This window comes from Ruminococcus sp. RTP21484sp1_RTP21281st1_A8_RTP21281_210402 (assembly GCF_040914025.1).
Lineage (GTDB): Bacteria > Bacillota > Clostridia > Lachnospirales > Lachnospiraceae > Blautia_A > Blautia_A faecis.
Genome location: NZ_JBCPGE010000006.1, coordinates 1 through 115,343 on the forward strand (window position 1 = coordinate 1; position 115,343 = coordinate 115,343).

Consider the following 115,343-nt stretch of genomic DNA (forward strand, 5'->3'; position numbering starts at 1 on the left):
GTCATGTGAAAACTTTTTAATTTATCCAGCAGGAAAATATTGAGGGCAGTTTCACTGGCACCGATGGCTACACTTCCGTGGGATAATCCGGAGCTGTCGGCCAGTTCCTCTTCTGCTGCCTGGAACTGCTCCATTGCACTTAGCACATGGATATAAAGCCGTTCTCCCTCCGGAGTGAGCTGTACGCCGCGGTTGGTACGGATAAATAAAGTGGTATTTAACTGCTGTTCCAGACAGTTCATGGCCCGGGTAATATTAGGCTGACTGTTGTTTAACGCCTGGGCCGCCTTGGTAAAGTTGTGGTATTTTGCCACATAATAAAAGATCTTATAATACTCGAAATTAACGTCCATAATATTTTTCCTTTTTTTGACATGTCATATATTTATTTCAGCCATATCAATTATAGCTTTTACTTATTTCTACGTCAAGCGTATTATGTACTCGAACAAAAAAGAACGCTGTTTTAGGGCAAAAAGCGGTTTATTGTAATAGGAAAACAGCAGCCCGACCAGTTTTCAAAGGAGGAACAAATGCTTACAGCAGTAACCGGTATTAACTGGGGCGATGAAGGAAAAGGACGTGTGATCGATCTTCTTGCAGAGCAGGCAGATGTGGTTGTCCGCTACCAGGGCGGAAACAATGCAGGTCACACAGTGGTAACCACCCAGGGCAAATTCGTTTTAAATCTTCTCCCCTCTGGTATTTTACATCCAGGTGTGGTGTGCGTCCTCGGGGACGGAATGGTGGTTGACCTGGAACATCTTTCCCAGGAAATCCATGAAATAGAGAAAAAAGGAATCCGGGTAACACCGGATCATCTGAAACTTTCAAAACGTGCTACAGTCTCCATGCCATGGCATAAGGTGCAGGATGAGTTAGAAGAAAACAGACTTGCAAAGACAGGAAGTGCCTTTGGTTCTACCCGCCGTGGAATCGCCTATGCATACAGTGACAAGTACCGTAAAAAAACACTTCGCCTGGGAGATCTCCTTCATTTAAAAGAGGATTCCGTAAAAGCCAGATTAAAAACCATGCTGGAGGCAAAGAACCTGGAGCTTGCAGGCTGTTATCATCAGGAGCCAATGTCCTACCCTGCACTCCTTACCTGGTGTGAGGAACAGGCTGAACTGTTTGGTCCCTATATTGCAGACACCGGGGAATATCTGGAACAGGCAGTGTCAGAGGGCAAAAAGGTGGTACTGGAAGCCCAGCTTGGAGCCATGAGGGACATTGATTACGGTATTTTCCCCTATACCTCAAGTTCCTCTACCATTTCTGTCTATGGTCCCATTGGTGCCGGAATCCCAGGAAAATCCCTGGATCACGTAATTGGCGTTTTAAAAGCGTATTCCACCTGTGTTGGCGCAGGTCCTTTTGTGGCAGAACATGCCATGTCCGATGACTGGGAAGAAGCGTTGCGGAAAGCTGGCGGTGAATATGGTGCTGCCACCGGTCGTCCCAGAAGGATAGGTCCCTTTGATGCCGTAGCCAGCCGCTATGGGTTAAAATGCCAGAATGCAGATAAGATCGCGTTGACAAAAATGGATGTCTTAAGTTCCATGAAAGAGATTCCTGTGATCACAGGCTATAAACGTGACGGTGTTATAGTAACCGATTTTGATCCTATGGATGAACTGGATAGTTATACCTCTGTAGTAGAAATGCTTCCAGGATGGAAATGCGATATTTCGGGCTGCCGGACCTATGAAGAGCTTCCGGAGAATGCAAAAGCTTACATTCGTATCCTGGAGCAGCTTCTGAACCATGAAATCCAGTTTATTTCCGTCGGAGCCAGACGGGATCAGTTTTTAACAAAAGGAGCCTGGTTATGAGACATTTGATCGATCCACTTGATTTTACCCTTGAAGAAACTACAAAAGTTCTGGATCTGGCTGACCGCATTGCAGAAAGTCCAGAAGTGTACAGCCATGTGGCAGATGGGAAAAAGATTGCCACTCTTTTTTACGAACCAAGTACCAGAACCCGTCTTTCCTTTGAATCTGCCATGTTAAGCCTTGGCGGAAAATCCCTTGGCTTTGCAGGTGCTGAACAGTCCAGTGCCACAAAAGGAGAAACGGTAGCCGATACTGCCCGGGTGGTAAGCTGCTATGCAGATATCATTGCAATGCGGCATCCCAAGGAAGGCGCTCCCCTTCGCGCTTCCATGTATGCCACAGTGCCGGTAATCAATGCCGGGGATGGCGGACATAATCATCCTACCCAGACATTAATCGACCTTATGACCATCCGCCAGAGAAAAGGTCATCTGGATCACCTGACAGTTGGTTTTTGCGGTGACTTGAAATTTGGAAGAACCGTACACTCCCTTGTAAACAGTCTGGTACGTCATCCAGAAAATGAGTTTTACTTCATCTCCCCGGAAGAGCTTAAAATCCCGGATTACGTAATTGAAGAGACCTTAAAGCCTAACCATTCTTTTTACAAAGAGGTTACCAGCCTGGAGGAAACACTTCCCAAACTGGACGTACTCTATATGACAAGGGTTCAGAAAGAGCGTTTCTTTAACGAAGAAGATTATGTCCGGTTAAAGGATACCTATATTTTAAACCGCGAGAAGCTGAATCTGGCACAGCCGGATATGCCGGTTCTCCATCCTCTTCCAAGGGTGGATGAGATTGCCTCAGATGTGGATCAGGATCCAAGAGCCGCTTATTTTGACCAGGTACAAAACGGAAAATATATCCGTATGGCACTTATTATGGCGCTGCTTGAAATCCCGGATCCGCTGACAGGAAGGACGGTGCTGTAATGTTAAAGATTGAATCTATCCAAAATGGAATTGTGATCGACCATATCCCGGCTGGAAAAGGAATGGATATTTACAAGCTATTGGAACTGGATTCCCAGAAGCAGTCCATTGCCCTACTGCAGTCCGTAAGAAGTGAAAAATACGGCTGTAAAGATCTGATTAAAATAGAGGGGCTTACAGAGCCTGAGCGTCTTGAAGTCCTTGGTTATTTAAACGATGGAGTCACTTTGATCGTAATTCGCGATGGAAAGGTGGTAAAAAAATATCATCCTGTTCCGCCAAGAACTTTAAAAAATGTAATCAAATGCAAAAATCCCCGCTGCATTACCAGTACGGAAGCAAACTGCGAGCACATCTTCAAATTGTCCTCCAGTGGAAAATATAGATGTATTTACTGCAACCAGGAAGCTTCCCTCTTAAGATAGAAACTACCAAACCCTCCCTTGTATGTCGCTTAAGAGGAAAATACCCTTTAGGTTTATTTCTATTCCTAAAGGGTATTTAAAAAAATATTTAAATGCATTAGCAGTCATGGCAATAATAGGGATCGTCTTTGCCAGTTCATGGGAACTTCTGCGGATTGCTTTCGTTGCCTCATAGCCATTCATAACCGTCATCTGCAAATAAAGTCGCATACAAGGATCCAATCACACCCGCACCATAAATCAATATTCTCATAAGAAACATTCCTCTTACCCCAGTGCCACATCCAGGATCATCATCAAACTAAATCCAAGTGCAAAGAAAAGCGTACCAATATTCGAGTGCTGTCCCTGAGACATTTCCGGGATTAGTTCTTCAACCACGACATACAACATGGCTCCTGCTGCAAAGCTCAGTAAATATGGTAATGCCGGGATTACCAGCTGTGCAGCAAGAATCGTCATTACTGCTCCAATCGGTTCAACCACTCCTGAAAGTACACCTCCCAGAAATGCCTTTCTTTTACTTTCACCCTCTGCCCTAAGCGGCATGGATATAATCGCTCCTTCCGGAAAATTCTGGATAGCAATTCCAAGTGATAAAGCAAGTGCACTTGTTGCTGTAATCTGTGCATTTTCAGCAAGAAATCCTGCATACATTACACCAACTGCCATACCTTCAGGGATGTTATGCAATGTAACTGCCAACACCATCATCGTAGTACGGCCAAGTTTGCTTTTCGGTCCCTCTGCCTGATCACTTCCAACATGAAGATGCGGAATCAAATGATTAAGTGCGAGCAAAAACAATATACCCATCCAGAACCCAACAACTGCCGGAACAAACGATAAAGTTCCCATATTCTCAGATTGTTTAATTGCCGGAATCAGAAGACTCCAGATTGAAGCAGCAACCATTATACCTGCTGCAACCCCTGCAAGTGCACGTTGCACTGACTTGCTAAGTGTTTTTCTCATAAAAAACACGCATGCTGCACCTAGCGTTGTTCCAACAAATGGAATCAGTATACCTTCAAAAATATTTATTAGCATAAAATTTCCTTTCATATATGCTCGAAAAAATTTATTGGCAAAAGTAATTATCTTCAGCGATATAGTATTTATTCTATAGCTTGTTGATTATATTCCCTAATATCTATTATTCTATAATTTGTCATATTTTTATCGTGTTAGGCAAAACTAACTATCTAATTTAAAGGAAACCGTGCAAAAAGCAAGCTGTAATTTCACACGGTTTTCTTGTACTTAAGTATATCATTTACGTAATCATGTAACAATAGAATTTTTTCAACAATGCTTTGATTTTTTTCTGGACAATTGAAGTCATTGTCTAAAGAGTACATATTTAATATTCTGCAGCAATTTACAAAAAGCCGGAAGCCCGGTCAAACCAAAAATCCTGTTTTTATTTTTCTTTCATATAAACTATACAATTTCTCACATTCCATACAAATCCATCCTGCTTCGCCTGTGTATAGCGGATATTTTCGGTTCTCACAGTATTCTGCTTCATAATTTCTTATCATTTCCAAAAGGTTATTGATATCCCCCATCTGCGCAGCAGCCATTCCTGTCATTGCCCACAAAAAGCCATTTCTTTTTTTAGTCAGCTTCTGCCACTGAAACCTTTCCGTAAACTGCTTATATAATATCTTTTGCTTTTTCTTCTCTTTTACCGGAAATTCATAAATCAGCGGATAAATCTGAGCAACTCCATCCGGATAAAATTCTTTCTGGTGATACAGATTACTGTTTTCAATAATTCTCCATCTTTGATTTGCATCATCCCAGAATAGCTTTTCTATCTGTGCCTGTAGCTTATTACGCATTTCACGGATTGCCTGCACATCCTTTAGTCCTGCATGTTCTAATTCGTACAGGCCTTTCCATACTTCCAGATTATCCATCAGATAAACTGTTGTATTTTCTTCTGAGACCTGTGTAATTCCATCCTGCATCAGGCTTTGAATCTTTTTTAATGCAAGGCTGATTCCCTTTTTCCAGTATTCCGGCAGGTCTGTACTTTCTGTCTTTTCCAGATATTTTCCCATAAGAAAAAGATACATACCAAGATACCCGTCTTCGGAATCAGCCTTTTCTTTATAAATAAGTTTCCCACTCTTTTTCCTGTAGATTCCCATTTTTCCATCTGTTTCCAGCAAAATCCCGATATGCCAGTCCAGATACCTGCCAACAGCTTTTTTCTCTGTTTCAGTAATGGGGCAGTTCTTTGTTTCTGCCAGAAGCCCCAGTGCAGCCATACATGCAAAGTATGGATTAACATCTCCGGCTTTACTTCCATTCATGTAAAATTCACCCTCAGGCCCCTGATTTTCAAGAATCCACTTTTTTTCTCCGGTCAAGACTGTTTCCAGCCATTTCTGCCGGGCATCTATTTCTTTTCTCAGGTTCTGATAATAAATGAACATAAGTGAAATTCCCACAGTTATGCAAAATATAATAAGTTTCATCACGTTCTTTCGATGTTTTACTTTTCTTTTGCATTGATTGTGTTTATGCTCATGCATCTATATTCTCCAGGATTTTTCTGATTTTGATACTTGCAGTCCCATCACCATAAGGATTTCTGGCCTCACTCATCCTTCTGTAAATTTCAGGTTCTGTAAGAAGCTGCCTGCATTCTCTGTAAATATCCTCCATTTTCGTGCCTGCAAGCTTTAAGGTTCCTGCTTCCACACCTTCCGGACGTTCTGTTGTATCTCGCATGACCAGCACAGGTTTTCCCAATGCCGGAGCTTCTTCCTGAATTCCGCCACTATCAGTCATGATCAGATAACTGGCTTTCATCAGGTTATGAAATTCTACCACATCCAGTGGTTCGATCAGGTGTATTCTATCACATCCACCGAATTCCTCATCCGCGATTTTTCTGACCTGCGGATTCAAATGTACAGGATAAATAACCTTCACATCTGTAAATTCCTCCACGATCTTGCGTATAGCCCGGAACATATCACGCATGGGTTCTCCCAGATTTTCCCTTCTGTGTGCTGTCACAGCAATCAGTCTGCTGTCTTTTGCCCATTCTGTTTCCGGGTGATAAAAATCATTTCGCACCGTATAGTGCAAAGCATCAATTCCTGTATTTCCTGTGACAAAAATCTGCTCTGGATCCTTACCCTCTTTCAGCAGTGCATCCGCTGCTTTCTGGGTCGGTGCAAAATGCAAGCTGGCAGTAAGTCCAATGGCCTGCCTGTTAAATTCTTCCGGATAGGGAGATTTCATATTATAAGTACGAAGTCCCGTTTCCTATCTCTATTTTTGTGTATGCAATTTTTTGTTCTTGTAATAAGATATGCTCCCAATATAAGAATTTCTACACCGAGAATGTAGCGTCAAGTTAAAACATTTTGCTATCCGGCATATTTTTTTTTGTTGTCTTTTTTTGATCACCCCATTTATTCCCAGTGTATTTTCATTGTCAGAGTACATACTAGCAATGTAACATCAAACAAAACAACAATTAACCAAGGAGGAAAATGATTATGTCAAACAATACTTCTTCTAACAAAGCAGCTGTACCAGAAGCAAAGGGCGCATTAAATCGTTTCAAATTTGAGGTTGCAAATGAGCTGGGTGTGCCGCTTACAGACGGATACAACGGAAACCTTACTTCCAAACAGAATGGTAGTGTAGGTGGTTATATGGTTAAAAAGATGATCGAGGCGCAGGAAAGATCCATGTCCGCAGGACAGAGCGGCCAGAGTGGTCAGTACTAATTCAAAAAACGCCTGATTAAGTAAAAAAATACAGGGTATTACTTACTCCTCAACGAGAAGCAGGTAATGCCCTGTTTTGAAATAGATCTTTTTTGACGCTCTAACCTTCTGATCCTGCGTTTTCTATTATACGCTCAGCTTCTTCTCCATGATCCAGCCGCTGATTACATACAGCACTGCCGCAATGGCAAATGATGCTGCAATATACAGGACAAAAGTAAGTTCCATACTTTTCAGAACCGGAATGAGATCCAGCAGCTTCCCAATAACAGAAGATATTACCAGGAAGATAAGGAAGCCGGCGATGCCGCTGCCTTTTTTGCCTGCAAGGACACTGGCGGATAAGATCACGGACAGGTCAGCATTCACAATGAAGACGATCCAGCTTGCCAGAAGACCAAAGAAATAGAAAGCTGCTTCTGCCGGAGTAAAAGTCACGGACCAGTTTACTTCCATAAAGGAACTCACCAGATTGATCATCTCTTTCAGACCGCCAATGTAAAGAGTTGCAACTGTCACATCAATGGCTGCCAGCGCTGCAAAAAATGCGCCTGCCATGATAATGGAAATTCCATTTTCCAGGATCTTGGCTCCCAGAATCTGATAACTGCTCTTTGGTGTGAGAAATAACATATAACTCTGTTTGGTATTCAGGTCACGATGGAGAACATTTACACTCTCTATACCAATGTAGATAACACCAAATATTGTACACATGACCAGGAAAATAATTCCCATTGCCAGAATATTATCCTTTTTCCAAAATACACCTATTAAAAATGCAATTTCTGCAACTGCTGTGATCACCAACAGAACCAGTTTGGAAAATGCGGTTTTCCGAAGCTCATATTTCATCAACTTTAACATACTTCTTCTCCTCCATGTCCATAGATTTCACGGTACAGATCCACTACGGATTTGTGTTGATTAATCCGAAGCTCCTCTACCATGCACTGATTTGCCAAAATACCATCTTTCATAAAAATGGCTGCATCTGCTACACGTTCCAGTTCGTCTACGAGATGACTGGAAACTACCAGTGTCACATCTGGATCTATGGCTTCCAGAATGCTCTTCATGATCTGGTCTCTTGCAAGAAGGTCAATGCCGTTCAACGGTTCGTCAAGCAAGTACAGCCTAGCCTCCCTTGCCATGGTAACTGCAATTTTCAGCTTGGCCATCATACCAGAGGACAGCTTCTTCGCTTTCATGTCCTCTGTAAGCTCCATGCGGGAAATCATCTGTCTGTATTTCTCCATGGAAAAATCTTCGAAAAAGTCCTCATAATATTTTCCCACATCTGAAACTGTCATCCAGTTGTAGAAATAAGGCTCCGTGGACATATAAGCAATTTCTTTTTTACTCTCTTTTCCAATGGGAGTTCCCTGATAAAGGATCTCACCGTTGGTAGGCTTTACAAGTCCTGCTACCATTTTCATCCAGGTGGTCTTGCCGCTTCCATTGGGGCCAAGCATGGCGTATACAAGGCCTGGCTCCAATTGTAAAGATACCTGATTCACAGCAGTCTTACTGCCGTATTTCTTCGTTACTTCTCTGCTCTCTAAGATCATTTTTATACACTCCTCGTCATTCCGACTGTTCTTTCTCCAGAAATCCGATTGCCTGAGCTCTGGAAAAACCAAGTTGCTCCATTCCTTCCAGGAATTCCCGGATCAGGGCTCCTGCCATCTCTTCCTTCAGCTGCTGCACTCTTTCCGGATCTTCTGTCACGAAGGTTCCCATCCCGCGTCTGGTAAAGCAGACGCCTTCCATCTCCAATTCTTTATATACGCGGCTGACTGTATTGGGATTAATGGTATATTCTACTGCCAGATCCCGCACAGATGGAAGCCTCGCACCAGGAGACAGCTTGCCTGTTACAATATCCTGCTTTATAGAATTTGCTGCCTGGAGATAAATTGGCAGCGATGAATTATATTCCATGGTTACCTCTCTTTCTGTATCACTGTCATAGCTGTATAGTACACTAGAATTGTATTTTCGTCAAGTGGTTTTTTACATTTTTTCACATAAGGAACAAAACAGTGTTTCCTGTGCAAAAAAAGAACATTGCATTTCCCTGCAAAGGAAATGACAATGTTCTCTTTTCTATTTCTTTTAGAATCCTTTTCCATTTTCTTCGTTTTCCATCTGCGCCTTGGCTTTTCGCCCGATTCCTGCATTGCTGTTCATAATGCTGGCCCGGGTGATCTTGTCGTTTCCAAATTTCATGCGGATGGCATCCATCGCTGCATCCAGCTTCTGGCGCTGTTCCTTTTTCGCACAGTCCTCAAACAGGGACATCTGTTCGAATCCGTCCTCAGTAAGTCCGGTGAGTGCCACTCCGATCAGACGTAATGGCTGCCCCTTCCAGAACTCTGCGAACAGTTTTCTGGCATTTGCGTAGACTTCATCAGTTACATCCGTAGCGCTTCCAAGCTTCATCTGATGGGAACGATTCTTAAAATCCAGAGTGCGGAAGGTGACAGAAATACAGGTACATTTCTTTCCTTTCCGCCTCATTCTGGTGGCTACCACATCGCATTGCTCCAATAAAATAGGCTGGATCTGCTCCATAGATACAATATCATCATTGAAAGTCTTCTCCACGCTGAAGCCTTTACTCTCCTCAGGCACTTCCAAAACCGGAGAATTGTCAATGCCTCTGGCGTACTGGAAGAGCTGATGTCCGGTCTTTTCTCCCAGAAGTGTCTGAATAGTGGACTCCCTTTCCCGAGCCAGTTCCCCTATGGTGCGGATACCGAAATCAACCAGCTTCTTTTCCGAAGCTTTTCCCAGAAATAACAGATCTCTGATGGGAAGAGGCCACATTTTTGCCGGAATTTCTTCCGGGAAAAGGGTGTGCACTTTATTTGGCTTCTCGAAGTCCGAGGCCATTTTCGCCAGCAGCTTATTGGTGGAAATTCCCACATTTACTGTAAATCCAAGCTCCTGATAAATCTTATCCTTTATCTCACAGGCTGTTGCTATGGGATCCGGGTAGATCAGGGAAGTTCCAGTCATGTCCAGAAATACCTCATCAATAGAAAAGGATTCCATTGCAGGAGCATAAGATTTACAAATTGCTTTAAATGCCTGGGAATTCTTCGTGTAAAGGCGAAAATCACTAGGTACCACTACCAGATTCGGGCATTTTCGAAGGGCCATTGCCACGGGCTCACCAGTCTGTACTCCGTATTTCTTGGCAGGAATGGATTTCGCAACTATGATTCCGGTACGTGTCCTGGGATCACCGCCTACTGCAGACGGAATTTCCCGCAGATCCGGCTCACCTGCCTTTACTCTGCTCGCTGCCTCCCAGGAAAGAAAAGCGCTGTTCACATCAACATGAAAAATCAATCTTTCCATCTGATTCTCCTTCTTTCGTATTTTCCTTTATTTCCGAAAATTCTGTGATAGACTCAATATAGCACGTCAGAAGGAAATATGTCCAGATTCTTTATGTATATATTACGCAAATACGGTAACACAAAAAGACTGTAAAAGTTCTAAACTGGCTGTCATAGCGAAAAGCTGCTGCGAAAAAGGTCACCTTTAGTTCAGATAACTCAGAATATTGTCATTATCCAATGTGAACAGCTCCAATTGCGCGGATATCCATTGGATAAACGTTCTCTCTGCCAACATACTGGGAAATGTATTCTACATAATTCTCCATTTCATTTTCCGGTACAACAGCTGCAATAACACCGGCAAATCCGCCGCCATGTACTCGGCAGATACCGCCGCCGATCTTGTTCAGGAACAGCTGGGTAAGAGCAAGAACCAACGGGATCTTCTGCTCGTGGCAGTCTTTCATGCAGTAGCAGTTCTGAAGCAGTTCCCAGGACGATCTTCCGGATTCATCCATCAGCTTCAAAAATTCCTCGTAATCTGCCTTACCAATTGCCTCTGCTGCCCGTTCTACACGGGAAGTCTCTTCAAAGAAGTGAATGGAACGGAGAATTGCTCTGTCGTCCTGAATCTCGTTTACATGTGCAAGCAGATTTTCAAGAGTAGTCTCATGAAGAAGCTCTGCACCAAGTACCTTGGCTGCTGCTTTCATCTCACCTGGAATCTCAGAGTACTCCTGGCTGAGATCTGCATGGCCTTTTCCGGTGTTTACAATAACCAGTTTGTGATCAAATTTTCCATAGGAGAAGTCCAGCTTGCTGTATTTCAGATCATTTCTGTCTGCAAAGTCGAAGAGAACCGGACCACCAACTGCACATGCCATCTGATCCATCATTCCGGAAGCTTTATCCCAGTATACGTTCTCTGCGTACTGACCAATCTTTGCATAGTCTGTGTAAGTCATCTTGCTGTCGTTAAAGAAGTAATCGATGATTACGCAGATCAGCATTTCAAAGGATGCAGAGGAACTTACTCCTGCTGCTGCGATCACGTTGGTGCTTACATAGGCATCAAAACCAGCTGTCTGAAAGCCATTCTTCTTCGCACCTTCCATCATACCGGCAACCAGGGCAAAGGTTCCTTTCGGATAGTTGGCTCTGCTGATCTTGTCAAGATCAACTACGATCTCATCTCTGTAGCCTTCACTTGTAATGTGGATCACGTTGGTTCCATTCGGTGCAGCTGCGCCGATGGTATCCAGATTGATACTTCCTGCGATTACCTTGCCGCCGTTGTGGTCAACATGGTTTCCGATGATTTCTGTTCTTCCAGGGGAAGTAAAGAAATCTGCATGGTCATGTTTGTAGATTCTGGCAAAGTTGTCTGCTAGATTCTGGAAACGAGCTGCGCAGGCACTGTTCTCTCCATAGATTTTCTCAAGGTTTGCTTTTTCTGGTAAATTCATGGTCTCATTCTCCTATTTTTGTTAATATTGTTATAATTTTACATTCTGTACTCCAGCTGCCTCAGTGCATATTTTCCGCTTCATCTGTGCTTATCCGGATCTCTCATCAAGTTAATTTCATTTTACATGCATTTCCTTTGCATTACCTTAAATAACTTGCGAAAAACAAGTAATATATTGCGTTTTTATCTTTAACAGATGTATAATACAGGTAAATTTATGCGTTTTATTGTAGTTCTCTATTTTTGAACATATGGAATTCTATACAGTCCACAGGATATGAAATTTTTTCTCGGGAGGTTTGGCATGCAGATCATAACCAATCAGTTTCAAAAAGAATTAAAACAGCACGGCAATGAACAGTTTCCATTCCTGGTCAGCTACCAGAAACTTTCAGAATATGAGTCTGGTTCCTTTATGTGGCACTGGCACCCGGAAATAGAGATTACTTATGTGCAAAAAGGCACTATGTGCTACAAGGTCAACCATATGGTTTACCACTTAAAAGAAGGAGATATTGTATTTAACAACTCCGGTGCCCTTCACTCTGGCACAATGGAAAATCAGAAGGACTGCGCTTATATTCCTGTAACTTTTGATTCCAGGCTGATTTATGGATTTTTCCAAAGCACTGTCAACAGCAAATATGTAGATCCTGTCATTCAGGATTCTATGCTCCCTGCCATCTGTATCGACCAGAGTGAGCCCTGGCACAAGCCTTTTCGCGAATATCTTCTCCGCATTATTGATCTGGATGAAAAGAAACCGGATTTTTATGAGCTGGACATTACCATCTGCCTGCAATCCATGTGGCGGCTTCTTCTGGAGCATATTACCTACGAACCCCAGGCTTCCAGGGAAAACTCTCTGGAATACGACCGAATCAAGAAGATTCTGTCCTACATAGAAGAAAATTATCAAAATAAGATCACCTTAAATGACATCGCCGGACACATCCACCTGTGTGAAAGCGAATGTACCCGGCTTTTTAAACGTCATATGAATACTACCTTGTTTGCCTTTTTGCAGGAATATCGGATCGAGCGCAGCCTGGAGTTTTTGCAGGATGACCAGCCTGTCAGCGCGGTGGCTGACAAGGCTGGATTTTCAGACCCCAATTATTATTCCAAAGTTTTTGCCAAAATAAAGGGATGCAGTCCCCGGGAATATCGAAATCATAGATTTTAAGTTGAACTGGTGGTTGCTAACTTATTTTCCAATTATTGCACCAATATCTGATATAATATGATCGGTGAACCGTCGGTGGGGATTCCTGCTACCCAGGCGGTTCCGGATTTTAAGCCCATAACAGTTCCCGTGTTGGATACCACGATTACGGACGGATCTGTGCTGCCCCAGCTGATATTATCAGAACTACTATCTGTTGTTAATTCTGTGGTTTCTCCTACTGCTATTTCTATTTTAGGAATTGCAATTTCAGGCTCCGGTTCCTCTTCCGGGGGATTCACGCTGTCCCGCCTGACAGCCTCATAGTTTTGATCCAGTAGCCCCACATAATGGTGACCTTCAAAGTTTATCTGAACACTTACATCCAGTCTTCCATTATCTTTAATCACAATAGGACAATATACATATTCCCCTTCTGAAATTTTATACTCGTACCAGTTTCCATTTACTGGAACCTCCTGTGCATCTACCCGAACAGAGCTTGCCTCTGCCCATGCCATTTCTGGTACACACATTAAAACTGCTATTAATCCAATTATCATTCCAAACTTTTTCATCATCCTCAGTTAAAAAATGACATCCAATAGGTTGGATCATTCCGCCTCGATTGATAGAATCGGTATCTTTTTCTGAACAGTCAGGCAAATAATAGTAGTTCTCTACTTTTCCCTTATTCCTTCTTCCATCCGAATTATAGAAATAGGCTGCTCCCTCTCCATCCGTCAAATAATTCAAAATTGTATAAATCCCTGCATTCGGATAATATCCTTCAAACAATTGCAGAAGATCAAAGTACTGCCCAGGTATTCAAAAATGAGCCTTTAGTGTTTTATTATCGGAATTACTTTTTATCTCTGGTTCAAAACTGCGAGCTTTGGGTACAATGCAGTTCCAATATTATGGATGTGCTGCAGGAGTATCTTACCGGAACCAGTCCTGACAGACTGCAAATCCTCATGGCGCATCCCTGTCCCGGCAGATATATCACTCCTGGACTTATAAAAAAATATATGAAGGCACCAAACCTGCCTTATGATACCATGTTCCACCTTGTTGAAAAACATTTTTCCGTATTGCGGAACATTCAGAAAAATTATGTAACGATTTTCTCGGAAAAAGGATTGTCAGCTTTTATCCAAAATGGAATTCTTCAGGATTTACCGCCCCAATATGTTCCGCCTCTGGAACCTTCGGATGTAAAAATGATGTTAACAGAATTGTATAAAGAAACAGAAAACGGCACGATCACCAGTCTGATCGTCCGAAGGAAGAAACCCTCTGTCTGTTAAAGCGGTACATTTCTTTAATACCGTAATTTACATAAGCAACATACCATATAAAAATTCCCATCCAGATAACAGGAAAATCTGAATGGGAATTTTTTATAGCATATTCTCTTTTTCTTCCGGATAAGCCACTCCCTCTGGAAGAGGATCCCACTCGTTCAGACCAAGGCTCTGTTTGAATTTCGCCTGTTCCAATGTAAGCTTCGGGGTATCCTCCTGCAGATATTCCATCAACTCATCAATTCCCTCTCTGGTCACATTATTCACCATAAAAATGCGTTCACATCCAGCGTTGATCAGCCATTGTCTCACCATAGGGATATTGGCATATGGTGAATCAATTTTTGTGATAATGCCAATAAGAGGACGAAGGATAAAAGAGCGGCAGCTTGCACCAAACAGATTAAATGGCTCATCTGCAGCCTGCACAATTGCCACCACATCTGCCTCAAAGGAAAAACATGCAAGTCCTACACTGAATCTTTTTGACTCTGCATACTCCCCCGGAGAGTCAATGGTATCGTCATTGGAATTGGTATATTGTGTTTTTATATAATGAAGCTCCTCGCCTTTTAGTGCCTGCGTCAGTGAGGTCTTGCCGGCCTCACTTCTTCCCATCAAAAAAATTTTCTTCATCGAATTGTATTTCCCCTGTTTTCAATAAACCTTACTTGTAAAAATACAGCAGTGCATTATTTTTACATTTGCATATCATAATATCGTATCCATAAGCTGCTGTTCCCGCAGCCATAAGGTATCTGTCAGCTTCTGTGAACCGCACATGTTTTAAAGCCTAACTCTCTGTCAAAGAAACGTACGACCTCTTCCACAGCAGTCTGCACCTGGGACAATCCTCCTGTAATGATCAGAGAACCGCAAAAACGATCCATAAACCCGATCTGTACATCTGCACTCTTCATGGCAACATCTGCAGCTACCACAACCGCTTCCCAGGGAGTAAAACGGATCAGACCAATGGATTCTCCTGTGTGGTCTTCCCCCTCATGAACTCCAATATGCAGTCCCAGATTTTCATAAATACAAGATTGGGAAGGACTGATCACATGGGCAAGACAAACTTCCTTTCCCGGTACACGCACACGAGTCATACGAAGCTTCTTCCCCTTCAGATGTTCATAATCATCATGGAATAGCATTTCCAGCAGCTCTTCCTTCGTTATTCGCTCCATGCTTCTACTTCCTATCGTTTCGTAATATTGCAGACCACATATCCCAGAGAATCCCGGAAATAATTTACGATCTCAGTCATTGCAGACATTACATCAGAAATCTCTCCTGTAATGATCAAAGTCCCTGTAAACCGGTCTGCAAATCCAAGATAAACATTACCGCTCTTCACCGCAATATCAGAAGCGATAACTGCGGATTCCGGAGGTGTCATATTCATGATTCCAATTGCAGAGGAACGATAATCCAGCTGCGGATTCAACCCAAGCTTCTGATAAATGATCGGTGCCGGTCCTCCCATTACATGGGCAAAAGTAATCTCCTTACCAGCCACAGTCTCCTGCACGATTCTGATCTGTTCTCCATGTTCATTTGCCATTTATATGAATGCCTCTCTTTCAAAAAAATATCTTCACGCTATATTTGATTTTACCATTTATGAGAGCAAATAGCAAGCAAAACCAACATATCAGTCAAAATTCCTAAACATTTTTTGAGAAAAAGTGTGGTTTCTTGATCATTATGGCATTAAATGCCTTTAAAATAGTCAAAAATAAAATAGTGACAGATAATCCGCAGTGTGATAAAATAATTTTCGCTTCCAGAGTATGTAAAAAAATGCAATCTGCAAAATGTGCGTTATATTTTGTGGGAATGATTTTTCAAACAGACTCTGACACACTCTAATATGTAAGTAATTTAGTAACACTTTTTATTTACGATTTCTATATTTCTCAATAAGGAGTTTTTTATGGAAAAAGATATGACAAAAGGCCGGCCTTTGCCGGTAATCCTGAAATTTATGCTTCCTCTTATTATTGGAAACATTTTTCAGCAGCTCTATAATATGGCAGATACGATTATTGTAGGACGCTATGTAGGCGCGGATGCCCTTGCGGCAGTCGGATCCACCGGAACGATCATGTTTCTTACTGTGGGCTTCTCGCAGGGAATCACAGCTGGTTTCTCCGTACTCACCGCTCAGCGCTTCGGAGCCAAAGATACCGAAGGGGTAAAGATCAGTGTAGCTAACGGAATTCTTCTTTCCCTGATTTTTACCGTAATCATCAGTTCTTTAAGTTTGCTGGGCATGCGCCCTCTTCTGAAGCTGATGAACACACCTGACAACATTTTTCAGGATGCATATACCTACATTATGATCATCAGCGCCGGAATCATCGCCACTATTTTTTACAACCTGTTTTCCTCTTACCTGCGTGCAGTTGGAAACAGTAAGATTCCGCTGGTATTTCTTGTATTTTCCGCAGCTTTAAATGTAATTCTGGATCTGGTACTGATTATCAATTTTAAAATGGGCGTTGCCGGAGCAGCATGGGCAACCATTATTTCTCAGGGCGTTTCCGCAATACTCTGTTTGGTCTACATCTATATACGTATGCCTTCTCTTGCCCCAAACAGAAGACATTGGAGGCTTCACGGCCAGGAGAGCCGTAACCAGCTGGCTATGGGAATTCCTATGGCATTGCAGTTTGCAATTACAGCTTCCGGTACTATGGTCATGCAATCTGCCATCAATCTTTTCGGTTCCGATGCCGTTGCCTCTTTTACGGCAGCCAGCAAGGTGCAGAACCTGGTAACCCAGGGAATGATGGCTATGGGACAGACTATGGCGACATATAGTGGACAGAACTTCGGAAAGGGTGATATCAAGAGAATCCGCCAGGGTGTTAAAGCGTCTCTGGAAGCTTCTGTTGTATATGCTCTTGCAGCAGCCGTGCTGGTTTGTATTCTTCTGAAACCAGCTCTTGGACTTTTCTTCACTGGAAATGTGGATATGAACAGCATGCTTCCATGGGCAAAAACTTACATTTATATGAGTGTGATCTTTTACATTCCTTTAAGCAGTATTTTCGTATTCCGAAATACCATGCAGGGCTGCGGATATGGATTCCTGCCTATGATGGGTGGTGTTTCTGAATTGGTTGCACGTCTGGTTGTAGCAATGATTTCCATGGCGGTAGGAAGTTATGCACTTGCATGCTTCTGTGACCCGGCAGCGTGGGTTACAGCAGCAGTATTTACCGGTGTTTCCTATCTTTTTGTCATGAAAGATATCCGCAGGAAATACGAAAGACCGGAAACTGCTACTTCCGAAAAATAATCATTTCGGATGCGCATGGCAATCTTCTATGCGTTTCGTAAACGCCAAAAAACAAATCATATACTAAAAGGAGATGTTTCGATTATTTCGGACATCTCCTTTTATGGTTACCGGCCAGCTTTCTCCGGTAATTATTTTACAAAAGCTCACCTGCAAACAATAACATTTAATTGTCTAATGAAAATATATATTCCAATGGAAGCAAATGTATTTCCTCATATACTGCCTTTTTATCCTCTTCAACGCCTCTTCCATTTCCGCTTTGAGCTGGTACTTTAATACGAAATGCCGGCTGTTTTTTCGTTTGAATATAGTATTGTTCCGGGGTTCCCATTCCCTTAAATTTTTCCCTGGCCGATTCGGTCATCTGTTCCCTTTCCAGATGATAGGAAGAAGATTTCTGCATATGTCTTGCCAGCCGGTAGGATTTCGGAAGACTTCCCACTCCCTGCTGACAGTGATAATAAATGATTTCCCTTCCGGATTGAGCAAACGTCAAAAGTCCTCTTCCATCATATTCCTGAATGATCCGGATCAATGCCTTTGTCTCATTCTCGCTGGCTGGTTCCTCTCCCATACGTGAACGGATATAATGAACCGTTGGAAAATTATGTGAAATATCCATTCCACGGGCATTATATCCAAAATCCTCAGCAGGAATGCTTTGCATACGAAGCATTTGACGGTAAACTGGATTTCGAATAGCACCAAAGCCATTCTGGCGGATTTCATAACCATCCGGGTTTAAAATCGGAATCAGACAGATCCTTATTTTATCAAGGAGTTTTTTCACTTCATAAAATTCATCCAGCTTCCAGCCGCATTCGTAGGCCCTGCAGTATTCTCCTGCCATTTTCAGAAGAAGTTCCGGCAAAAGAGCCTGAGTTCCATTAATTCCAGCCACACAGAAGATCATCTGTGCGCCGGTGCCAACTTCCAGCATTGGGATCATTCTCTCGTCATGACTGTTTCCAATCACGCGAAACTGGCAAAAGCTGCTGTAGCGTCCAGCTATTTCCCATAAAGAATAATATATGTTTTCAAATGACAGCGATGTTTGTACCATATCTGCATCTGTCGGTTGTACTTTCTTTTGTATATTTACTTTCGGCATGTCACTGACAGCCGTTTTATTCTGTGGGAACAATTCTTTTCTGACTGACAATACGCTTTCTGACAACATATTTTACCTCCTGCAGCAGGAAAAAACTCAGGCGGCATTTCATCTCTAGAGCGTGTTTGAAAAATCATTCCAACAAAGTGTAACGTACATCTTGCAGAAGGCCTTTTTTTACACGCTATAGCCTGTCCCCCCGCTGCCTGTATTATTATATGCAAAAAGGCAGGTCAAAAGACCTGCCTAATGTATGTTTCTTATTATTTTGCTGTCAGAAAAACTTCTGATCAAAATGCATGGTTATTCATATGCCATAGATTTTCTTAGATTTCTTTTTTTCTCTTTCTGACGATAACATAACCTCCAGCTACCAGAGAAAGACTTGCAAGCATCATCATAGTGGCAATCGGGGAGTTATCGGCTGTTCTCGCGTTTGTTGCAGATGTAGAACCGGTATCGCTGTCTGTTCCGTCATGGTTCTCTGCATCATCGCCATCTGTTCCATCTCCATCGCCGCTACCTGTTCCGTTATAATCATAACCGCCGGAACCAGAACCGGCTGTTGCAGTTGGCGTGATTGTGCCGGATGGAGTTACTGTGAAGTCGATTGCCTTGGACTTAAATTCTGTAGGGAGAGCTTCCTTCACGCCGGTAGCTTCCCATTCGGATCCATTGTATATGTACTTCTGGAAGAAGATATACATTCTAAAGGTCTTCGCCTGCTTGATACCATTTACATTTCCGATAGACCAGCTCTTCTGATATCCGGTGTCAATGTTCTTCGCGGACATGCTCCAGCCATACGGGATCCACTTGGTATCACCTTTGATCGGGTTTGTATTGTCAGTTCCGGCGCCAGTTACTGTGAAATTGTACATCTGCTTCGGGTAGAATGCCAGTGCTTTTTCAAGACCTGTTACCTTGCTTTCGCTGACAGACGGGTTAATGGTTGCACGAGTAGTTGGCGTCGGTGTAGTAGTAATCGGAGTTTCTGTGGGAGTGCTTGCTTTCGCCTTTAATGTAAGTACAAGTGGCGCAACTGCTTCAAGTCCCTTGGAATCCTCAGCATATACAACTACTTTAATGGCTGTATCATAAGCTACATCTGTCAACTGTACACTTGCAGAGCTTGCAATATCTCCAGAGCTCTTATAATTGCTCTTTACTGCTTCGAATCCAGGTGTAGAATCAGATTTCTTCACCCAGGTCACATAATATCTTCCTCCAACACCAGCATCATTGGTATGGAAGGTCAGATCAACAGTATGCTCATACGCCTTATTCCAGGAAATAGAATCTGCGGTCAGCGTCATAGTACTAACAGGAGCTGTAACAGACTCAAGTGCTCCAGTCTGGTTGTTAATGGTATACTCTGTAGTGTCCAGATAATGAACATGTGCCAGAATATTCTCCATAGTAGTAAGTGCAGTACCATTCGCATCCGTACCGACCTTTACAATAATCTTTCCGGCAGCTGCGTCACTTCTTCTTACCTGAAGGTCTGCTGTTTCAGCAAGCTGGCCAATTGCTGCGATACATGCGTTATCACCGCCTAAAACAATACTGTTATCATTAAGACCATCGTCCTTGTTATCCTTTACAATTACGGCGCCGGAAACACGGATCTCGCCCAGACTGTAAATAGCTCCACCTGTAATTTCAGCAGCTTCATTTACAATACCTTCAGACTGGTTTCCTGTGATAGTACCACCTGCCAGTCCGATGCTTCCGCCAGAATTACAGATTGCAGCTCCCGGCGCACTGGTTCTGTTTCCTGTCAGGGTTACACCATCGGACAATCCGAAGTAACCGCCCTCCACAGAAATAATGGAGCCTGTTGCATCCCCCTGGTCAAGTGCTCCTGTTACAGTCAGACTTAAAACAGTCTCACCCTCCTTGCCTGTACCAAACTGGAAAGAAGTGGACTCATCTTTTACTTTAAACATATCTCCTAAAAATCCGGCTGCACGTTTAATAGTAGTTCCATCCGCAGCTGCTGCAATAGAGATATTCTTATTCTGATCGATCACAACAGTCTCACTGATCTCTACAGTTCCGGTTACAAGGATCTGGGTAACTTCACCATCCTTGCCAATATTAACCGGGGCTGCCGCAATTGCCTCTGCTAATGTGGAATAGGATGTCTGGGTTCCATCTGCTGCCTTCAGGATAATCTGACCAGTGGTCTCAGGAGTAGGGGTAGCACTCTCCTCTTCCTCCAAAGTCAGCTCAGCAGTATCTCCGCTGTTAAAGCCATCATCCACAACCGCATCCGCTGCCTGAGCTGGTTCTGCTGCCGGTGTGTCTGCAGCTGCCTGGGTTGGTTCTGCTGCCGGTGTATCTGCAGCTGCCTGGGTTGGTTCTGCAGTCGGCGTATCTGCTGCCTGTGCAGGTTCTTCCACAGGTGTATCTGCTGCGGCATCTGAAATATCCTGCACTGGTTCAGCTGCTGCTTCTCCTTCTTCTGACTCTGCGGCAACAGCTACTGTGTCCTCTATTGTCACGGTCTGGGTATCTGCCTCTGCAAATGCCATTGTCACCGGAGACATTCCGGCTGCAAGGCTTCCCGCCATAATGAATACCAAAAGTTGCTTTTTCTTCATTTTAAAAAGTCCTCCTTATAAATGAGTCCCCCATATTAAATATTAACATCGAAGTCTAGTATAACATATCTCAGTTCAAAAATCAAACCTAAGGACGAATCTGTCCGTTTCCATAAATGATATATTTTGTGGAAGTAAGTGCCAGAAGTCCCATGGGGCCACGGGCATGAAGCTTCTGGGTGCTGATTCCGATCTCGGCACCAAAACCAAACTCAAAACCATCCGTAAATCTTGTAGAAGCATTCACATATACAGCAGCTGCATCTACTTCATCCAGGAATTTCTGGGCATTGTTGTAATCTCTGGTAATAATTGCCTCTGAATGGCCTGTATTGTAGCGATTGATGTGGCGAATCGCTTCATCTGCAGATCCAACTACTTTTATAGAAAGTATATAGTCCAGATATTCTGTACCCCAGTCTTCCTCAGTGGCAGTGACTGCGTCTGGGATCAAAGCCTTCGCTTCCTCGTCAGCACGCATCTCCACATTCTTTGTCCGAAGGCGCTCTGCAAGAACCGGAAGGAAAGCATCCTTCACTTTCTCATGCACCAGAAGAGACTCACAGGCATTGCAGACACCCACCCGCTGTGTCTTGGCATTCATCACAATGTCTGCCGCCATCTGAAGATCTGCGCTCTCATCCACATAAATATGGCAGTTTCCGGTACCAGTTTCGATTACAGGAATCGTGCTGTTATTTACTACTGCTTTAATAAGACCTTTGCCTCCTCGTGGAATCAGTACATCCACATATTCATTCATCTTCATGAATTCTCCGGCAGTCTCTCTTGAAGTATCAGAGATCAGCTGGATCGCATCTTTCGTAATTCCATTCTCATCCAGGGTTCTGCGGATGCAATCCACAATAGCAGTATTGGAATGGATGGCATCACTACCACCCTTTAAGATCACCACGTTGCCAGTTTTAAAGCAAAGGGCAAAAGCATCTGCTGTCACATTTGGTCTTGCCTCGTAGATGATTCCGATCACTCCAAGAGGGACTCTCTTCTGTCCAATGAGAAGTCCGTTGGGACGTTTTTTCATCCCGGTCACTTCCCCGATAGGATCTTCCAGTGCCGCAACCTGACGAAGCCCCTCTGCCATGCTTGCAATTCTGGCTTCTGTCAACATCAGACGGTCTACCAGTCCTTCTGGCATCTGATTCTTCCTGCCATTCTCTACATCAATGGCATTTGCTGTAAGAAGTGCTTTCGAATCTGCAACAAGGCTGTCTGCAACAGCCTCCAGAACCTGATTTTTCTTAGCTGTATCAAGGTTTCGAAGAACGATTTCTGCCTCTTTGGCATTCCTGCCAAGAGTTTCCAGCATTTCATTCATTTATAAGTCCTCCCTCCGGTAAACTTTACTCTGTGTCACAATGATCTGAGGACAAATGTCCGTAGGTTCTGTGGGCACCAGATCAAGGATCTGAAAATCAAAAGCCACTGCCAGTCTGGTAATATCAGGATGTTTTTCTAAAAAGCGGTCATAAAAGCCGCCGCCATATCCCACTCTGTTGTTCTCAGGATCAAAAGCTACACCAGGCATGACCATAAGAGCATCCTCCCACTTCACGATCTCGCCTCTGACAGGCTCCGGAATTCCAAAATATCCAGGCTCTAGCTGAGAAAAATCAGTAAGGCGGTAAAAAATCATATCCTTTCCCACAACCTTCGGGACTGCCACTTCTTTTCCTGCTTTCCAGGCTTCCTCAATGATATATCTGGTCATTACTTCATGATTGTAATCTGCATAAGCCAGAATATGCTTAGCCTTCACAAACTCTGAGAGTTTCAGCACCTGATCTGTAATCTGATGGCTCCATTCTTCTACCTGCGCATCGCTGCACTGCTTTCTGGCTGCAAAAATCTGCTTTCTAATGAGTCTTTTTTCTTCCATATCTTTCTCCAAGATTCACAACCGTACCATCGGCTTCCTTTACATCAATATTATCCAGCTGATTTCTAAGGTTCATCTTAATGGTGGCAATATACTCCTTGCGCAGCTCTGCCTGTTCTTTTTTCTCTTCTTCTGTAAGGCCTACGCTCTGTGCCTTATGGTGAAGGGTGTTGATTCTGTCGATTTTTGTGCTGTCCATAATATACTCCTCCTGAGAATGTTCTATGTAATTTTAATTTATACAAAAACTTAAAGCAATTGTAACTGTGAAGATACTGAACAGTTACAGCAATTTTTCAATATAATCGATCAGGAAAAACTCTTCCTTTTTCTTTCCAACAAACAATGTACCGCAGGGGTCGCCCTCCACAATGCGGTGAATATTATGAAAATCGCCGCCATTGGCAATTACCATGTCGGTACCGGCAGCTGTGGCAATTCTGGCAGCTGTAAGCTTGGTAGCCATTCCTCCAGTGCCCACTTTGCTTCCGGAGGAGCATTTTCCCATGTTAAGAAGTTCATCGTCCAATGTTTCTACCATGTCAATAAATTTCGCATCTGGATTTGTATTCGGATCATCTGTAAAAAGTCCGTCTATGTCTGACATAAGGATCAGAAGATCTGCCCCTATAAGAGCAGCTACCACTGCAGAAAGGGTATCGTTGTCTCCGAATTTTTCCAGAGACTGAAGCTCATAGGTGGAAATAGAGTCATTCTCATTAACAATAGGGATCACACCCATGGATAAAAGCTCATTAAACGTGTTCTCTGCATTTTTGCGGTTGGCGTTGTTTACCATGGTATTTTTGGTCATCAGGATCTGACCTGCCATCTGATTGTATTCTCCAAACAGCTTCTGGTAAATCATCATAAGTCTGGCCTGTCCAACCGCTGCACACGCCTGCTTCTGACGAGGCTCCTGTGGCTTCTCTTTAAATCCAAGAGCTGCTGCTCCAACAGCGATGGCTCCTGAAGATACCAGAACCACATCCTTACCCTGATTTCGAAGATCGCCCAATTCCCTTACCAGAATCTCCAGTTTCCGAAGATTCAGCTTGCCAGTTTCAGCATGGGTAAGAGAGGAACTTCCAATCTTGATTACAATACGTTTTTTATCTTTCAGTCTTTCCCGATCATTCATTTTATTTGTCAACTCCGTTATTATGTTTCCATGTAGTTTTCATACATATCAATTTCTTATCTTACATCATTTTTTTCATTTCGTCCATGGTTTCAGGTAAACAGTTCTTAATTTCAGAAAAATTTCACATTTTAACGTGTAGAATTATTGTTTCTGTAAAATATTGCATAGTCTGAAAGAGCTCTACCGTGTTTTGATCGTCCTATCACTTTTGCAAATCAAGTCAAAACGCGTTTATTTGCATCATGCGCTCGTGCAGACAGGCTCTAGAGCATGTTTTTCACGTAAATACAAAAGAGGAACGCCTTATCTTATGACGTCCCTCTCCATTTTTAATTTATTTTACTGTAAAGACACAGAACCTACAGAATCATTCAGCACGATCTCGACCCATGTTTTTCCAGGATTCAGCTGAATCTCCTGATTATTGGAATCATAATAATGAGTGATTCCCCACTGGGAATCCTTTGTCCAGTGGATGTCGATTGCCTTGCCTCTGGTGATGTATTTGCCCTCACCTCCGGACTGGGTATCTACGTTCAGATAACCATTTGGATCATATGGAACATAGTTGGAATACTGTAAAATAATATTCTCACATGTCAGCTGATTACCTGTGTTCTGGTCAATATGCGGTGCATTAAACTGGAAGCGGCTGTACTCCTTAGTCTCTGCATTGTACTCAAACCACGGATGGTTATAAGCGAAATTATCAAGCTTCACAACATTTGCAGAAACTCCGTCATCCAGGGTTGTCTCAGTTCCTTCCGGTGCAAACTGGAAATGACCATTATAGTCCTCTTTATAATCCTGGCTATAGCCCTGGCTCTGGATTCCTGCCTGAAGATGGGAGAAATCAGTGTAAGCATTGTGCGGTGCTACACGGTCAGTGCTGCGATAGTAAGCATTTCCAAGTGTAAGTCCGTTCAGATTGTCGATCAGGTGCTGGTCCAGATACTGAAGTGCATATACAGACTGTCCATAATGAGAATAGATGGCATCATACTCATTTGCATAGAACAGGAAGTAATCACGGCAGCTTCGCACAGAACCGATCCTTGGAATATTGTCATAGTCCTCGATGATCGCCATGAGACGGGTGATGCTTCCCTCTACCGGTGCTTCATAAATGACTCCTGCGTTCTCAGTTCCGCTCTGTGGAGCGCCATTGGTATCGTTGCCAAGCATAACTGCGATGGGACGTCTGTGGCCAATGCCGACAGATACATCCTCTCCGGTAAGATAACTCTTCACGGTATCTGTCCCGGCTTCCTCTGCCTGTACCGCTACTGTGGATCCTGCAAGTGCGCAGGAAAGCAACATTCCTGTGAGAAGTTTAAATATTTTTTTCTTCATGTCTTCTCCTCCTTATGCATATATATTTAACCTTCTAACTGAACAGAAACTGCAGAAACCGCCACTTATAAATACATCCGGAATGGTAATGCCACCTGCTGATGACATCACCTTATATGAAAATCAGTCGCTTTGCAACTGCCATCCGGAACTTTCATAGTAACTTATTCACGGCAAACGTTACTGTTCACTCCGTTCACAGTAACGCGCTTCGCGATGCACAGAAATCATGCTTTGCATGATTTCGCGCCGCAACTCTCGGGTTTTCTGTGAACTTTGTTCACAAAAAACACCTCGCGGAACGTTACCAGTGAACAGTAACCGGCAAACAGCAAAAGCCTCTCCAGTTATAGGGTCATGCACAAAAAAATTTAACGGGTAATTCCAAGTTCCTCCAGTGCCTTCGCCTGGCGTGCTTCCATATCTGCGGCTTCCTCCGGAGTCATGTGATCGTATCCCAGAAGGTGTAGCATACTATGTGCAACTAGGAAGCAAAATTCCCTCTTTACACTGTGTCCATACTCTTCTGCCTGGGCAGCAACACGTTCTGCAGAAATCATAATATCTCCCAGAAGAAGCTCTCCACTGTCAAGATCAAAGCAGGACTCATCATCTTCAGCCACAGAATAATCTGCCGGTGTTTCAAATGGCAGCATTGGAAAAGAAAGAACATCAGTAGCTCTCTCAATGCCACGGAACTCTGTATTTACCCTTTTAATCTCTTCATTATCTGTGAGAACCAGATTTACCTGTGCATCCCATGGACATTTCTCCATGTCAAGCACCTTCTCTGCAACCATCTTCGCAAGCGCCGGACAGTCAAGTCCAAGGTCAAAATCGGTCTCGCATTCGTATTCTATTGTTACCAAAACTTATTCCTCCTGTATGACATCTGCCTGATTTCTCAAACAGGCGACACCATATGTTCAATTTTACTATTTTGTTTGAATTATTCTGTAAAATTCACATTTCAGTTTCAAATTAATCTTCCCACAGGATATTGATTGTCATTTACTGAAAATTTTGTCCTGGCTTCCCAATTACCGGCTTGTCCTCCGAACTGCCCGCTTCTGGGTCTTTTCCTGGGCTTTCGCTTCCTCTTTCTCAAATGCTTTAACAATGTCCTTCACGATCTTGCAGCGGACAACATCACGGTTCGTCAGGGAAATAGTAGCAATATCGTCTACATTTTTCAAAATAGAAGCACACTTCTGAAGTCCGGAATCCGTCTCTTTGGAAAGGTCGATCTGTGTTACATCGCCGGTAAGAATCATCTTAGAACCAGTACCAATACGGGTAAGTGCCATTTTCAAAATAGGAAGTGTGGCATTCTGGCTCTCATCAATGATGATCATACTGTTATTCAAAGTACGGCCTCGCATATATGCAAGAGGTGCAACCTCAATGATTCCCCGTTCTCTTAACTTCGCAGCCTGATCTGGCCCGAATACGTCATTTAGTGCATCGTAAAGCGGCTTCAGATAAGGATCAACCTTCTCCTGTAAATCTCCCGGAAGGAAACCAAGCTTCTCGCCCGCTTCAATGGCCGGACGGCTGAGAATGATTCTCTCAATCTCGTCATTCCGGTACAGCTCTGCCGCATAAGCAACTGCCAGGTATGTTTTACCTGTACCGGCAGGTCCGATACAGATAGTAACCGTATTGTTCTTCAAAGCAGTGATATAATTTTTCTGTCCAATTGTCTTAGTTCGAATTGGAATATTCTTATAATTCAAAGTCACTGCATCCCCCAGCACCTTGCGGGTGCTGTCTGCAATATCCTCCTCGCTGTCATCCTCTTCCTCGGTCTCATCCAGAAAACGATGGATCATATCCACGGAAAGCTGCTGCTGTTTTTCAAGAGCTTCCTTCATGGCTTCAATAATATTCACAGCTGAATGTATCCTGCCGTCATTAGTCCCACTTACGGTAATGCAGGAATTTCTCTGGGTAATGGATACGCCAAGACGATTCTCAATCACCTTGATCAGCTTATCATTGATTCCAAAAAGCTCCTGTAAAATATCTAATGAGTCAATCTCTATATTCGTGGATTTCAAAAACTGCTCCTCCTTGTGTCTGTTCAAAAATATCTCTGGGTAAAAGTATACCACTCTAAAGATTGTTTTTCAACACTTATGATTCCTGACTGAATTCTATATTCTGCTTCTTTCCGCTTTTTTCATCTACTGTCAATGTACCCTGCACAGTACAATTTGTACTGTCAAATGTGACAGACAACCGGGAATCTGCAATCCGGATTCCTTTATTCAGAAGTTTTTGTTCATATATTCTCAGCTGCTGCACTGCTTTCTTCTGAGCCTGTTCTTTCGTGTAAACTGTGCTCTGTATCTTATAAGGTGTTCGGGTGATTTTTCCCAGGGAAAAAGGAAGGACGAAATTCTCGGTAAGTTTCCAGGGGATTTCTTCCGTTGAGGTTATATATCTGGATTTTTTTCCTGTATCTGCGCCAAAAACGAAGTCACCAACACGAAAATACCAGCTGGTTTTTGAAGTGCCGCTTTGAACCTTTTTTTCATAGGAAAGGGGGACCTCCTGATAATAGGCAATCTGATGGCGCACATAGATGTCTGCGTCTGCCGGAACATATTCCACACGTACAACCTCCTGGCTGTCATTCAGGATTGGCACCTCGCCAGATACCAGAATATCACCCTGTTTGCAAATGTCTCCAGTTTTAACAAGTGGAGTTCCATTTCTGATAACCATATTCACAATTTTCCCATCCAGATTGGAAATCAGATTGCATGGAGATTTTGTTTGCCGGATACCTTCTGTGAGGTTTTCTTCCTGAATGGTAAGAAGAAGCCGGGTACCTTGAACCCTGGCGGAAACAAAAGTAATATCCGGGTAGTTTTTCCTGAGAAGGTCGGCAATCCGGGTACAGTTAACCTGATTTTTACGGATCCCATGGGTAATTCCCTGCTGGTCCAGAAATTCCAGAAGCTGAGGGGTGGAATTTTTTACATTTCCATCAATGTGGATATTCCAGATGTGGCCAGAGAGCCAAAGCAGCAAGACCACACAAAGAAGGAACCCGGCTGTAAAGCACTTACGTTTTTGGATTCTGAGCAGCAAAAACGGCAAACCTCTTTTTTTTAGAATATGGATACGGACTCTGGTCTTTCTATGTATGGGAAGGAGTTTTCGGAAATCATTTATGGAGATGCGAGTTGTTATGTTTTTTTCTGACAGATAACGGATTCTTTCCAAAGAGACAGCTCTGGCATGGCACAAATTCAGGAAACGTTCCAGCTGGTCACCGGATACTGAAATTTCTAAAAATCCATGGAGTATTTTTTCGGGGTCATTCATTTTAATCTCGCCTCCATTTATATTGGATTTACAATGTACTGCCGAACGGCAACCGAATTCAGGTGAAATATACTGCAAACCGGGGCATACAGATTGCGGAAATGATTTTTCAAACACGCTCTAACATTACCGACAAAATCTGCCCTTTTATTTCCATTTCCCAAGTAGTGTAATGAAATATTTCCAGATTTTTCCCTTGAAGGATCACGCGTCCCTGGCAGGTAACCACGATTAATTTCTCGCTTGTATAGGATAAGATGCTTTTATAATTTTCAATCTGTACCTGCGACGGTCCGGTAATCGTTATAATAGGGGCTTTACAGGACAGGTCACCAGGAAGTTCCATAGCTGTCATAAAACGTTCTGATACAGACATAAAAAAAGCCTCCCGGTCTTTATCTCTAGCTTATGCGGGAGGTTTTCTTTTCATTCTGATTTATATTTAACAGATCACGCTCTCTGGCGAAAAAGCACCAGGGAAAACCACAGAATGGTATTTCCGCCAAGATTATATTCCATGGAATGATGCTCTACCAGCTCATTTACCACTACACCGTGACTTTCCAGGCAGGGATGCATTTTCTCAGGGAAGCGACAGGGCTTTCCGTCTAAATAGGCACAATGCTCGCAAAGATCGCAGGATTCAGTGGACAAGGTAAATGTCTCAAATCCCTCCCCTTTCAAAAATCCGGCTACCTCTGTAGTCAGCTCCTCGTGAGCATCTCGGGTAGCAAGCATTTCCGCCATGTTCATCACATCGGAAACCTCTGCCACACTGGAAAAAAGGATTCCATTTGGATAACTGTGGATTCGCTTCCCACATTCTTCCAGACTGCCCACAGCAGGGGGACAGGCCCAGGTAGTGCCGTAACGCTCACACTCCTGTTTGCAGATGATCCGCACCCGCTCTCTTACCTCTATTTCAGCAGTATCCACAAGGCGGTATTCATAAATGGGATACTGAGATATAAATTCTTCAAAACGATCGGTATTTAACATGTTATTCCTCTTTCGAATTATTTATTGCTATTTAGCCCGCCAAGGGGGATCCTTTCAGCGTTCTAAATATCCAAAATACTTAATCTATCAAATCCTGCTCTGCAAATAAACTGGATACCACAGACGAATACTCTGACAGATGCTGGGATTTCTTGATTTTCTTGGCATATTTCTCATAATTTGTAAAATTAACGGCCATATAGCTCCATAATTCTTTCATACGGAACAGCACATTCCGTTCGCCGGAAAGAAGTTCCCGATACTCTTCGAAAAGACAATCATGGAATTCTCTTACTGTCTTTTTATCCGGACGAATGCCTTCCCGGATCTCAGTTACCAGCCCCGGATTCGTGATCAGCCCTCTTCCATACATGAAGCAGCAAGTGTCTGGAAAACGCTCTGTAATCCGCTTATAATCAGCTGCAGAAAACAGATTCCCATTATAGCAAAGTGGCATTTTCAGACGGTTTACAGCCTTCTCATAAGCTCCGAGCCGCGGCACTCCGCGATACATATCTGTCTGAATCCTTGGGTGGATGATCAGTTCATGAATGGGATATTTTTCATAAATGGCCAGCAGATACTCCCAGTCTTCCTCGTAGTGAGTTCCAATTCTGGTCTTTATGGAAATTTTCATATCAAGTTTCGAAAAAATCTGATCCAGGAACTGATCCAGCTTCTGGGGCTCTGCCAGAAATCCGGCACCCTTTCCCTTCGCTGTAACTGTTCCAGAAGGACAACCAAGATTCAGGTTCACTTCCTGGTGTCCGTAATCATCTTTCAAAAGCTGGGCAGTACGGATAAAATCATCTGCATTGCAGGTCAGGATCTGGGGAACCACGTACATTCCCTCATTCCGCTCCGGTGACACCTCGCAAATTTCCTGGAAGCTCAGGTTTTTCTTCGGCTTGGCAGAAATAAACGGAGTAAAATATTTATCCATGGGATGATAAAACCGGTGATAAGTCCGGCGGTATACAAAGTTTGTCACGCCCTCCATAGGGGCCATGTAGTCTTTCATTTATGTCCTCGCATGTCTTTTTATTCAAATCAAGGGGGGGGATTTTCTCAGCTGCTTTATTCAGAGCTTTCACCATGCAAAAAATTCCTTAAATTCTTCGAGAAACTTCTTCATTTTCTTTTCCTCCCTTGGTTTGATATAGCCAATTATACACGTTTCTCTATTTTTAGACAATGCCCTCTTAAGTGTCTGCTGCTATTTTTTTCTAAAATTTATACAAAAAAGAACTTTACCCCTAAATCTGGCAGTGCACGGCAGCCATCCATTTTCGTTTGCTATTAGCAATACAAATGTCTTGCCCGAAAATACATTTTTGTCTTGCACTCTGTTGTAGTACTGTGATAAAATAAACAGGATTTTAGCACAAACCTATTGGTTTGGCATTTTGAGAGAAAGAAGGCTTACTTACGATGAAATTTTCCAAAAGACTGGATTTATTTGGAGATGAAATTTTTGCCGCGCTCAATGAAAGGCGGCTTAAACTTGAGAAACAGGGAAAGAAGATCTACAACATGAGTGTGGGAACTCCGGATTTCCATACACCGGATCATATTAAGAAAGCACTGATGGAAGCTGCCGCTAACGATCAGAACTGGCGCTACAGTCTCCGCGACCTGCCGGAGCTTCTGGATGCGGTCTGTGCATATTACAAGAAGCGTTTCCATGTGGAAATCACGCCGGATATGGTAATGTCTGTTTATGGAAGTCAGGAAGGCATGGGACATCTTGGCATGACTTTATGCGACGAAGGAGATGTGGTTCTTCTTCCAGATCCGTGCTATCCGGTTTTCGCAGCAGGAAGCAAATTAGGAGGCGCGGTTCCTTACTACTACCCGCTTGTAGCAGAGCATGATTTCCTGCCATATGTAAAGGATATTCCGGAAGATGTGGCTCGCAAGGCCCGTTACATGGTAGTCTCTCTTCCATCCAACCCGGTAGGAAGCATTGCCACACCGGGACTTTATGAAGAAATTGTTGCATTTGCAAAAAAATACGATATTTTAATTATCCATGACAATGCATACAGCGATATTATCTTTGATGGCGTGGAAGGTGGAAGTTTTCTTGCCACTCCTGGCGCGCGGGAGATTGGTGTTGAATTTTTCAGCCTTTCCAAATCCTTTAACGTAACCGGCGCCAGAATCAGCTTTCTCATTGGAAATCCAGAAATCATCTCTGCTCTAAAAAAGCTTCGCAGCCAGATCGATTTCGGTATGTTCCTGCCAATCCAGAAAGCGGCTATCGCTGCTCTGGAGGGACCTCTGGACAGCGTAAAAGAACAATGCAGACAATACCAGGCACGCCGTGATGCTCTATGCGACGGACTTGCTTCCATCGGCTGGGAGAAGCCAAACGGTAAAGGAACTATGTTCGTATGGGCAAAGCTTCCTGGAAAACGCACGGACAGCATGGCATTCTGTATGGAATTAATGGAAAAAGCCGGTGTCATCGTTACTCCTGGCGCAAGCTTTGGTCCTCATGGGGAAGGATATGTGCGCTTCGCGTTGGTACTTCCACCAGAGAAAATCAAAGAGGCTGTGGAATCTATCCGCACAAGTGGAATTTAAGTACCACTCCCAAATTTATCTTCAAATATATTGCAAGCTTTAACAAACCATATACCACACGTTTTGCGCGTTATGGCAGCAATCGCCAGAAACTTACACAAACGTCGGCTTTAGGTTTTGACTGATTGCTCGTGTAAACTAATAAACTCCCGGATGTTAGCTGCCTCGAACATGCTCTAACATCTGGGAGTTCTTGTGTCTGCAATTATCATTTATGGAACTTTACAAAAATGAAATCTCATTATTTATGATAAGGCTCATGATGCATAATCCGATATCCCCTGTAAATTTGTTCCAACAGAATCATCTGCATCAATTGATGCGGAAACGTCATTCTTGAAAAACTGAGCTTATAATCTGCCCGTTTCAAAACAGCATCAGAAAGCCCAAGTGATCCTCCGATCACAAAGGCAATGCTGCTTTTTCCCTGAACGCCTAATTTGGAAATCAGGTCAGAAAGCTCTACAGAATCCAGCATTTTACCTTCTATAGCAAGTGCAATCACGTAATCTGTATCGCGGATATGGCTAAGAAGCCGATTGCCCTCCGTCTCTTTGATCTGACGGTTCAGCGCATCGGAAGCTTTATCTGGAGTCTTCTCATCTGGCACCTGGATAAAATTCAGCTTACAATAGCGGCCAAGACGCTTGGCGTACTCTGCAATTCCATCATTCAGGTACTTCTCTTTAATTTTTCCAACTGTGATAATACGAATTTCCATTTACACCTCAAAGTCCATTGCTACACGATCGCATACATTTGGTCTTACGTAAGTGTCCGCAACATGAACATGATTCGGATTTACTGCATAGGCAGCCAGTGCCTCAGCGCTTTCCAGCTCAGTGATCAGACATAAATCACGTGTGCTGGATGGAAGAAGGTCTGTAACAACCTCTGCCTTAATGAGCCCTGGCACAACACCAACCAGACCTTCAAGATGTTCTTTGATCTGTGCTTTTAATTCAGGCTTCTTCTCCTCAGGAATCTCTTCTTTAAATGACCACATTACCATATGTTTTACCATTTTTATTGTCTCCTTTACATATATTTTCTTAACTGTTATACCAATTTATATAAATGATATGAGTGTCAAAAGGTCTTTTGACACTCATTTGATACCCGGATTGCTACGCAGCTACGCTGCTCCCGCAATCCTCCAAATATTCGAAATCCGCTGATTTACTTCGTAAATCGCTACTTTCTCATATTTGGCGTGTCCCAAGTTCAAAAGCCTTATCGTGCAAGCACGAACGGCTTTTTGACCTTTTGACACTGGTATCATATAAATTTTTACAAATGCTCTTCCACATAAGTCTGGAACTCATCCATACTCATCAGTACCTTACGCGGCTTCGTACCTTCTTCAGTACCTACTACCCCAGCGTCACAGAGCTGATCCATAATACGGGCTGCGCGGTTAAATCCAATCTTATACATTCTCTGCAGCATACCGATGGAAGCCTTTTCCTTCTCAATAATGAACTTACCTGCCTGCTCGAAATAGACATCCCGCTCATTGCCACCGGAGCTTCCGCCAGCTGTAAGAACCGCATTGTTCATCTGCTGTTCAATCTTATTGTCGTAATCTGTCCGCGGATTCTTATCTGCAAGGAAATCCACAATATTGCTGACTTCGTCATCTGAAACAAAGGCTCCCTGCAGTCTGGCAGGCTTCTGGTAGCCTTGCGGATAAAACAGCATATCTCCTTTACCAAGAAGCTTCTCTGCGCCGTTCATATCCAGAATGGTTCTGGAATCCACGCCGGAAGTAACTGCAAAGGCAATACGTGACGGCATGTTTGCTTTAATAAGACCGGTAATAACATTGACAGACGGTCTCTGAGTAGCAATAACCAGATGGATGCCTGCAGCACGAGCCAGCTGGGCCAGACGGCAGATGGCATCCTCCACGTCTCCTGGAGCTACCATCATAAGGTCTGCAAGCTCATCTACGATAATGACGATCTGACACATTTTCTCAGGGCGCTGCTCTCCCTCCGGGAACTTCATCTTCTCAATCTTGCGGTTAAACTCTTCCAGATTTCGTACCCCATACTCTGCAAAAGTGTTGTAACGGTTACTCATCTCATTTACTGCCCAGTTCAGAGCCCCGGCAGCTTTCTTCGGATCTGTGACAACCGGAATGAACAGATGCGGGATACCATTATAAACACTAAGCTCTACCACTTTCGGGTCAATCATGATCAGCTTGACCTCGTCTGGCTTGGCTTTATATAAAATACTGATAATAAGTGTATTGATACAAACAGATTTACCGGATCCGGTGGAACCTGCGATCAGAAGATGGGGCATTTTGGCAATATCTGCCACGATCGTCTTGCCCTCAATATCTTTACCAGCAGCAAAAGCCAGCTTGGATTTGGCATTCATAAACTCCGGGCTCTGGATCAGATCACGGAGCATAACTGCACTGTGTTCTTTATTGGGTACCTCGATACCTACAGCTGCCTTACCCGGGATCGGAGCCTCAATACGGATATCCGGCGCGGCGAGATTCAGCTTGATATCATCAGAGAGACCTACGATCTTGCTTACCTTTACGCCCATTTCCGGCTGCAGCTCATACCTGGTAACTGTAGGTCCGCAGCTTACGTTTGTAACCTTGGCATTTACTCCGAAATTATACAGGATTTCCTGTAATTTCTGAGCTGTCTTTCGAAGATGGGAATCAGAGTCTCCCTGGGATTTCCCATTTCCACGTTTCAGAAGATTCACAGGCGGATACTGATATTCCTTTTTCACCGCCGCTTCCTGGGTTTTGATCTCATGCTGGATATTTACAATTCCGTTGGCAATCTCCTGCCTGGAAGACTTAGGATTCTTCGCCGACTGACGGGAAGCAGTTTCATCCGAAGCTCCATTCCCCGCTGCCATTTCGCCAGAAGCTTCAGAAGAGTGGAAGCCAGAAGTTGCCGGAGATCCATGGGTAGCGCCACCTGCTGCGCCAGAAGTATCTCTCGTCAAAGCAGCTGCATTCTGCATGGTAGCCATAACTTCATTAAAATCCACTCCATCATAGCTGTTTTCTTCTTCCTCTGCCTCAACTGGTTGGTCACTGCTAACTGGATTTTTCATATAGACAGTACCGTCCTCTTCCGTGGTATCCTTTTCCATAGAATATGACGGTACAGGATCATCTTGTCCGGAGGAGGCTCTCGTATTCAGATCTGGCTCGTCTGGCTGCTCTGGCTCGGAACGGTGAATTGCAAACTGCAGCTGTGTTTCCTCCTGTGATTCTCTGTCATCAATTGACAGATCATCATCCTGAACCCGATACTCACTGATATCCACATACTTTCCTGTATTAATCGGAAGATTCTGAGCAGAAGCACTCTCGGAAAATTCTCCATTCACTGTAGCCATATTCTCCAGTGATCCTGCATCTTCCGGATTCATGGCATTCTTTGGATTTAAAGGAAATTCCTGATCTACAGATTCCCCATTTTCCCCGGAATTTCTATCTCCAAATAAATCTGTCCCTGCAAGAAAGCCGGTAGAGTCCAGGTCTTCTCCTCTTCTGCCCCGGGTCTGCTTATTTCCACTCATCCTCATTCTGGAATTTGCCCTGGAATCATTCCCAGCTGTCCTGAAAGCTTTTTTCCCCTTCTGTTTGGCTGTCTTTTTCTCAAAGCGGGACGATTCTTCCACCATATCTGGAGTAATCCCCTCTTCTGCAAGTGCAGCCTCCAGCTCCTGCATCCTTTTCTCACGGCGCTCCTGGGCTGCCTGCTGGCGCTGCTGGGCTTTCAGCTGCTTCTTCAGCTGACGCTCCGGTGCTCCCTCCTGATAGAGAGCCTGCTGCCCTTTCACAGCTTCCAGGATCTTATCATAAACCTTATACAAAAATCCCAGGAAAGAATGCTGCGTGATCAGGATCAAACATACCAGGATCACAAGTACTATGATCACATAAGCACCGATGGTTCCAAATGCGGAGATGGTGGAAATACAGATTGCACCTCCAATGGCTCCGCCGCCGGTACGATACTCAGAACTGATCCTGTAATATTCTGCAAGAGTTGTACTCTCTGTATAGCCTTCTGTGAAAAGCTGTGCCAGTTCACAGCAGATCAGAAACAGAACTGCAGCTGCAGCTGTTTTCTTATAGGCAAGCACATTTCCCTTATTGGAGATCAGAAATGCCGCCATAATAAAAAGTACAACGGGAAAAATATAAGCCATCAGTCCCATTACTCCCATAAGTACCTTGCTGATGCTTCCTCCAACATTTCCACCAAGTCCGACACAACTTACCATAAGAATGATCGCTGCCGCCATCAGCACCAGAAGTATGATTTCCGTCTGAAAGCCGCTGGATATTGACTGCTTTCCTACTGTATTCTTTTTAGACTGGGTACGTGCGGAAGATTTTTTCTTCGCGGATGTACTACGTTTGGTTGTTGATTTCTTCGGCGTATTAGACGCTGCCATTAAAAAGTTCCCCCTTCATCAGGCAAATTTGTAACCGCTCCATGTTTCTGTAAGCTTTCCTGCCGGACAGTTATGCAAAATTGCTAATAAGCGCTATGGCTCCTGCCACAAAACAGTAAAATGCGAAATAGCGCAGTTTCACATGCTGTAAAATGCGGAGCAGATTGCGTATCATAAAATATCCAACTACTCCTGCCACGATCATACCAAAGACATAGGTAAATCCAAGAGACACACTCATCTTTGGCGTGGTAAACTGTCCCAGTTCCAGAAAAAGAGAGCCCAGAACTGCCGGAATGCTGATAAGATAAGAATATTTCACTGCAAATTTCCTGCTGAAACCGCATAATAAGCCTGCACAAATCGTCATTCCACATCTGGATATACCTGGAAATACGGAAATCCCCTGACAAATTCCAATCCACATGGCATTATCATAAGTCACATCTTTCGGTGTCTTGACCCCACCAATATTACTGAGGTCTGTCACAAGAAGAAACACTCCTGTCACAAGGATACATGCTCCTGGAAGAAGCGGGGAAATCGCCGCTCTTGTCACCAGTCTTCTGCAAATGTATCCAAGCAATGCTGTGGGAATAAATGATACAGCCATAATCGCTGTAAATTTACGGTATGTTCCGTGCACCACTCTGGCATAGTGGAGATTGTCACCGGTTTTCCTATTGTGAAAATAGATATTTACATTCCCGATTATATCCATGATCATGCCCAGAAGTTCCTCTCCGATCCGGCGGAGATCTTCATGGAATGCAAAAAAAACTGCCACCATCGTGCCCATGTGAAGAAGCACTTCAAAAAGGACTGCAGTGTTTCGTGTAATTCCCATTGCATTTTCTATGGCTGCCAGATGTCCGAAACTGCTCACAGGAAGAAACTCCGTGATCCCCTGAACAATTCCTAATAAAATCGCCTGTAAAACTGACATATTCAATATTTCCTTTTCTTTGGGATAAGACAGGCCGCGAAAGCCCGCCAAGTGTACCTATTATATCACAAAGCCGGCAAAGATACAACTTTAATCGAACGACTGTTTTGTCTGTGGGGCGTGAGATTGCAGGAATGATTTTTCAAACACGCTATAATATATAGAAAAAACCCTGCCTGAGATTTCAAACCGAAATCCCAGACAGGGAACTCACACCTTCTTACTTTTCAGAAAAAAGGTGCATATATTTGTTACTGTCCATTTTGAGGCCAGCAGCTTTTATTTTGCATATTTGCTCTTAATATACTCATCGATGCCGCGTGCACCTGCTTTACCTGCTCCCATAGCAAGGATAACAGTGGCAGCACCTGTAACAGCATCTCCACCAGCATATACGCCTTCTTTTGAAGTCTTACCAAACTCTTCGTCAGCAATGATACATTTTCTCTTGTTTACATCAAGACCGATGGTTGTAGAAGAAATCAGCGGGTTCGGGCTTGTACCAAGGGACATGATAACAGTATCAACGTCGATGGTAAACTCAGAACCAGGAATCTCAACAGGGCGTCTTCTTCCGGAAGCGTCCGGCTCGCCAAGCTCCATACGGATACATTTAATACCGGTTACCCAGTCTTTGTCATCTGTAAGGATCTCAACAGGATTGCAGAGAAGATCAAACTGTACGCCCTCTTCTTTTGCGTGATGAACTTCCTCTTTACGTGCAGGCAGCTCTGCTTCTGAACGACGATAAATAATATGTACCTCTGCGCCAAGACGAAGTGCAGTTCTTGCAGCGTCCATAGCAACGTTACCACCACCAACAACAGCAACCTTCTTGCCATGTGCGATCGGAGTATCATAATCCTCACGGAATGCTTTCATAAGGTTGTTACGTGTCAGGTACTCGTTAGCGGAGAATACACCGTTAGCCTGCTCACCCGGGATTCCCATGAACATAGGAAGTCCGGCACCGGATCCGATAAATACAGCCTCAAAGCCCTCATCTTTAAGAAGCTCGTCGATTGTTACGGATTTACCAATGATAACGTTGGTCTCAATCTTAACACCCAGAGATTTTACGTTTTCAACCTCTGCTGCAACTACTTTGTCTTTTGGAAGACGGAATTCCGGAATACCATAAACAAGAACTCCACCAGCTTTATGAAGTGCCTCGAAGATTGTTACATCGTAACCCATCTTTGCAAGATCTCCGGCGCAGGTAAGTCCGGAAGGACCGGAACCGATCACTGCAACTTTATGTCCGTTCCTCTGTGCAGCCGGAACTGGTTTGATACCATTCTCCTTCGCCCAGTCAGCAACGAAACGCTCCAGTTTACCAATGGAAACAGCTTCCCCTTTCAGACCGCGGATACATTTACCCTCGCACTGTGTCTCCTGAGGACATACACGTCCGCAAACAGCCGGAAGAGCACTGGACTCACCGATGATCTGGTAAGCTTTTTCAAAGTTTCCTTCTTTTACTTCATGAACGAAGCCTGGGATATTGATAGATACCGGGCATCCTTCCATACATTTTGCTTTCTTACAGCCAAGGCATCTGTTTGCTTCTTCCATTGCCTCTTCTTTATTGTAACCAAGGCAAACCTCTTCAAAGTTAGTAGCACGAACCTTAGGAGCCTGCTCTCTGACTGGTACTTTCTTTAATACATCTGCCATTATTTGTCACCTCCACAATGTCCGCATCCGCCGTGATGGGTATCGCCTTCCTGAAGCTTCAGAAGAGCACGTCCCTCTTCGGTCTTATACATCTGCTGTCTCTTCATGGCAAGGTCGAAATCAACTTTATGTCCATCAAATTCCGGTCCGTCTACGCAGGCAAATTTCACTTCGCCGCCAACCATTAAACGACAGGCTCCGCACATACCGGTTCCGTCTACCATGATCGGGTTCATGCTGACAACTGTAGGAATGTTCAGTTCTTTTGTTAACAGGCAGACAAATTTCATCATGATCATCGGTCCGATTGCAACGCAGAGATCATACTCTTTGCCCTGATTCTGCACAAGGTCACGAAGTACATCTGTACCCATACCTTTACGTACATAAGAACCATCATCTGTAGTAACATACAGATTACATACTTCTTTCATCTTGTCCTCAAGAATAAGGAGATCCTTTGTCTTGGCACCAACGATCGCATCAGCGGTAATGCCATGCTCGTGAAGCCATTTCACCTGAGGATATACAGGAGCTGTACCAACACCACCTGCTACGAAAACGATTTTTTTCTTCTTAAGCTCTTCGAGATCTTCATGGCAAAGCTCAGATGGCTGTCCCAGAGGTCCAACAAAATCTTCGAAGTAATCGCCTGCTTTCAGCTGGGCCATTCTGGTTGTTGAAGCACCAGCCGGCTGGAAAACGATTGTTACAGTACCTTTCTCTGCATCATAGTCGCAGATTGTAAGCGGAATTCTCTCTCCTACTTCGTCCATTTTCACGATGACGAACTGGCCAGGCAGACAATGCTTAGCCACACGAGGAGCTTCCACATCCATAAGAAAAACATTTGCAGAAAGTTTCTCTGCGTTGAGTATCTTATACATAGTTCCCTCCTGAAGTACTATATTTGTTGCTGCTCACTCCGCGGGCAGTAACCTATATTTAACCGTCACTTCATGTATATGTCCGCTGTATGGACACTTGTGTCGGTCATATCCTATAACACTATAGCACAAAAAGACAGGTTAGTAAAATAAAATTCTCCTGTTTTTCTTATATTTTTTCCAAAAAATGTATAATTTTTCATTTTTCAGGGGATTTGCTTTTCTCTTTCCCAATTAAATCATATAATTTCCCAAGAGCTTCTTTCATTCCTCCAACTTCATCGATTAGACCTTCTTTCACTGCCTCCGGACCTTCTAACATAGTTCCCACATCTTTTACCAGCTGCGTAGTGTCCAGCATTAGTTCTTCCAGTCTTTCCTGGGACATGTGAGTGTGACTGGAAATGAAGGTGGTGATCCGGTCCTGGATTTTCTCCATGTTGCGGTAGGACTGGGCGACGCCAATAAACATGCCATTTGTGCGAACAGGGTGGATCACCATGGTGGCACTGGGAACTACAAAAGAATAATCTGCAGATACAGCCATGGGAACACCAATGGAGTGACCGCCTCCAAGTACCAGGGACACTGTGGGCACGCTTAAAGAGGCGATCATCTCTGCAATGGCAAGACCAGCTTCCACGTCACCGCCCACAGTATTAAGCAAAACCAGAAGCCCGTCCACAGACTTGTCATCCTCGATCATGGCAAGCTTTGGCAAAACATGCTCATATTTGGTAGTTTTGCTGTGAGACGGCGCCGATTCGTGCCCCTCTACCTCACCGATGATCGTCAGAAGTTCCACTTTGTATTTATTGGAATTCTCATTTAAAATAACCTGTCCCATATCACGGATCTGCTTATTTTGCTGTTCTTCTTTTTCTACAGATTCTTTTTTTTCACTTTCTGCTTCATTATCCTCTCTTTGCTGCATAAAAAATACCTCCACACAATCGTATGGAGGTAGTATCTGCAAATCTGATTAAATTATTCGTCCCAGTTATGCCATACATCTGTTACATCGTCGTCATCATCCAGAAGATCAAGGATTCTCTGGATATCCTTAAGGGATTTCTCATCTGTCAGTTCAACAGTTGTCTGCGGGATCATGGCAACCTGTGCCTCAAGAAGCGGAACACCTGCGGCCTCAAGAGCCTCGCGTACTGCACCTAAATCATCCGGAGCAGTGAGAACTTCATAGCTGTCCTCTTCTTCGTTGAAATCCTCAGCACCTGCATCAAGAGCGGTCATCATCAGTTCGTCAGCGTCCATCTCGCACTCTTCCTTGTCGATGATGATCTGACCCTTCTGATCGAACATATAGGATACACAGCCCTGGGTTCCAATGCTTCCGTTACCCTTTGTAAAAGCGTTTCTTACGTTGCTGGCTGTACGGTTCTTGTTATCAGTCAGAGTCTCAACGATGATGGCAACACCATTCGGACCATATCCTTCGTATACAGCTTTCTCATAACTGTCTGCGGAATCAGCACCGGCTGCTTTCTTAATACCACGCTCAATGGTATCGTTTGGCATGTTGTTTGCCTTTGCCTTTGCAATAACGTCACGAAGCTTACCATTGTTGTTCGGATCCGGACCACCTGCTTTAACAGCCATTACGATCTCACGACCGATGATGGTAAAGATTTTTCCTTTTTTAGCATCGTTTTTTTCTTTCTTGTGCTTTATGTTTGCGAATTTTGAATGTCCTGACATTTCTTATCCTCTCCTTTTGGTTCTTTTTTTATCTTTTCGGCCCGCACCTTTCCGATGGTTTTGTTGCCAAGGGAAAGAATTCTGAAACGGTAGCCGTTTACAACAATTTCTTTATCCAGATCATCTTCTGTGGGAATATGTCCAAGAAGATTCGTCAGATAACCATTTAAGGTCTCAAATTCCACTTTACCGAAATCAATTCCAAGCTCTTCCGCTACATCTTCCAGATACGCCAGTGCGTCAATGATCACACTGTTATCCTTCTGCGTCCGGAACGTACTGTCGTCTTCATCGTATTCATCCAGAATATCTCCTACGATTTCCTCCAGAATATCTTCCATTGAGACAATTCCTGAAGTCTGTCCATACTCGTCCACTACCACTGCCATATGAATTTTCTTCATCTGCATGGATTTGAAAAGATCACTGATTCCCCTTGTCTCCGGAATAAAAGAAGCTTCTCTGATCAATCCCGGCAGATCCTTAAGGGGTTTGAACTTCGCCCAGGAATTCCTGGTGAGAAATTTCAAAGCATCTTTATAATGAATAATTCCTACTATATTATCTATCGTCTCTCTAAATACAGGATAACGGGAATTTCCTTCCTCAAGCATGGTATCCACAATGGTCTGAAGATTGTCCTCCTCATCAAATGCGATCACATTCTTGCGATGCGTCATAATGTCCTTGGCTTCAGTGTCCGTAAACTCCATGATATTCTGGATCATCTCTGCTTCGTTTTCCTCAATGACACCCTGCTCATGGGCTTCATCTACAATGGAAATGATCTCTTCCTCCGTCACCGGATCCTCTGACTGATTAAAAGCAACACCAAATGGCCTTGCTGCCAGCTTGGCAATAAAGGTTACGCACATAGTAAAAGGATACAGGATCCTGGTAAAAAATCCCACAATCTTCATATACCGATATGCATATTTCTCCGGGTGATAGGTTCCGATTCTCCTGAATGTAAGAATACCAAGAGACGCAAGCAGAATGATCACCAGTGCAAGCACCAGGATCAATGCAGCCAAATGCTTTATGTAGGGATGAAAGGTCTCGGTAGCCCATGGAACGATAAATGCTCCGAAACAGACTCCGGAAGCCATAACAATCAGCGGAATCGCATTGACAAATGAAACAGGATTGTTGATCAGGGAAAGAAGAAAGACTGCTTTCTTATCTCCTTCCTGCGCCCGTTTCTCCACTTCGTTTTCGCTCAGATTGTGCACTGCAGCTGAAAATCCATAAAAAATACCATTCAGCCACAAAAGCAATAATAAAATGACAAAGCCCGCCAGGGGCATACTACTGCCAGATTCCATATATTAAACCTTTGTTCCTCCTAGACAGCGTTACTGCTTATTACCTTCGCAGTAACGAAAACATACTGCTGCTTCCTTATTCCACAGCAGCACGAATGTGCAATTGCGGCAGTCAATGCCGCTGAGACTTTACAACTATATCACTAAAGTTTCTTTTCGTCAAGAGAATGTAAGCTCCAGGCTGATTTCAAGAGCATGGTTCACCTTGTCAAGCATAGGACCGTCCAGGTGACATACTTTATCTTTTAATCTTCTCTTGTCAATGGTGCGAAGCTGTTCTAACAAAATTACAGAATCTTTTTCAATTCCATAGGCCGATGCATCAATCTCAATATGGGTGGGCAGCTTCGCCTTGTTCATTTTGGATGTAATCGCTGCGCAGATCACGGTAGGACTATGTCTGTTGCCTACATCATTCTGAATAATAAGTACCGGTCGGATACCTCCCTGCTCGCTTCCCACCACGGGCCGAAGATCCGCATAAAAAATATCCCCTCTTTTAATTACCACACAATTCACACTCCGTTTTACTTTTACTTTTCTGAAAATAAGTATTTCCAACTTTTTTCATGTGTATACATGTGTGGTATTTTTCCCGCAATTCGTTACGGGTTCTTGCAAAGCAGATAAGGGAAATCTAAATATCCTCAGTCAAAATATGTCAGCTCGCCGCACTCTTTCCCATCTCTGATATAGATCCTTGGCACACGCTTGCTGATATCACATAGAAATTCATAGGAAAAACGGCCTGACAGATCTCCCAGTGTATCTGCACTGATAACCTCATCTCCATCTTTTCCAAGCAGTGTCACTTCATCCCCTGTCTTTACATCCGGGATTTCTGTCACGTCTACCATAAACTGGTCCATACAGACTCTGCCACAGATCGGCGCTTTTTTTCCATGGATCAAAACCCAGCCTTTATTAGAAAGCATTCTTGGGTATCCATCTGCGTATCCAACAGGAATCGTCGCTATCTTTGTAATATGATCTGTCGTGTAGGTTCCACCGTAGCTTACCTGAACCCCCGGCTCCACATCCTTCACGTAGGAAACATGACTCTTCAGTGACATTACAGGTTTCAGCATTACAATGTCTTTTTCCACTTCCTCAGAGGGATAAATTCCATAAATGGTAATTCCTGCACGGACAATGTTCAGGTTGGCTTCCGGTACACGGATTATTCCGGCACTATTGGAACAATGATGCAGTGGAATATGGATTCCATTTTTTTCCAGAAGATCCGCAAAATCAAGATATCGTTTCAGCTGAACCATTGCCGGGGTGCGGTCGTATTCATCTGCTCTTGCAAAGTGAGTGAATAAACCTTCAATTTCCACATTGGGAAGAGCTGCAATTCTGCGGATTTCCTCCAGACTCTCTTCGCTGTCCTTAAATCCGATCCTGGTCATGCCGGTATCCGCAGCCAGATGGATCAGACCTTTTTTGCCTGCTTCTTCAGCAGCTTTGTTAAATTTCCTGGCTGTCTCATAATCACAGACGGCCATGCGCACATCATTTTCGGCAAGTTCCTTATAATATTCTTCAAATACCAGTCCCAGGATCAGAATCGGTCTTGTGATCCCGGCTCTTCGAAGCTGTAATGCCTCCTGGGCTGTAGCTGCAGCAAATCCCCATATATAATCAAATTCCTCAAGCATTCTCGCAATAGGTACTGCACCGTGACCATATGCATCCGCTTTGATTACTGCGATGATCTTTGTTCCCTCTTTTATGTTCTTCTTCATCTGTTCAAAATTATATCTGATTGCATCAAGAGAAATCAATGCTTTGATTCTACTGTATTTTTCCATAACATTTTCCTCGATTTTCTAAATTTATCAGAGCATGCTCCAAAAGGCGTTCTGCAAAATGTACGTCACAATTCTCATCCTTTACTCTGAACTTCTGCCAGTTTCAAAACTTCCGGCAGGGCTTCGATCATATCCTTCGCCGTCATGCCGTGAGATCCTTTTTTCTCTCTGGCAATATCGCCGCAAAGACCATGAATATACACTGCCAGGGCAGCTTTATAGGAAAGCTCCTGTTCTTCCTCACAGCTTAAATACATGCAGAGAACAGCTGCGATAATACCGGAAAGTACATCTCCGCTTCCTGCTGTGGCCATTCCCGAATTACCAGAAAGATTCAGATACAGCTTTTCATTCTGGTCAGTCACTACTGTACATGCGTCTTTCAGTACCAGAACACCGCCACTTTTCTCTGCATATTGATAAGCACGGGCTACAGGGTCTTCCTTTAGTTCTGATACATCCAAGCCGCAAAGACGGCTCATCTCGCCCATGTGGGGTGTGAGAATGGTCTGTTCCCCTAGGAATTTCATCCACTGTGGATGCATTGCCAGAATATTCAGACCATCTGCATCCAGTATAACAGGCTTTCCTGCTTTTGCTCCGTTTTCCAGGAACCAAAGCATTCTTTCCTTTCCTGAGCCTTCTGTTCCAAGCCCTGGACCGATCACCAGCACATCACACCAGTTTAAATTTTTCCTATTGGCTTCCTCATCAAATTCGCTGGTCAGCATTGCCTCAGGCAAAAGGCTCTGTAAAGGAATCCGGTTCTCTTCCACAGTCTGGATCTTCACCATCCCGGCACCTCCATGAAGTGCTGCACTGGCACTCAGGCAGGCTGCTCCGCACATTCCCTTCGAACCCGCTACAAGAAGGACCTTGCCAAATGTTCCTTTATTTCCCCATGGTTTTCTTGCCGGAAGAGTTTTCACGTCAGATTTTTCCATATGCCAGGCAGCCTTGCTTGCAAGCTCACTGCCATCACGGTCCCGGTCATAAATTCCAATATCCGCCACCACAATTCTGCCAGCATAAGCTCTTCCCGGATACAGACAAAGTCCACGTTTTTTATATGCAAATGTTACGGTAAGATCTGCCTCAAAAGCAGTTCCAAGAACAGCTCCCGTATCTCCATGAATGCCAGACGGAATATCCACCGCTACTTTATACGCAGGAGCTTCATTCATATGGTCAATTATCTCTTTGTAATTCCCGGTAATCTCCCTGGAGAGTCCAACGCCGAAAATTCCGTCTACTATAACAGTATATTCATCCCATACAGGGTTATTCATTACCGGTACCTGGTAGCTCATGGCAATATCCCACTGATGTCGGGTTTCTTCTGTCATTTTATCCGGATTTCCTGCAAGATAAATCTCAGAACGAATTCCCGCCAGATGCAGAAGTCTTGCAATGGCAATGCCGTCACCTCCGTTATTGCCAGATCCGCAGACGGTCAGAATCCGTTCTTTTTTCAAATTAGCAGAACCGTTTTTCTTTTCCAGATATTTCCGGATCTCTTCTGCTGTGGCAAGTGCTGCCCTCTCCATGAGAACCAGGGAGGGAACATGCATATTATGAATAGTGCCATGGTCAAGCAGCTTCATCTGACTGCAGGTTACAACTTTTTTCATAAGGCCACTCCTAATGCAAAACTGCCGCCCGGTCTCCTGTAAATCCTTCAGCGAGACAAGCAGCAGTCCTCTTTGACTTTTATTCTTTGTTTTCTTTATGTTCGTTACGATACTGGCTTAAGTTGTAAGACAGTGCCATCAGACTCTCGGACAGATGAACGTTCTCTACGATCACATCCTCCGGGGCGTCAAGATCTGTATGGGCAAAATTCCAGATTGCCTTGATTCCATTGTCAATAAGAACCTTCGCCATCTCCTTGGCCTTATTCTTCGGCAGGGTCAGAATGGCAATCTCCACCTGATTCTCCCTGATAAATTCCGGGAGACTGCTAACCATCTGGATCTCAATCCCGCGAACGGAAATCCCCTCCAAAACCGGGTTTACGTCAAAAATCCCTACCAGGCGGAAGCCACGTTTTTCGAAGTCTCCATAATTGGCAAGTGCCTGTCCCAGATTACCTGCACCCAGGATGATCATGGGATGAATGGTGTCCAGTCCCAGTATTTTACCAATTTCTGTATAAAGATATTCTACATTATATCCATATCCCTGCTGTCCAAAACCGCCGAAATTATTTAAGTCCTGTCGGATCTGTGAAGCAGTCACATGCATTTTTTTACTCAAGTCGTTGGAAGATATACGTTCCACCTTCTCTTCCATCAGCTCCCCCAGATAGCGATAATATCTTGGCAATCTCTTAATTACCGCCTTTGAGATCTCTTTTGCATCCAAAATGTTCCCCTCCTTGTTTCCGCTGCCTGTAATTTTCCGCTAAAAACGCATCGCGGAACATTACCTGTAATCGGCAGCCCGCGTAACACTATGTCAATTATACCGAAATGTTATTTTCTTGTCAATTAAAGTTGTGCAGAATTACAAATTTTTGCAATTTTTTTTGTGATTTGACAATTATTCTTTCAAAAAATAAATTTTTCAAGTATAATATACTATTGAACATTCTAATAATGCTGTTTCTGTGTATACAGAACCGCCTTTTTAAGGAGGAACTTATGATTTTATCATGTCAGAGCATCTGCAAATCTTTTGGGGAAAAGGTGATCCTGCAGGATGCTTCTTTTCACATAGAAGAACGGGAAAAGGCCGCTCTTATCGGCAATAACGGTGCTGGGAAAACAACTCTTCTTCGTATTATCATGGAGGAGATTTCCGCGGATTCCGGTCAGGTGGTCATTGCCAAGGATAAGAAGATCGGTTATCTGGCCCAGTACCAGGATATCCACGGTCATCACACCATTTACGAAGAACTGATGACCACCAAGCAATACATTTTGGATATGGAGGACAAAATCCGTTCTCTGGAACAGGAAATGAAATACGTAGCAGGCGACAAACTTGAGAGCCTGATGAACAGCTATACCCGCTTGACGCACCAGTTTGAGCTGGAAAACGGCTACGCTTATAAAAGTGAAATCGTAGGAGTTTTAAAAGGTCTTGGATTTGAAGAAGAAGACTACGGCAAACAGATTGAGAACCTTTCCGGAGGTCAGAAAACCCGGGTTGCACTTGGCAAGCTTCTGATCTCCAAACCGGATATTCTCCTTCTGGACGAGCCTACCAACCATCTGGATATGGAGAGCATTGCATGGCTTGAGACCTATCTTCTCAACTACCCGGGTGCTGTATTTATCGTTTCCCATGACCGTTATTTTCTGGACAAGGTAGTTACCAAGATCGTGGAGATCGAGGCTGCCCAGATGAGAATGTACGAAGGCAACTATTCCGCTTATGCCCTGAAAAAAGCGCAGCTGCGTGACGCCCAGTACAAGGCTTACCTGAACCAGCAAAGAGAGATCAAACATCAGGAGGCTGTTATCACCAAGCTCCGCTCCTTTAACCGTGAGAAATCCATTAAGCGTGCTGAGAGCCGTGTAAAAATGCTGGACAAGATCCAGCGCATTGAGAAACCAATTGAAATTGATAACCAGATGCGTATTTCCCTGGAACCACGTTTTATCAGTGGAAATGATGTACTTACTGTAGAGGGACTGTCCAAGGCATTTCCGGGACAGACTTTGTTTACAGATATTAATTTTGAAATCAAACGTGGGGAACGTGTTGCCCTGATTGGCAACAATGGTACTGGTAAGACCACAATTTTGAAGATTCTCAATGGAATTGTGGATGCTGATGCAGGACGCTTTGCCTTGGGTTCCAAGGTTCAGATCGGATACTACGATCAGGAACACCATGTTCTGCATATGGAGAAAACTATTTTCCAGGAGATTTCAGACACGTATCCGACTCTCACTGAGACTGAAATCCGCAATATGCTGGCTGCTTTTCTTTTCACAGGAGATGATGTGTTTAAGCTGATCTCCTCTCTCTCTGGTGGTGAACGCGGCCGTGTTTCCCTGGCGAAGCTGATGCTCTCAGAAGCCAACTTCCTGATACTGGATGAGCCTACCAACCATCTGGATATTGCATCCAAGGAGATTCTGGAGGAAGCACTGAACAGCTACACAGGAACTGTCCTCTACGTTTCCCATGACCGTTATTTTATTAACCAGACTGCTACCCGCATTATGGATCTGACCAACCAGGCCATTGTCAATTATATCGGTGATTATGATTACTACCTGGAAAAGAAGGATGAGATGACCCGGATTTATGCTCCTGCTCAGGAGACCGCCGCTCAGGAAGTTAAGGAAAACGTCTCTGAAACCAAACTCACCTGGCAGCAGCAGAAAGAGGAACAGGCTCTGAAGAGAAAACGGGAAAACGAGCTGAAGAAAGTGGAAGCACGGATTGAAGAACTGGAAACAAGGGATAAAGAAATTGATGAAACCATGGTTCTGCCAGATATCTGTACGAATGTGGCAGAATGCACGAAGCTCAGCCGGGAAAAAGCTGCTATAGCAGAAGAACTGGAAGGGCTTTATGAAAAATGGGAGGAGCTGGCATAAAATACCAGTAACCTGTTCTTTTGAGCCTTACATTTCATATTTATTTCAAAAACAGGAACGGATTTCGAATATAAATATCCGAAACCGTTCCTGTTTTTTTATAACAATATTAACATTTTTACTTCAAATAGCTTTTAAAAGCTGTCTGTTTTATTACATGGCCTCAAGCTTCTCTCTGATTGCAAGAATAAACTCGCGGCTGTTAAGGACTTTTACATCCTTTAAGGAAGTAATCAGTGCCAGGTCTTTGGTCATCTGTCCGCCTTCGATGGTGGAAAGGGTTGCTTTCTCCAGCTTATCTGCGAACTCTATAAGCTCCTGATTCTGATCCAGCTCACCCCTTTTTCTCAGAGCACCGGTCCAGGCGAAGATTGTTGCTACAGAGTTGGTGGAGGTCTCCTCTCCCTTCAGATGACGATAGTAATGTCTCTGTACAGTTCCGTGAGCTGCCTCATACTCATAATATCCATCTGGAGAAACCAGTACAGAAGTCATCATTGCCAGAGAACCAAATGCAGAGGAAATCATGTCACTCATAACATCTCCGTCATAGTTCTTACAGCCCCAGATAAATCCGCCTTCTGCTTTCATTACGCGGGCTACTACATCATCGATCAGACTATAGAAGAACGTAATGCCTGCTGCCTCAAATTTCTCCTTAAACTCAGCTTCATAAATATTATGGAAAATTTCTTTAAATTTGCCATCGTATGTTTTGGAAATGGTATCTTTGCCACCAAACCACAGATCCTGTTTGGTATCTAAGGCATAATTAAAGCAGCATCTTGCAAAGCTGGTAATGGATTTGTCCAGGTTATGAACACCCTGGATCACGCCTGGAGTATCAAAGTGATGGATCAGCTCCGTTCTCTCCTCGCCATCTTCTCCTTTGAATACCAGCATAGCATCTCCTGGTTTGTCAATGTACATCTCGGTATTCTTATATACATCGCCGTAAGCATGACGGGCAATGGTGATAGGTTTCTTCCAATTCTTCACACATGGCTCGATTCCCTTTACCACAATGGGAGCACGAAAAACAGTTCCATCCAGGATTGCACGAATAGTTCCGTTAGGGCTTTTGTACATTTTTTTCAGATTATACTCAGACATTCTGGCTTTATTCGGGGTAATGGTGGCACATTTAACAGCAACTCCGTATTTCTTGGTGGCTTCCGCTGCATCTATGGTTACCTGGTCATCAGTCTCATTTCTGTATTCCAGTCCAAGATCATAGTATTCTGTCTTCAGATCAATAAAAGGAAGAAGAAGCTCATCCTTGATCAACTGCCACAGAATTCTGGTCATCTCGTCCCCATCCATCTCAACAAGAGGGGTCTGCATTTGAATTTTACCCATTATTACCTCCTAGTATATGTTTTGTGGTAACTGTGAACTATGTCCACAGCAACCCTATTTTAACGTAATTCCAAGTCTCTGGCAAGTCTCTGCTACAATTGCTTCCAGTTCTGCTTCGCAAAGCACAGTAACACGGCCATCCTCATACTGCTGGTCAACCCAGGACTTGATCATCTTTACAAGCTCACTGTTCTTATCAACCTTCTGGTCACCCTTCAGTCGATAATGGCTGTCGATCCAGTGTGCGATTCCGGCAGCTCCGGAAGTATTGGAAACGGCAACCTCAACCGGGCGGTTCAGGAATTTCTCGGTATCAAATACGTTATAGATTTCCTCATTTTTCAGAAGACCGTCGGCGTGGATACCAGCTCTTGTTACATTGAAGTTCTTTCCAACGAAAGGAGTTCTTTCCGGTATGTGGTAGCCAATCTCTTTCTCATAGTACTCAGCAAGCTCTGTGATAACAGTTGTATCCATACCTCCAAGGTTTCCGCGAAGCTGTGCATATTCAAATACCATTGCCTCAAGAGGTGTATTTCCGGTACGCTCTCCGATACCAAACAAAGAAGTATTAACACCACATGCACCATACAGCCATGCTGTTGTGGAGTTGCTGACTGCCTTATAGAAGTCGTTATGTCCATGCCACTCGATCAGTTCAGAAGGAACGCCTGCATGAACCATAATACCATAAATAATACCAGGTACAGAACGAGGGATCACAGCACCAGGATAGTTAACACCGTAGCCCATGGTATCACAGCAGCGAACCTTAACCGGAATACCGTACTGCTGGCGAAGCTTCATCAGCTCAAGGCAGAATGGGATAACATAGCCATAAATATCAGCTCGTGTAATGTCTTCAAGATGGCAACGGACAGAAACACCGATTTCCAGACATTCTTTTACAATGCTTAAATAATGCTCCATCGCCTGTTTACGTGTCATTTTCATCTTATAAAAAATATGATAATCGGAACAGCTTACCAGGATACCGGTCTCTCTCATACCCATATCGCGGACAAGCTGGAAGTCCTTCTTATTTGCACGGATCCAGCTGGTAACCTCAGGGAACTCATAGCCTCTCTCCATACATTTCTCAACAGCATCACGGTCTTTCTTACTGTAAAGGAAAAATTCAGAAGCACGGATCCTTCCTTCCGGTCCGCCCAGCTTATGAAGGTAATCATAAATCCTTACGATCTGCTCAGTGCTGTATGGTGCTCTGGACTGCTGGCCATCACGGAATGTCGTGTCGGTGATCCAGATATCATCTGGCATATGATGTGGAACAACTCGGTCGTTGAATGCAATTTTCGGTACTTCAGAATATGGAAAAAGATTTCGGAATACATTGGGAGTTGCAACATCCACAAGCGGATACATATGCTCCTCTAACTGAAGCAGGTTTGTGTGGCGATTCATAGAAACACGTCTGTTTTCCATAGATATTTCCTCCTCATCTCTTGGAACTCTTGCTGTCCATTTTACTCACTTAAAGCGACTTCGTCAAGTGCTTTTATACTGTAAAGTGATAATTCTTTATCAAAGTTTGTGTATTCTTTTTCGTACATTTCTTCAAATCACTTAAGCAGAAATCCTTTTCACACAATTGGCTGCTTTTACATTTTCAGAAACTTTCTGCGGTTAAATTTCCCCCACCCTTGCAGGTTTTGAGGCAGCCCCATATCATCTGCACTATTCATCAGCATAGTTTTGATATCCGTATTGGTAAGTGCAGGATTTTTTTCCAAAGCACAAGCAATAGCACCTGTCACCAGAGGCGTAGACATAGAGGTGCCGCTTTTCACACCATAGGAATAAGGTTTTCCAGGCACGCAAGACATAATTTTATTTCCAGGTGCCACAATATCCGGCTTGCACACGCATTCTGCCGTTGGTCCTCTCCCTGAAATAGCACTGCGCCCTTCCAACAAATCGCTGGAGCCCACTGTGATCACTTTTTTGCTGCTTCCCGGAGCTGTGATACTGCCCGGCCTTGGTCCCTGGTTTCCGGCAGCTGTGACCACTACTACTCCTTCATCCCACAGCTGCTCCACACTTTCCAGAAGCCTGGCATGGTTTCTTTTTGAGTTACAGGTAGTTCCCACAGAAATATTTACCACCCGGATCCTGTACTGCTGCCTGTATTCCCGAATCCACCGAAGAGCCCGAAGCACGTCATCCTGACTTCCATTTCCATAACGGTCAAGCACTTTCAGAGCAATGATTCCGCAGCCAGGTGCTGCGCCTCTGTATTTTCCCATGGAAGCAGTGCCATCTCCTGCCACCAGCCCGGCTACATGGGTGCCATGTCCATTATCGTCATAAGGTCTCCTTTTAAAATCCAGGAAATCATAAAAAGTCCAGATCCTGCCAGTAAAATCTATATGCTCATAAATCCCGGTATCCAGAATACACACACCGATTCCTTTTCCGGTATAAAAGGATTTTTCCATTATTTTCCCCGATAAAAAGAAACTTATAATAAATTATGTTTCCATTTTCCAATCTGCTTTAAAATTATAGACAATTTTTGAAATTCTCAAAAATTTTTGTCGCTTTTTCTGAGCGTATATAGTATAATAAAAATACGCATAAATTCGTATTTATAAAAGGAATTTTCCAGTAATATCAAACAATTATTTCAGGTGACAAAATGGAGTAAGTCACAACTATACATGAGAGGACGAAAATAATATGGAAAAAGACAACAGGCAGACTCCGGAGGAAAAATTTCACTATTACTCCGGAGCTATCAGACGTGACATGGGGAACCTGCTTAAGTGGCTGCTTCTGGCAGTGGTGGTAGGATGTATAGCGGGAGCTTTTAGTACTTTGTTTTCTTTTGTGCTGAAGGCAGTAACCGGTTACCGCAAGGCACATCTGTGGACCTTTTTTCTCCTGCCCCTGTTCGGACTTTGCATCGTATTTCTTTATGAGAAATTCGGAAAAGACGATGGCGGCACGAATCAAGTCCTTTCTACAGTCCGTTCCCAGGATGATGTGCCCTGGAGATCCGGTCCGCTGATTTTTATTTCGACTGCATTGACACATCTTGCCGGTGGTTCAGCAGGACGTGAGGGTGCAGCTATTCAGCTGGGTGGCAGCATTGCCAATCTTCTTGGCAGATGGATCCATCTTGATGAGGAAGACCGTCATGTGATCGTTATGTGTGGTATGAGTGCTGCTTTCTCTGCACTATTTGGCACACCAATGGCTGCAGCTGTTTTTTCCTTGGAAGTTGTCAGTGTAGGGGTTATGTATTATACAGCTCTTATGCCCTGTATGATCGCATCTTTGATCGCATCCCATTTTGCGGCTGGTATGGGCGTTACGCCGGAAGCTTTTCACGTAGTAGATATTCCTGCACTTTCCCTGGAAACAGGGCTGAAAATGGGCGTTGTAGCCCTTGGATGTGCAGTGATCAGTATTGTCTTCTGTATTATTTTAAATGAGACAGCCAGATTCTACGGCCGGTTTTTTTCTAATAAATATGCACGGGTAGTGGCCGGTGCCGTTCTGGTTATTTTTATTACACTGATTCTTGGAACTACGGATTACATGGGAGCCGGTGCTGAGCTTATTGAGAAAGCAGTGGAGACCGGAGACACCGATTATATGGCTTTCTTCTGGAAAATGCTCCTTACCGCACTGACTATGAAGGCTGGTTTTCGCGGAGGCGAAATCGTTCCGTCTTTCTGCGTAGGCGCCACTTTCGGATGCATGGCAGGACAGCTGATAGGGCTTTCTCCCTCCCTTTGCGCAGCCTGCGGAATGGCTGCTGTTTTCTGTGGTGTGACGAACTGCCCGATTACTTCTATTCTGATTGCCTTTGAAATGTTTGGCTTTAAGGGAGTGTCCTTCTATCTGATCGCCGTTTCTATCAGCTATGCGGCTTCCGGATATTATGGACTGTATAAAGATCAGACAATTGTATATTCTAAATACAAAGCCAAATATATAAACAAACACACAAAGATGTGACAAGCCCTGAAATGATAATATTCATTTTGCAGAGATTTTTTCGAAGCTCTATCCTCTGTCAAATGTTCACTACCTGAAATTTGCAGGAATCCGCGTTGCGGGCGTGGCAAAGCAACATCCAAAACATTCCTGTAAAATATAAAAAACGGCACACAAGCTGCCGTAAAAAGAAGGGGGTACATTTATGAACCTTGAAAAACTTTTTCACCTGAAGGAAAACCACACTGACGTGAAGACCGAAATCATGGCCGGTATTACCACATTCATGACCATGGCTTACATCCTCGCTGTCAATCCCAACATCCTTTCCGCTGCCGGAATGGACCGCGGTGCAGTCTTTACTGCTACTGCACTTTCATCCTTCATTGCAACCTGCCTGATGGCACTGTTATCCAATTACCCGTTTGTCCTGGCACCCGGTATGGGACTGAATGCATACTTTGCATATACCGTAGTTCTTGGCATGGGTTATTCCTGGCAGCAGGCTCTGGTTGCTGTTTTTGTGGAAGGTATCATCTTTATCCTGCTTTCCCTTACCAATGTACGTGAAGCAATTTTTAACTCCATTCCTATGACACTGAAACACGCAGTTTCTGTTGGAATCGGTCTTTTCATCGCATTTATTGGTCTGCAGAATGCAAAAATCGTTGTAAACAATGATTCCACACTGGTAAGCATGTTCTCCTTTAAGGGCTCCATGTCAGATGGTTCTTTCAATTATCTTGGAATCACTGTTCTTCTTGCCCTGATTGGCGTACTGGTTACCGGCATTCTTCTTGTAAAGAATGTAAAAGGCGGTATCCTGTGGGGCATCCTTATTACATGGGCGCTTGGAATCCTCTGTCAGTTTGTGGGACTTTATGTTCCAAATCCAGATGCAGGTTTCTACAGTCTTCTCCCGGATTTTTCCAATGGAATTTCCGTACCGAGTATGGCTCCTACCTTTATGAAAATGGATTTCGCAGGAGTTTTCTCACTTGACTTTATCGTTATCATGTTTGCATTCTTATTTGTAGATATGTTTGATACTCTGGGAACTCTGATCGGTGTTGCTTCCAAGGCAGACATGCTGGACAAAGACGGTAAGCTTCCAAAAATCAAAGGTGCTCTTCTTTCCGATGCTGTTGGTACTACTGTAGGTGCTATGTGCGGTACTTCTACTGTTACCACATTTGTTGAGAGCGCTTCCGGTGTTGCAGAGGGCGGACGTACAGGTCTTACTTCACTTGTTTCCGCTATTTTGTTCGCACTTTCCCTGTTCCTTTCCCCGATCTTCCTGGCAATCCCTTCCTTCGCCACAGCTCCGGCTCTGATCGTGGTTGGATTCCTTATGCTGACCTCTGTTACCAAGATCGACTTTGACGACCTTACAGAAGCGATTCCGGCATTTATCGCAATCATTGCAATGCCGTTCCTGTACAGCATTTCCGAAGGTATTGCACTTGGTGTTATCTCTTATGTTATTATCAACGTCTGTACTGGAAAAGCTAAAGACAAAAAGATCAGCCCGCTTATGTATGCACTGGCTGTTATCTTTGTTCTGAAATATGTATTCCTGTAAAAACAGAATGAAATAATTGTACGATTTGCAGTAACATTATTCACGGAACATCACCTGTAAATCGCAATAAATAATCCTAAAAATTCCCCTGCCATGGAACCACGCTTTCCTGGCAGGGGAATCTTTCTATAACACTACTTAAGGGGGGGTATAAGGTAGATTACATCTGTGAAATCATCTCGTAAATCTGTCACTGTTCACTTTGCAGTTAGTAACCGCTTCGCGGAACATTAGCGTTTTACATTGAATGCGCTCATTCCAGGATATACTGCTGCATCTCCAAGCTCTTCCTCGATGCGGAGCAGCTGATTGTATTTTGCAACACGCTCTGTTCTGGACGGAGCACCGGTCTTGATCTGGCAGGTATTTAATGCTACTGCAAGGTCAGCAATCGTAGTATCCTCTGTCTCGCCTGAACGATGGGAAGAAATTGCTGTATAACCAGCCTTATGAGCCATCTTGATTGCCTCAAGAGTCTCTGATACAGATCCGATCTGGTTCAGCTTGATTAGGATGGAATTGCCGCATCCAAGAGAAATACCTTTGGAAAGTCTCTCTGTATTTGTTACAAACAGGTCATCACCTACCAGCTGCACTTTATCTCCCAGTTCTTTGGTAAGCTTCTTCCATCCTTCCCAGTCTTCCTCATCAAGCGCATCCTCGATGGAGATGATCGGATACTTGTCAACCAGCTTTTTCCAGTGGTCGATCAGCTCGTCAGATGTGTAAACAGTACCGGCCTTTGGAAGCTTGTACTCGCCAATTTTACCAGTCTTCCACTCAGAAGAAGCTGCGTCCATAGCGATCATAAAATCTTTTCCTGGCTCATAGCCTGCATTCTTAACAGCCTCAAGAATTGTCTCAATTGCTTCCTCGTCAGATTTCAGAGCTGGTGCAAAACCACCCTCATCACCAACAGATGTTGCAAGTCCTCTTGATTTCAGAATAGCTGCAAGAGCATGGAAAACTTCTGCACACCATCTTAAGCACTCTTTGAAGCTTGGTGCTCCAACTGGCATGATCATGAACTCCTGCACATCAAGTCCTGAGGAAAGTGCATGGCAGCCGCCGTTTACAATGTTCATCATCGGTACTGGCATACGGTTTCCGGAAATACCACCGAGGAAACGATAAAGCGGGATATCAAGGGATGTTGCAGCTGCACGGCAGCATGCGATGGAAACAGCCAGGATTGCATTTGCACCAAAGTTTGATTTGTCCTTGGTTCCGTCAGCTTTGATCATCGCCTTGTCAATTGCATAAATATCGGATGCATCCATTCCTGAGATTGTGTCGTTGATGGATGTATTAATGTTCTCTACAGCCTTTGTAACACCTTTTCCAAGGTATCTGTTCTTATCATTATCTCTAAGCTCCAGAGCCTCAAATTCGCCTGTAGAAGCGCCGCTGGGAGCAGCTCCTCTGCCGATGGTTCCATCTACCAGATAAACCTCTGCTTCTACTGTAGGATTTCCTCTGGAATCCATAATTTCTCTTCCAATGACTTTCTCAATTTCTAAGTAATCCATGGTATGTATACTCCTTTCATTTTCAAAGGAACTCCTTTTATTATGCCAGCGGTCTTTCTGCCATAATAAAGGAGTCCAAATGATTTACACCGTTAGGTTAGCTATTCCTAACTATGTTGATTAGTATACACTAACCATCATGGGATTGCAAGAAGATTACATGATAATATTTTTCAGTAGTTGTCTGTTCTAAAGCGTATTTGAAAAATACTCTAGAAAATTACCACAAGAAGCATTTTAAATTTCTCTTTTCCCATAACTGCGTGAGGATGCTTCGCAGGCATTACAATAGACTCACCTTCATATAATTCGTACTTCACACCATCAATAGTGATTTCCCCCACACCATCCAGACAGGTAACAAATGCATCTCCGCCAGACTCATGTGTACTGATCTCCTCCCCTTTATCAAATGAGAAAAGGGTAACACTCACTGCCGCATTCTGTGCAAGTGTGCGGCTCACAACCTGTCCCTCCTGGTAAGCTACCTGGTCTTTTAATACCAGCACTTCTGCTTTACTTATATTTTTCATCTTATCCATGATAAAAAGCCTCCTGCTATAACTGTTTTTCGTAACTATACTATAAATTTTCGTGATATTCAGTTGTTATAACAACAAATCTGTTTTTTATTGCATTTTTTCACATCCGTAGTATAATATGCAGGAATCAACATGACAGGAGGCTTTTCACTTGAATACACAAACTACACAAAAATCTCTCCCAATCTACCGGGGAGAGCTTGCACTTCTTCTTGCTGTTGCCATCAACAGCTTCGGCGTTGTCCTTATGCTCTATTCCGGGACAGGAATTTCCGCTATTTCCAGTGTTTCCTACGCTTTTTCCTGCGTCTTTCCGAAGATAAGCCTTGGAACATGGACCTACATATTTCAGGGACTTCTGGTACTGGCGCTGATGATCCTGCGGAAAAAATTCGTAGTCCAGTATCTATTCAGCTTCGTAGTAGGATTCGTTTTCGGGGAGCTGCTTGATGTACATGAATTATGGATAAATGTTCTTCCTACAGCAATTGGCTGGAGAATTTTCTATTTTATTGCAAGCTACATTTTGATCTGTATTGGAATCGCTATTTCCAACCGCTGCAAAATGCCTATTGTCCCTACTGACCTTTTCCCAAGGGAGCTGTCCCAGATCACTTCTGTGGCATATCCAAAAATCAAGATCAGCTTCGATGTAATCTGCCTGATTGTCACTGCTGCCCTCACCGGATTCGGTCTCGGACATATCAAAGGACTTGGAATTGGTACCGTTGTAGCCGCCTTTACCATGGGAAAAGGCGTCGGAATCGCAGGGAACTGGTTGGATAAACATATGGACTTTACCTCGTTTCTTGCGAAATAGCAGGATTTTATACATACTAATTTAATTCAGGCGCTCATATACCATACCGGATATTTCCTTTATCCCATTAATTCCTGTATATTCGCCAGCTTGTGCAAACACAACAATCACATAATCTGTCTTTTTTCCATATACAATCGCCGCATCATGCTGATAGCTGTCTGTCTCCCCGGTCTTATTTCCAGACTTAACGCCTGAGGGGAGACCTGCAGGAATTTTATACCGCCTTTCCTGCGCCAGCAGAAGATTTAGCATCTGGTTCGAATACTTACGCGAAACTGCCCTGTCCTACAGTCCGAACCAACTCATTGTAGCTCTCATTGTCACTGATTGTTATCATGCTGTCCAAAAGACCGTTCACATAGCTGTTAAGACTGATTTTTTTCTCTGCAGCACCGGCATAAACAGCCTCCATCACAAAGAGCTTGATCACACTTGCCGGATACATGCTTGTCTCATTGATGGAAAGGACATCGCCTGTTTTTAAATCTTTCACATAAACAGACCAGTTCCCACTGTATCCTTTCAGTTTTTCATTTATTTTTATTCTCAGTTTTCTTAACTTTACCTCTTCCTTCGCGCATTTTTTCCCTTCTGCATCTACATACAAGGTGCAGGAAATCTTGCGGTTTGCGGCAATTGTGCCATGCTCCGTCAGATAATAACCTTTGTACCAGCGGTTTGTATGCAATTTTCCATTTTTGTTCAGGGCGAGCTTCTTTCCCTTAAACACAATCCAACCAGCCGTCTGTTTCAGCCGTCCGGCTGTTTCCCCAAAATAATAGGAGCCTTTAAAGCGTGTAGTCCCAATTTTCGTATCAAGATCATGAAATTTTTTCCTTTTGTCTATTCGTCCATCTGTCCAAAAATAATAATAACCACTGGCAAGTCCCACATTGGATGGAATTGAAAGATATGCGATTCTTTCCGTCCCTTTCTTATTCTTCATCTGAATGGATGTAGACTGAAGATACCATTGATCTTTCTTTTTTACAAGTTTAGCCTTGTACTCGTTATTTACTTTTACTGTCCAGCTGTTCTTTGTGGCAGCCTCTGTCTGTAATGTTGATGAGATAATAAGAAGTCCACATAAAAAAGCAATTCGCACAACCCAGACTTTCCATTTATGTATTACCATTCTCTTTCCCATTTTTCTTTTTCCCTATAACTTCAATGCAAAACAATTAATGCAGAAAGTAATTTTCGCGTCTGCACACCCCAATTTATTAACAAATTTGTCTGAACGCTCTCATCAAGTTGCAGCCTAATGAATTTTTGTATACGCAAAGAGCGGAAAAGAAATAATGCATATCTTCTCTTCCGCTCTACATGATGTCAGATATTTAATTATTCAAAGCCCTCTTCAAAATGCTTCACATTTCGCCGATGTGACGTATCCGTCAATTATGACGCAAATCTCACAATGCTCTTAATCTGATGATTGATGTCGTAGCTGCCGCTTCCGTATACACCTCTGTACCATCCTGCAAACTGTGCCTCCGGATCATAGTAGCATCCGTCAATAATGACCCAGCCATGACTGGTAAGGCCATCTGCTGCACCATCTCTGGTACCGGATACACGTCCAAGAACTACATAAGGATTATAGCCAATCTCTCTTGCCATTGCAGCAAAGGTGCAGGCAAAGCCATAACAGTCACCGCCACCTGAAACCAGCATATTGTATGCTACCTCTCGCTGCCAGCCTTTTTTATTAAAGTCTGGCCAGTAGCCGGAATAGTAGAAATTACTGCTGCTGGTAAGATAACACCAGCAGGCATACAGCTTCTGGGATTTACTCATCCCCGGATTGGTGATCCTGGAAATAACATTCATAAGCTCTATTTTCAGTTTTGCATTTACATCGTTATCTGCATATCCCTTGCGGTTAAAGGTAACATTGGAAACTGTTTTATTCTTGGTAAGACGACCTTTTACATCGCCCCGATAAAGACGGTTTCCAAGTTTAAAGAATCCAACATATGCATGACCCTTTGTGTCTACATAATAGGATGTCTTTCCTACTTTTACAATTTTGGCCTTAGTGGGACGAATCAGTTTGCCTTCCAGATTAAATACATATATGTATTTACCAATTCTTTTCCCACCTGTAACCGCCTTTCCGTTCGCGTCAAAATAGTAACGGTTTTTGTGAATGGTTTTCCATTTATTTTTCAGTTTATTACCCTTTTTGTCGTAATAAACATATTTCTTTCCTTCTTTTACAAGACCTTTCTTTCTAGCCGGTGCTGCCGTAGGCTGAACCGGAACTGCAGTCACAGTTGGAGCTGCAGTCACCTCTGGGGTAATTTCAGAAGCCTGGGCAGGTACGCATACAGCCATAATACTGATTGCTATAACTGCCAGAAATTTGCTTATCTTTCGCATACTCTTTCTCTCCCAATAAATCAGTCTCTTGTAATCAGCCCTTCAGACGGCAAACCATCTCCCAAAGAGCAGCTGCTGAGTTAAAGTTCTCCGGTACGATATCAGCCGGTGTAATGGTGATATCAAATTCGTCCTGAAGCTCGCTGACAATAGATAAAATTGCGAAGGAATCAAGAATTCCATCATCGATCAGTGTCTCACAGGTTTCATAATCCGCATCTGGCTGGATTTCCTCAAGAATTTCAATTAATTTGTCCATTTTTCATTTCCTCTCTTTCCGAATTAAATTCATCTGTGTGTAATGCCTCCCGAACCAAAGTAAGACATCCCTTATGCCAGAAATAAATTCTTGGCATCGGTCTGCTCAGGAATAAATAAATTCCCTCTGTCACGGAATATGCACCTACACGTTCAAATATGAGCATATCACTAATCTGTGGTTTTTTCAATGGAAAAAGCTTTACGATCACATCACTTACAGTGCAAAGCGAACCGCATAAATTCCACTGTTCCTCATCACCCTCTGTGCGTATATTTCCCGTATGATCGGTCTGTATGCAATGAGGCAGCTTCATAGCCATCGCCTGGCCATAATAATTCAGATGATTAATACCGCCATCCACAATAGCATAATTCTGACCATGATTCACCTTCATATCCACGATAGAGGTAATATAATAACCACACAGATAGGTAAGATACCGTCCCATCTCCAGTATTACATTTCCTCCAAAGGTAAGATTATCCAGAAGCCTTCCAAAGCCACCCAGAAGCTCCTCAACAGACTCTTCCTTATCCTTCACAAAATAAGGCGCAAACAATCCCGGTCCGTACTCAAGCTCCTCTGCCTGATATCCATAATCTTTCTTAAGCTCGTTCAGAAAGGCATCCAGACTTTGAAGCTCCTTTTCCATCTGTGAAAGATTTTTCTTCTGAGTACCTGAATAGAACTGAAGTCCCAAAATGTGAAGTGCAGTATACTCCTGGCGCCTGGAAATAATCTTGCGAATATCTTCTTCATCCACGCCAAACTGATTGCCACTGGTCACACGGATCAACACATCAATCGTCAGCCCCAGTTCTCCCGCTATCCTCTGCAAATTCTTCAGATGCTCCAGAGATTCTACTGTATATACTCCCTTTCCACCGTATGTTTCAAGTACATATCGAATATCAGAAGGATTTTTATATACACCTGAAAGCACGATCTTTTCCATTGGAACAGAGACACGCTCACAAATGCGAAATTCTCCAGGAGAGCATACTTCGAAAAGATCTACATGCTTCATCATTGGTCTTGTAAGAAAAGGATTGGCCTTCATGGCATAGCAGACTCTCGCTTTACCTGCAAGCAACTCCTTAATCTTATTTACATGTACAGCCAAAGCATCCAGATCAAATACATAGGAAGGCGTAGGATTCTTATCTTCTATAAATTTCTGCAAAAAATTATAATCCGCCATTTATCTTCCCTCCTGATATCTGGCTGTCAGCTCTTTCCTGTCAATCTTGCCATTCTTTGTAAGAGGCATAGCATCCACTTGGACAAATACATTCGGCACCATAAAGTTTGGTACATATTTCACAAGGGAACGTGACAGCTGCTTACGATCGATATCACCCTCATAAAAAGCAACGATTTTATTTTTTGCCTGATCGTAAATACACAGACTTCTTCGAATCTCAGGAAGTTTATCCATTGCTGTCTCAATCTCACCAAGCTCAATTCTATGTCCCATATGCTTAATCTGGAAGTCCTTACGTGTAGCGAAGCAAAGCTCCCCGTTTTCATTGTAGAAAGCAAGGTCTCCTGTACGGTAAATAGGCTCCAGATATCTGTCATTCAAAGGGTTCTGAACAAATGCCTTCTTTGTCTGTTCAGGATTTCTATAATAGCCAAGTGCAAGCGCACTACCTGCCACACAAATCTCACCGTTTATCCTCTTTTCTGTAACCAGATGATCTTCTTCATCCAGAAGGAAGACTTTTTCGTTAGGAAAGGCTTTCCCCATTGGAAGCACATCTCCCGGTTCAAAGTCTCTGTCAACAATATAATATGTACAATTACAGGTAATCTCTGTAGGACCATAAATATTTACAAACATAGTATCTGGAAGATATTTTCTCCAGATATTAAGATGCTTAATAGGCATAACCTCTCCAGAGAACAAAACCTTTTTAATCTTGTCTGGCACCTTATAGGTAAAACCATTCAGGGTACTGATAATGCACATAGCAGACACAGCCCATACGATCGTGGTAACCTCTCTCTCAACCAGAAAATCAAGAAGATTCTTAGGAATAGAAAAATACTGTTTGGGAATGATCTGCACAGTGGCCCCGGTTTTCAGGCCTGAATAAATATCCTTTACAGAAACATCAAAGTCCCATGGTGCCTGATTTCCCATTACATCTTCGCCTGTAATATGAAACAGCTCTGTAAAACAGTCAATAAAATCAATTACAGAACGATGCCCCACAACAACACCCTTTGGAACTCCTGTGGATCCCGATGTAAAAATGCCGTAAAGCGGATCTGTATCTAATGCCTGATCTCGAATACTCTTCAGAACAAAACTGTCTTCTGGTGTTTTTTCCAGTTCCTCAGTAAGAAGAATTGTTCCCTTAAATTCCAGCTTTTCCAGATCCTTCTGGTACTTACTGGAAGTAACAATCACATTACTGTCAAGAATATCCAGAATCTGCGAAATTCTTGCAGCCGGCTGCTTAGTATCAAGAAGCACATAGAAACATCCAGCATAAACAGCCCCCATAAACATACCTATGGTATCCACACTTTTTTCCATAAAAACCGGCACCGGATTTCTCGGAGCAAAATGTTCTGCAAGGGCAGTCCCAACTCTTCTTGCCCGGAGGCGTAATTCCTCAAATGTACATGTAGCGTCAAGATCTGCAAATGCTGTTTTGTCCGGATATCTGGAAGCAGAACTTTCAAGATATTCCAAAATACTTGTTATCATACACCCTCTCCTTTCAGAATATTAGCCAGAACCTTAGAATACTCCTTTGCAGCATTTCCATTCATATGACCATCAAAATCCGTATAGTCTGAAAGATCATGGGAAAATGCTTTAAAATACTGGGTATTAAAGTTCAGATATGTTACTTCATGCTCATCAAAATACTGTCCAAAGTATTTCCATGCAGCATTATAGTTATCGCTATATGCCTGTAAGGTATTAATAGGAATCGGCGTAGTTACTGCGACAAACTGGATATCATTTTCCCTGCAAAAATCGATCAGCCGTCCAAGATATTCCATATTCTGAGGGTTTACCTGTTCCTCCTCAAAGAGCTTCAAATCCTTCATTTTCAGCTTGGTAGTATCCACCGGATACCTCTCGATAAGACCGCTTTCGTGGTACTCCTGGGTATCACTTTTCAGATGGGCAATATCGTAATCCTTATTCCATTTCTGAGTGAAGGTTTCTTTCACCTTGCTAAGCTCATATCCAAGAGAATACTCATACCAGGGAAACAAAACAGTGCGGAAATTGCATTTTGCAATAGAATTCCAGAAGTATTCAACCTTAGCTTTTGAAAATGGAAACTCATGATAAAATAATAGATAGTTATTTCCCTCTTCTTTCTCAGAAACAAAATATCCCGGATCTACCTCATAAATGATTCTTGCAGGCTTCTGTTTCTCTGCAATCAGTCTGGCAATATAATAGGCATCAATTCCATATTCTCCCCCTACACATACATTATGACCGCTTCTGCCTGTGATTTCCTCCATCACAGCCGGATCGATATCTGTCATTCCATGGGATGTTCCAAGAATAATGTCATCATATTGGTTACTTACCACTGCATGAATGTCATTTCTCATAAAGGTACAAGGATAAAGAGCCATATCCAATCCAGCAAGAAGCGTCACACACACAGCAACCACTACTATTGTTTTTATAATTTTCTTAAAATTGTGCATAAATAAAACCTCTCGCTACTGCTGTGGAACCGAACAAACCTATGGATATCAGCATGCAAAAATAAATGGCAACTGTAACAGGAAGAGGAAGCCTGGCAAGAGATTCCCGAATCTTCACGCCACGTTCTTGAAGGAGACTTATCACAAATAATATTACACAGCCAACAGCTATAATCACAAGAGCATATGGAGTAAAAGAAGTCCCCTGTTTACCTGCCGGAATCAAAAGCAGCTGGGCCGGAGCAAATTGTGTGATAGACTGCTTCATCATATGAAATGCCTGTCTAACGCTGTCTGCCCTATCAAAGTACATACTGATCACAACCAATACAAAAGTACGGATTACAGTGAACAGATAATACCAGGTTTCCTTACCGGAAATGTGAAGCTTCTTTTTCCATTTACGGTAATTCTCTGCCATAAGTCCGCTGAAGGCAATAATAATACCATTATACATACCGTATACAATATATTTCCACGCAGCGCCATGCCATACGCCTACAACGAAGAATACGATCAGATTGGCCACGCAGATAGGAAGGGTGCGGCCAATTTTCTTGCCAAACACCTTTTTGCCCCATTTTCCAAATTTACCCATCCAGCCGGATAAGGTCACCGGGTAAAAAACATAATCCTTCATCCAGGTTCCAAGAGTGATATGCCAGCGATGCCAGAAATCCGTGATAGATACAGCAAAAAATGGGCGCTTGAAGTTTTCATCCAGTTCAATTCCAAACATAGAGGCAATACCGATCACAACATCCATTCCTCCAGAGAAATCTGCGTAAAGCTGGATCGTATAAAACAAAACTCCAAGAAGTGCCACCCCGTTATACTTTGCCGGATCTTCAAAAATAGCATCTGCAAAAGCAGCGGCCCAGTCCGCAAGGATCATTTTCTTAAAAAAGCCCCAGAGAATCCGCTCAAAACCTCTGATTATATTATTTCCCTCAAACCTGTGTTCAGCATAAAGCTGATCTGCCAGGCGGCTATATCTGCCGATAGGTCCCTGCAGAATCTGAGGGAAAAAGGATACGAACAATGCGTATTTCAACGGGTGTCTCTCTGCCTTGCATCTTTTCCAGTATACATCAAGAAGATAGCCTGAGGACTGGAATGTATAGAAGGAAATTCCAAGGGGAAGCAATAGCTGTATCCCTCTCAGATTCAAATGCAGCAATGCATTGATATTTTCTACTGCAAAGTTGGTGTACTTGACGATTCCAAGCATACCAAAGTTAAGAATCAGACCAAGAATCAGAAGTTTCCTGGCACCCTTATGGTTTTCTTTTCCTTCTGCTTTTTCAATAAGAAGAGCCATCAGCCAAGTGACAAGTGTGGAAAAAAGAATGAAGACAACATAACGTGGACCACCTGCTATGTAATAGAGATAACTGAAAATAAGAAGAACGATCCACTGAGATTTACGGGGCACTATATAGTAAATCAATATACTTGCCGCCACAAAAAGTAAAAACAGGTTAGATACTAACGACATATTTTTCTCCTAAATCGGACAAGAGCTCCCCACTGCTTTTCTCAGTGCAAGAGCCCTGTCCTGTATTAATTCTTCTAGATATCTGTCCATTACGACAGACACTGCTTTGCCCCAAATCAGCCTAAGAGACCATTATCAAGACATCCATCGCCACCATCTTCACCACCACTGTAGTCATCACCGCCGCTATAATCTTCTCCACTATAATCGTAAGAATAATCATTGCTGTCATAGGATTCAGCCGGCTGGGAAGCTGCTGCCTGTGCCGCTGCTGCATCTGCTGCAGCTTGATCTGCAATTGCTTTCTCAGTATCGTAGGTAGTCTTCTTTTCTTTTGTGCTTTTCAGCTTATAAGTACCATACACGATTCCGTCCTTCTCACGTATCGTAAGTGTTCGAAGATCTTCCAGAACGATTCCGTGAACATCTGCTGATGTTCCATCCTCAAAGGTAATACGCATATCGTATGTAGGAGCTTTATCCTCTGCGGTTTCGTCTGTATTCTCTTCTGCATTCTCTTCAGTTTCCTTAGAAAAATAAATTCTCTTTTTTTCTTTTAATTCAAAGGAATCATCCTCTTCCATCATATTTTCAGTAAATTCTGTCTCATCAGCAGTCTTGATCGCAAGTCCGATAATCTTCTTAGAGGTAGCATTTCTCAGTTTAAATGCTATACAACCATCCTTCTTCTCACCAACTGTCTTTAAATTTTCTTTCTTCTTAGCAGTAGTATCTTTATCTTCTGCTTCCGTTTCCTCTGTTTCTTCTTCCTCATCAGAATCCGCAGCAGCTGCATCCGTACTCTCAGCTGCAAAACAGCTTACCGAGGATGGTACAGCCAATACTCCCACTAATAATGCCATTAATAGTTTTTTCTTCATTCAAAACATCTCCTTAATCCTATTATTTTAACTTGTAGTTAACAAGAAATTCGTTTTACTTTCTTAAGATTGTATTTATAAAGTCCAAAACCTTTACCCAACATTTTATAAGTAAACTTATATCCACTATGATGTTTTACATTACTATTCCGATATGTATATGCAAAGTTTGGATCATACGCATAAACTGTTTTGCCTATTTTAATTTCACACCAACCATGAGCGCCATTCTTACCATTTGCCTGCGGAACAGTTCCTTTTACCATCTTTACATTTTTATAGCCTTTTACCTTCGCCATCATACAGAAGGTTGCAGCCATAACATAGCAGTCGCCTTTACCATTTTTAAATCCGTAGGTTGCATAATATTCAACCTGATTCTGTCCTTTTTTCGGCTTTCCTACGCTTCCCCAGTATTTAATCTTGGTGGAGCTCCACTTGAAAGCTTTCTTAAGGTCTCCCCCACACTTATCAAGGCGTGCACCAGCCAGTCCCTCTGCTGTGGATACTAAAGTAGCAACACCTTTTTTGTCGATGCGGTAATACTTCTTTTTGACTTTATAACCATATTTATTCTTAACCAGCTTGCCGTTTTTATAGCAATAGGTTTTACCCTCATTTACAAACAGTCCATTCTTCGGAGGCTGAGCCGGAGTTGGAGTAGGAGTAACTACCTCAGTTGTCTGTGCTGGTGTTATGTTGGTTTCGCCCTCTGCAAATACAGGGGTAACCATTGTAAGTGTCATAGTAAGGGACAGCACTGCTGCCATTGTTTTAGTAAACTTTCTCATACTTATTCTCTCCTGATATTTTATCGTGCCTGAACACCATATACGATTTCTCCGCCAGTTGTCTTCTTTCCAAGCTGTACTAAAATGTTAGCATAGGTTAATTTAAGATCTTTACTGATACCTGTCATACAGCTGGAAAGTGTTTTGGTCTTGGAAGGTCTGCCAAGAAGCTTACGAAGGACTGCTCCATCTGCCATGTACTTGCTTGCCGCCTTCAGCTGGTTACTTTTCTTTGCGACACGGACACCCTTCTTGTCAAAGTAGTAAGGAGTACCCTTAGCATCTGCATATACGCCTTTTTTCACTTTAAAGCCATTTCTGTCAAATCCGTAGTATTTCTTTCCAATCTTTTTTACTACAATATTCTTCTTACAGCCAGATACCTTCGGGGCAGCGTAAGCAACGCCATTCTTACCAAAATACTGCTTTTTGTCTGGACTCCAGCAATTCTTCTGCATCACACCATTCTTATAAAAATAAGTCCTGGAGCCTTTCTTAACGATACCATCCAGAAGTGCTGGTGTAGGAGTAGCAACCGGAGTTTCAACAGCAGATGTCACATTATTACTGCTGTCTACAGCCTCGGCATTTACAATTACCGGTATCTGGAGCATAAATGCACACATGGCTGGAAGAAGTAATTTTTTCCATTTTCTCATTTCTTGATTCTCCTTTTATAAATATTATATTTTTAAAGCAGACAGACTGCCTTAAAACTTCACCTTTGATCGCACTGAATAAGCGAAATGTGTAGAAGCACCAAACAGTGGTCCCATGTTATCATAATATAATCCGTCGATCATTACGAATCCATGGTCTCCTGTAGTGGCGATCACATAAGGCTCATAGCCCAATACCCTGGCACATGCTGCTACTGCACTTGCAATTCCATAACAGCTTCCGGCAAGATTATTATCGAACATATAGATTGCCGACTGATATGGCCAGGTCTGAGTCTTAAACTCTGCATCTGTAGGATTGATCCATGGTTTAAAATCAGTATATCCCATCAAATAGTTAAAACAGATTCTAAACTTCTGACTATTGGACATATTAGGGGAGGTATGCTTTTCAACAAATTTTTTCGCCTTACGCATACATTCTGCTTTCAGAGAAGAAACCCTTATTGCAACACCATCTGAATTGATCTCGTACTCTTTGCCTTTAATCTTATAGCTTATTTTATTCCTGATCAAAACACCCTTGGAATTAAAATAGTATTTCTTATTATGGATAGTCTTCAGACCGGTTACACGATAACCCTTTTTGCCTATATAGTATTTCCGTCCTTTTACTGTCAACCATCTGCCAGCTGGTACAGGCGTACCATTCTTACGTATATAGTAAAACTGTCCATTATCCTTTACCCATCGTTTCGAGGCAAGGACACCGTTAGATAAATAATAGCGTTTCTTCTGCTTAAAGGTCTGCCATCCGGAATAACGAATACCACCTTTCTGAAGATAATATTTCTTACCCTGGATCGTAACCCATCCAGACTGCTGAAGGAAACTACCATCCTCCTGCCTCCACTGGTATCCCTTTTCCACAGATACCCAGCCAGGTTTCGGCTCGGGCTGAGCACTTTCATTCTCATCTCTTATCTCGGCTCCGGTCTCCTGGGAAACAGTTCCTGTCAGATTATCCACTGCAGGCTCTGCATATACCAGCTGTAAGGGCTCAATAGCAAGTGCAGCTGTTATTAACAAAATCAGCACACGACCTCTCTTCTTCATATAATTCTCCCCTTCCACTTGATACCTCATTATATCGCATTACTTTATTTAATTGTAAAAGCAGTTTTCCATATTATAACAAAATCGAGTATAATTTTCCACTTTTAGAGCGTAGAATGTATAAAATTAACTTTTTCTTAAAGATTGACTTTAGAAATCCAGTAAAATCAAGGGTTTTCAGACTATAGTTTTTTTTACTACACCACTTTTACACCATTTTGATTTTCCATCTTTTTCATCTCATCAAATAAAGTCTCATCTGAGACATGACAGTACAAATCCATTGTCATCTGCAATGAGCTGTGACCTAATATTTTTTGAAGCGTTTTAGGGCTCATTCCATTCTCTATAGCCCTTGTTGCGAAAGTATGTCTGAACGCATGCGGAGTGAATTTCTTTATACGAATTCCATCAGCTTCCATTTTATTGAGTATCTCATTTATTGCGTCAATTGCTGCCACCTCCTGAAAAGGTTTACCACTGCTTGTAGGAAACACCAGGTCTTTAAAATCCCAACATTTGCGTTTTTTAATTCTAGTTTCATTCAATAGCTTTTGATGTATAAGTGCATCAATACACGCATTTGTAAGCGGAATTAACCGTTTTCCATTGAATGTTTTTGGCTCGTGCTCTTCGAAATAATACCCGTTCTCCCCATGTATATGACACATTGTTCTTCTCACATGTAGCGCTCGTCTTTCAAAATCTATATCGCTCCAGTACAGTCCTCTAAGCTCTCCGATTCGCATTCCGGTCTCAAGTGCCACAACGAATATATTGTAGAATCTGTGATCTTTAGCATATGTAAGGAACAATTTAGTCTCTTCGATTCCTAGCACTCGACGCTCTTTCGATACTTCTTTACCGATTTTAGTTATGAGGTCTTTCGCAAAATTTTGTGGTACCAGACCGTTTCTTTTCGCTTCGGCAAATAGCCCATTCAATACTACTTTGACCCTCGTTCTTTGCTGATTGCTTTTTAATTTGTTCAATTCCGCTTGAAGCATCACAGGATTTAACTTCTGTATTTTTTCACGACCTATCCCTTCTTTTATAGATTTATATGCTATCTCATAGGCGCTTAATGTTGTATTTCTACAATTTCCTTTACATGTAGTTATCCAAACCTTATACCACTCGTCTAATGTCATGTTACTTTTTACCAGATTTACTCCGTTGTCATCAGCAGTCTGAGCTTTTCGCATTTGGGTTCTGAGATTGTTTAGGTTCTTATCATATAAAGTTTCCCTTTTTCCAAAGCGATTTGTGAATCTGGCTTGGTATAAGCCGTCTTGTCTTTGAGTGATGCCAACACCCAGTTCTTTTCCTTTTATCGATTTTCCCATATAAACTCCTTTCTGCAATGGGGAAAATCCAAATTGAACTTACCCCAAATATATCATTTTAAAAGATATTTCGCAATAACCAGGCGTCGACTTTATCCCTGTGAGCATATAATCGGTTCCCTATTCGAATAGTAAAACCATTATCGGGGTTATGTAACAACTCTCTCGCTTTGGTTTCTCCTATACTTAAATAAGTGCACAAATCTTTCACAGTGAGCAGTTTCTTTTCTTTTTTATTTTCCATTTTGACTACCTCCATTCTAGTCTTGATAGTACCAACGGAGACTGTCACCTGCGTACTGAAAAAAAATAAGAGGAAATGTATTTAGAGCGAGAAAGACATCCCATCTCTCCCGCTCATCTTTAACTATTTCGTCGCATCTTCAGAAGTTTTATTATACTGGGATGTACTAATTCCAAGAATCACGCCAAGGAATGTATCAACCGCTGTGATAGTTCCGACAACCTGCTCTCCGTATGGAAAATTCCAAATACCAGCAAGCGCAAAGTACAAAGTTCCCAGAGCTGGAAGCAGATACATTGCAATCCATTTAAGAGTGTCATAAGTTTTGTTACTCATGTTCATTATTCTTTTCCTCCTTGCCTATGGCAAATTTGTGAATCGGGAGCTTGTCCACTTCTTTCATAACTCTTTCGGCAGAACCATTCCCTCCCAATTTTTTATAAGGATCATAGAGATATGTTCGTAGGTTTTCATACTCATCCTGTGTTACGTAACCTCGATCTACGTACTGCATACCAAGATACATAATCCGATCATGAGCCAAACCAACAAGCATCTCCGTTTTTACATCTTTTCTTTCACTTCTTTTTGTTAAATAGGCCCACAGCCCAGAAGAAGCTAAAACTGAGCTAATAATCGTAAGTACCATCTGAAACCATGGTTCCATCAAGCTACCTCCCATGTCGATTCTTGTTGTGACCTATCTTTTATAATCATCTTCTTTTTCACGATGGTTATGGTCTTATTGAATAGGCCTTCGTATAGTTCTAATAAATCTTTTCTCTGAGCTCTGGACATAAGCTTATAAAAGTCTCCCATCCAGCCCTTGAACATTCCTTCAACATTTTCATATGGTATTTCGCCATTTTCCACCTTAACGGCTAATTTCTTCAATTTTCTACGCATTGTATAAATCCGATCTGGATTAATTCGTTTCATAATTTTTCCAGATTCGGTTAGTGTGTATTTTATCTGAAGAAATTTATAAGTACCGCTTATTTTGACGATTTTTGTTTTCTTCATATTAATATGAATTCCGTATTCATGAGCTATTCTCTTGATGTTTTCAAGCAAATCCAATAATTCCTCTTTGGATGGACTCATGATATACCAATCGTCTGAGTATCTTCCATAAAACTTTATTCCTCTGACATACTTTACATAATTATCAATCCGATGCGGATAATAAATACCAATCGCTTGCGATAACTGATCGCCCATATTCACGGACTTCTCCATGAATTTCTCACCAGTCAATTTGCTCTTTGGAATCTTTCGGTACTCTAATTTGTTAAATACCTCATCCAAACATGACGCATATTCATCGTCGCTCATGTACGACACATCAACTTTAAACCCATCAAATATAACGTTGAGTAGCCAGTCTATAAATTCGTCATCCTCAAATAATTCAAGCAACTCTTTCTTTGCTATTTCATGGATAATATTATCGTAAAACTTTGAAAAATCGCCAAAGAGAATATAACCCTCGTTTCCGTACAGTTTGTAATATTTCCGTAAATGTACCTCGAAACGTTTTCTTTGCATAGATATGCCACGCCCTTTCAAGGACGCACAATTATCATATATGATTTTTCTTCTTATTTTGGGGATTAATAATTCGTCGCATAGAACATGCCTGACAATACGGTCTTTTACTGGAATACTTGTAATTGGTCTTATTTTGCCTCGTTCGCGCAGTTCAAATTCATCAACAGGACCGTTTGTAAGAGTCCTATTAATAAGATCATCTTGTAGTTCAAAAATATACCTCAAGAAATTAAGAATAAATCTTTGGACAGATTCTTTCCACTTACTGCCTTTTATAGAGGCTTTGTAACCCGCATAGAGATTGTTGGCGTCGCAGAGAATTTCCTCGTATGTCATAATTATTCACCGTGATAGCAATAGTTACCGTAGTAAATTGCGTCCGGCTTTATCATTTATCCCTTTGGTGGAACGGATAACATCTCCTTCCCTGATTGGTTAGATCAAAGAATCCGGACGAACCCCATTAGAGTTCGAAGCGTTGTTGTAATTCGCATTGCCGTTGTTGTTCACATTGGCAAAGTTAGCCGAAGACACGCATAAATACAGATGTTACCCTGGAAGATACGATTTCATTTTATTGTCTCTTTGACGCCATCTCTTTATCAACTTGATTTCTCGGTCAATAGCTTTACTATATCTGCCATAGGCATTCAAATCAACATTGAATCTGCCTACAACACGCTGTAATGAATTGATTATCTGATTGCAATTCACAATACCGGCATTTAAATAATCACGCCTAATTTCATATTCATGCATAGAAGTCGGAAATAAAGATCTCGCAGCTCGTAAGTTAGCAGTCAATAAAGAGGCAGATTTTTCAATCTGTTCTTTTGTACTAAGCATAATATAAGCATAAGCTTGATAATCAACTTCCAATCCTTTTCCAGTTGCATATTGTTCCCGAACAAACTGTTCCTGACTTTTTATTGCAAAGCTCCTCTGCATGAATTCAATCAGCATGTCGTATAACTCCAGCGAATAAGCAATCGCTTCTTCTCTCGACTCTTTCCGCTTAGATGCTAATACGCTCATTAATAATCATTTCCGGTAATTTCAGTGAATTCTTCCTCTGTAATCCAGCCCATTTTTACGGCGTTGCGGACACGTGTTTCATTCCATACTTTCAGAGTATAAAAACGTTTTACTTTCTCGAAATTATCACTATGCATCACGATGTTCCTCCTTTTCTTTAAAGTTCAACGCCAGCCATCATTGCAATATACTCAATGTCCGACTGCATCTTGATTTTTTCCATTTCAGCTTTTGAAATGTCTCGAAGAACAAACCAATACTCTTCTCCCATCGGAGTGATCTGAACAAGCTCCATATTATTGTGAGTTTCTTCTACTTCGCCATCGCTGATGACAACAGGGCTGCAACAATCTTCAAACATCTCTTTTGCAATTGGAGATTTCGAGATAAAATTGTTGCCGTTGAGTTTCAAGTCGCCGATAACAGTACCATCAGCAAGTGTAATTGAATAAGTTTTATCTTCCATTTTGAATTTTCTCCTATTCTTTTATACAAATATTAAATTCTTCGGGGCACGAGGCCCCTCAGTTACTAACCAATAAGGAAATACGGACGAACCCCACCAGAGCCCGAAGCGCCGTAGTAATTCGCACTGCCGTAGGAGTCCACATAGGCAAAGACAGCCGAAGACACGACATCTCTCAGCCAATACCAATATCGTAAGTTGACGATTGACGGATTGAGCATAGCTGCTGCGAACTGCTGACGACCAGTTGTATACTTATTCGGAAGCGTTACACCATCGTTTGCGGGCGCATACACATGAGTGCCATAAGCCATGATTTCGTTCATTAATTCTACCTGGGAATCAAACCATGCTCCAGCAGATGCATGATTATCAGTAACAGCATTTGTCAGATAATCTCTATGAGTGAGAAGCATGTCTCCGAATGCAGCCTTGATTGTGGTCTTTGCCTGCTCCAGACCTTCTTTGTACATCTTAGATCCGACATAACCACCCTCGGTTGTATTTGTATCATTCATAACATGACTGTATAATGCGGAATCCGGGACGATTACCAAATGTGGTTTGGCGAATTCAGTATCACCGCTATGGGTAAAATAGTTAATATCCCAAATTCTCCAGGTAATACCGTTAATTACCCAATAATCACCGACATACAGATTATCAAATGTGCCGTTTCTGATTGCAGCTTTCTGCTCAGCCGTTACAGATGTTCCAAGATTTCTTCCTCCCCAGATCATTCTGTGCTGTACAGCTGACACCATACCAGCCAAATCAATAGCTGCATTTTTTGCTGTGATTTTCTTAGTACCATTCATACCATCCTTGATAAGAATGTCCCCACTGTCGAATCTTGTTGCAGCAGGATAATCAATAAGTTTACTCATTTTAACTTGTTCCTCCTTTTAGCAATTTATTGCGTCCACAAACGCAGGAAGAGTCTTCAAATAATCATAAGCCTCTTCGATTGTCATATTTTCTTTGTACGGCAACTCATATGTAACTGTAGCCGTATATGCTGGTTTCCCAGCGTTTTCATTCTCTCTACTTTCTTCATTTACATAGGAAATAACAGCAATCGAGATGTGTGTGTTGATTGCCGAATGAACAAACAGGATTCGATGATAACTCAGAGGAATGCCGTTATCCTGTTTTATAGATTTGCTTAAAGCCATTTTGAATTTTCCTTCTTAATTGAAATACACTGTAAACTGACCAGAAACGCCACAAGCATCATTATTGGTAACTACATTTGTAGTATTCGAAAAGTGTGCCATAACACTGATACAGTTATCAGCTAAGGTTGCTTCGTAATATTCCGGTTGAACGTTCGTATCTGCTCCAGAGCCATACAAATAATTCCCACCTTGTCGAATTATCAAACCCGGATTAGAAACTACGCTTACGGATGTTACTCCAACACATGGTCTCGATAAAGGAATACAAAAATGTAGATTTGCTTTACTGCCTGTAATAAATCCTCCGCCTTTATAACGTATATTTTGCTGGGCATCGCCAGGTCTATAATATGGTATATACGATCCCTGATCAGTATGAAATTTAATGGTATTACCCTCTATATGAGTAGTTGCACCAGTATATCCCGAATATGGTCCGACTCCAAAACCAATAATAAGATCGTTATCTCCATAATGAATAACAGCACGATATTTACCAGAAGTATCTGCTACATACAGACCGTGCCCATTGGGAGCAAGAAAATTGTCTCCGGTTTTCACATTACTAACTGCTGATATTTCTTTTCCAGATGATATTGCTCCTGGAGTTGAAATGTCGCCACTCATGAAAGTGAGATTTCCGTAAACATTTATAGATTTATCAAAAAACTCAAATCCAGCACCATTGGCGATTTCAGTTCCAGTGCCCATTTTTCCGAGTTTTATGGATGTTCCATCGAAATATAGGATCTTCTGAATATTTTTTCCATTGAATATCGAATATGATTCTTTGGCACTCATTTCACGGGCTTCGATTTTCACACCAATAATCGATCCGCTTGCTTCTATATTCAGGGCAAACAAATCGTTTACGTTGATCTTATCTGCATTTACCGAGCCAGAATACAAATTTGCACCATCAATGTAGATTAAATCTTTGTCTTTTGCCCACGCTACAAGTTTTTTCCAACTTTCATCAGCAACTTTACTAACGTCGTCCAGATCGCCAAGTCTTGCTGCTGGAGATGATAAATTTCCATTGATAATGACTGAATGATTCTTAACCAATATAAGAACTCGCTCACCATTTATCGCATTGACCGTGGCACCGCAAGGGGTGAGTAAATCTGAACCATCCATTCGCACATACTTTTCCCCATTTCGAACAACTACTGTTCCATAAACAGCGTTTTCGCTTCTGCTTTTATCTTTGTTTGCAACAGTTTTTGCAAACTGAGATGCAATCTCGTTAGATAATGCCAAAGTCAATCACCTCCATAATTTTGATGTATATATCGCTGTTTCTGTAACTTTGCATCCAGTATCGCAAGTAATTGCCTGTTTCACGATTTTTGCTTTTACATTGTTAATACCAGCTGCCTTATAGTTCAAGAGAACACAATCCCCCAGTCTAACAGGGTAATACCCATGTGAAAATGTCACTTTATATTCCACTGTCGATAGCTTCTGAAGTAATTTTTCAGCATATTCTTTAACTTGATATTCTGTCGGTTCTCCAGAAAAATCTGGATCAGTGTCCCTATGGATTATTTCTCTCCCACGGCTAACCGTAGATGTGGGGCTGTTGGAATCTTCGTTTACAACTCGGGCATAATAATTCAAGTTGTTCTTGGAATACACAACTTCAACTACATTTGGAATCCCGTATAAATCGTATTCTTCACTTACATCTGCATACAAAATAGAACTATCATCATCATTGAATTCAGTTACGGGCTGTAAAGTAGCCGTATCCTGAACTGGTAAGAACAGAACACGGCCTAATTCATCAAGCCCTAATTCGTATTTTGCGTTTGCTATAAGATCATCAATAAATGAAATCCATTTATCATCGGTATTTGCTGCGAAATCGAAATACAATTTCTCGTCACAACTAGGCTTCACGACCGGAGCCCTAACATGATTTCTTACAATCCGATAAGCTTCATCCATTACATTCGAGTCTTTTTTGATAAAATATCCGATTGGTGGCGGATTTTCTTTTAACTCAAGTAATGGCGTGTACGAGTCCATGTTAATTGTTCTTACACGACCATCAAACGCCGAGGATGGTGTTTGTACTAAAAAAGTTCCTAATGGATGCCTTTCTTTAATTCCATTTTGAATTGTTACGAGATATGCTCGAATATAGCACTCACCTAACCGCTCATTGATGTTGAAAGAAGCAGATCCTTTTGTCTCGGCGTCCTCGTCTCGCTCGATGGTAGCTGATCTTACAGTAGTAATCTGATTCTTATCTTTCCAAGTTCCAGGATCGACAATATAGTATTCGAAGGTTTGCTGCATAGACTTTTTCCAATCTGGCATTTATGCACCTCCTTCTACTCTTGTCAATTCTATCGAAACTGGTATCGTTAATGCACAATGTGTCTGTGATATTGATACTTTTATATGAGCCCAGTATCCGGTTCCAGATGGTTCTCTTGCGTAAACATCCCCCATCCAAACGGCAAGTCTTCTGAGAGCATATAAAGTTTCTTCGTCATTAGATGGCACTTCCATTTTCCATGAAGAGGTTTCTCCAAGTTGTGTCCCGTAATAACTTACAGGTCGCTTTCGTCCAACATATTTAACAAGAGCTACATCTTTGTCATTCTTATCCGATACATCCACATTATACGGAAGTCTGACTAATGATCCTGTCCACGGAGGAGTTGCTACTTCATCGGCTTCGTTTGCCAACGATGAGTCAAAAGAACTCCATGCTTCACTCCATTGAATAATGACGCCGTCTTCTCCTATAGGATAACCTGGAGGATCATAATAAGATACAGCACCGGTCTTGATATCGGTAGCCACGATTCTGTACCTTGCGTAATCTAATGCCGGATGCGGATCAGTAACGTAATGGCCATGCGTGTTTTCAATACCGCTGGCAATTTCAACGAACTCGCCAGTGTATTCTTTTCTGTACACAGCTAATCGTACGTTTGCTGCGAGTTTCTCATTTTCATCTTCGCAATACGGTCGAATGATGCAGGAATACGTATCTGGATCGTATGCAATCTCTGCATTCGGCTCGTCAACTGTTTCATCCCAGCTCACCGTAAATTTGGTTGTCGCATCGCAACTCAAACCGATATTCATCGTTACAGTTACTTTAACCGTATACGATATACCATTTTCCAAATCTAAGTCGTTAGCTGAAATTCCAATTGCTAAATTTCCAGAAGCGTTGAAATATTTTGAATATACCGATTCTCCAGCAGTCACCATATATTCATTTCCAACTTGATCAGTTGTTTCATACCCTTCGTTGGCTGTAATATCAACATAATACCCTATTGGACTTTGTGTTTTTGGACCTGGAATCGCATTTATATAGAATGGGAAAGATGTTAAAGTTGATAGCGCTGTGCCGTCCATCTTACGTACATAAACAGACAATGTTGGATGTGCATATATATTAACCTCACGAGTTGCAGACCATTCACTATACGCCTCAGTAATACCAGACGTTCTAACTCTCCATTTTATGGTTGTGCCTTCTGTATACACTCCAGTATTGATGGAATATGTACTTGCTTTTCCTTGATCATCGTCGGATTTCGTATTTTGAATCGTCTGTGTCGTAATTCTACCGTCAACGTTCAATTCCAGTTGAGCATGTTTCTCATAAGAACCGTCTTGAGAATTATGAATCCAATATAGAATCAACGATTCTCCGACCATAGCTGTTGTTGTAGACGACCAGGTCGTAGGTGCTGAGGGTTCCTTTCCGATAACAACGGATGCCACATCGCTCCATCCAGAGTTTCCTGCACTATTAACCGCTCTTACCCGAAAGAAATATTCTTTTCCAGATTCAAGCCCTGTAAATTCAGCGTGACCGGCTTCGGATTCAATGGTTTTGCTTGTCACCTGGTCGGGATTTGCATCGAAATATTGTCTCTCAGTAGTGTACTGAATCTCATAACTCGTGCAGTTGACAACGCGATCCCAATCCATAGTAATGGAAGTTGACGACAATGCTCTAAGTGTTGTGATTTTTCCTGGCGAAGATGGTTGAGTAGTGATAGTACTCGAATAATCAGACCATGCGCCTTCGTCGTCCATTGTATATCCACGGCAACGAGCTTTATACTTATACCCAGTTTCGATCGTACAGGATATTCCAGCAGATTGATTCTGAATTGTGGAATACCCTGTATAGAACGGATCACTTGTGCCATCCTTGTAAACTTCAAACTCAACCCCGGTAGCCGTCCATTTCGAATCCAAATTAGAAATACTCAAATCAATCTGAGTTTTATTATACTCGTTGATACCGATTTCAGGTGCCGATGGTTTAGACGGCGGACTGGATTTGAAATTGTATTTTTTCTCGCTTGAAAATTTTCCCGTCCAATACGCAACATCTTTTTTATTGACTTTATGCGTCTTGGCAATCGCCTTAACTTTAAACTTTACCTTTGTAGCGTTCTCTGGAGCAGTATACGTACTCTGTTTTACAGTTTCTGTCGTATCAGCACCGACGAACCAGACGCCGTCTCCGGTTGCATAATACCAAATGCATTTATACTCTTTTGTGTGCGATTTACTCCATTTCCAGGTTGCGAAAATAGTACGCTCTGTACCAGTTTGCAAACCGAACTTTTCTATAGTTGGCGCAGATTTAGTAGTAGCCACTATTATCGCCTCCCTTCCACTACCACTGCTCTTGTTAATATCTCGATAGCATCGCTAACGCCGCTCGTATCATCATAAGTAACACCGCCGATATTGTTATAAGTATTACCAAGGTTGTTAAGTTTCTTTCCAAGTCGATTAATAGCATCAACAACATCAGAAGAATTTCCATTTTGATTTTGTGCCATCATTGTCGTGATGGCTCCGAGATTTCCACTTAATCCGATAGCATGATCCATTCCAAGAATTCCACCGATCTCATTTGCACCAGCTCTTACTGCACTTAGATCAAGAACCGGTCGAATTGTTGGAACATTATCAATGCCATTTGAAACTATCTCAGTAGCTTTATAAATAGCCCGGCTTAATCCTTCCCTGGCTGATAATCCAATGTTCGATCCAGCATCATAAGAAGCCTCACTATAATCGACCAAAGCATTCACAAAACCTTGTCCAGCAAATCCACCTATTTTATAGAAAACTTTTGATGGCGAATTAATATCAAGACTGCTTCTTGCTGCTTTTGACGCTTCAGATGCCATCTGTGCTGCGGCTGATGCTGCCGAACTGATATTATCTCTGATGCCAGCTGCAAATCCGCTGACAAGATAGACACCCGAACTATAAAAGCTACTATAATATGCCATAGACGCACTCGCACCGGCTGATGCTGCCGAACCAGATGCGGATGCGACCACGCCCATGCTGGAACGAAGACCTGCTGCAAGACCAAGCATAAGAGAAGATCCAGCTGTTACAAAATTACTCTTTTTATTTGCTACCGAATTTTTCGCTGAGTTCGCAATTGATGACGCGGTTTTCACTATAGAATCAATCGTCCTACGCATTCCAGTGGCAACTGCTTCTGCCAGCTCACTGCCAGCTTCTGAAACCGTGCTTACTCCACTCTTTAAAGAAGTAGCAAAGTCAGTAACAATAGTCGTTCCAAGTATCTTGAAAGAGTCGGTCGAAACGCTCACATTTCCAATAGCAGCTGCGAAATCTGACAATTTGGAAACGCTTCCGCTAAAGTCAATTGTTGATATATCCGAAACCGCAGTACCAAGATCTTTCACACTCGTACATACATTCGTTACATTATCCACAGAAACGTTATTGCAAGCATTAATCCCGTTTGCAAATCCAGTCAAAGCAGTTTCAAGATTAGATGGAATTGACACATCGTTCCATTTCTTTACAGAATCAGCAAAAGTTCCTAACGGCTCAGTGATGCCAACAATATCGGATGGGCCAACAGTAGACCATGCGTACACACCGTTTGCCAAATAGCTGAGATTGGTTCCTAAATCTTCTGGGATAATGATTCCGTCCCATTTCTTAATGGAATCCGCCATGGTTCCCAACGGTGTTGCCACATCTGCCATAGCATCCGCACCCCATCCGCTGAAGTTGAATGCTTTTACGCCATCTGCAAGATTACTAAGTCCATCTCCAATTCCGTCTGGAACAATTACATCTTTCCATTTTGAAATTGAGTCAGCTAAATCGCCAAGTGGAATCGCCATCGCACCAATAGCATCGGCTCCCCATCCACTGAAATTAAATTTCTGAACACCTGTGGCAAGAGATCCTAGTTGTGTTCCTAATCCATCTGGAACAATAACCCCAGACCATCGCTTTACCGAATCTGCCAGGTTACCAAGAGGTTCAGCCATAGCAGCAATTGCAGCCGCGCCAAATCCGGAAAAGGTATTCAGCAATCCGCCTAATGCAGTTTCACCAAGAGCTCCAGCCATAGCTGTTAAACCACGACCGATTTCATCCCAATCCATGGTGCCAAAAATCGTCAATGCATTGGCAAGTTCGCCTAAGCCTTGCACGCCAAGAGTAAGCGATGCGCTACCGATAAGCGAACCCAAACCTCCAAGATTGCCAACCAGGGCAGATACAACTCCAACCTCCGTTAAGGCGCCACCCATTCCGACAAGACCTTTTGCAATCTCGTCCCAATCCATGGCACCAATTTCAGATAGTGTTGCAGCAATAGGTTCTAATGACTGAGCAGCAATAAGAACGGCAGTTCCACCCAGAAGCGAGCCGAAGCCTCCACTAAGGCTTAACACGCTTAATGCTGCTGTAAACTCAGCAAGTGCGCCGCCCATTCCCGCTAATCCTTTGCCAATTTCTTCCCAGGAAAGAGAACCGATATTCGAAAGTGCTATTGCAATAGGTTCTAAAGCTTGAACGGCTATAAGAATACCAGTTGCTCCAAGAAGAGAGCCAAATCCACCAACCGCACTAAGAATACCAAGCGAAGCCGTTAACTCGCCCAAAGCACCACCCATCGCAGCTAAACCTTTACCGATTTCATCCCACGATAGAGCACCGAGTCTTTCGAGATTCTCTGATATTTCATCAAGAGATTGTACAGCCACAAGAAGACCAGTTCCTCCTAAAAGTGATCCGAAGCCACCCACCGCGCTTAATATTCCTAACGAAGCAGTAAACTCACCAAAAGCACCACCCATTGCGGCGAGACCTCGTTTGATCTGTTCCCAGGAAAGGTTACCAAGTCTTTCAAGATTTTCTGAAATTTCATCAAGAGACTGTACAGCTATCAGCATTCCAGTACCACCAAGTAAAGCTCCAAAACCGCCAGCTTTGCTAAGAACGCTTAATGATGCCGTCATTTCCGCCAAAGCTCCGCCCATCGCAGACAGTCCTCGACCGATTTCATCCCATGAAAACACTGAAAATTTAGCAAGCGCGTCTCCGAGCATCCGACAGGACTTCGCCAGTGCAAGCATTGCAACACTTGTCGAGAGGGAAACTTTTGCACCATTAATAATCTTCATTGCGGCTGACAATTCGAGAAGGCCTCCACCCATAGCAGTAAGTCCTTTTCCGATTTTCTCCCAGGATAAATCTGCCATTTTGACCATTGCGTCTGCCAATACTTTAACCGCAGCAGCGATAAGCACCATTGATGCCCCAGCTTTTATAAGCCCCTTAGAGCCATTTTTAGAGAGCACTTTTGTGATTACAAATAAAGTGCCACTAAGTTCACCGAGCATTACTCCAATAGCAGACAAAGATGTAACGACTTTATCCGAATCAATTTTTGCTATGGAATTCAGTGCAACTGACAATATTGCAATAGCTGCTGCAATACCGATTAATGAAGCAACTTTTATACCAGTTGTGAATGATGAAATTGCATCTTTCACTCCGTTCAGAAGATCAGAAAATTGTTTTGCAATCTTTGATGTTTTCTTCTCAAACAGACCTTCTATTCCTTCTTTTATAGTGCTCAATACGCCGGACAATTTCTTTGCTACAGCGAATATTCCGCCACTAGCTAATCCGGCAAATAGATCCCCAGCAGAAACATTTTCTTTAATCCAAGAGAACACGTTTTTCACAGCGTCGAAAATATTCGTTGCTGCGTTACAGATTGTCGTTTTTACAACTGAAAATACATCTCCCAGTGACTCTACTTTCTCAAGAGCAGGATCTATCACTCCAGCAATTCCTCGGAATGTATCAAAAATACCGTCAGATAGTTTTGATAAGAATTCGCTGACATTTCCACTTTCGTTGAGAGACGTCAAAAAATCACCGACAGATGCTGTTATGTTCAGCAATCCATCGATGATTCCGTTTAGTCCTCCAGAACCAAGAAACTTTCCAATAGGACTGATTATAGAAGAAAATCCTTTTTTCAAAAGATCCACAGCCGAAAATACACCCTTGAAGGTCCTTTTCAGTTTATCTGAGGTCTCATCACTGATTTTCAATCCATCCGTAAAAGATTTGAATTTATCGATCAACTTACTCAATTGCTTTGAAGTAGTTGGTGGAAATACTTCATTAAAAGCTTCTTTAACAGGCTTAACCACATCGCCCAAAGTTTTGAAAATATTCTTGAAAGATTCGATCAGCTTTTCTCTTCCGCCCAGCTTATCAATTCCATCAATAAGCTTATCAATATTTCCGGTAAGATTCTTAGTCTCAGACGTCGCCTCTTTTAACGCGTTAAGAGTCGATTCATCAACAATGCCAGTAGGCTCAATGCCTTTTAGCTCCTGGAATGCTTTTATTGCCGATTGGGTTGCCGGTCCAAGAATTCCGTCCACACCAGTTTGTCCAATATCAAGACCTTGTTTCTGTAATGCCTCCTGGACTTTTTTCACATCATCTCCAGTAGACCACATATCCAATTCACGGCTAACACTACTTAAATCTACCATTCCAGAACGCAGACTATTAACTGCTTCTTTAAGAATATCTGTAGAAGCTGCTCCGGAACGAAACACTTTTTCCAATGATCCGTATTGTTCAATTAAAGCTTCTACATCCAACCCATGGGATGTCGCGGTTTCTTTTAACTGTTCTTCAAAAGTTTTGGTTTCAATCCCGGCTTCGTTTATCTTGGAAATAAGTTTTTCCCAATTATTTGACAGCGCTCCTTCGAGCAAATTATTTCTACGATCAGCGGAAGCATTGAGCATATTGCTTACCGAATCTGATATTCCAGTAAACAATTCCTTTGCCTGATCGAAATCGCCGATGATTAATTCCCAGGTTTGTGTCCATCCAGACTGAGCAGCCTCTTTCAACGTATCAAATAACTGCGATAGAGTCTTCACCTTTGTTGCAGCATCATTGGCAGTCTGCCCCATTTTGATTATTGAAGCGATCTGCTCATCCGTATAACCCATTTGTTTGAGCTGGCTTTCGGTTAAGTCGCCTGTAAATTTTGATAATGTCTCTGTGAGTACTTCAGCAGTAAGCCATCCTTTCGACAGTGTCTCTCTGAAAGAGCCTTCATCGGTAATCATCTGATCAATTGCAATTCCATGAACTCGTGCTGTTTCTTTTAGTGCATCCTGGAACACCTGACCGCCCATACCCGCATTTACAACTGAGTTCCAGTCTTGAAGCTTAACTGTTCCAGCCGCAAGTGCCTGCGAAAGCTGATACATTGCAGTACTTGCCTGCTGAGATGTTGAACCAGAAACCGCAGCCAGGTTTGCGATACCTTTGATTGCAGAAACGGAAGTCTCCAGATCAACACCAGCCGCAGTAAATGTTCCAATATTACGAGTCATTTCCGTAAAATTGTAAATTGTTAAATCAGCATAATGGTTCAATTCATCAAGTGCCTGGTTTACATCCTGTAATGTACTACCTTTACTTTCTGTATTCGCTAAAATTGTCTGAATGGCATTAATCTGTGTCTCATACTCTTCAAAACCACTCCGTACAGGTTCAATGGTCAATGCTGAAATGATTCGCTTCCCAGCATTCACCGCTGAATTAGTAATATTAGCAAGTGCGGTTACTGCCATAACTTCAAGTGCTGAAAACTTTGCTTGGACGGTCTCCACAGCTCCAGTAAGACCAGACAAATTACATGTTTTTGCAGCTGCGCTTACATTCTCCAGCCCTTTTGAGGCTCCCCGTAAATCCAAACTCTGTTTTAATTTTCCAATTGTAGATAAACTCGTCTGAACATTACTTTCGAACTGTTTATTATCAAACCGCATTTCGACGACTCGTTCGTCAACAGTCTTACTCATATACTGGTAACCTCCTTCCAAACTTCTTCTGCCATCTTGTCAAAAAGAGGCTGGATAGCAGGATTGATATAGTCTCTACCCTGCACCCAACCTCCAGTTCCGGTGCCATGTCCGTACTGCAATATAATCGCAATAGGAACCCCTTTATTCACATGTGAATTGTAAAATTGTATAGCCGCAGAACCGTTTGAATGTTCTATCTCGTAATACCACGAAGAGGCAGTCAGACCTGATTCTACAGGAGTGGCAGACGAAAGGGCGTTTACTCCTTCCCTGCCATATTTGTCAAGAATTCCAAGTCGCATAGTCTCTTTCAGTTTCTCGAAATAACTTGTGACTTTTGAAAAATCGCCCTTTTGTCTGAATGAAATCATCTTATCTCCTACTGTTTCCGAATGTATTCTGCTTTTACAAATCCGTAAATGTTGCTGCTAAATCCATAATCAGCTTTATCAAGGTAAACGTAATACCACGGCTCATCATTTGAATCATAAATGGTGTCGCACACATGCACTGGATCGTTATTCTTCAGCTCTGGCTTGGATACCAACTTATCGTACTCGATTCCCGCCCATTTACGAACATTCAGTACACTGTTTACAGTAACTGCCCCAATCCATTTTGATTTCTTTGAAAGCTTCGTTGAACCGGACTCAGTCTTACCACCTTTGTTTGATTCACCGCTGTTCTGTCCGGCATCGCTTTCGTATTTCGGAATGGCATATCCTCTGATGTAACCCCACCCCACTGGAATTGAACGTCTCTTTACGTCACCGCCAAAGTTCCCTTCAATTACTACGATTGTTCCGTTCTTAACAGATTCAACAACTCCAATATGGTCGGAATATGCATCGTTAGGCTGCACGGCTTTCATCCAACTATACACAATTGGATAACCAGCTTTCGGAACAATAGTTCCGTCTTCCTGCCAGATTCCCATCTTCTTGAAAATCTTTACATGCTCTTCAACACCGCATTCTTTACCGATAAGATCTTTCATAGCGGCTTTAATAGCTGCGGCTGATACGGTAGTATCACAGTAAGAATCTCCATACTGAACTTTATAACCTCTTGGTAAATGAGTCGGATCGTCCTTATTGTAAATGTCGATAATGATCTTCTGTTTTCCATTTGATCGACCGTAGCCAACCCATGAACGTAAAACTTTCAACAGATCTTCTGCTGATCTTTTACTCATAAAACATCACCCTTTCGTATTCCATTTTTCTTTACGCGCTTTGTTCATAGCACGTCTTCGGTCTAAGAAATCTTTTCTCGCCACTTTATTCTTTGGTTTCGATTCTTCATTGCAAACTCTGATTAACGTCAGCAATCTATTGAGATGCCACTTTTCAAATTTTACTGGAATATTTAAAGCAATCATCCAGTAGTAAATCCGCTCACTGGTTATAGTTTCGTTACTCGGTTTCTTAACCGCATCCTTACGAAACCATGTAGCAGTCATAGTATCTGCAATGTAAGCGTTAACCTGATTGATGTGTTCATTCGTGATCCGCTTGTATGTATTCGGATCGACGTTTTGTGTCAAAGTCATACAACGAATATAATCCAATGTTTCTTCAACGCTTTTTGTATCTTTGGTTAGAAACGGTTTATGCCATTTCGACTCCCATTTTGAAAGAGAGACCAGAGAATGCTCTAATGTAAGTTTCTGCTCCTTCGCAATGGTGACAAATTCTTCGTTCTCTTCGTCCCATCCTTCTATCCGGGGCAAGACAAGTTGTAGCATTTTTTAGTCCCTCCAAATTATTTTCATTATCAAATTGTTACTGAATCAGATACACCCTTTTCATCCAGAGTTTTCTTAATTTGAGCCTTCTGTTCCGGGGTAAGAGTCGGTAACACCCCATTGATAAAATCAGAAGCTTTCTGAGAATCTGTAACTAATTCCATGAAAAGCTGAGTGTAAGCTTCTGTCTGAGAAAATGCTGTTGCTAATTCTGGCGATTTAACCAGTCTCTTTCCGTCTGGTGACTTTTCACCATAGGATTTGAGGATAAAATCTTTAATAAGTCTTATAATTGTCGGTGTATCAGCCGGAGAAACCAATTTCTCAATCATTTCCGTAAGACTTCCATCTGGCGAATACTCCATCTCAATAATTTCTGGTCTTGACAGATTGAAGTAGAAGTCTTCTGTTCTGCTAACGCCGTTATAATCCGTATAAGTAATAGTCTTTACTAACATATTTTCTCTCCTTTACATGACTGAAGAGCAGCCAGCTTACCTGAATACTGCTCTCCATTTGAAATTATTCATAAACTTTTGACAACATCTTATTTCCAGAGCTATCGGTTATTGCGTTCCCATTTGAATCTCTAAGCGTGCTATGAAACTCGATCAAATCCATTACCTGGGAAACCGTTGGGAGATAAGCACTGGTCTTGGGAGTTCCGTACAATGCATCCTCGATTCCACGTAACACATTTGCCATTCCAGCCTTCTTCATATCAGATGAAGAAAATGTAAGTTTCGACGTGGACTGACGGTTTTCCACCTCCACTGGAGTTGTATCAATCTCCCAGGAAAATGGTGAAATATCCGGGCTATCGCTAGTGCTAGCATGGTTCTCTTCTGTTGGAGAAGCCAGGCAATTATAAACCAAATGAACTTTATACGCATAGTCATTTCCACGCTCATCGTTACCGACAAGTGTTCTATAACTCAGCCCAAAGTGCTCATGCTCCTGCTGACTGATAAGTACACCCGGAGACAGTTCTTCTTTTCCAATACAACCAAGAAATTCGTTGGGATATGTGTACGCTTCAATGGTTAAACCTAACTGTTCAACTGACATCAAAGTCATATACTTTTTATTGTTAGCCCACAAGATTGATGGCTCAGCACCAGATGGATTCTCAGTAATCCCTGTGATTCCATTCCAGGCATAAGCACTATTTCCGTTGTTCTTATACAGCACAACATGGTCGACACCAGTCTCATAACGCCGCTCACCAATTTTATCCCATTCCAATTTTCCCATATTCCACCGCCTTAATTAAGACTCAAGGATTGTGACAAGTTCACTCGGAAGAAGAAGTGCTGGTTCTGCATCAGCAGTTCCATACAGTTTATCCTCGATTAGCTTGAGCTTAGCAGGATCGATTTTTGTGGAATCGATAGTCAGCATTGATGTTGATTTACTATCGTCAACATCAACTGGGGATGTTGTCACTTCCCAGGAAAATGGTGAAATATCCGGAGAATCATTTACTGTGCTTCGATCTTTATCGGTCGGTGAAGCAAGGCAATCGTAAACAAGATGGATTTTATAACCATGCTTGGTGCCAACGTCATCGTTTCCGATAAGAGAGCGATAACAGAATCCAAAGTGTTCGCGATCCTGCTGACCAATGGTAACACCTTCTGCTAGTTCAGCAGAGCCGTCACATGCTTCAAATTCGTCCGGATATGTATAAGCTTCGATTGTTAAGCCAAGCTCTTCGGCAGACATTAAAGTCAAATACTTTTTGTTATTAGCCCATAATGCTGTCGGTTCTGCTCCGGATGGAGTTTCATTTACAGCGGTCAAACCGTTCCAGGCTACACCGCTTCCGTATTTTCCGCCCGTTGTAAACGGATAGAATACGCCTCTGTCGACACCGGTCTCGTAAAGACGTTCGCCGGCTTTATCCCATGAGAGTCTCATTTAAAATCCTCCTTTAATAGTAGAGTTCAAATACATAATGATTCAGATTATTGGACACGTACGGACGAACAAATCGACATAATGGTAACGCAGACACTTTGCCTACTATTTCGGTATCCGGATCATCATCAATAACAATCACCGAATACTTTATCGGGGACAAATAAACCCCGCCATTTGCATATACAGGATCGATGTCGTCAAGACTGTATACAATAGCGGGGTAATTCATCCGTACGTTTTCCGGAGGTTGAAAATAGACGTTTCTGCTGTCAAGCGTCTGGCACAAAATTTCATGAAGTTGTAGTCTTCGCTTTTCCGTTATAAACACCTCCAACCATTAATGTCAATCTAGGGTACTGAACATCAACCTTATGAATTTTCCATTTAGCACCCATAAATTCAACGTATCTCATAGCATGAAAATTCTGATAGGCAAATGGATCAGCAATAATACTGATTTCATTCGAAATATTAATATCGTCATTCACTTTGTCAGAAGCTTCCAACTGGCGTATGTTACGAATCAAATCCCCAGAATAATTTCGTTCTGTAACTTCTTCTTTATATACGCCAGGTCTTATTTCAACGTTTCGAATGTATCCTATTGTTCCGTAAAACTTTGCCATTTTGAATTTTCCCCTTTAAAATCAGCCCTGAGAATTTACTGTGTCCTGACTAGATGTATCAGAAGAAGCTGTTGTTACATCCTCCTCGACTACAATTGCTGCGTACACTCTTGTCAGTGCTCCAGAACATCTGGTTTCAAGCAGAGATTTCTCCTGGTTGAAATCGATATCGAACTGTGTGAAGTGAGTAATCTCACCGCCTTTAGTTGCACCCAGGGAATAGTCTGCAAGATTTGCGATAATGGCAACAAGTTTCTTCTTTTTATTGTCAGATGTAGTTCTGGTTTTGCCCTCGAACTGCTCAACAGTATGGATGGTGCCGACATTAAGAGCAGTAGCCAGTTCCTGTCTGGACGCGTAAATACGTCTACCATTCAGATCTCTTGCAAGAAGCATCTGATTCAGCATATGCGGTGTCATAAAGGCGTCTGGAGTACCAGTTCCTTTGTAATTTTCTTTTGCATACAGAACAGTATTGATCATTCCCTCGGCTACGATAAAGTTCTCCCCGAAATTAGCTCCAGTGTTGGTTCCCTGAAGTTCTTTCTTAGCAGCTGCTACATCGAGATCAACGTGGATTGTATAAAGATCATCATCTGTCCAAATTGGTCTGATGTGCTCCGGATCGATTTTGCCATCATCGCCATCGTCGCGACCATCGCCAAGCATAATAGCTGTAGCCAGTTCTTCATTCAACATCATGCGATCGATGTTGTACAGATAGGAAACATAGTCGAAATCTGTGATGTCCATGATGTCATCTCTATGCAGAGCATTTTTAACGTATACAGTCTGAGGATCTGTAGTTCTTCTGACCAGCTTAAAGTTACCAGCCTGAATTTTCTGTTTTCCTTTCTTATATCCTCTTGGTCTGAGCTTGTCGATATTACGAATATCAACCTGACTGGTTCTGATTCGTGCAATTGGACTCTTATGTACTTTGTTCATTACTGCGGTGATCCATCCCTGGTCATTTGTAATCAGTTCCGGTGCCCCAGGTCTTACCTCTTTGTATTCTGGGAACAGCATGGATACATTACCGTCTCCAGTCTGAACAAATCCACTTGCAAGGGCGTCATGCTGAAGAGCATTATCCTCTGCATACATCGCAAGAGCAGTCTGGAAACTTCCCACCTGGCTTGTCTTTGCCTTTTTAAGAATGCTTTCCTGGTCCGCATGAGACAGATAAGTCTTGTTGTCGCGCTGATCGTTTTCAAACACATTATGTTTCATTGTTTCATCTCCTCCTTCGGAATCATCATTGTTTTCGGACTCACCATCTTCTACAGCCTGTCCGATAATCGCGTATACCGCGGTTTTCTGTGTTTCGGTAAGAGTATCGAAAACCTCTTCGATGGTTTTTCCATCGTCGTCTCCATTTTCTTTACCCTCATCCGGTTTTTCTGGATCTTTTTCATCATCAGAATGTTCGAGATAGCCCATAATCATCTCGTCATAACCAACAATGATACCTGCGCTTTCGCCATCACCATGAGCAAGCACATCATCAATGAATGCTCCTGGATTTGCACCGGCAAGGACCAGACTTACTTCTCGAATCACACCGTGAATAACATCACTTCCAGCCTGTTTGAGCTGATTTGCGAAAATAGACAAAGAACGCACATCACCGTGTCTAACAAGTTCTTTAGCGGTCTGACCAGCTTCAGTGTTGTTAAACTCGCAATGTGCGTAAACTCCATCATCTCTATTTTCCAGGTGTGCAAATCCAAGAACATTATCTGGCGCATTATGGTTGTGCATCCAGACTAATGGAACCGTCATTCCATTCTGCCCTTTGAACGCATCTTTTTTAATGACTCGACCATCTGCGCAGGTCAAATCATTTCGTGTGGCCCAGCCACCAAAGTCATACTTCATTTTGATTTATACCTCCTGTATCTCTTTCTTCCCGAACCGGCTCTTCATTGGGCTGACTGATATTGCTATTTCTAAGTTCATCTGCCTTTGGATCATCAGACGGTTTCCATCCAATAACCTGTCTTATCTCGTTTGAAGTTGCGATTTCGTTTCTGGTGAATTTGTCTGAGATTTCTGCAAGATCTGCAACTGGAACCAGCTTGAACGGATCTCTGAAGAATTTAATAGATTTATTCTGGGAACGTGCTGTCTTGCTGAGAAACTTTCGTTTCATTTCATCAACAATAGCTGCAATGATTGGCTCGATAGTACGATTATAATAGTTCAGCATGGTTTTATCGTCTGCGGTGCCATCAAGAATACTTTGTGTGATACCTAACTGGCTATAAAGCATACTCGTAAGGTATTCAATCTGTTTCATCAAGTTGTTCTCCAGCGAACGATTTAGCTGAGTTATTCTCTCAGTACCATCAGTGTAAGCAATACCATACTTGGAACCTGCTAATTGCTGCTCAATGTCTTTTCGTCTCTTTTCAGCCTGCTTACGCCTTGCTTCGGTTTTAATCACGTAAGGTAACTGAATGATTAAATCCAACTTTCCAGAACTACTTTGCTCGTCTACAGCATCCAGTAAATTCAACTTTCGAATCAATCGCTGCATTGTTGAATTCGGTTCGTTTATTACTGCGTATAACGGATTTTCAACGATTGCCACTGTACTTTTAGGAACAACAATGTCCTGTTTTCGTCCTGTCTCTTCGTTGTATAATTCAACGCGAACGTGCTTCGGATACCAATCTCGAATTCTACCAACTCGCATAGACAGGATTTGATACCCTGTCGTATCGTCTGGATCGTCATCAGTATCAACTGGAACGATTGCTATACACCCTTCATCCATCATGGACATAACTGCATCTTGTATAAATGCCCGTCCTGTCTGATCCAGATTGGCTTCTGTTGATAAACAATTATTCAGTCCACTTTGCACAACATCACAAAACCGCCCTTCGGCATCCAGCTGAACGTGCTGAATATCTATGGCGGCTACATCTAAAGCTATTCGGTTATAAACTGATGTTACAATTGATCTCTCGTTTCCACGAGTCAAACGAAATCTATCCGGTCGATATGAATACCCATATCCAATGTCTTGAAACACCTTTGTCGGCTCTCGATTTCGAAAAGCATTCCAGGCATTTTTGAACCTGGAACCAACTGACAATTCCATTTTGAATTTTCACCTCCATTTACTACATGTTGACATTTCATCTGTCACCAATTACAATATGTGGTATGCGTAAAGCAAATCTAAAAGGATTGGGGGTATGTTATGATTAACTACAGCAAGTTTTATAAGCCATCAAGCGACAAGGAACCGAAATTTCCTAAGTACCTGGCTTATATGGAACGCTCTGAACGCAGACAGTATGTAAGCTATTCGAAATACTTTGATGCTAACAGAGCAAAGCACGAGAGTCACGAATAGTGGCTCTATTAAATCACTCCCAACCCATTTAGATTTGCTTTACGTTGGATACCTCAAAAGTGTAATCTATTCAAATGCCTCTTTATTGGCTTTATAAGCCACATAAGCATCTAGCATTGCGGCAACGGCATCAATCTTATGATCCAGACGCTTCTTCAATAATTTCTTATTTCCATTTGTATCTTCCAGTGTGATGCAGTTACCCATCGTGAATGTCATAAGTTCTTCATCAAACAGCAACATCCTCTCTTCCGATAACTTTTTTAGTTCGCCTAATGGAACTGACTCTGTTCTGGCTCCCTGGGGAACTTTTTCAATACCAAACGGACCATTTTCGCTCGCCCATCTTTCTACAAACTCTTTTGCGTAATATGGATCATAACCGAAACTCCGAACATCATACCCACATTCAACAATGTGATTGTCCAGATCTTCATAAACCTCCATCATATCAAGGACAGTGCCTTCAAGTACAATAAGGCTGCCCTCATCACGAAACTGATCATATTTAACTCTCATAGCCGCTGGGAGTTTCATTAGAGTTAATGAAGAAATGTAATTTCGAGTTTTAACACCAAAACAACCGTTTGATAATGGAAATAGAAAAGTAAAAGCACAGAAATCATCGCCTCGCGATAAATCTGCGCCCATTGAACATGGCATTTGCCAATAATCTCTTTTCCTATGAGGAAGAGTTTCTTCATAAGTAAAGTAATATGTATAGCCTTCCATCGGAAGACCAAAACGTTTTGCAAGAATATCATTTCGAGCGGCTGGCGCTTTCTCAGCTCTGTCGACATCTCTTTGATATGTCTCGTAACTTACTGTTTTTCCTATATTTGGGTTGGCTTTCAGCCATTTTCTTGGATTGGGGACTTCATCCACGGAATCGAGTTTATACCACCAGATTGATACATGCGGATTGACATAATCACCTTTGAGAATGTCCATCAATTCCATTTTGATTGTATCCCCAGCTCCATTACGGACAGTACCTTCAGAACTGATTGCGACAATCAGATAATCTTCTACTTTAGATGCTCCCTGTTCAATTGCTCCGATAACATCCTCTCTGATATCGCCAGAAAGCCATTCGTCGACCGTTGCCATTTTCAGCTGTAGTCCCTGGAGCTTGTCTATTCTCATTGGTCGTACTTCCAGTAGCGATCCAGTAAGAAAGTTTTCGATTCCCTTTTTGGTAGAAGACAACTTCATGCGATTTGCTTTAGAACCGGTTGTATTTTGCAAAGATCCTTCAGTCAAGAATTTGTAGAATGGACCTCTGGATCTGGTGATAGCTGTTCGAATCGGAGATAACACCTCTTCTGCCTGTTTCATTGTTGGTGCAGTTGTTATCTGATGAGTCGTTGTAACATCCACATTGAGAAAGAAATTTTGCAAGCAGGAACCATACATAGATTTTGCAGCGCCTCGTGCAACTATCAGATACTGCTTGTTTATCAAACGTTTCCTCTTAATTTTTGTTACGTACCTTCCACCGTATCCGTCCTCATAAGGTACATACACACGATTCTCTTCAAATTCATACCATCCGAATATTTGCTCAGCCCAGACCTTAAATGAATCCAGCAATTTCAAATCAGAACCGTCAGTTAATGTAAGCTCGTTTTCACAATACTTGATAAAGCCTTCTACTGCTTGATCGTCATAATACACATCCGGATCTGCAATAAGGTCATCAATACGGTTCATTTCCATCTCGATTTCTTTACATACCGGAATCTCGCCTCGAATTACGGCATCTCGAAACTCGCCGTAATATTTCGGGACGGCAGTGTTTGATAATGCCATATTGTTCTCCTACTGTTTAATGGTGCGCATAATAAGCTCTTAATTTGGCATTTTCGTTATGTGCCTTAGCTGCTAAAATCGCATTCGCAGTTGTTCCACCAACACTTATAACGGCACCACTTATCGATGCAAGTCTAAGATTCCCTGAATTTGCCAAAGTTGCAGCAACAATATTTCCACCAGCAACGATTAATGCCTCTGTAGTCATTGTTTTGGCGCTGTTACCCGTTATTGTTTTTCCTTTAGCATATAACTCTTTTCCTTGATCCGCTTTTTTATCAGTTTTTAGCTTTTTATATGCATAATTCAAATTTCGTTTTGCTTTACGCACATCAGCTCTTGTCGCAGTTCCAATTTTCCTCTTATTTTTCACGGTATCATATTCACTTTGGGCTTTATCGTATCTAGCCACCCCTTTTTTTGTATAAGAACCATTATAATTTCGATATCTACGTACTCCCCATTTCATTCCTAAAACGCCATAGTGAGCTAATTCATTATTCAATATTTTACCTCCTATCTTGACCCCCCCCCGAGAAATGTTATACTTATGCTACTTTTGGGAGTGGAGGTACTATCATGAAAATTTCATCTGATACTTTATCCGATATTTTAGATAAATGTTACACTGCTGCTTTAAAAGGGATTCCAGAAACAAAGACCTGTTACGATTTGGCAGAAGAATATATGTCTAAATATTCATCGCCAGAAAGCGCCATAGATAATTTTGTTAAATGGCAGATAAGAAAATGTACAACATCCGGATTCGTAACCAGCTTGGGCGGAATTTTAACTCTACCCGTTGCAATCCCAACAAACCTTACAACCGTATGGTACATACAGCTTAGAATGATCTCCATTATTGCAATAATTTCCGGATTCGATCCATCTGATGACGAAGTACAAACTTTAGCGTATCTCTGTTTAACAGGAACTTCCATGTCCAAAATTGCTAAGGAAGCAGGAATAAGGGTCGGTGAAAAATTTACAATCGAAGCGATTAAGAAAATACCTACAGAAATCATCTACAAAATTAATCGTCTTGCAATGCAACGCCTAATTACCAAATTTGGAACCACTGGTGTAATAAATCTTGGAAAAATGGTTCCATTAGTTGGCGGAGTAATTGGCGGCGGTTTTGATTTTGTTGGTACCAGAGTAATCGCCAATAAGGCTAAAAATGTGTTCCTCTTTAAGAAAATCGACTAATCGTCATCGTCCTTATCATCTGGTCCTACTTTCCAGAATTTTCCAATCTTTTTGTTGTCATTTGCCTGGAAGATTCTTGCACTTTCCTCTTTACCCACAACCGAATCAAGATACTTCTTAGTCTGATTAAGAACCAAACCCGTAACTACAGTCTTAGCAGCTTTTTTAGGTGCTTCTTTTGCTCCTTCACGGATTCCCTCTTTAACGCCGTTAACGGAATTTTTCAGACAACTTTTCACATATGTTTTTCCACGATTAATTGTTTTCTCGCTAAGATCTTTCATCTTTACACCGCGAAATTTAGAAATCACTTTCCCGATTTTTTCTGGATTCTTATGGACATAATAAGCTGCTGCCGCAACCGTAGCTACACCCACTCCAACTCTGGCAATCTTCTTATTTCGTTCGGTTTTCTGTTGAGGTGTTAAGGACTCAGCAGACTTCCGGCGTCCAGCAGATGTCAATGTTCCATCTTTATTCTGGTAACGACGAACTCCCCACTTCATGCCCTTAACGCCATGATGCTCTAAGAATGCGTTATCCATTTTGATTCTCCTCCATGTCATCATTCTCTGCTGCCCAGTTCAACCTTGATTCATACTCGCTGATTTGTGTTTTGTAGCACTCTAATACAGCGCTGCTCATTGGCGGATCGAAAAGCAGCTTTACTTTTAGAAACATATACGATTTAACCAAATTCAATCTTGGTTCGTCTTGCATAAACTCTGTCCAGTTAGTTTTGTCATCTGTGACCGTGAAGCCAGACACTGGACCAACGCCCAACTGCGTTAAAACTGAAAACACAGAATTAACGTGCATAAGAATGTCGGCATCGAAATGTTCGTATTCCGGTTCGATTCCTAGCATCTTCTTAACAGAAGTAAGTATACTATCCATATGGATTTCACCCCCTTAATTTCTTTTCCATGGACATGTATCGTTTGCCCTCCGTTCAATTGGCAATGCAGGTAATAAACTCGCATCACCGTAATGAATAGCATTATGTGTAGATAACACCGTTGTAATAAGATAATCTGGATTCAAAAGCTCATCGGTTTTATGTATTATGTCACTCAAGTTAATTGGATTCATATGATGAATGAGTATCTTCCCATGTATCTCATACCCATCCACTCCGAGGTCACATCCATTATCCCGAATAATGACCTCTCGTCTGACAGAAGCCCATTCATTGGACTTGTAAAATATCTGATTCATGTACCGATCAAATCCGAATGTTTCTTCTCCAACAATTCCGTCCAGCTTCAGATATTCAAATCGGTCTTTAAAAGTTTTCAACTTGATCAATTCGGAATATGTTCTAATCATCTTCTTCATCCCCATGACCACTATATCCTCGAAACGCCTTTAATGCTTCAGCATACATCTGCTCCTGTCTTTCCATAGATTTAAGATTTTGTGTTTTGGCGTCGATTAAATCTTTTTGCTTTTCAAGTATTTCTTTTTCGATTCGTTCTTTTGTTGAACCTAATTTCAAATAATGTGTTATAACCTGGGATGAAGCAGTCCCTTCTCTTAACTGTTTTTCAGCAAGATCCACAGCTAAGGAAATAAGTTGGTTTTCCCTTGCCTCAGGTGTTAGAGCCGGACGCATCATGGAAGAACTGTCTTTTGATGCTTTTTGCTTTACTTTTCCCATACTTGATGCCTCCTTTCTGTAAGTTGATCGATAGTTTATACGCACTTTTCCTGGTGTTTAAACAGACTTATGAGAATTCTGATAAGCATTCCATCTGCCGAAAGGAGATAAAAAGGCAGCCAATATCAATAAACTCATAAGCCTGTTCAAGCACCAGTCCGATTTGTTTTTCAAAAAATATCCCCCGGGGAAAAAATAAAGACCGGGGCGATGCGGGGAGGGGGTGCATTTTTAGCAAGCCCCCTCTATCCCTAATTATCATCGGTCCAGTCCTAATGACTTATCTTTTATAGATTTGATTACTTTCACGTGGATGATTATGTGAATTTGTTGCACTTCAATTACTACAAAACGATAATCATTGTTGATTTGTGTTATGTTGTAACTGAATATTTATTTTTTTCTGTTCTGCCTATAAGCACGGACGGTTTTCTCTTTTTAATTTAAGTTCTTTACCTTCTTATAGATTCCTCTAAAATCATACTTGATGATTTCATCAATTGCTCTCTCAACTTCAATTCTATTTTCTTCATCAGAAAGCTGATCAGATGTTCGAGCAATTCGTCCTAAATAAGAAGTTGAATGATATCCTTTTTCCTCGTCAAACATGAACCATTCATCAAATTGTTTAAAAGGATCAAAAGGATTATCAATCGTGGTTAATGCACAATCTGCTGTCATTTAACACTCTCATCCCTTTCCATTTAAATACTTTGAAACTGTAGAAGTTGATACGCCAAGAGCATCTGCAATCTCTGAAGTTGTATAGCCAGAAGCACGCATTGCTGAAATTCTATGCTGTTTTGCTGTGCTCAAAGAATTTGTAGCTCGCGGAGTTGCTCGCTGACGAATAGTATCAATATTTGTATTATTCAGAATTTGAATAAGTTTATTCTCACTAATAGCTCCCGCCTGGATAGCCTCCCATTCTCGATCTGTAATCTCGACAGGTGTGCGATGCGCCCCCACAGAGGTTCTTGCTGAAGATAATGCCTGCTGGTTTGCTTTTTTTATCTCAGCCTTTGTCATGTCTGGATTTTCTTTCTTCTTTGCTGCCACAGTTGCATTCGCCATCACCTGCGCCTGTCTCTCCCTTGGCGCATTCGATAATGCAATGTTAAGTTTTGCAGACAATGATTTAACTTCCCCCTGGTAGGTATTCTTAGCAGCGGCGGAATAGGCAATCTTACCAGTATTAATCATCTCTCTTCGAGCCTGGTTCGCCAATGATTTCATGGTATTAGCATAATCAGCATAGGCTTCCTCTTGCGGAGTACCGGAAGATAACTCACGAGCATCTTTAGCTTCTGCCATCTTGGTACTGTTTTGCATTCTGAATTTGAGTTTACCATTTTTATCGACATACTCTTCTTTTACGGTTTTGTATGATAAGGAACCATCTTCATTGATTATTGGAGAACCTTTTCTCTTGTAAACCTGAGTTTCAGATTTAGCTCTGGAAATCAACGTTGAAGCACCCTCATGATAATTGCCATCTTTATCAATGCTACCTTGATACTTTTTCTTTAACGAGGCAATACCATTATCGATCTCGCTCTGCTTGTAATCCAAAGCATGTTTCTCTGCATCAATAACGACCATGCTGTGACGGATTGCTCTGGTAAGTTCTTCTTCGGTAGCTCCTTTTAAAGTCATATCCGTAATCAAGTTAGAGACTTTCCCCATTTCGATTTGTTTATTGCCCATTTTCTTATAGGTCTTTCCATTTCTTGAATAGTACTCTATCTCTCTTGAACCAACGGTTTCAACTTTTACAGGAGAGCTTGAATCTGGACCATACGCTTCTTTAGTATCAAATCCGATCAGTCCTTTTAACTGTGGTGTTGAAGTAATTCTAACTTTGCTGGAAGTTGAATTACATGGAATTACCATAACCGTATCACCATCAAAGTCAGCCCCAGATAATCGATCAGCATTTGTTTTATTAATACCAATCGCATCCATTGGAGTATTACCAAGAACACTCTTTCCTTCTAGTGATTTGTTGTTTACTTTCAGAATCGGAATTTCTGAAGTTCCGCCATGAGGATAGCGAATTAATGCCACTGTTTCGCCATCCTTATAGTTTGGAGCATAAACCTCATTATCTTTTAATGATGGTAGTGGCAATATTACCTGGTAACTCTGTCTCGGAAGCGATGCTGCCTTTAAATGAACGGCTGCTGCATCACAATCATCGGCAAAGGATTTAAGCAATGTTTTCTTTACTGTCGGATTGGTAAGAGAACAAATCTCATCGAACTCCGACTGCTTATCCGCTTTTGCTAACCCAAGCTGTTTTGTAATTAAACTAAGACTCTGTTTAGACAAGAACTGTGATGAAAGTGATTTACTCCATTCACCCCAATCACCTTCTTCGGCTCGCTTATTAATTACAGACAATGATTGTTTCTTTCCAGTAAGAGGATCTGTATATTTTCCATTTGGATCGTCGTAGTAGCTCTGACCGCCATGTTCTTTGATAAGCGAACCAAATGGATTATTCGGATCATCTTTGATTTTTTTCAATACATCTTTTGTCGGTGTCCCAGAGTGCTTATTGGTATTGAATATGACATCAACACCATCTGGCATATTATCAGAATACACTGCCATGCCTTTAAGATAATGGGTTCCGTCAACCATGATTCGAACCTGGGCATAATGAGAATCGCCAAGAGAAATATCTTTTACTCCTCTTCGAAGCTCAATGACCCCATCCTTATCGACACCGCCATCTTCAGCATATCGAATCTTTAATCTCTTGGAACTCAAGCTTTCCGGATATTCAAACGCTTTTCTAAAAGAATCACCATTGTCGTAAGAAATATAATTTCGCAAGGAATGGACATTCTCGAAATTATAAATATCCTTATGCTCTGTTCCTGGTGGACAAATGACTTTGATATTTGTCTGTTTTCCGGGATTAGTAGCTTGTGGGACGCCTCCGCCATAAACCGGATAACCCTCTAATTCCAAAATATAAAGAGCCTGGTTAAGTTTCTCTTTGGACACTCCAAGTTCTCTTTCTACACCGGTACCGACATCTATCATTCCTTTTTCTTTAATTTCTTTTCGGATAATATCAGCAGTTGCTTTAGCCTGATTCATTCTCTTTTCTGAATTCTCATTTAAAAGTGATCGAACAGATGAGTCATTGGAAAAACCCATCTTATTAGCAATCTCGTTGAGACTATATCCTTTTTCTCGCAGCCCTTTAGCTGTTGCAACCTGAAGAGAACGACGTTCATCTTTCGCAAGACTTATCTGAGTACGAAGCTGAGTGGTTGTCAAACCAATATTTTTAGCAATATCAGTCTCACTCATCCCAGTCTTCTTCAGTTCCTGCACTCTGCTAAGAAAATCGCCACTGTGCTGATATGGGTCATCACCAGATCCCCACGGATAACGTCCGGAACGTCTTGGCATTCCGTAATGTATTAAAATATCTTCCAGAATCGAGTTCACGGTTTATCCCTCCTGCTCTCTCAATCTTGTAATTACTTTGTCAAAAGTAATGATCTTATCCATAATTGGAACGATATCTTCAGCCGTTGGATTATGATATAGAATTTCATTATTCTGATATAGTCTTAACTCCATCTCAATGTCGCCTGGTTTTACTTTATATTCCAAACAAAAAAGAGCAGCATATATTTCAAGCTGCTCCATGTGCGCTGGAATTTGTCCGGTTTTCAGATCATGAATTCTTAGTAATCCATTTCTAAATAAGATTGCATCAGCTGTTCCAAAGCAATTATCAGAATAATATAACACCTGCTCTGGTGTCATTTTGAAACCGATAGCGTCATTCACATACATGTTTAATGTTTTCTGAGACTTCGGTAGCTTCTGTCCCAATGATATACACTGGGCTGCAAAAGCATGTAACACGGTTCCTTTCTGTGTTGCAAGAAACTTTGAATAAGCCTCAGCAACTTTATCCTCACTATAATTTATCCAATGATATTTACTGGCACCAAGAAAGGCGTGCTGTCCTTCAAGATTGGAATGTTTGTTGAAGTTCATCAAGTACCTCCTCTTTATTCTCGGGATACACAAATCTTGAGAATGACATTCGATTCATGTAATCCACATAGTATTCTTGATTTGGTTGTCTCTTTGCGCCCGCTGATTTCTTGCATTCCAGAGCCGCCCATTTATCTTTATGAAGTACAAGTAAATCTGGAATCCCTTGAATATATGTGGGATCGTTTTTCATAACAATGCAACTAGGAAATCTTTTTTTCAGTTCCTTTATCAGATTCGCCTGGAACTTATTCTCTAGCATGAGCTAACTCCTTTCTAATTTTTACAACATAAAAAGAGAAGAAGTTTTATAAAAATACTTATTTTACCTCTTCTCTTCATAAAAGGGAATGTTTTTTTCGCGTACCAAAAGAAGACAAAAAAAAATAGACAGTGACACATTAAGCATCTCTGTCTACAAATATAATTTAAATTTTTTTCAAATACACATCTCCACTTTGGGAAATATAGAATTCTTTTACCTCGGAAACGGCACGCAATGTTTTACGAAGCGTTTTTCTCATTGCAGATTCCTCACCGTTATTCAACGAATCGATCAATTCACAAACATCTTTTTCGTATTGCGATTTATCAATCTTTTCAAGCCATCGACCTTTATAATCAGCTATATGTTTTTTCAAAATGCTAAAACCGCTAAGCATTCTTTTTTCACACTTATCGATATACGCTGTCATTTCCCGATCAATATACTTGATAAATTCAGTATCATAATTTTGAGAAAAATATGTTTCCAAAATAGTGCTCATTCCATATAACTGAATTGATAATTCTAAGCTCTCTTTTATCTGGAATGCATTGCCAACTAACTTCTCTATACCATCTTTTCCATTCACGGTTAAATCCAAATCGTTCATGTAAAATTCAGCATCTTTAATGGCAACTTTTTTTGCCTCTTGAAGACTTGCTATTGTAGCTACTCGTTGTTCGTCATGTGCCATAATGGATGAAAAGTTTTCATAAGCATACTTAACAAAACTCACTTCCGACAGCAGCTCAGCCTTCTTATCCCCATATAAGAATTCCAGAATTTTATCAATGTTCTGATTTATCTTCTGTAGTTCAGAATTAACCTGTGTGATAAAGTACTGTCCAGATGCAAATGCCATTGCTGAAAATGCACTAAGAAGCAACGCTTCACTTTTTAAAGAATACAAAGATGCAGTTCCACCAAATTGACCATTTTCTTTTTTCCAGAAACTCATGAATCCGCCTTGCTTTAATGACGCAAGTGTATGATTAATACCATCTGGAAATTTTGCAATATACGCATTAGCCATTGAACTAGTAGCAAACATTTCTGGTAAATGCTGAATGACATTGCTCATTTGGCACTTTTGATCATTAGTCAAACCAATCTTAATGTATCCATTGGCGAGATCATATGGCGTGTTGACTGCCTCCAACTTAAAATCATTCTCCAATTCCATCAGTTGCATTATTGAATTATTCTCCGATTCACTCATACTCTTCCTCCATCCAATGGTAAATTAAGAGCATTAAAAAAAGTGCGCCCCATAGAGACGCACCGAAAAAATGCTTCTCCCATTGTTGCCACACAATCTCGTACCGTTCAAGGGTATAAGTAAAAGAGAGAATACACTTTTTACCGAAGCTATTCCCTTGAACGTTTTATGCGATATACGATTGTGTGGCGTATTTAGTATATCACGAATCAAAAAGAAAAGAAAGAGTAATTTAGGCAACAATAAGTTTTCCTCGTTTTCTAACATCATCATAGATCATCTGGCTTCCATCTCTGAAATATACGATAATGCTCATATAATCATGTGGTCTAAAATCTCTTGCATTTTTTGACAAGGTTGGATATACAGTTTTGAAATTGTCAAATATATCTCGCCAGCTCACTTTTCTTTTTGCACTCATAAAAATCACTCCTTTTTCGGTTTTGGTCAAAAGCCCACTTTTATTGGCCATATTTATATATTATATTAATTTTTTTATCATAATAGTTTAAAGAAAAAAGTGGGAAAGTGGGCAAAAAGCCCGCAAACCCGCATAAATACTGGGTTTTTCGTGGTCAAAGTGGGGTTTTAAAAGTGGGCAGAAACCGGGCAAATGGCCAGAAATTTGACCAAAATTCCGATTTTCTGCTCCATTTTTCTTCAAATTTTTCGCTCTGGTCAAAAATAAGTGGGCTTTGGTCAAATCCTAAAACCCAAAAGTGGGCAGAAAAATGACCTGTTACTACCAGGATTTTTAACCTAGATTAGACGAAATTCTATCCTAGATTAGAAATATTCGTCACTTTTTACCTCCAAATTCTACCAGTTTTCTTGTCTTTCACAATGATTCTTTCTTCGATATGGAACCCGGAAAGCTCACAAATAGTGAAGATCGCATCGAGAAGTTTATGAAATCTTTCATCCCCATCCTTCTCAATATTCTTCAAAGCATTGTAAACAGTTGGATCAGAATACCCTTCACTGTTCTTTCTCATATCGTCATTTACCATTGATCTGTCCCTCCCTGAATTTTACTCCCCCATATTTCCAGAGGTCTTCTTTTAACTCATCCAAATCCAGTTCGCCGTCCTGCCATTTCTCATAATAATCAATCAAAAGATCGGCAAACTTAGGAATCTTTTGCGGGTATGATTTTTTCCAAAAATGGTCCATGAGAACCTCTAAGGGTAAGGTCAGCAACAGAGTAAGTGCTGTGTTTACAGCTTCATCGGTAGCTTCCCTCTTGATTCGTACAAGTTCTTCTCCAATTTTCTCACGAACCATTACATCTAATTGCTCTTTTGTGAGATTGTATGTAACCGTTTTAGATTTTTGTTCCTGTTTCTGTTCTCTTCTTCGCTCGGCTCTTCCCATAACCGTCACCTCACAAAGCGATCCAGTTTCGTTTGGCAAAGAACAGATATCCGCCGACAATTAAAGTAAATAAAAAGAACGTTGCATCCCACTCAACCGGGACTGACAACGCTCCAATAAGAATCGTAATGATTGCAAATATCTTATTCAAAATTAACTCTTCTCTCCACATGTTATTTTTCTCCTCTCACAGCTAAATTATTTATTCAATTTTGTTTTGATGAATCGGTAAATAAATGTGCATGCTTTCGGATCTTCTGATTCTAACTCTTTTAATTGTTCATTCAGATCGTCGGGTTCCATACTGAAGACAAGTAAATCATATAATTTACGAACGATTTTGATTTCCTCCTCCGTTTCTTCAACAAAGCAGTCATAGCCGAAAATATTTCGAACGTCCAATACAAAACTTAATATTCCGTCAACACTTTTCTGCAATATCTCCAACTCTTCGTGTGTTGCGACTTTTACCCTTTTCATTTCCATATATTATTTTTCTCCTTTTCTGACGAACCAAATTCACTTAATTCCACGCCCATATGAATGCCAGCAATGTGGCAATAATATGCCCAATAATCCAAAACTTGTACATAAGATATACGAAATTCCATCCGTTATTATCTGGATGTTTTTTATAATAATTGACTCCCGATGGCATTGCCCACCATATAGAAACATATAAGACGACGCCAATCATGATCGAGATAATTTTTAAACACCACTTTAAATCGTCCATAATAGTTCCTTTCTATTAAAATATCTTCGCCAATATGTAAATAACGAAGATTATTAAAATACATAAAATCTCATCCATTTTCTACCTCGTTTCCGCCATAACGACTCCAATATAATAAAAACACCACATGGTTAGATAATAGAATATGATGCACAATGTATCGTTCAAACCTGGTAAAATAAATTGCAGCAGCATCCAGAAGATTGTCATAATTAATACTATAAACACCGTTACCGTCATTCCAATTCCTCTTTGTCTTTCTCGCATGCGAACGCACCACCATACACAGTCATTAGTACTAAAATTACCCAATACTGCCAGGTCTCACCACCATATCCCATTTTAATTAAAATTATAGCAACCGCACAAATCGCTGCAAATTCAATTATTTTTGCAATAATATATTTCATATATCAGTCCTCCTTACTTCCAGTCTTAATCTTATCAGCTGGTATCGCTCGTCTTGCGTCAGCCTCCATCTCCGCTATTGTTATTAACTGATCTGGACACATTTTAGCGTATTCAGCAGTGCCATGTACTTCCCAAGGATCTGGAATTTCACGGACTTTTATGATTTCCTTCCAGACTTCTTCTTTTATCGCCTCACGAGAGTCTACGGTAATCAACTCACTATACGGAAGGCTCTCGATCCACTTACAAACCTCTCGCCATTCATCCAACTTGTGATTTTTTCGCTGTCTGTAAATATTAGCCAGCACCTCATAATTCAACATAACATTGCGAGTCTGGTTATAGCTACTCGGAAGAAGCTGGATCATCTGCCACCAGTCATCCTTAGATTTAGTTTCAAGATATTCAGTGCGATATAAATTTAGCATTTCTATCGTATATCGGAGAATGTCAAGTGGTGTAGCCCATACTTTATGAGGTGATTTATCGTCCTCATCAACCATAGCACTGGTTATCCAATCCCTATCAAATGGACTGTTTTTCAAATGTTCCGTCGAGAAATCCTCCAAAGTAAACTCTTTCTCAGCAATCTTATGCATCGTACTACAGGAGTTCGCAACAGTACCAACCTTATATGTATCAAATTCTTTCCCATTAATGGACTATCTTTTACTCACTAAAATAGTGAAGACACCATTTCGGTTTTCATGGGCTTCGTTTCCTAAAACCCAGCTACGTATCAATAGTAGCCCTACTCCCCCGCCCAGAAGGCATAGGGGATAGCCTCTACAGGTTCATTTCAAAAATACAAAAGAGAAAGCCCTAGTATATTTCAACTAAGGCTTTAATCTTATTTAGTAATATCATATCCTCTTCTCGTATACATATCAACGATCTTCATCATATGCTTCTTATTGAATTCTTCTGCTTGCTCATCGCTTTTTAAACCTAAAGCGTGTAAAGCGTTATGAATATCAATCAAGTTTGCATGGTAATGAGTCGCCATCTTAAGTACTATCTTTTCTATGGACATAATAATCACTCTCCTTTCATTAAAGTAGCTGTATTTTTCGCGAAAAAAGAAAATATCGAGCGCGTAAGCCGTCCTTTCGCTCAGTCACAGATTCGCAAACAAAGCCTTTATCATTCCCAATTCATTACTGAATAGTAGCACTATTTTGTATATAGGCGTTGGACCCTCACGGCATCCACAATCTGCACCTTTTTCTTTCATAATACAATGCGTATTTTTCGCGAAATATATTTTTGAAATGTTTCCCACGGGATTCCAATGACGACATTTTAAACACTTTCCGCTTGGTTGAAATAAGTTGGCAGCGATTCCAATATTACTCATGCTTCTTCCACCTCTCCAAATATTTGTTCATACATTTCTAAATCGTATTGAATCAGAATGTTCTCAACCTCTTTTTCGCATAATGCTTTTCCATAGGTAGTATAATCAGATTTATACGTTAAGAGCCAATTACCTTTGCTGCTTCTCCACAGTCGCACATCTCTTCCACGATAGCGCATTGGTGTACCTAATAGTTCTCCTTTATACCAATATTCACATTCATCAGAAATAAGCTCCATCTTATCCGTATCATACTTTAAGTTGTTTATTACAAATATCATATGATTGAATCCTCCTCATACTCGATTTCTACGCCTTCTATATCGGTTTCATAGTTGTGATAAGCTATGGTTTTCATTATTTCCACGTAATCGTCGTTATTCAATCCCATCGGACAATTCTCCAAAATATCGACCAGATTCTTAATAACATCTGAATCAGCACGAGATACCGTGATTTTGTAAGTAGTTTCACCAATCATTTTTGCAACCTTACCTCTTCCCAAATAGTACTTTAATAATTCCTACGATCAGCCAGTATGGACTAGCTATCATGGCACACATCATAGCTATGGCTGTTTCCAAAAGAGGTCTGTCATTTACAAGCACTTTTATTTTGTCAGTAGAAAGAGCATACAAGCAAAATATCGCGCCAACAAGAACCCATAAAAATATAAAAATCTTAAAGCCGTACATCATAATCTCCTTTCAAAAGAACATACATTATAAATATTTGTGTCTTGCATCACAAAGCATCCGCTGCCGTTTGTACGGATCAGATTCGTCCTCAATATTCCGAACAACTTCTTTGGGATAACAAAGCTCTTTAGCAGCCGTTACATCATTTCTCCATCTCGCTACTGCACTCTCTGGTCTTTCTCCCCAGTTTCCTACAAACTCGACCATAGGCTTCTCCTTCCTCTATGAATAGTCAGACTCATAAAAACATTTTTAGATACAGGAGTAAGTCCACAATTAAAAGAAGGCTGCACCGCCATTTTTTCATTACAACCGTCTATTAACCTGGATCTATTTACTCCCTCAGATTTCCAAATAGGTGCACCATAAACCGCATTTTCATCTAACGCATTATGTTTTGTTTTTCTCATAATATTTGACCCATTTCCGCCACTTTCATACGACCTTCAATTATGGTGGTACCACAATTAGGATTATCAATATGTTCGAATTTGATATACGGCAATAAATTACCTGCAAATTCCCGGGCAATATATTCCATTAGGTCTTTCTCCGGAATCTCATGTCTCATAAAAATAGGAATTTCCCTTCGAACCACTATAGTTGTCAATTTACACCCCACTTCTTTATATACAACATGAACGGTTCTCGTTTTTAATCGTTCGTTTTCTTGCTTCAGCTTTTTACATTTCTGTCTAAGATTCATACCATTTTTCTCCTTTCAAATAATGCGGGCGGTGGACTATGCCGCGTCGTCCGGGGTGCTAACTCTCGTGTTACATTCATTCCGCTTAGGTAGTTTTTCGTACCTGGAAGTCGTCACTGTGACCTAAACCGCATTATTAAATATCATTCTTTTGTTTCTTCTTTAAATATTGGCTTCACAAAATATCCTCCGCCGAAGTCGCTAAAACGAATATCTAATCCTTTCAGTCCTTCGTTTCTGGCGTAAGCAGCAATTAAGCCCATGCACAATTCAAAAGTCTTATTGTCAATAACTAAACCAGCCTGAATTTTGACCTCTATGCAATCCTTAACGTTATCAATCTCCATCTGAATCTTCCTCATAAGGAATCTGCTCAACGTCTCCGCCCTGCACAGTTACTGACTGCATGAGTTTTCCAGTTTCTTCATCAAAGTAGATATTATCCAGAGCATGGTCCCATTCTTCAAATTGCTCTGCGATATTTCGCCCTTTGGTTCTTCTCATGTTAATGAGTTCGTCATGCACAATTCGTCTCCAAGCTCTCGCGATTTCCATACGACTCTGGGAAAGAATATTGTACAACCCATTCTCAGTTACAAAGTTGACGGATCGCCGCTGACCTGCTACTACCATTGGTAGTTTCAGCTTTTCGTCGTCTTCACACATCTCAAGCATTTTCCATTCGTTACCAGAACTATATTCGATAACATGGCTAATGTCCTTAGCCTTAAATAACGGAGCATCAAGATCTCCATAAACATTAAGAAGCTTTCCACCGAAAGATATGGTTCCTGCGATTTCAATATTTCTACTCATTTGAGATTCCCCTTTTCTCTATATAATTTCACATCAATAGCCTTCTGAATTTCTTCCGGGCTAATATTAAAAATGGACTCAAGGAAATTCAGACAAATATAAGCATCTGCCATCTCTTCCAAGAGTCCATATTGATCGTGATATCCTCGAATTTCTTTGCTTACCTGCTGTTGTAATTCTGCAAATTCTTCCATAGCAATGGTACACTTCAATTTCCATGGATCTTTCTCTACACTCCGTCTTAATATGCGCCGACGTTCTTTATCAGAAAGTTCCAAGTTACTATTCATCCCTTTAATAAAATTATAGCGTTTCATCTTGTTCCTCCCTGTACAAAGAGAAGCATAAAGACTCCAAGAATAACGCCAATAATAAATCCGATAATAAAATTAAGCATCGTTTTCACCTGCTTTCTCCAGTCGTGCTTTTGCTGCTTCTTTTCTTTCCAGATACTCTTTTTCATCAATCTCAGCAAATCCTACTGATGCCCCTTTGAAATATCGATTAACTTCAACTTCTTCTTCCTGAGGTGTAACTACGTATAAAATACCAACCGTATCGTAGTCGCCATTCTTCGGATCTACCAGGAAATCTTCTGTATACACACGATATGCGTCGATCAAAGGCATATAAGGCATCTTAATAGGGAAGAGTTCGCTCATCACAGTATCAATTAAGCCGCTGTGATAGCTATAATGCGGATTGGCAATATTGACTCCATGAAAACGATCCACGTCTGTATACTTAACAGTTCCGTCGGGTTTAACATCCTTGAACAGAGAGCTCATTCTCTTGCACTGGTAATGTTTAGAAGCATCCTTTCTGCCGTGTACTTCATTCCACACATCTTCAGTATCTTCGATTGGTGTAAGAGGCTTACCAGTAATCATTCGATTGAGAATAGCTTTAGTAAACATAATACTCGCTCCAGAATGTCCATCTTTGCAAAGGGTTTTAAATGCTTTCAGTGCGCTTTCATAGCTGGCACAACCATAATCGAATTCGTCCCCTTTACGATGGCAAGCAATCTTTACCTCATTTTCAGCCCATAACTCCATTTTTGATTTTTCTCTCTTAATTTTGCTCATTTTCGTAATCTCCTTTCTTTTTATTCAAGCCATTCATTGTCGAGATAATAAAAACCGTAGACACATGCTCCGATTAAAATTATCCAGAAAATCCAGAATAACCATAACGCAAAATCGGATTCTAAGTGATCTACGGTCTCATCAATCGTCATATTCTCATAGAATGGTGAATTATTTTTTATTGTTTTATTTTTTAATTCTGTAAATATCGTCCCAGTGTACTTCAAACCAACTCCATAGTATTTGAAACGTACATGGGAAGATTCCTTTAATGTGTCAATATAATCGTCGTCCGGTAATTGAATCTTCTTACTTGAGAATATATGTTTCAAGTAAGATACCTCTTTGCAAGTCTTATCCTCACTCCTGACATAATCCCATGACCAATAAACTTCCGCCGTATAATATGTGTGGGATTTTCCATTCACAGTCCTTGTGTGAGCTACCTTACGAGTATGTCTCGTGTAATGCTCTTCAACCTTTCTCACATACATATACTTTCCACCAATCTCCGGATAAGTAACAGTGTCAACAGCTTCCAAATCACCATAGATAAATGCGTTTCCAATATCAGTCCGCATACCATATTCAAACAGATCTTGTTCTTTAATCTTTACCGCTTTGTTATACTTTTCGTTTTTATCCATCAAATGGTCTGAGATTTTGCCGGAAATTATAAAGCCAATGAGTAACAGAACTGCAATGATAGATATACTTACTAAGATCTCTCTTTTTGTGATTTCAAAGTCTCCGAAATCAAATCTGTTCCATTTCTTCATAAGCTTATTCCCCGAACAAATTCTGTGGAGCATCAACTGGAGCATCGTAATTCAAATATGTATACTCCTGAACCTCATAGCCGAGAATATCTAAAAAGATTCGTGTAGGGAATTTTCTTACATAACGTCTGTATACCTTTATCTGTTTGTTGTAGTTACTGCGATATTCCGCAATTAGATTTTCTGTAATAGAAAGTTCATTCATCAATTCCTTATAATTTTCATTAGATTTTAATTCCGGATAAGCCTCGCTTACAGCTGCAATCGCAGTGGTAACATTTTCGATATCTCCGGTTGAACCTCGTCCTTCTACGATAGCAGTAAGTGTATCAGCTTCGTGTTTATCGTACTGCTTTACACAATCTACAAGGTTATAAACCAGATCCACACGTCTTTTTTCCTGAACTTTTATGTCTGAATCAGCTGTATTCACCTGCTCCTCCAGTGAAAAAGCTTTATTCTGCGAGCTCTGCACTCCGAATACGCCTAACATGACAACCGCAAGAATTCCTGCAACAATAATAAGAATTAACTTCCAACTTGATTTTTTCATTTCAATTTTCCTCCAATTAAATAAAAACCCACAAGCCTGTCAAGACTCATGGGTTGGTTTATAAATTTATTGACTTTTTCTTTGTTACGCTATATACAGTGTTCCACCAAAAATATGGAAGGGGGGATTAGCATGGATAAAGATTTATATCATCCGTATATGAATGAGAACGGTAAAATGGTTCATGGTCTACCCCAATACTTCAATTGACTCGATTTCATCTTCATTGAAGCCGATACACAATCCAGGTCTCTGTGGACAATCTTCAATGTCGATTGCTGCGATTCCCTCTGGTTCGTTGTCGTCTGGAAATATATAATCCGAAACAATTCCTTCAAATTCTTCTCCATCTGTGCAAATTATTTTAACTCTTTTTCCTTCAAGACTCTGACTAAGCATTATTTTTCTCCTTTCTTCTTGCTGGATAAACGTGCGTTCCCGTTTTAGAATATACGATCATAGCTGTGTTAGATACAACTTCGTTTCCGCTTTCATCAACGTACGTACCAATATCATGATCGGCAGTAATACGTTCTCGATGATTCCAGTGTCCGTTGCGATCTAATCTTGATTCGCCTTTACCGCCATACTTATCAACCAACTTCTGAGCATATTCTACATCACCATCAAGATAGCTTCTTCCTGGTAAATGGTCTGATTTGGTATGACGCTTTTGTTTATCTTTATTGACTGTCTTGGATACTTCCCCAGAATGAATTGCTTCTTCTACAAGATTATCATGTCTGCGAACTTTTGCAACCTTTTTATTTTCTTCTATCGGATATGGTGGACCATTTCTAACACCCCATTTCATACCTTTGACTCCACTATGCTGAATTTCCGCATTGCTATCCTCGTCCAGCTTAGCCTTGATCTTACTGAGAATATCTTCTACAGTTTTCCTTGTGTCGGGAGCAAGCTTCATATGCTTTGAATGTTCTTCATACCAGTTGAATATCTCATCCAGATTTTCCTGTGCCCAGCTGAACGCCCACCAGTCGCAGATCATTTCAATAATATAATCGTATGGCATCTCCAACACGATTTCTCCTTCTTTTGGATCGTCATTGATTAATACCCAATGTTGCCAATGATGCGGATTACGATGAATATGTAAGAGCCAAGCTCGCTGGTAATCCTGTACAACTTTAAAAGAACGATTATTACCATAAAAATATGCGTCGTAAGCGTTGTACTCATCCGGCTCATCCTTAGACTGATCGTGAGCAAATCCAGTCTGCCATCCAGCATTCACAGCGTCTTTTATTACATCTGGTAAATTCTCACATAGCCATTCATATCCTCTTTTTACATTTGATCGGTGCTGTGCCAGATACTGATCGTATTGAAAACTCATGCCTCTGGCACCACCTTTCTTTTCGTCAATTTCTTATAAAGTTCTCGTGCTGCCTTTCCCTCAAATGCATTGATGATTTCTGAAGCGTGACCTGGTTTTGGTTTTCCTACTAATAATATCCCAGTGTCTTCACCACCATCATCTGGAAAATTCACGCTAACAATAACACTTTCTACCATTATCATTCCTCCCCCTTCCAATAGATTGGTATTTCTGAATTTGTGTTCATGCCCTCTGCTAAACAATCATTACAAGGATCAAATTTTTCATCCTTTTTCTTATGCTCGCAAGTAGGACAATATTTTTCAAAATTTACTTCTCTGTAAATATTTTCCATGTGACACCTCATTCATACACAATATCGAAGTAAAAATGCGTATACAGTCTCTTCATAAGTACAGCACGTTATCAAAGCATTAAACTCTTCTTCTGATAACATTTTTAATTTAATAGATAACATCCATATAAACATAGTCAATGTTTTTAATGTTTTCAGTATTTGCACGTCAATCCACCATCCTTTACACCGAATGCCCCCGACTTTTATTAAACCATCTCGTTTCATTGAATGTTTT

General features: G+C 41.8%; 127 protein-coding genes and 2 pseudogenes (1 of these 129 running past the window's edge). 14 read left to right on the top strand and 115 right to left on the bottom strand.

What is annotated here, in order from left to right:
* Window positions 1–353, bottom strand: a 353-nt coding sequence (locus AB5170_RS03845; protein WP_368365044.1) for a LysR family transcriptional regulator, incomplete at its 3' end; no start/stop codon positions are given.
* A 180-nt stretch (window positions 354–533) separates the two neighbouring features.
* Between AB5170_RS03845 and AB5170_RS03850 the strand changes: the two genes are divergently transcribed.
* From AB5170_RS03850 to AB5170_RS03860, 3 genes are read left to right on the top strand one after another with little or no spacing between them, the layout of a single operon-like run.
* Window positions 534–1,835, top strand: a complete 1,302-nt coding sequence (locus tag AB5170_RS03850) for an adenylosuccinate synthase (protein WP_195478797.1) — start codon at window positions 534–536, stop codon at window positions 1,833–1,835.
* The gene (pyrB, locus tag AB5170_RS03855; protein ID WP_195478796.1) at window positions 1,832–2,773 is read left to right on the top strand and encodes an aspartate carbamoyltransferase; all 942 of its coding nucleotides are present in this window, start codon (window positions 1,832–1,834) and stop codon (window positions 2,771–2,773) included. The genes AB5170_RS03850 and pyrB overlap by 4 nt, the downstream gene beginning before the upstream one ends.
* Window positions 2,773–3,198, top strand: a complete 426-nt coding sequence (locus AB5170_RS03860) for an aspartate carbamoyltransferase regulatory subunit (RefSeq protein ID WP_148462559.1) — start codon at window positions 2,773–2,775, stop codon at window positions 3,196–3,198. The genes pyrB and AB5170_RS03860 overlap by 1 nt, the downstream gene beginning before the upstream one ends.
* 267 nt (window positions 3,199–3,465) lie before the next feature.
* On the opposite strand, the gene AB5170_RS03865 is transcribed toward AB5170_RS03860, so the two are convergent.
* From AB5170_RS03865 to wecB, 3 genes and pseudogenes are all read right to left on the bottom strand, one after another.
* Complete coding sequence (locus AB5170_RS03865) at window positions 3,466–4,248, bottom strand: ZIP family metal transporter (protein ID WP_173770888.1); 783 nt, start codon at window positions 4,246–4,248, stop codon at window positions 3,466–3,468.
* Between the two features lie 353 nt (window positions 4,249–4,601).
* Window positions 4,602–5,645 carry a hypothetical protein gene (locus AB5170_RS03870; RefSeq protein ID WP_173715593.1) on the bottom strand — a complete coding sequence of 348 codons (1,044 nt, stop codon included), beginning with the start codon at window positions 5,643–5,645 and terminating at the stop codon, window positions 4,602–4,604.
* 91 nt (window positions 5,646–5,736) lie between these two features.
* A pseudogene (gene wecB / locus AB5170_RS03875) lies at window positions 5,737–6,474 on the bottom strand (non-hydrolyzing UDP-N-acetylglucosamine 2-epimerase); the annotation flags it as partial.
* Window positions 6,475–6,722: 248 nt separating this feature from the next.
* Between wecB and AB5170_RS03880 the strand changes: the two are divergent.
* A complete protein-coding gene (locus AB5170_RS03880) occupies window positions 6,723–6,956 on the top strand; it encodes an alpha/beta-type small acid-soluble spore protein (protein ID WP_118584211.1) in 234 nt (77 codons plus the stop codon).
* Between the two features lie 126 nt (window positions 6,957–7,082).
* Here the strand turns inward: AB5170_RS03880 and AB5170_RS03885 are convergent, their stop codons facing one another.
* From AB5170_RS03885 to AB5170_RS03905, 5 genes are all read right to left on the bottom strand, one after another.
* A complete protein-coding gene (locus tag AB5170_RS03885; protein ID WP_118584212.1) occupies window positions 7,083–7,823 on the bottom strand; it encodes a hypothetical protein in 741 nt (246 codons plus the stop codon).
* Window positions 7,817–8,527, bottom strand: a complete 711-nt coding sequence (locus AB5170_RS03890; protein WP_118584213.1) for an ABC transporter ATP-binding protein — start codon at window positions 8,525–8,527, stop codon at window positions 7,817–7,819. Before AB5170_RS03890 ends, AB5170_RS03885 begins: the two co-directional genes overlap by 7 nt.
* Before the next feature lie 16 nt (window positions 8,528–8,543).
* The gene (locus tag AB5170_RS03895) at window positions 8,544–8,900 is read right to left on the bottom strand and encodes a GntR family transcriptional regulator (RefSeq protein WP_173719511.1); all 357 of its coding nucleotides are present in this window, start codon (window positions 8,898–8,900) and stop codon (window positions 8,544–8,546) included.
* Window positions 8,901–9,074: 174 nt separating this feature from the next.
* Entirely contained in the window at window positions 9,075–10,325 is a 1,251-nt protein-coding gene (locus AB5170_RS03900) for a DNA polymerase IV (protein WP_173715590.1), read from the bottom strand.
* 214 nt (window positions 10,326–10,539) lie between these two features.
* The gene (locus AB5170_RS03905; RefSeq protein ID WP_148462565.1) at window positions 10,540–11,775 is read right to left on the bottom strand and encodes a galactokinase family protein; all 1,236 of its coding nucleotides are present in this window, start codon (window positions 11,773–11,775) and stop codon (window positions 10,540–10,542) included.
* Between the two features lie 306 nt (window positions 11,776–12,081).
* Between AB5170_RS03905 and AB5170_RS03910 the strand changes: the two genes are divergently transcribed.
* Window positions 12,082–12,963 carry an AraC family transcriptional regulator gene (locus AB5170_RS03910; RefSeq protein WP_118578380.1) on the top strand — a complete coding sequence of 294 codons (882 nt, stop codon included), beginning with the start codon at window positions 12,082–12,084 and terminating at the stop codon, window positions 12,961–12,963.
* 32 nt (window positions 12,964–12,995) lie between these two features.
* Here the strand turns inward: AB5170_RS03910 and AB5170_RS03915 are convergent, their stop codons facing one another.
* Window positions 12,996–13,505, bottom strand: coding sequence for an Ig-like domain-containing protein (locus tag AB5170_RS03915; protein WP_173719510.1), 510 nt, complete (start codon window positions 13,503–13,505; stop codon window positions 12,996–12,998).
* Between the two features lie 357 nt (window positions 13,506–13,862).
* Here AB5170_RS03915 and AB5170_RS03920 point away from each other — a divergent pair, with 357 nt between their 5' ends.
* Window positions 13,863–14,252 (top strand): hypothetical protein, encoded by a 390-nt coding sequence (locus AB5170_RS03920; RefSeq protein ID WP_173715588.1) that lies wholly within the window; start codon window positions 13,863–13,865, stop codon window positions 14,250–14,252.
* Between the two features lie 93 nt (window positions 14,253–14,345).
* Here the strand turns inward: AB5170_RS03920 and AB5170_RS03925 are convergent, their stop codons facing one another.
* The 3 genes from AB5170_RS03925 to AB5170_RS03935 all read right to left on the bottom strand — a co-directional run bounded on the left by AB5170_RS03925 (window position 14,346) and on the right by AB5170_RS03935 (window position 15,816).
* Window positions 14,346–14,885, bottom strand: a complete 540-nt coding sequence (locus tag AB5170_RS03925) for a EutP/PduV family microcompartment system protein (protein WP_148462568.1) — start codon at window positions 14,883–14,885, stop codon at window positions 14,346–14,348.
* 125 nt (window positions 14,886–15,010) lie between these two features.
* Window positions 15,011–15,439: a BMC domain-containing protein gene (locus AB5170_RS03930; RefSeq protein ID WP_118578381.1), complete on the bottom strand. Its 429-nt coding sequence runs from the start codon at window positions 15,437–15,439 to the stop codon at window positions 15,011–15,013.
* A gap of 11 nt (window positions 15,440–15,450) precedes the next feature.
* Window positions 15,451–15,816: a BMC domain-containing protein gene (locus AB5170_RS03935; RefSeq protein ID WP_118578382.1), complete on the bottom strand. Its 366-nt coding sequence runs from the start codon at window positions 15,814–15,816 to the stop codon at window positions 15,451–15,453.
* A gap of 372 nt (window positions 15,817–16,188) precedes the next feature.
* Between AB5170_RS03935 and AB5170_RS03940 the strand changes: the two genes are divergently transcribed.
* Window positions 16,189–17,559, top strand: a complete 1,371-nt coding sequence (locus AB5170_RS03940; protein WP_118578383.1) for an MATE family efflux transporter — start codon at window positions 16,189–16,191, stop codon at window positions 17,557–17,559.
* 166 nt (window positions 17,560–17,725) lie between these two features.
* Here AB5170_RS03940 and AB5170_RS03945 read toward each other — a convergent pair whose 3' ends face one another.
* From AB5170_RS03945 to AB5170_RS04010, 14 genes and pseudogenes are all read right to left on the bottom strand, one after another.
* A complete protein-coding gene (locus AB5170_RS03945) occupies window positions 17,726–18,742 on the bottom strand; it encodes a M14 family zinc carboxypeptidase (RefSeq protein WP_226814801.1) in 1,017 nt (338 codons plus the stop codon).
* 257 nt (window positions 18,743–18,999) lie between these two features.
* Window positions 19,000–21,279: a hypothetical protein gene (locus AB5170_RS03950; RefSeq protein ID WP_118578384.1), complete on the bottom strand. Its 2,280-nt coding sequence runs from the start codon at window positions 21,277–21,279 to the stop codon at window positions 19,000–19,002.
* A gap of 88 nt (window positions 21,280–21,367) precedes the next feature.
* On the bottom strand, window positions 21,368–22,618 hold the full coding sequence (locus tag AB5170_RS03955) for a glutamate-5-semialdehyde dehydrogenase (protein WP_173715584.1): 1,251 nt from the start codon (window positions 22,616–22,618) through the stop codon (window positions 21,368–21,370).
* On the bottom strand, window positions 22,619–23,179 hold the full coding sequence (locus tag AB5170_RS03960) for a 5-formyltetrahydrofolate cyclo-ligase (protein ID WP_173715583.1): 561 nt from the start codon (window positions 23,177–23,179) through the stop codon (window positions 22,619–22,621).
* Window positions 23,157–23,378, bottom strand: coding sequence for a DUF896 domain-containing protein (locus tag AB5170_RS03965; protein WP_118578386.1), 222 nt, complete (start codon window positions 23,376–23,378; stop codon window positions 23,157–23,159). Before AB5170_RS03965 ends, AB5170_RS03960 begins: the two co-directional genes overlap by 23 nt.
* Before the next feature lie 84 nt (window positions 23,379–23,462).
* The gene (gene proB, locus AB5170_RS03970; protein ID WP_173715582.1) at window positions 23,463–24,320 is read right to left on the bottom strand and encodes a glutamate 5-kinase; all 858 of its coding nucleotides are present in this window, start codon (window positions 24,318–24,320) and stop codon (window positions 23,463–23,465) included.
* A 342-nt stretch (window positions 24,321–24,662) separates the two neighbouring features.
* Window positions 24,663–25,676, bottom strand: coding sequence for a DUF3048 domain-containing protein (locus AB5170_RS03975; protein ID WP_233456007.1), 1,014 nt, complete (start codon window positions 25,674–25,676; stop codon window positions 24,663–24,665).
* A gap of 371 nt (window positions 25,677–26,047) precedes the next feature.
* The gene (ybeY, locus tag AB5170_RS03980) at window positions 26,048–26,545 is read right to left on the bottom strand and encodes an rRNA maturation RNase YbeY (RefSeq protein ID WP_226814799.1); all 498 of its coding nucleotides are present in this window, start codon (window positions 26,543–26,545) and stop codon (window positions 26,048–26,050) included.
* Between the two features lie 171 nt (window positions 26,546–26,716).
* On the bottom strand, window positions 26,717–27,736 hold the full coding sequence (locus AB5170_RS03985) for a PhoH family protein (RefSeq protein ID WP_118578388.1): 1,020 nt from the start codon (window positions 27,734–27,736) through the stop codon (window positions 26,717–26,719).
* A gap of 76 nt (window positions 27,737–27,812) precedes the next feature.
* Complete coding sequence (locus tag AB5170_RS03990) at window positions 27,813–29,012, bottom strand: sporulation protein YqfD (protein ID WP_173718691.1); 1,200 nt, start codon at window positions 29,010–29,012, stop codon at window positions 27,813–27,815.
* A gap of 17 nt (window positions 29,013–29,029) precedes the next feature.
* A pseudogene (locus AB5170_RS03995) lies at window positions 29,030–29,089 on the bottom strand (hypothetical protein); the annotation flags it as partial.
* A 32-nt stretch (window positions 29,090–29,121) separates the two neighbouring features.
* Window positions 29,122–29,388 (bottom strand): YabP/YqfC family sporulation protein, encoded by a 267-nt coding sequence (locus AB5170_RS04000; RefSeq protein WP_118578390.1) that lies wholly within the window; start codon window positions 29,386–29,388, stop codon window positions 29,122–29,124.
* A 74-nt stretch (window positions 29,389–29,462) separates the two neighbouring features.
* Window positions 29,463–30,011 (bottom strand): DUF2284 domain-containing protein, encoded by a 549-nt coding sequence (locus tag AB5170_RS04005; protein WP_118578391.1) that lies wholly within the window; start codon window positions 30,009–30,011, stop codon window positions 29,463–29,465.
* Window positions 30,012–30,090: 79 nt separating this feature from the next.
* Window positions 30,091–31,032, bottom strand: coding sequence for a tRNA-dihydrouridine synthase (locus AB5170_RS04010; protein WP_173718690.1), 942 nt, complete (start codon window positions 31,030–31,032; stop codon window positions 30,091–30,093).
* Between the two features lie 410 nt (window positions 31,033–31,442).
* On the opposite strand from AB5170_RS04010, the gene AB5170_RS04015 reads away from it, so the two are divergent.
* Entirely contained in the window at window positions 31,443–32,600 is a 1,158-nt protein-coding gene (locus AB5170_RS04015) for a pyridoxal phosphate-dependent aminotransferase (RefSeq protein ID WP_368361819.1), read from the top strand.
* A 241-nt stretch (window positions 32,601–32,841) separates the two neighbouring features.
* Here the strand turns inward: AB5170_RS04015 and rlmH are convergent, their stop codons facing one another.
* The 13 genes from rlmH to AB5170_RS04080 all read right to left on the bottom strand — a co-directional run bounded on the left by rlmH (window position 32,842) and on the right by AB5170_RS04080 (window position 47,781).
* On the bottom strand, window positions 32,842–33,321 hold the full coding sequence (gene rlmH, locus AB5170_RS04020; protein WP_313718176.1) for a 23S rRNA (pseudouridine(1915)-N(3))-methyltransferase RlmH: 480 nt from the start codon (window positions 33,319–33,321) through the stop codon (window positions 32,842–32,844).
* Window positions 33,322–33,624 carry a Dabb family protein gene (locus AB5170_RS04025; protein WP_118578395.1) on the bottom strand — a complete coding sequence of 101 codons (303 nt, stop codon included), beginning with the start codon at window positions 33,622–33,624 and terminating at the stop codon, window positions 33,322–33,324. It abuts the gene before it with no gap.
* Window positions 33,625–33,890: 266 nt separating this feature from the next.
* Entirely contained in the window at window positions 33,891–37,052 is a 3,162-nt protein-coding gene (locus AB5170_RS04030; RefSeq protein ID WP_368361820.1) for a DNA translocase FtsK 4TM domain-containing protein, read from the bottom strand.
* Window positions 37,053–37,122: 70 nt separating this feature from the next.
* Entirely contained in the window at window positions 37,123–37,998 is an 876-nt protein-coding gene (locus AB5170_RS04035) for an undecaprenyl-diphosphate phosphatase (protein ID WP_173773239.1), read from the bottom strand.
* Window positions 37,999–38,277: 279 nt separating this feature from the next.
* Complete coding sequence (gene gltA / locus AB5170_RS04040; protein WP_173770881.1) at window positions 38,278–39,675, bottom strand: NADPH-dependent glutamate synthase; 1,398 nt, start codon at window positions 39,673–39,675, stop codon at window positions 38,278–38,280.
* Complete coding sequence (locus tag AB5170_RS04045; protein ID WP_118578399.1) at window positions 39,675–40,562, bottom strand: sulfide/dihydroorotate dehydrogenase-like FAD/NAD-binding protein; 888 nt, start codon at window positions 40,560–40,562, stop codon at window positions 39,675–39,677. The genes gltA and AB5170_RS04045 overlap by 1 nt, the downstream gene beginning before the upstream one ends.
* Window positions 40,563–40,761: 199 nt before the next feature.
* Entirely contained in the window at window positions 40,762–41,496 is a 735-nt protein-coding gene (locus tag AB5170_RS04050; RefSeq protein ID WP_118578400.1) for a ClpP family protease, read from the bottom strand.
* Window positions 41,497–41,549: 53 nt separating this feature from the next.
* Window positions 41,550–42,278, bottom strand: coding sequence for a YebC/PmpR family DNA-binding transcriptional regulator (locus AB5170_RS04055; RefSeq protein ID WP_118578401.1), 729 nt, complete (start codon window positions 42,276–42,278; stop codon window positions 41,550–41,552).
* Window positions 42,248–43,603 (bottom strand): hemolysin family protein, encoded by a 1,356-nt coding sequence (locus AB5170_RS04060; RefSeq protein WP_173715577.1) that lies wholly within the window; start codon window positions 43,601–43,603, stop codon window positions 42,248–42,250. Before AB5170_RS04060 ends, AB5170_RS04055 begins: the two co-directional genes overlap by 31 nt.
* Window positions 43,604–43,762: 159 nt before the next feature.
* The gene (locus AB5170_RS04065; RefSeq protein ID WP_021926628.1) at window positions 43,763–44,113 is read right to left on the bottom strand and encodes a type II toxin-antitoxin system PemK/MazF family toxin; all 351 of its coding nucleotides are present in this window, start codon (window positions 44,111–44,113) and stop codon (window positions 43,763–43,765) included.
* Window positions 44,114–44,250: 137 nt separating this feature from the next.
* Window positions 44,251–45,417: an alanine racemase gene (gene alr / locus AB5170_RS04070; protein ID WP_173770880.1), complete on the bottom strand. Its 1,167-nt coding sequence runs from the start codon at window positions 45,415–45,417 to the stop codon at window positions 44,251–44,253.
* Window positions 45,418–45,491: 74 nt separating this feature from the next.
* Window positions 45,492–47,048, bottom strand: a complete 1,557-nt coding sequence (locus AB5170_RS04075; protein WP_173770879.1) for an NAD(P)H-hydrate dehydratase — start codon at window positions 47,046–47,048, stop codon at window positions 45,492–45,494.
* Between the two features lie 79 nt (window positions 47,049–47,127).
* Window positions 47,128–47,781 carry a redox-sensing transcriptional repressor Rex gene (locus AB5170_RS04080; RefSeq protein ID WP_118578406.1) on the bottom strand — a complete coding sequence of 218 codons (654 nt, stop codon included), beginning with the start codon at window positions 47,779–47,781 and terminating at the stop codon, window positions 47,128–47,130.
* Between the two features lie 278 nt (window positions 47,782–48,059).
* On the opposite strand from AB5170_RS04080, the gene AB5170_RS04085 reads away from it, so the two are divergent.
* Window positions 48,060–49,973 (top strand): ABC-F family ATP-binding cassette domain-containing protein, encoded by a 1,914-nt coding sequence (locus tag AB5170_RS04085; protein ID WP_226837620.1) that lies wholly within the window; start codon window positions 48,060–48,062, stop codon window positions 49,971–49,973.
* Between the two features lie 153 nt (window positions 49,974–50,126).
* Here AB5170_RS04085 and AB5170_RS04090 read toward each other — a convergent pair whose 3' ends face one another.
* The 3 genes from AB5170_RS04090 to AB5170_RS04100 form a co-directional block, all read right to left on the bottom strand.
* Window positions 50,127–51,332: an NADP-dependent isocitrate dehydrogenase gene (locus tag AB5170_RS04090; protein ID WP_226837621.1), complete on the bottom strand. Its 1,206-nt coding sequence runs from the start codon at window positions 51,330–51,332 to the stop codon at window positions 50,127–50,129.
* A 54-nt stretch (window positions 51,333–51,386) separates the two neighbouring features.
* The gene (locus AB5170_RS04095; RefSeq protein WP_226837622.1) at window positions 51,387–52,778 is read right to left on the bottom strand and encodes a 2-isopropylmalate synthase; all 1,392 of its coding nucleotides are present in this window, start codon (window positions 52,776–52,778) and stop codon (window positions 51,387–51,389) included.
* Window positions 52,779–52,954: 176 nt separating this feature from the next.
* On the bottom strand, window positions 52,955–53,791 hold the full coding sequence (locus AB5170_RS04100) for a S8 family peptidase (protein WP_173718678.1): 837 nt from the start codon (window positions 53,789–53,791) through the stop codon (window positions 52,955–52,957).
* Between the two features lie 241 nt (window positions 53,792–54,032).
* Between AB5170_RS04100 and AB5170_RS04105 the strand changes: the two genes are divergently transcribed.
* The gene (locus AB5170_RS04105; RefSeq protein ID WP_226837623.1) at window positions 54,033–55,319 is read left to right on the top strand and encodes a chloride channel protein; all 1,287 of its coding nucleotides are present in this window, start codon (window positions 54,033–54,035) and stop codon (window positions 55,317–55,319) included.
* Window positions 55,320–55,503: 184 nt separating this feature from the next.
* Complete coding sequence (locus AB5170_RS04110) at window positions 55,504–56,880, top strand: NCS2 family permease (RefSeq protein ID WP_173773234.1); 1,377 nt, start codon at window positions 55,504–55,506, stop codon at window positions 56,878–56,880.
* A gap of 230 nt (window positions 56,881–57,110) precedes the next feature.
* Here AB5170_RS04110 and eno read toward each other — a convergent pair whose 3' ends face one another.
* Window positions 57,111–58,409, bottom strand: a complete 1,299-nt coding sequence (gene eno, locus AB5170_RS04115) for a phosphopyruvate hydratase (RefSeq protein ID WP_226837624.1) — start codon at window positions 58,407–58,409, stop codon at window positions 57,111–57,113.
* Window positions 58,410–58,621: 212 nt separating this feature from the next.
* On the bottom strand, window positions 58,622–58,951 hold the full coding sequence (locus AB5170_RS04120; protein WP_173715568.1) for a cupin domain-containing protein: 330 nt from the start codon (window positions 58,949–58,951) through the stop codon (window positions 58,622–58,624).
* Between the two features lie 151 nt (window positions 58,952–59,102).
* Here AB5170_RS04120 and AB5170_RS04125 point away from each other — a divergent pair, with 151 nt between their 5' ends.
* Window positions 59,103–59,771, top strand: a complete 669-nt coding sequence (locus AB5170_RS04125; protein WP_368361680.1) for a DUF6198 family protein — start codon at window positions 59,103–59,105, stop codon at window positions 59,769–59,771.
* Between the two features lie 21 nt (window positions 59,772–59,792).
* Here AB5170_RS04125 and AB5170_RS04130 read toward each other — a convergent pair whose 3' ends face one another.
* The 36 genes from AB5170_RS04130 to AB5170_RS04305 all read right to left on the bottom strand — a co-directional run bounded on the left by AB5170_RS04130 (window position 59,793) and on the right by AB5170_RS04305 (window position 94,441).
* Window positions 59,793–60,026: a serine hydrolase gene (locus AB5170_RS04130; protein WP_173769111.1), complete on the bottom strand. Its 234-nt coding sequence runs from the start codon at window positions 60,024–60,026 to the stop codon at window positions 59,793–59,795.
* Between the two features lie 13 nt (window positions 60,027–60,039).
* Entirely contained in the window at window positions 60,040–60,921 is an 882-nt protein-coding gene (locus tag AB5170_RS04135; RefSeq protein WP_368361679.1) for a serine hydrolase, read from the bottom strand.
* Window positions 60,922–61,175: 254 nt separating this feature from the next.
* Window positions 61,176–62,159, bottom strand: a complete 984-nt coding sequence (locus AB5170_RS04140) for a transglutaminase domain-containing protein (protein WP_237963494.1) — start codon at window positions 62,157–62,159, stop codon at window positions 61,176–61,178.
* A 34-nt stretch (window positions 62,160–62,193) separates the two neighbouring features.
* Complete coding sequence (locus AB5170_RS04145; RefSeq protein WP_118578418.1) at window positions 62,194–62,418, bottom strand: acyl carrier protein; 225 nt, start codon at window positions 62,416–62,418, stop codon at window positions 62,194–62,196.
* Window positions 62,402–63,622 (bottom strand): alanine racemase, encoded by a 1,221-nt coding sequence (locus AB5170_RS04150; RefSeq protein WP_173769108.1) that lies wholly within the window; start codon window positions 63,620–63,622, stop codon window positions 62,402–62,404. Before AB5170_RS04150 ends, AB5170_RS04145 begins: the two co-directional genes overlap by 17 nt.
* Window positions 63,623–65,140: an amino acid adenylation domain-containing protein gene (locus AB5170_RS04155; RefSeq protein WP_270413838.1), complete on the bottom strand. Its 1,518-nt coding sequence runs from the start codon at window positions 65,138–65,140 to the stop codon at window positions 63,623–63,625.
* Entirely contained in the window at window positions 65,137–66,111 is a 975-nt protein-coding gene (locus AB5170_RS04160) for a hypothetical protein (RefSeq protein ID WP_173769107.1), read from the bottom strand. The genes AB5170_RS04155 and AB5170_RS04160 overlap by 4 nt, the downstream gene beginning before the upstream one ends.
* Window positions 66,098–67,609, bottom strand: coding sequence for an MBOAT family protein (locus tag AB5170_RS04165; protein ID WP_368361678.1), 1,512 nt, complete (start codon window positions 67,607–67,609; stop codon window positions 66,098–66,100). The genes AB5170_RS04160 and AB5170_RS04165 overlap by 14 nt, the downstream gene beginning before the upstream one ends.
* A 116-nt stretch (window positions 67,610–67,725) precedes the next feature.
* Window positions 67,726–68,490: a hypothetical protein gene (locus AB5170_RS04170; protein WP_173715561.1), complete on the bottom strand. Its 765-nt coding sequence runs from the start codon at window positions 68,488–68,490 to the stop codon at window positions 67,726–67,728.
* A gap of 38 nt (window positions 68,491–68,528) precedes the next feature.
* On the bottom strand, window positions 68,529–69,281 hold the full coding sequence (locus AB5170_RS04175; RefSeq protein ID WP_173715560.1) for a transglutaminase domain-containing protein: 753 nt from the start codon (window positions 69,279–69,281) through the stop codon (window positions 68,529–68,531).
* Window positions 69,282–69,301: 20 nt separating this feature from the next.
* The gene (locus AB5170_RS04180) at window positions 69,302–69,940 is read right to left on the bottom strand and encodes a hypothetical protein (protein WP_368361677.1); all 639 of its coding nucleotides are present in this window, start codon (window positions 69,938–69,940) and stop codon (window positions 69,302–69,304) included.
* Window positions 69,941–69,991: 51 nt separating this feature from the next.
* The gene (locus AB5170_RS04185; protein ID WP_173715558.1) at window positions 69,992–71,017 is read right to left on the bottom strand and encodes an N-acetylmuramoyl-L-alanine amidase family protein; all 1,026 of its coding nucleotides are present in this window, start codon (window positions 71,015–71,017) and stop codon (window positions 69,992–69,994) included.
* Between the two features lie 197 nt (window positions 71,018–71,214).
* Window positions 71,215–72,363 carry a site-specific integrase gene (locus AB5170_RS04190; RefSeq protein WP_226818720.1) on the bottom strand — a complete coding sequence of 383 codons (1,149 nt, stop codon included), beginning with the start codon at window positions 72,361–72,363 and terminating at the stop codon, window positions 71,215–71,217.
* Window positions 72,364–72,421: 58 nt separating this feature from the next.
* Complete coding sequence (locus AB5170_RS04195; RefSeq protein ID WP_195982825.1) at window positions 72,422–72,607, bottom strand: helix-turn-helix domain-containing protein; 186 nt, start codon at window positions 72,605–72,607, stop codon at window positions 72,422–72,424.
* A gap of 123 nt (window positions 72,608–72,730) precedes the next feature.
* Window positions 72,731–72,949, bottom strand: a complete 219-nt coding sequence (locus AB5170_RS04200; protein ID WP_226818718.1) for a phage holin — start codon at window positions 72,947–72,949, stop codon at window positions 72,731–72,733.
* Entirely contained in the window at window positions 72,936–73,274 is a 339-nt protein-coding gene (locus AB5170_RS04205; protein WP_195982823.1) for a hypothetical protein, read from the bottom strand. Before AB5170_RS04205 ends, AB5170_RS04200 begins: the two co-directional genes overlap by 14 nt.
* Window positions 73,274–74,494 carry a reverse transcriptase domain-containing protein gene (locus tag AB5170_RS04210; RefSeq protein ID WP_368361676.1) on the bottom strand — a complete coding sequence of 407 codons (1,221 nt, stop codon included), beginning with the start codon at window positions 74,492–74,494 and terminating at the stop codon, window positions 73,274–73,276. Before AB5170_RS04210 ends, AB5170_RS04205 begins: the two co-directional genes overlap by 1 nt.
* A gap of 213 nt (window positions 74,495–74,707) precedes the next feature.
* Entirely contained in the window at window positions 74,708–75,193 is a 486-nt protein-coding gene (locus AB5170_RS04215; protein ID WP_368361675.1) for a hypothetical protein, read from the bottom strand.
* The gene (locus tag AB5170_RS04220) at window positions 75,193–75,330 is read right to left on the bottom strand and encodes an XkdX family protein (RefSeq protein ID WP_207748570.1); all 138 of its coding nucleotides are present in this window, start codon (window positions 75,328–75,330) and stop codon (window positions 75,193–75,195) included. The genes AB5170_RS04215 and AB5170_RS04220 overlap by 1 nt, the downstream gene beginning before the upstream one ends.
* Window positions 75,331–75,350: 20 nt before the next feature.
* The gene (locus tag AB5170_RS04225) at window positions 75,351–75,659 is read right to left on the bottom strand and encodes a hypothetical protein (RefSeq protein WP_195982819.1); all 309 of its coding nucleotides are present in this window, start codon (window positions 75,657–75,659) and stop codon (window positions 75,351–75,353) included.
* A gap of 65 nt (window positions 75,660–75,724) precedes the next feature.
* Window positions 75,725–76,546, bottom strand: coding sequence for a hypothetical protein (locus AB5170_RS04230; protein WP_368361674.1), 822 nt, complete (start codon window positions 76,544–76,546; stop codon window positions 75,725–75,727).
* 18 nt (window positions 76,547–76,564) lie between these two features.
* A complete protein-coding gene (locus AB5170_RS04235) occupies window positions 76,565–76,834 on the bottom strand; it encodes a hypothetical protein (RefSeq protein ID WP_347160794.1) in 270 nt (89 codons plus the stop codon).
* A 15-nt stretch (window positions 76,835–76,849) separates the two neighbouring features.
* On the bottom strand, window positions 76,850–78,100 hold the full coding sequence (locus tag AB5170_RS04240) for a hypothetical protein (protein ID WP_368361673.1): 1,251 nt from the start codon (window positions 78,098–78,100) through the stop codon (window positions 76,850–76,852).
* 6 nt (window positions 78,101–78,106) lie between these two features.
* Complete coding sequence (locus tag AB5170_RS04245; RefSeq protein WP_195982814.1) at window positions 78,107–79,165, bottom strand: hypothetical protein; 1,059 nt, start codon at window positions 79,163–79,165, stop codon at window positions 78,107–78,109.
* The gene (locus tag AB5170_RS04250; RefSeq protein WP_226818708.1) at window positions 79,166–81,487 is read right to left on the bottom strand and encodes a fibronectin type III domain-containing protein; all 2,322 of its coding nucleotides are present in this window, start codon (window positions 81,485–81,487) and stop codon (window positions 79,166–79,168) included.
* 2 nt (window positions 81,488–81,489) lie between these two features.
* Complete coding sequence (locus AB5170_RS04255; RefSeq protein WP_368361672.1) at window positions 81,490–87,030, bottom strand: tape measure protein; 5,541 nt, start codon at window positions 87,028–87,030, stop codon at window positions 81,490–81,492.
* Entirely contained in the window at window positions 87,027–87,404 is a 378-nt protein-coding gene (locus AB5170_RS04260) for an HK97 gp10 family phage protein (protein ID WP_227199995.1), read from the bottom strand. The genes AB5170_RS04255 and AB5170_RS04260 overlap by 4 nt, the downstream gene beginning before the upstream one ends.
* 8 nt (window positions 87,405–87,412) lie before the next feature.
* The gene (locus AB5170_RS04265; RefSeq protein WP_368361671.1) at window positions 87,413–88,228 is read right to left on the bottom strand and encodes a CHAP domain-containing protein; all 816 of its coding nucleotides are present in this window, start codon (window positions 88,226–88,228) and stop codon (window positions 87,413–87,415) included.
* A 6-nt stretch (window positions 88,229–88,234) separates the two neighbouring features.
* Entirely contained in the window at window positions 88,235–88,780 is a 546-nt protein-coding gene (locus tag AB5170_RS04270) for a hypothetical protein (protein WP_227198793.1), read from the bottom strand.
* Window positions 88,781–88,809: 29 nt separating this feature from the next.
* Window positions 88,810–89,238: a hypothetical protein gene (locus tag AB5170_RS04275; RefSeq protein WP_227198792.1), complete on the bottom strand. Its 429-nt coding sequence runs from the start codon at window positions 89,236–89,238 to the stop codon at window positions 88,810–88,812.
* A 64-nt stretch (window positions 89,239–89,302) separates the two neighbouring features.
* Window positions 89,303–90,034: a hypothetical protein gene (locus AB5170_RS04280; RefSeq protein ID WP_227198791.1), complete on the bottom strand. Its 732-nt coding sequence runs from the start codon at window positions 90,032–90,034 to the stop codon at window positions 89,303–89,305.
* 15 nt (window positions 90,035–90,049) lie between these two features.
* Window positions 90,050–90,700 (bottom strand): hypothetical protein, encoded by a 651-nt coding sequence (locus tag AB5170_RS04285; protein ID WP_226834035.1) that lies wholly within the window; start codon window positions 90,698–90,700, stop codon window positions 90,050–90,052.
* Window positions 90,701–90,713: 13 nt separating this feature from the next.
* A complete protein-coding gene (locus AB5170_RS04290) occupies window positions 90,714–90,932 on the bottom strand; it encodes a hypothetical protein (RefSeq protein ID WP_226834033.1) in 219 nt (72 codons plus the stop codon).
* A gap of 61 nt (window positions 90,933–90,993) precedes the next feature.
* Complete coding sequence (locus AB5170_RS04295; protein ID WP_226834031.1) at window positions 90,994–91,329, bottom strand: hypothetical protein; 336 nt, start codon at window positions 91,327–91,329, stop codon at window positions 90,994–90,996.
* Between the two features lie 21 nt (window positions 91,330–91,350).
* Window positions 91,351–93,210, bottom strand: a complete 1,860-nt coding sequence (locus AB5170_RS04300; protein WP_368361670.1) for a caudovirus prohead protease — start codon at window positions 93,208–93,210, stop codon at window positions 91,351–91,353.
* A complete protein-coding gene (locus AB5170_RS04305) occupies window positions 93,200–94,441 on the bottom strand; it encodes a phage portal protein (protein ID WP_368361669.1) in 1,242 nt (413 codons plus the stop codon). The genes AB5170_RS04300 and AB5170_RS04305 overlap by 11 nt, the downstream gene beginning before the upstream one ends.
* A 102-nt stretch (window positions 94,442–94,543) precedes the next feature.
* On the opposite strand from AB5170_RS04305, the gene AB5170_RS04310 reads away from it, so the two are divergent.
* Window positions 94,544–94,699: a hypothetical protein gene (locus AB5170_RS04310; protein ID WP_368361668.1), complete on the top strand. Its 156-nt coding sequence runs from the start codon at window positions 94,544–94,546 to the stop codon at window positions 94,697–94,699.
* A 66-nt stretch (window positions 94,700–94,765) separates the two neighbouring features.
* Here the strand turns inward: AB5170_RS04310 and AB5170_RS04315 are convergent, their stop codons facing one another.
* Both AB5170_RS04315 and AB5170_RS04320 read right to left on the bottom strand, forming a co-directional pair.
* Entirely contained in the window at window positions 94,766–96,511 is a 1,746-nt protein-coding gene (locus AB5170_RS04315) for a terminase TerL endonuclease subunit (protein ID WP_368361667.1), read from the bottom strand.
* 16 nt (window positions 96,512–96,527) lie between these two features.
* Entirely contained in the window at window positions 96,528–97,016 is a 489-nt protein-coding gene (locus AB5170_RS04320) for a hypothetical protein (RefSeq protein ID WP_368361666.1), read from the bottom strand.
* Between the two features lie 74 nt (window positions 97,017–97,090).
* Between AB5170_RS04320 and AB5170_RS04325 the strand changes: the two genes are divergently transcribed.
* Entirely contained in the window at window positions 97,091–97,720 is a 630-nt protein-coding gene (locus tag AB5170_RS04325; RefSeq protein ID WP_368361665.1) for an EcsC family protein, read from the top strand.
* On the opposite strand, the gene AB5170_RS04330 is transcribed toward AB5170_RS04325, so the two are convergent.
* From AB5170_RS04330 to AB5170_RS04485, 32 genes are all read right to left on the bottom strand, one after another.
* A complete protein-coding gene (locus AB5170_RS04330) occupies window positions 97,717–98,265 on the bottom strand; it encodes a hypothetical protein (protein ID WP_368361664.1) in 549 nt (182 codons plus the stop codon). The two genes, AB5170_RS04325 and AB5170_RS04330, sit on opposite strands and share 4 nt — an antisense overlap.
* Window positions 98,258–98,617, bottom strand: coding sequence for a hypothetical protein (locus AB5170_RS04335; RefSeq protein WP_368361663.1), 360 nt, complete (start codon window positions 98,615–98,617; stop codon window positions 98,258–98,260). Before AB5170_RS04335 ends, AB5170_RS04330 begins: the two co-directional genes overlap by 8 nt.
* A gap of 15 nt (window positions 98,618–98,632) precedes the next feature.
* A complete protein-coding gene (locus AB5170_RS04340) occupies window positions 98,633–99,064 on the bottom strand; it encodes a hypothetical protein (protein ID WP_368361662.1) in 432 nt (143 codons plus the stop codon).
* On the bottom strand, window positions 99,042–99,380 hold the full coding sequence (locus tag AB5170_RS04345) for a hypothetical protein (protein WP_226818697.1): 339 nt from the start codon (window positions 99,378–99,380) through the stop codon (window positions 99,042–99,044). The genes AB5170_RS04340 and AB5170_RS04345 overlap by 23 nt, the downstream gene beginning before the upstream one ends.
* A 438-nt stretch (window positions 99,381–99,818) precedes the next feature.
* Window positions 99,819–100,061, bottom strand: coding sequence for a hypothetical protein (locus AB5170_RS04350; RefSeq protein WP_195982799.1), 243 nt, complete (start codon window positions 100,059–100,061; stop codon window positions 99,819–99,821).
* A gap of 9 nt (window positions 100,062–100,070) precedes the next feature.
* Window positions 100,071–102,848, bottom strand: coding sequence for a helix-turn-helix transcriptional regulator (locus AB5170_RS04355; RefSeq protein WP_368361661.1), 2,778 nt, complete (start codon window positions 102,846–102,848; stop codon window positions 100,071–100,073).
* 3 nt (window positions 102,849–102,851) lie between these two features.
* The gene (locus AB5170_RS04360; protein WP_368361660.1) at window positions 102,852–103,409 is read right to left on the bottom strand and encodes a DUF2800 domain-containing protein; all 558 of its coding nucleotides are present in this window, start codon (window positions 103,407–103,409) and stop codon (window positions 102,852–102,854) included.
* Window positions 103,381–103,671, bottom strand: coding sequence for a hypothetical protein (locus tag AB5170_RS04365; RefSeq protein WP_368361659.1), 291 nt, complete (start codon window positions 103,669–103,671; stop codon window positions 103,381–103,383). The genes AB5170_RS04360 and AB5170_RS04365 overlap by 29 nt, the downstream gene beginning before the upstream one ends.
* Before the next feature lie 166 nt (window positions 103,672–103,837).
* Window positions 103,838–104,893 (bottom strand): hypothetical protein, encoded by a 1,056-nt coding sequence (locus AB5170_RS04370; protein ID WP_368361658.1) that lies wholly within the window; start codon window positions 104,891–104,893, stop codon window positions 103,838–103,840.
* Window positions 104,894–105,125: 232 nt separating this feature from the next.
* A complete protein-coding gene (locus AB5170_RS04375; RefSeq protein WP_226818692.1) occupies window positions 105,126–105,314 on the bottom strand; it encodes a hypothetical protein in 189 nt (62 codons plus the stop codon).
* Window positions 105,315–105,699: 385 nt separating this feature from the next.
* Window positions 105,700–105,903, bottom strand: a complete 204-nt coding sequence (locus tag AB5170_RS04380) for a hypothetical protein (protein WP_195982793.1) — start codon at window positions 105,901–105,903, stop codon at window positions 105,700–105,702.
* Window positions 105,893–106,267, bottom strand: a complete 375-nt coding sequence (locus AB5170_RS04385) for a hypothetical protein (RefSeq protein WP_226818690.1) — start codon at window positions 106,265–106,267, stop codon at window positions 105,893–105,895. Before AB5170_RS04385 ends, AB5170_RS04380 begins: the two co-directional genes overlap by 11 nt.
* Before the next feature lie 10 nt (window positions 106,268–106,277).
* Window positions 106,278–106,439, bottom strand: coding sequence for a hypothetical protein (locus AB5170_RS04390; protein WP_226818688.1), 162 nt, complete (start codon window positions 106,437–106,439; stop codon window positions 106,278–106,280).
* A 26-nt stretch (window positions 106,440–106,465) separates the two neighbouring features.
* Complete coding sequence (locus AB5170_RS04395; protein WP_226818686.1) at window positions 106,466–106,753, bottom strand: hypothetical protein; 288 nt, start codon at window positions 106,751–106,753, stop codon at window positions 106,466–106,468.
* Window positions 106,754–107,239: 486 nt separating this feature from the next.
* Window positions 107,240–107,413 (bottom strand): hypothetical protein, encoded by a 174-nt coding sequence (locus tag AB5170_RS04400; protein WP_226818684.1) that lies wholly within the window; start codon window positions 107,411–107,413, stop codon window positions 107,240–107,242.
* 3 nt (window positions 107,414–107,416) lie between these two features.
* Window positions 107,417–107,917 (bottom strand): hypothetical protein, encoded by a 501-nt coding sequence (locus tag AB5170_RS04405; RefSeq protein ID WP_368361924.1) that lies wholly within the window; start codon window positions 107,915–107,917, stop codon window positions 107,417–107,419.
* A 347-nt stretch (window positions 107,918–108,264) separates the two neighbouring features.
* Window positions 108,265–108,447 (bottom strand): hypothetical protein, encoded by a 183-nt coding sequence (locus AB5170_RS04410; protein WP_226818682.1) that lies wholly within the window; start codon window positions 108,445–108,447, stop codon window positions 108,265–108,267.
* A 320-nt stretch (window positions 108,448–108,767) separates the two neighbouring features.
* Complete coding sequence (locus AB5170_RS04415; protein WP_227198783.1) at window positions 108,768–109,052, bottom strand: hypothetical protein; 285 nt, start codon at window positions 109,050–109,052, stop codon at window positions 108,768–108,770.
* Complete coding sequence (locus AB5170_RS04420; protein WP_195982789.1) at window positions 109,049–109,276, bottom strand: hypothetical protein; 228 nt, start codon at window positions 109,274–109,276, stop codon at window positions 109,049–109,051. The genes AB5170_RS04415 and AB5170_RS04420 overlap by 4 nt, the downstream gene beginning before the upstream one ends.
* A 217-nt stretch (window positions 109,277–109,493) precedes the next feature.
* Window positions 109,494–109,676 carry a hypothetical protein gene (locus AB5170_RS04425; protein WP_195982788.1) on the bottom strand — a complete coding sequence of 61 codons (183 nt, stop codon included), beginning with the start codon at window positions 109,674–109,676 and terminating at the stop codon, window positions 109,494–109,496.
* 199 nt (window positions 109,677–109,875) lie between these two features.
* The gene (locus tag AB5170_RS04430) at window positions 109,876–110,175 is read right to left on the bottom strand and encodes a hypothetical protein (RefSeq protein WP_195982787.1); all 300 of its coding nucleotides are present in this window, start codon (window positions 110,173–110,175) and stop codon (window positions 109,876–109,878) included.
* A gap of 143 nt (window positions 110,176–110,318) precedes the next feature.
* Window positions 110,319–110,522: a hypothetical protein gene (locus AB5170_RS04435; protein WP_368361925.1), complete on the bottom strand. Its 204-nt coding sequence runs from the start codon at window positions 110,520–110,522 to the stop codon at window positions 110,319–110,321.
* Window positions 110,512–110,991 carry a BRO family protein gene (locus tag AB5170_RS04440; RefSeq protein WP_226818667.1) on the bottom strand — a complete coding sequence of 160 codons (480 nt, stop codon included), beginning with the start codon at window positions 110,989–110,991 and terminating at the stop codon, window positions 110,512–110,514. The genes AB5170_RS04435 and AB5170_RS04440 overlap by 11 nt, the downstream gene beginning before the upstream one ends.
* Window positions 110,988–111,308, bottom strand: a complete 321-nt coding sequence (locus tag AB5170_RS04445) for a hypothetical protein (RefSeq protein WP_195982784.1) — start codon at window positions 111,306–111,308, stop codon at window positions 110,988–110,990. Before AB5170_RS04445 ends, AB5170_RS04440 begins: the two co-directional genes overlap by 4 nt.
* 72 nt (window positions 111,309–111,380) lie before the next feature.
* Window positions 111,381–112,079: a hypothetical protein gene (locus tag AB5170_RS04450; RefSeq protein WP_368361926.1), complete on the bottom strand. Its 699-nt coding sequence runs from the start codon at window positions 112,077–112,079 to the stop codon at window positions 111,381–111,383.
* Window positions 112,080–112,099: 20 nt separating this feature from the next.
* On the bottom strand, window positions 112,100–112,858 hold the full coding sequence (locus AB5170_RS04455; RefSeq protein ID WP_195982783.1) for a hypothetical protein: 759 nt from the start codon (window positions 112,856–112,858) through the stop codon (window positions 112,100–112,102).
* Window positions 112,859–112,862: 4 nt separating this feature from the next.
* Window positions 112,863–113,411 carry a LemA family protein gene (locus AB5170_RS04460; RefSeq protein WP_195982782.1) on the bottom strand — a complete coding sequence of 183 codons (549 nt, stop codon included), beginning with the start codon at window positions 113,409–113,411 and terminating at the stop codon, window positions 112,863–112,865.
* Window positions 113,412–113,600: 189 nt separating this feature from the next.
* Window positions 113,601–113,810 carry a hypothetical protein gene (locus tag AB5170_RS04465; protein ID WP_195982781.1) on the bottom strand — a complete coding sequence of 70 codons (210 nt, stop codon included), beginning with the start codon at window positions 113,808–113,810 and terminating at the stop codon, window positions 113,601–113,603.
* The gene (locus AB5170_RS04470) at window positions 113,803–114,768 is read right to left on the bottom strand and encodes a DUF5662 family protein (protein WP_368361927.1); all 966 of its coding nucleotides are present in this window, start codon (window positions 114,766–114,768) and stop codon (window positions 113,803–113,805) included. Before AB5170_RS04470 ends, AB5170_RS04465 begins: the two co-directional genes overlap by 8 nt.
* Entirely contained in the window at window positions 114,765–114,947 is a 183-nt protein-coding gene (locus AB5170_RS04475; protein ID WP_226818657.1) for a hypothetical protein, read from the bottom strand. Before AB5170_RS04475 ends, AB5170_RS04470 begins: the two co-directional genes overlap by 4 nt.
* Before the next feature lie 2 nt (window positions 114,948–114,949).
* Window positions 114,950–115,105, bottom strand: a complete 156-nt coding sequence (locus AB5170_RS04480; RefSeq protein ID WP_195982778.1) for a hypothetical protein — start codon at window positions 115,103–115,105, stop codon at window positions 114,950–114,952.
* 184 nt (window positions 115,106–115,289) lie between these two features.
* Window positions 115,290–115,343, bottom strand: partial view of a DEAD/DEAH box helicase family protein gene (locus AB5170_RS04485; RefSeq protein ID WP_226818654.1) — the 3' end only. It continues 1,176 nt past the right edge of the window; only the last 54 of its 1,230 coding nucleotides appear in the window; its start codon lies beyond the right edge, outside the window — the gene reads right to left on this strand; its stop codon occupies window positions 115,290–115,292.

Bases quoted from the DNA above. Each gene is read 5' to 3' on its own strand.
- AB5170_RS04085 (WP_226837620.1), top strand. From the start codon at position 48,060: ATGATTTTATCATGTCAGAGCATCTGCAAATCTTTTGGGGAAAAGGTG.
- AB5170_RS03900 (WP_173715590.1), bottom strand. From the start codon at position 10,325: ATGGAAAGATTGATTTTTCATGTTGATGTGAACAGCGCTTTTCTTTCC.
- AB5170_RS04470 (WP_368361927.1), bottom strand. From the start codon at position 114,768: ATGAGTTTTCAATACGATCAGTATCTGGCACAGCACCGATCAAATGTA.
- AB5170_RS04480 (WP_195982778.1), bottom strand. From the start codon at position 115,105: ATGGAAAATATTTACAGAGAAGTAAATTTTGAAAAATATTGTCCTACT.
- AB5170_RS03880 (WP_118584211.1), top strand. From the start codon at position 6,723: ATGTCAAACAATACTTCTTCTAACAAAGCAGCTGTACCAGAAGCAAAG.
- AB5170_RS04450 (WP_368361926.1), bottom strand. From the start codon at position 112,079: ATGAGCAAAATTAAGAGAGAAAAATCAAAAATGGAGTTATGGGCTGAA.
- AB5170_RS04270 (WP_227198793.1), bottom strand. From the start codon at position 88,780: ATGCTACAACTTGTCTTGCCCCGGATAGAAGGATGGGACGAAGAGAAC.
- AB5170_RS04445 (WP_195982784.1), bottom strand. From the start codon at position 111,308: ATGAAACGCTATAATTTTATTAAAGGGATGAATAGTAACTTGGAACTT.
- AB5170_RS04060 (WP_173715577.1), bottom strand. From the start codon at position 43,603: ATGGAATCTGGCAGTAGTATGCCCCTGGCGGGCTTTGTCATTTTATTA.
- AB5170_RS04170 (WP_173715561.1), bottom strand. From the start codon at position 68,490: ATGAAGAAAAAACTATTAATGGCATTATTAGTGGGAGTATTGGCTGTA.
- AB5170_RS04440 (WP_226818667.1), bottom strand. From the start codon at position 110,991: ATGAGTAGAAATATTGAAATCGCAGGAACCATATCTTTCGGTGGAAAG.
- AB5170_RS04105 (WP_226837623.1), top strand. From the start codon at position 54,033: ATGGAAAAAGACAACAGGCAGACTCCGGAGGAAAAATTTCACTATTAC.
- AB5170_RS04265 (WP_368361671.1), bottom strand. From the start codon at position 88,228: ATGAGTAAAAGATCAGCAGAAGATCTGTTGAAAGTTTTACGTTCATGG.
- AB5170_RS03870 (WP_173715593.1), bottom strand. From the start codon at position 5,645: ATGTTCATTTATTATCAGAACCTGAGAAAAGAAATAGATGCCCGGCAG.
- AB5170_RS04280 (WP_227198791.1), bottom strand. From the start codon at position 90,034: ATGGGAAAATTGGAATGGGATAAAATTGGTGAGCGGCGTTATGAGACT.
- AB5170_RS04230 (WP_368361674.1), bottom strand. From the start codon at position 76,546: ATGAGTAAACTTATTGATTATCCTGCTGCAACAAGATTCGACAGTGGG.
- AB5170_RS04315 (WP_368361667.1), bottom strand. From the start codon at position 96,511: ATGGCATTATCAAACACTGCCGTCCCGAAATATTACGGCGAGTTTCGA.
- AB5170_RS04165 (WP_368361678.1), bottom strand. From the start codon at position 67,609: ATGTCGTTAGTATCTAACCTGTTTTTACTTTTTGTGGCGGCAAGTATA.
- AB5170_RS04370 (WP_368361658.1), bottom strand. From the start codon at position 104,893: ATGAGTGAATCGGAGAATAATTCAATAATGCAACTGATGGAATTGGAG.
- AB5170_RS04005 (WP_118578391.1), bottom strand. From the start codon at position 30,011: ATGTTAAATACCGATCGTTTTGAAGAATTTATATCTCAGTATCCCATT.
- AB5170_RS04000 (WP_118578390.1), bottom strand. From the start codon at position 29,388: ATGTCTGTATCAGAACGTTTTATGACAGCTATGGAACTTCCTGGTGAC.
- AB5170_RS03950 (WP_118578384.1), bottom strand. From the start codon at position 21,279: ATGAAGAAAAAGCAACTTTTGGTATTCATTATGGCGGGAAGCCTTGCA.
- AB5170_RS04110 (WP_173773234.1), top strand. From the start codon at position 55,504: ATGAACCTTGAAAAACTTTTTCACCTGAAGGAAAACCACACTGACGTG.
- AB5170_RS04160 (WP_173769107.1), bottom strand. From the start codon at position 66,111: ATGCACAATTTTAAGAAAATTATAAAAACAATAGTAGTGGTTGCTGTG.
- AB5170_RS04195 (WP_195982825.1), bottom strand. From the start codon at position 72,607: ATGGAAAATAAAAAAGAAAAGAAACTGCTCACTGTGAAAGATTTGTGC.
- AB5170_RS04185 (WP_173715558.1), bottom strand. From the start codon at position 71,017: ATGAAGAAGAGAGGTCGTGTGCTGATTTTGTTAATAACAGCTGCACTT.
- AB5170_RS03935 (WP_118578382.1), bottom strand. From the start codon at position 15,816: ATGGCAAATGAACATGGAGAACAGATCAGAATCGTGCAGGAGACTGTG.
- rlmH (WP_313718176.1), bottom strand. From the start codon at position 33,321: ATGGAAATTCGTATTATCACAGTTGGAAAAATTAAAGAGAAGTACCTG.
- AB5170_RS04330 (WP_368361664.1), bottom strand. From the start codon at position 98,265: ATGGATAACGCATTCTTAGAGCATCATGGCGTTAAGGGCATGAAGTGG.
- AB5170_RS04095 (WP_226837622.1), bottom strand. From the start codon at position 52,778: ATGGAAAACAGACGTGTTTCTATGAATCGCCACACAAACCTGCTTCAG.
- AB5170_RS04135 (WP_368361679.1), bottom strand. From the start codon at position 60,921: ATGGGAAAGAGAATGGTAATACATAAATGGAAAGTCTGGGTTGTGCGA.
- AB5170_RS04025 (WP_118578395.1), bottom strand. From the start codon at position 33,624: ATGGTAAAACATATGGTAATGTGGTCATTTAAAGAAGAGATTCCTGAG.
- AB5170_RS04435 (WP_368361925.1), bottom strand. From the start codon at position 110,522: ATGGAGATTGATAACGTTAAGGATTGCATAGAGGTCAAAATTCAGGCT.
- AB5170_RS04205 (WP_195982823.1), bottom strand. From the start codon at position 73,274: ATGGAACCATGGTTTCAGATGGTACTTACGATTATTAGCTCAGTTTTA.
- AB5170_RS04375 (WP_226818692.1), bottom strand. From the start codon at position 105,314: ATGAGTGCAAAAAGAAAAGTGAGCTGGCGAGATATATTTGACAATTTC.
- gltA (WP_173770881.1), bottom strand. From the start codon at position 39,675: ATGGCAGATGTATTAAAGAAAGTACCAGTCAGAGAGCAGGCTCCTAAG.
- AB5170_RS04300 (WP_368361670.1), bottom strand. From the start codon at position 93,210: ATGAAGTATGACTTTGGTGGCTGGGCCACACGAAATGATTTGACCTGC.
- AB5170_RS03945 (WP_226814801.1), bottom strand. From the start codon at position 18,742: ATGTTGTCAGAAAGCGTATTGTCAGTCAGAAAAGAATTGTTCCCACAG.
- AB5170_RS04415 (WP_227198783.1), bottom strand. From the start codon at position 109,052: ATGATATTTGTAATAAACAACTTAAAGTATGATACGGATAAGATGGAG.
- AB5170_RS04100 (WP_173718678.1), bottom strand. From the start codon at position 53,791: ATGGAAAAATCCTTTTATACCGGAAAAGGAATCGGTGTGTGTATTCTG.
- AB5170_RS04385 (WP_226818690.1), bottom strand. From the start codon at position 106,267: ATGGGAAGAGCCGAGCGAAGAAGAGAACAGAAACAGGAACAAAAATCT.
- AB5170_RS04050 (WP_118578400.1), bottom strand. From the start codon at position 41,496: ATGCAGCAAAGAGAGGATAATGAAGCAGAAAGTGAAAAAAAAGAATCT.
- AB5170_RS04180 (WP_368361677.1), bottom strand. From the start codon at position 69,940: ATGAGAAAATGGAAAAAATTACTTCTTCCAGCCATGTGTGCATTTATG.
- AB5170_RS04305 (WP_368361669.1), bottom strand. From the start codon at position 94,441: ATGGAATTGTCAGTTGGTTCCAGGTTCAAAAATGCCTGGAATGCTTTT.
- AB5170_RS03915 (WP_173719510.1), bottom strand. From the start codon at position 13,505: ATGATAATTGGATTAATAGCAGTTTTAATGTGTGTACCAGAAATGGCA.
- AB5170_RS03925 (WP_148462568.1), bottom strand. From the start codon at position 14,885: ATGAAGAAAATTTTTTTGATGGGAAGAAGTGAGGCCGGCAAGACCTCA.
- AB5170_RS04210 (WP_368361676.1), bottom strand. From the start codon at position 74,494: ATGACATACGAGGAAATTCTCTGCGACGCCAACAATCTCTATGCGGGT.
- AB5170_RS03890 (WP_118584213.1), bottom strand. From the start codon at position 8,527: ATGATCTTAGAGAGCAGAGAAGTAACGAAGAAATACGGCAGTAAGACT.
- AB5170_RS04220 (WP_207748570.1), bottom strand. From the start codon at position 75,330: ATGCATAGTGATAATTTCGAGAAAGTAAAACGTTTTTATACTCTGAAA.
- AB5170_RS04475 (WP_226818657.1), bottom strand. From the start codon at position 114,947: ATGGTAGAAAGTGTTATTGTTAGCGTGAATTTTCCAGATGATGGTGGT.
- AB5170_RS03860 (WP_148462559.1), top strand. From the start codon at position 2,773: ATGTTAAAGATTGAATCTATCCAAAATGGAATTGTGATCGACCATATC.
- AB5170_RS04225 (WP_195982819.1), bottom strand. From the start codon at position 75,659: ATGGAAGATAAAACTTATTCAATTACACTTGCTGATGGTACTGTTATC.
- AB5170_RS04075 (WP_173770879.1), bottom strand. From the start codon at position 47,048: ATGAAAAAAGTTGTAACCTGCAGTCAGATGAAGCTGCTTGACCATGGC.
- AB5170_RS04390 (WP_226818688.1), bottom strand. From the start codon at position 106,439: ATGTGGAGAGAAGAGTTAATTTTGAATAAGATATTTGCAATCATTACG.
- AB5170_RS04295 (WP_226834031.1), bottom strand. From the start codon at position 91,329: ATGGCAAAGTTTTACGGAACAATAGGATACATTCGAAACGTTGAAATA.
- AB5170_RS04010 (WP_173718690.1), bottom strand. From the start codon at position 31,032: ATGAAAGACTACATGGCCCCTATGGAGGGCGTGACAAACTTTGTATAC.
- AB5170_RS04395 (WP_226818686.1), bottom strand. From the start codon at position 106,753: ATGGAAATGAAAAGGGTAAAAGTCGCAACACACGAAGAGTTGGAGATA.
- AB5170_RS04045 (WP_118578399.1), bottom strand. From the start codon at position 40,562: ATGTATAAGATACTCAACGCAGAGAAACTTTCTGCAAATGTTTTTCTT.
- AB5170_RS04030 (WP_368361820.1), bottom strand. From the start codon at position 37,052: ATGGCAGCGTCTAATACGCCGAAGAAATCAACAACCAAACGTAGTACA.
- AB5170_RS04055 (WP_118578401.1), bottom strand. From the start codon at position 42,278: ATGTCAGGACATTCAAAATTCGCAAACATAAAGCACAAGAAAGAAAAA.
- AB5170_RS04350 (WP_195982799.1), bottom strand. From the start codon at position 100,061: ATGACAGCAGATTGTGCATTAACCACGATTGATAATCCTTTTGATCCT.
- AB5170_RS04145 (WP_118578418.1), bottom strand. From the start codon at position 62,418: ATGGACAAATTAATTGAAATTCTTGAGGAAATCCAGCCAGATGCGGAT.
- AB5170_RS04255 (WP_368361672.1), bottom strand. From the start codon at position 87,030: ATGAGTAAGACTGTTGACGAACGAGTCGTCGAAATGCGGTTTGATAAT.
- AB5170_RS03965 (WP_118578386.1), bottom strand. From the start codon at position 23,378: ATGGACAGCACAAAAATCGACAGAATCAACACCCTTCACCATAAGGCA.
- alr (WP_173770880.1), bottom strand. From the start codon at position 45,417: ATGGAAAAATACAGTAGAATCAAAGCATTGATTTCTCTTGATGCAATC.
- AB5170_RS04455 (WP_195982783.1), bottom strand. From the start codon at position 112,858: ATGAAGAAATGGAACAGATTTGATTTCGGAGACTTTGAAATCACAAAA.
- AB5170_RS03975 (WP_233456007.1), bottom strand. From the start codon at position 25,676: ATGAAGAAAAAAATATTTAAACTTCTCACAGGAATGTTGCTTTCCTGC.
- AB5170_RS03990 (WP_173718691.1), bottom strand. From the start codon at position 29,012: ATGAATGACCCCGAAAAAATACTCCATGGATTTTTAGAAATTTCAGTA.
- AB5170_RS04190 (WP_226818720.1), bottom strand. From the start codon at position 72,363: ATGGGAAAATCGATAAAAGGAAAAGAACTGGGTGTTGGCATCACTCAA.
- AB5170_RS04410 (WP_226818682.1), bottom strand. From the start codon at position 108,447: ATGTCCATAGAAAAGATAGTACTTAAGATGGCGACTCATTACCATGCA.
- AB5170_RS03910 (WP_118578380.1), top strand. From the start codon at position 12,082: ATGCAGATCATAACCAATCAGTTTCAAAAAGAATTAAAACAGCACGGC.
- AB5170_RS04035 (WP_173773239.1), bottom strand. From the start codon at position 37,998: ATGTCAGTTTTACAGGCGATTTTATTAGGAATTGTTCAGGGGATCACG.
- AB5170_RS03885 (WP_118584212.1), bottom strand. From the start codon at position 7,823: ATGTTAAAGTTGATGAAATATGAGCTTCGGAAAACCGCATTTTCCAAA.
- AB5170_RS04380 (WP_195982793.1), bottom strand. From the start codon at position 105,903: ATGGTAAATGACGATATGAGAAAGAACAGTGAAGGGTATTCTGATCCA.
- AB5170_RS03905 (WP_148462565.1), bottom strand. From the start codon at position 11,775: ATGAATTTACCAGAAAAAGCAAACCTTGAGAAAATCTATGGAGAGAAC.
- AB5170_RS04400 (WP_226818684.1), bottom strand. From the start codon at position 107,413: ATGAAATATATTATTGCAAAAATAATTGAATTTGCAGCGATTTGTGCG.
- AB5170_RS04235 (WP_347160794.1), bottom strand. From the start codon at position 76,834: ATGGCTTTAAGCAAATCTATAAAACAGGATAACGGCATTCCTCTGAGT.
- AB5170_RS03865 (WP_173770888.1), bottom strand. From the start codon at position 4,248: ATGCTAATAAATATTTTTGAAGGTATACTGATTCCATTTGTTGGAACA.
- AB5170_RS04140 (WP_237963494.1), bottom strand. From the start codon at position 62,159: ATGCGAAAGATAAGCAAATTTCTGGCAGTTATAGCAATCAGTATTATG.
- AB5170_RS04275 (WP_227198792.1), bottom strand. From the start codon at position 89,238: ATGTTAGTAAAGACTATTACTTATACGGATTATAACGGCGTTAGCAGA.
- AB5170_RS04120 (WP_173715568.1), bottom strand. From the start codon at position 58,951: ATGGATAAGATGAAAAATATAAGTAAAGCAGAAGTGCTGGTATTAAAA.
- AB5170_RS04465 (WP_195982781.1), bottom strand. From the start codon at position 113,810: ATGCTTAGTCAGAGTCTTGAAGGAAAAAGAGTTAAAATAATTTGCACA.
- AB5170_RS03850 (WP_195478797.1), top strand. From the start codon at position 534: ATGCTTACAGCAGTAACCGGTATTAACTGGGGCGATGAAGGAAAAGGA.
- AB5170_RS03930 (WP_118578381.1), bottom strand. From the start codon at position 15,439: ATGGAGCGAATAACGAAGGAAGAGCTGCTGGAAATGCTATTCCATGAT.
- AB5170_RS03955 (WP_173715584.1), bottom strand. From the start codon at position 22,618: ATGAATGAAATGCTGGAAACTCTTGGCAGGAATGCCAAAGAGGCAGAA.
- AB5170_RS04215 (WP_368361675.1), bottom strand. From the start codon at position 75,193: ATGAGCGTATTAGCATCTAAGCGGAAAGAGTCGAGAGAAGAAGCGATT.
- AB5170_RS04345 (WP_226818697.1), bottom strand. From the start codon at position 99,380: ATGGGAAAAGTAAAGCAAAAAGCATCAAAAGACAGTTCTTCCATGATG.
- proB (WP_173715582.1), bottom strand. From the start codon at position 24,320: ATGAATGATCGGGAAAGACTGAAAGATAAAAAACGTATTGTAATCAAG.
- AB5170_RS04245 (WP_195982814.1), bottom strand. From the start codon at position 79,165: ATGCCAGATTGGAAAAAGTCTATGCAGCAAACCTTCGAATACTATATT.
- eno (WP_226837624.1), bottom strand. From the start codon at position 58,409: ATGGATTACTTAGAAATTGAGAAAGTCATTGGAAGAGAAATTATGGAT.
- AB5170_RS04360 (WP_368361660.1), bottom strand. From the start codon at position 103,409: ATGAACTTCAACAAACATTCCAATCTTGAAGGACAGCACGCCTTTCTT.
- AB5170_RS04155 (WP_270413838.1), bottom strand. From the start codon at position 65,140: ATGATAACAAGTATTTTGGAATATCTTGAAAGTTCTGCTTCCAGATAT.
- AB5170_RS04405 (WP_368361924.1), bottom strand. From the start codon at position 107,917: ATGGTTGATGAGGACGATAAATCACCTCATAAAGTATGGGCTACACCA.
- AB5170_RS03920 (WP_173715588.1), top strand. From the start codon at position 13,863: ATGGATGTGCTGCAGGAGTATCTTACCGGAACCAGTCCTGACAGACTG.
- AB5170_RS04090 (WP_226837621.1), bottom strand. From the start codon at position 51,332: ATGGGTAAAATTCAAATGCAGACCCCTCTTGTTGAGATGGATGGGGAC.
- AB5170_RS04130 (WP_173769111.1), bottom strand. From the start codon at position 60,026: ATGCTAAATCTTCTGCTGGCGCAGGAAAGGCGGTATAAAATTCCTGCA.
- AB5170_RS03895 (WP_173719511.1), bottom strand. From the start codon at position 8,900: ATGGAATATAATTCATCGCTGCCAATTTATCTCCAGGCAGCAAATTCT.
- AB5170_RS04425 (WP_195982788.1), bottom strand. From the start codon at position 109,676: ATGGTCGAGTTTGTAGGAAACTGGGGAGAAAGACCAGAGAGTGCAGTA.
- AB5170_RS03940 (WP_118578383.1), top strand. From the start codon at position 16,189: ATGGAAAAAGATATGACAAAAGGCCGGCCTTTGCCGGTAATCCTGAAA.
- AB5170_RS04340 (WP_368361662.1), bottom strand. From the start codon at position 99,064: ATGGGGATGAAGAAGATGATTAGAACATATTCCGAATTGATCAAGTTG.
- AB5170_RS04460 (WP_195982782.1), bottom strand. From the start codon at position 113,411: ATGAAAAAATCAAGTTGGAAGTTAATTCTTATTATTGTTGCAGGAATT.
- AB5170_RS04335 (WP_368361663.1), bottom strand. From the start codon at position 98,617: ATGGATAGTATACTTACTTCTGTTAAGAAGATGCTAGGAATCGAACCG.
- AB5170_RS04325 (WP_368361665.1), top strand. From the start codon at position 97,091: ATGAAAATTTCATCTGATACTTTATCCGATATTTTAGATAAATGTTAC.
- AB5170_RS04015 (WP_368361819.1), top strand. From the start codon at position 31,443: ATGAAATTTTCCAAAAGACTGGATTTATTTGGAGATGAAATTTTTGCC.
- AB5170_RS04365 (WP_368361659.1), bottom strand. From the start codon at position 103,671: ATGCTAGAGAATAAGTTCCAGGCGAATCTGATAAAGGAACTGAAAAAA.
- AB5170_RS04260 (WP_227199995.1), bottom strand. From the start codon at position 87,404: ATGATTTCATTCAGACAAAAGGGCGATTTTTCAAAAGTCACAAGTTAT.
- AB5170_RS04310 (WP_368361668.1), top strand. From the start codon at position 94,544: ATGATTAACTACAGCAAGTTTTATAAGCCATCAAGCGACAAGGAACCG.
- AB5170_RS04200 (WP_226818718.1), bottom strand. From the start codon at position 72,949: ATGAACATGAGTAACAAAACTTATGACACTCTTAAATGGATTGCAATG.
- pyrB (WP_195478796.1), top strand. From the start codon at position 1,832: ATGAGACATTTGATCGATCCACTTGATTTTACCCTTGAAGAAACTACA.
- AB5170_RS04150 (WP_173769108.1), bottom strand. From the start codon at position 63,622: ATGGCGGATTATAATTTTTTGCAGAAATTTATAGAAGATAAGAATCCT.
- AB5170_RS04175 (WP_173715560.1), bottom strand. From the start codon at position 69,281: ATGAGAAAGTTTACTAAAACAATGGCAGCAGTGCTGTCCCTTACTATG.
- AB5170_RS04285 (WP_226834035.1), bottom strand. From the start codon at position 90,700: ATGAGACTCTCATGGGATAAAGCCGGCGAACGTCTTTACGAGACCGGT.
- AB5170_RS04430 (WP_195982787.1), bottom strand. From the start codon at position 110,175: ATGAATCTTAGACAGAAATGTAAAAAGCTGAAGCAAGAAAACGAACGA.
- AB5170_RS03960 (WP_173715583.1), bottom strand. From the start codon at position 23,179: ATGGAAGAAAAAAGACTCATTAGAAAGCAGATTTTTGCAGCCAGAAAG.
- AB5170_RS04290 (WP_226834033.1), bottom strand. From the start codon at position 90,932: ATGAATTACCCCGCTATTGTATACAGTCTTGACGACATCGATCCTGTA.